Annotated in this window: 112 protein-coding genes and 1 tRNA gene (1 of these 113 running past the window's edge); 75 read left to right on the top strand and 38 right to left on the bottom strand. The window is 47.3% G+C overall.

Annotated elements, in window-relative coordinates; all coding sequences use genetic code 11:
• On the top strand, positions 1-669 hold the 3' portion of the coding sequence (locus BLU97_RS10825) for a DUF2130 domain-containing protein (protein ID WP_074761589.1). The gene continues 1134 nt to the left of window position 1, outside the view; 669 of the gene's 1803 nt are visible here — the last part of the coding sequence; its start codon lies off the left edge, out of view; the stop codon is at positions 667-669.
• Between the two features lie 3 nt (positions 670-672).
• Positions 673-981: a hypothetical protein gene (locus BLU97_RS10820; RefSeq protein ID WP_074761588.1), complete on the top strand. Its 309-nt coding sequence runs from the start codon at positions 673-675 to the stop codon at positions 979-981.
• Positions 982-998: 17 nt separating this feature from the next.
• Here the strand turns inward: BLU97_RS10820 and BLU97_RS10815 are convergent, their stop codons facing one another.
• The 5 genes from BLU97_RS10815 to BLU97_RS10800 all read right to left on the bottom strand — a co-directional run bounded on the left by BLU97_RS10815 (position 999) and on the right by BLU97_RS10800 (position 6015).
• A complete protein-coding gene (locus tag BLU97_RS10815) occupies positions 999-3692 on the bottom strand; it encodes a hypothetical protein (protein ID WP_074761587.1) in 2694 nt (897 codons plus the stop codon).
• A 22-nt stretch (positions 3693-3714) separates the two neighbouring features.
• The gene (locus tag BLU97_RS10810) at positions 3715-4356 is read right to left on the bottom strand and encodes a hypothetical protein (protein WP_074761586.1); all 642 of its coding nucleotides are present in this window, start codon (positions 4354-4356) and stop codon (positions 3715-3717) included.
• A 2-nt stretch (positions 4357-4358) separates the two neighbouring features.
• The gene (locus BLU97_RS15850; protein ID WP_139209008.1) at positions 4359-4538 is read right to left on the bottom strand and encodes a hypothetical protein; all 180 of its coding nucleotides are present in this window, start codon (positions 4536-4538) and stop codon (positions 4359-4361) included.
• Between the two features lie 89 nt (positions 4539-4627).
• Complete coding sequence (locus BLU97_RS10805; RefSeq protein WP_139209007.1) at positions 4628-5368, bottom strand: hypothetical protein; 741 nt, start codon at positions 5366-5368, stop codon at positions 4628-4630.
• A gap of 104 nt (positions 5369-5472) precedes the next feature.
• On the bottom strand, positions 5473-6015 hold the full coding sequence (locus BLU97_RS10800; RefSeq protein ID WP_074761584.1) for a 2'-5' RNA ligase family protein: 543 nt from the start codon (positions 6013-6015) through the stop codon (positions 5473-5475).
• 242 nt (positions 6016-6257) lie between these two features.
• Between BLU97_RS10800 and BLU97_RS10795 the strand changes: the two genes are divergently transcribed.
• The 8 genes from BLU97_RS10795 to BLU97_RS10755 all read left to right on the top strand — a co-directional run bounded on the left by BLU97_RS10795 (position 6258) and on the right by BLU97_RS10755 (position 11912).
• Positions 6258-6593, top strand: coding sequence for a hypothetical protein (locus tag BLU97_RS10795; protein WP_074761583.1), 336 nt, complete (start codon positions 6258-6260; stop codon positions 6591-6593).
• A 20-nt stretch (positions 6594-6613) separates the two neighbouring features.
• Positions 6614-7480 carry an ASCH domain-containing protein gene (locus BLU97_RS10790; protein WP_074761582.1) on the top strand — a complete coding sequence of 289 codons (867 nt, stop codon included), beginning with the start codon at positions 6614-6616 and terminating at the stop codon, positions 7478-7480.
• A 7-nt stretch (positions 7481-7487) separates the two neighbouring features.
• Positions 7488-7856, top strand: a complete 369-nt coding sequence (locus BLU97_RS10785; RefSeq protein ID WP_074761581.1) for a hypothetical protein — start codon at positions 7488-7490, stop codon at positions 7854-7856.
• 461 nt (positions 7857-8317) lie between these two features.
• Positions 8318-8809: a hypothetical protein gene (locus tag BLU97_RS10775; protein WP_074761579.1), complete on the top strand. Its 492-nt coding sequence runs from the start codon at positions 8318-8320 to the stop codon at positions 8807-8809.
• An 8-nt stretch (positions 8810-8817) separates the two neighbouring features.
• Positions 8818-9000, top strand: coding sequence for a hypothetical protein (locus BLU97_RS10770; protein ID WP_139209006.1), 183 nt, complete (start codon positions 8818-8820; stop codon positions 8998-9000).
• 97 nt (positions 9001-9097) lie between these two features.
• Complete coding sequence (locus tag BLU97_RS10765; RefSeq protein WP_074761577.1) at positions 9098-10597, top strand: helix-turn-helix transcriptional regulator; 1500 nt, start codon at positions 9098-9100, stop codon at positions 10595-10597.
• A gap of 171 nt (positions 10598-10768) precedes the next feature.
• The gene (locus tag BLU97_RS10760; RefSeq protein ID WP_074761576.1) at positions 10769-11107 is read left to right on the top strand and encodes a hypothetical protein; all 339 of its coding nucleotides are present in this window, start codon (positions 10769-10771) and stop codon (positions 11105-11107) included.
• Positions 11085-11912, top strand: a complete 828-nt coding sequence (locus BLU97_RS10755; RefSeq protein ID WP_254771710.1) for an ADP-ribosylglycohydrolase family protein — start codon at positions 11085-11087, stop codon at positions 11910-11912. Before BLU97_RS10760 ends, BLU97_RS10755 begins: the two co-directional genes overlap by 23 nt.
• 119 nt (positions 11913-12031) lie before the next feature.
• On the opposite strand, the gene BLU97_RS10750 is transcribed toward BLU97_RS10755, so the two are convergent.
• On the bottom strand, positions 12032-12997 hold the full coding sequence (locus BLU97_RS10750; protein WP_074761575.1) for an IS110 family transposase: 966 nt from the start codon (positions 12995-12997) through the stop codon (positions 12032-12034).
• Between the two features lie 258 nt (positions 12998-13255).
• On the opposite strand from BLU97_RS10750, the gene BLU97_RS10745 reads away from it, so the two are divergent.
• The 6 genes from BLU97_RS10745 to BLU97_RS10720 all read left to right on the top strand — a co-directional run bounded on the left by BLU97_RS10745 (position 13256) and on the right by BLU97_RS10720 (position 17740).
• Positions 13256-13693 carry an NUDIX domain-containing protein gene (locus tag BLU97_RS10745; RefSeq protein ID WP_074761574.1) on the top strand — a complete coding sequence of 146 codons (438 nt, stop codon included), beginning with the start codon at positions 13256-13258 and terminating at the stop codon, positions 13691-13693.
• A gap of 37 nt (positions 13694-13730) precedes the next feature.
• Positions 13731-14243: a hypothetical protein gene (locus BLU97_RS10740; RefSeq protein ID WP_074761573.1), complete on the top strand. Its 513-nt coding sequence runs from the start codon at positions 13731-13733 to the stop codon at positions 14241-14243.
• 11 nt (positions 14244-14254) lie between these two features.
• On the top strand, positions 14255-15136 hold the full coding sequence (locus BLU97_RS10735) for a hypothetical protein (RefSeq protein WP_074761572.1): 882 nt from the start codon (positions 14255-14257) through the stop codon (positions 15134-15136).
• Between the two features lie 35 nt (positions 15137-15171).
• On the top strand, positions 15172-15924 hold the full coding sequence (locus BLU97_RS10730) for a hypothetical protein (RefSeq protein WP_139209005.1): 753 nt from the start codon (positions 15172-15174) through the stop codon (positions 15922-15924).
• A gap of 5 nt (positions 15925-15929) precedes the next feature.
• Entirely contained in the window at positions 15930-16862 is a 933-nt protein-coding gene (locus BLU97_RS10725; RefSeq protein ID WP_139209004.1) for a PGN_0703 family putative restriction endonuclease, read from the top strand.
• Positions 16863-17272: 410 nt separating this feature from the next.
• Positions 17273-17740: a DUF559 domain-containing protein gene (locus tag BLU97_RS10720; protein ID WP_074761569.1), complete on the top strand. Its 468-nt coding sequence runs from the start codon at positions 17273-17275 to the stop codon at positions 17738-17740.
• Between the two features lie 257 nt (positions 17741-17997).
• Here the strand turns inward: BLU97_RS10720 and BLU97_RS10715 are convergent.
• Positions 17998-18071: transfer RNA gene (locus tag BLU97_RS10715), tRNA-His, on the bottom strand.
• Between the two features lie 154 nt (positions 18072-18225).
• Here BLU97_RS10715 and BLU97_RS10710 point away from each other — a divergent pair.
• Together BLU97_RS10710 and BLU97_RS10705 are read left to right on the top strand one after the other, a co-directional pair.
• Positions 18226-19011: a Nif3-like dinuclear metal center hexameric protein gene (locus BLU97_RS10710; RefSeq protein ID WP_074761568.1), complete on the top strand. Its 786-nt coding sequence runs from the start codon at positions 18226-18228 to the stop codon at positions 19009-19011.
• A 16-nt stretch (positions 19012-19027) separates the two neighbouring features.
• On the top strand, positions 19028-19885 hold the full coding sequence (locus tag BLU97_RS10705; protein WP_028907532.1) for a zinc ribbon domain-containing protein: 858 nt from the start codon (positions 19028-19030) through the stop codon (positions 19883-19885).
• A gap of 9 nt (positions 19886-19894) precedes the next feature.
• Here BLU97_RS10705 and BLU97_RS10700 read toward each other — a convergent pair whose 3' ends face one another.
• On the bottom strand, positions 19895-20344 hold the full coding sequence (locus tag BLU97_RS10700; RefSeq protein ID WP_013065492.1) for a type I restriction enzyme HsdR N-terminal domain-containing protein: 450 nt from the start codon (positions 20342-20344) through the stop codon (positions 19895-19897).
• A 48-nt stretch (positions 20345-20392) separates the two neighbouring features.
• Here BLU97_RS10700 and holA point away from each other — a divergent pair, with 48 nt between their 5' ends.
• The 4 genes from holA (at position 20393) to BLU97_RS10680 (ending at position 24409) form a co-directional block, all read left to right on the top strand.
• On the top strand, positions 20393-21421 hold the full coding sequence (holA, locus tag BLU97_RS10695) for a DNA polymerase III subunit delta (protein ID WP_074761567.1): 1029 nt from the start codon (positions 20393-20395) through the stop codon (positions 21419-21421).
• A gap of 775 nt (positions 21422-22196) precedes the next feature.
• Entirely contained in the window at positions 22197-22685 is a 489-nt protein-coding gene (locus BLU97_RS10690) for a helix-turn-helix domain-containing protein (RefSeq protein WP_074761566.1), read from the top strand.
• A gap of 57 nt (positions 22686-22742) precedes the next feature.
• Complete coding sequence (locus BLU97_RS10685; protein WP_074761565.1) at positions 22743-23516, top strand: dihydroorotate dehydrogenase electron transfer subunit; 774 nt, start codon at positions 22743-22745, stop codon at positions 23514-23516.
• Positions 23504-24409 (top strand): dihydroorotate dehydrogenase, encoded by a 906-nt coding sequence (locus BLU97_RS10680; protein WP_074761564.1) that lies wholly within the window; start codon positions 23504-23506, stop codon positions 24407-24409. Before BLU97_RS10685 ends, BLU97_RS10680 begins: the two co-directional genes overlap by 13 nt.
• Positions 24410-24606: 197 nt before the next feature.
• Here the strand turns inward: BLU97_RS10680 and aroC are convergent, their stop codons facing one another.
• Both aroC and BLU97_RS10670 read right to left on the bottom strand, forming a co-directional pair.
• Positions 24607-25698, bottom strand: a complete 1092-nt coding sequence (gene aroC, locus BLU97_RS10675) for a chorismate synthase (RefSeq protein WP_074761563.1) — start codon at positions 25696-25698, stop codon at positions 24607-24609.
• A gap of 26 nt (positions 25699-25724) precedes the next feature.
• Complete coding sequence (locus BLU97_RS10670) at positions 25725-26339, bottom strand: peptidylprolyl isomerase (RefSeq protein ID WP_074761562.1); 615 nt, start codon at positions 26337-26339, stop codon at positions 25725-25727.
• A gap of 283 nt (positions 26340-26622) precedes the next feature.
• On the opposite strand from BLU97_RS10670, the gene BLU97_RS10665 reads away from it, so the two are divergent.
• The 8 genes from BLU97_RS10665 to BLU97_RS10630 all read left to right on the top strand — a co-directional run bounded on the left by BLU97_RS10665 (position 26623) and on the right by BLU97_RS10630 (position 33838).
• Entirely contained in the window at positions 26623-26985 is a 363-nt protein-coding gene (locus BLU97_RS10665) for a hypothetical protein (RefSeq protein ID WP_074761561.1), read from the top strand.
• A 153-nt stretch (positions 26986-27138) separates the two neighbouring features.
• Complete coding sequence (locus tag BLU97_RS10660; protein WP_074761560.1) at positions 27139-28020, top strand: M48 family metallopeptidase; 882 nt, start codon at positions 27139-27141, stop codon at positions 28018-28020.
• Entirely contained in the window at positions 28021-29424 is a 1404-nt protein-coding gene (locus tag BLU97_RS10655; protein WP_074761559.1) for an aminopeptidase C, read from the top strand.
• A complete protein-coding gene (locus BLU97_RS10650; RefSeq protein ID WP_074761558.1) occupies positions 29417-30124 on the top strand; it encodes an SDR family NAD(P)-dependent oxidoreductase in 708 nt (235 codons plus the stop codon). The genes BLU97_RS10655 and BLU97_RS10650 overlap by 8 nt, the downstream gene beginning before the upstream one ends.
• A 26-nt stretch (positions 30125-30150) precedes the next feature.
• Complete coding sequence (locus BLU97_RS10645) at positions 30151-30597, top strand: GAF domain-containing protein (protein ID WP_074761557.1); 447 nt, start codon at positions 30151-30153, stop codon at positions 30595-30597.
• Positions 30598-30812: 215 nt separating this feature from the next.
• The gene (gene ilvC, locus BLU97_RS10640) at positions 30813-31862 is read left to right on the top strand and encodes a ketol-acid reductoisomerase (protein ID WP_033151233.1); all 1050 of its coding nucleotides are present in this window, start codon (positions 30813-30815) and stop codon (positions 31860-31862) included.
• Positions 31863-31916: 54 nt separating this feature from the next.
• Positions 31917-32381, top strand: a complete 465-nt coding sequence (locus BLU97_RS10635) for a MaoC family dehydratase (protein ID WP_013065248.1) — start codon at positions 31917-31919, stop codon at positions 32379-32381.
• Between the two features lie 5 nt (positions 32382-32386).
• Positions 32387-33838, top strand: coding sequence for an amidophosphoribosyltransferase (locus BLU97_RS10630; RefSeq protein WP_074761556.1), 1452 nt, complete (start codon positions 32387-32389; stop codon positions 33836-33838).
• 1 nt (position 33839) lies between these two features.
• Here BLU97_RS10630 and BLU97_RS10625 read toward each other — a convergent pair whose 3' ends face one another.
• The 4 genes from BLU97_RS10625 to BLU97_RS10610 are packed head-to-tail and all read right to left on the bottom strand — an operon-like array spanning position 33840 to position 40108.
• Positions 33840-35747 (bottom strand): ATP-dependent DNA helicase RecQ, encoded by a 1908-nt coding sequence (locus BLU97_RS10625; RefSeq protein ID WP_074761555.1) that lies wholly within the window; start codon positions 35745-35747, stop codon positions 33840-33842.
• A 14-nt stretch (positions 35748-35761) separates the two neighbouring features.
• Positions 35762-37483: a single-stranded-DNA-specific exonuclease RecJ gene (recJ, locus tag BLU97_RS10620; protein ID WP_074761554.1), complete on the bottom strand. Its 1722-nt coding sequence runs from the start codon at positions 37481-37483 to the stop codon at positions 35762-35764.
• A complete protein-coding gene (locus tag BLU97_RS10615; RefSeq protein WP_074761553.1) occupies positions 37483-38688 on the bottom strand; it encodes an aminopeptidase C in 1206 nt (401 codons plus the stop codon). Before BLU97_RS10615 ends, recJ begins: the two co-directional genes overlap by 1 nt.
• Before the next feature lie 19 nt (positions 38689-38707).
• Positions 38708-40108 (bottom strand): aminopeptidase P family protein, encoded by a 1401-nt coding sequence (locus BLU97_RS10610; protein ID WP_074761552.1) that lies wholly within the window; start codon positions 40106-40108, stop codon positions 38708-38710.
• 162 nt (positions 40109-40270) lie between these two features.
• Here BLU97_RS10610 and trpS point away from each other — a divergent pair, with 162 nt between their 5' ends.
• Complete coding sequence (gene trpS / locus BLU97_RS10605; protein ID WP_074761551.1) at positions 40271-41359, top strand: tryptophan--tRNA ligase; 1089 nt, start codon at positions 40271-40273, stop codon at positions 41357-41359.
• 35 nt (positions 41360-41394) lie between these two features.
• Here the strand turns inward: trpS and trmD are convergent, their stop codons facing one another.
• Positions 41395-42075, bottom strand: a complete 681-nt coding sequence (gene trmD, locus BLU97_RS10600) for a tRNA (guanosine(37)-N1)-methyltransferase TrmD (protein WP_074761550.1) — start codon at positions 42073-42075, stop codon at positions 41395-41397.
• Positions 42072-42917: a patatin family protein gene (locus tag BLU97_RS10595; RefSeq protein WP_074761549.1), complete on the bottom strand. Its 846-nt coding sequence runs from the start codon at positions 42915-42917 to the stop codon at positions 42072-42074. Before BLU97_RS10595 ends, trmD begins: the two co-directional genes overlap by 4 nt.
• 113 nt (positions 42918-43030) lie before the next feature.
• Here BLU97_RS10595 and BLU97_RS10590 point away from each other — a divergent pair, with 113 nt between their 5' ends.
• A complete protein-coding gene (locus BLU97_RS10590; protein WP_139209003.1) occupies positions 43031-44029 on the top strand; it encodes a hypothetical protein in 999 nt (332 codons plus the stop codon).
• Here the strand turns inward: BLU97_RS10590 and ligA are convergent.
• Positions 44026-46047, bottom strand: a complete 2022-nt coding sequence (ligA, locus tag BLU97_RS10585; RefSeq protein ID WP_074761547.1) for an NAD-dependent DNA ligase LigA — start codon at positions 46045-46047, stop codon at positions 44026-44028. The genes BLU97_RS10590 and ligA overlap by 4 nt on opposite strands.
• Before the next feature lie 79 nt (positions 46048-46126).
• Between ligA and BLU97_RS10580 the strand changes: the two genes are divergently transcribed.
• Together BLU97_RS10580 and BLU97_RS10575 are read left to right on the top strand one after the other, a co-directional pair.
• Positions 46127-46594, top strand: coding sequence for a hypothetical protein (locus tag BLU97_RS10580; RefSeq protein WP_074761546.1), 468 nt, complete (start codon positions 46127-46129; stop codon positions 46592-46594).
• Positions 46569-47468 (top strand): DMT family transporter, encoded by a 900-nt coding sequence (locus tag BLU97_RS10575; protein ID WP_074761545.1) that lies wholly within the window; start codon positions 46569-46571, stop codon positions 47466-47468. The genes BLU97_RS10580 and BLU97_RS10575 overlap by 26 nt, the downstream gene beginning before the upstream one ends.
• A 253-nt stretch (positions 47469-47721) precedes the next feature.
• Here BLU97_RS10575 and BLU97_RS10570 read toward each other — a convergent pair whose 3' ends face one another.
• The 4 genes from BLU97_RS10570 to amrB all read right to left on the bottom strand — a co-directional run bounded on the left by BLU97_RS10570 (position 47722) and on the right by amrB (position 50786).
• Positions 47722-47931 (bottom strand): helix-turn-helix domain-containing protein, encoded by a 210-nt coding sequence (locus BLU97_RS10570; protein ID WP_013065331.1) that lies wholly within the window; start codon positions 47929-47931, stop codon positions 47722-47724.
• Between the two features lie 4 nt (positions 47932-47935).
• Complete coding sequence (locus BLU97_RS10565; protein ID WP_074761544.1) at positions 47936-48400, bottom strand: DUF2975 domain-containing protein; 465 nt, start codon at positions 48398-48400, stop codon at positions 47936-47938.
• Positions 48401-48525: 125 nt separating this feature from the next.
• Entirely contained in the window at positions 48526-49389 is an 864-nt protein-coding gene (gene amrS / locus BLU97_RS10560) for an AmmeMemoRadiSam system radical SAM enzyme (RefSeq protein WP_074761543.1), read from the bottom strand.
• Positions 49389-50786 (bottom strand): AmmeMemoRadiSam system protein B, encoded by a 1398-nt coding sequence (gene amrB / locus BLU97_RS10555; protein WP_074761542.1) that lies wholly within the window; start codon positions 50784-50786, stop codon positions 49389-49391. Before amrB ends, amrS begins: the two co-directional genes overlap by 1 nt.
• Positions 50787-50892: 106 nt before the next feature.
• On the opposite strand from amrB, the gene BLU97_RS10550 reads away from it, so the two are divergent.
• Positions 50893-51159, top strand: a complete 267-nt coding sequence (locus tag BLU97_RS10550; protein WP_074761541.1) for a hypothetical protein — start codon at positions 50893-50895, stop codon at positions 51157-51159.
• Positions 51160-51298: 139 nt separating this feature from the next.
• On the opposite strand, the gene BLU97_RS10545 is transcribed toward BLU97_RS10550, so the two are convergent.
• Together BLU97_RS10545 and pheS are read right to left on the bottom strand one after the other, a co-directional pair.
• Positions 51299-51877 carry a xanthine phosphoribosyltransferase gene (locus BLU97_RS10545; RefSeq protein WP_074761540.1) on the bottom strand — a complete coding sequence of 193 codons (579 nt, stop codon included), beginning with the start codon at positions 51875-51877 and terminating at the stop codon, positions 51299-51301.
• 47 nt (positions 51878-51924) lie between these two features.
• Entirely contained in the window at positions 51925-52983 is a 1059-nt protein-coding gene (pheS, locus tag BLU97_RS10540) for a phenylalanine--tRNA ligase subunit alpha (protein WP_013064371.1), read from the bottom strand.
• A 133-nt stretch (positions 52984-53116) separates the two neighbouring features.
• Between pheS and BLU97_RS10535 the strand changes: the two genes are divergently transcribed.
• The 3 genes from BLU97_RS10535 to BLU97_RS10525 all read left to right on the top strand — a co-directional run bounded on the left by BLU97_RS10535 (position 53117) and on the right by BLU97_RS10525 (position 55750).
• The gene (locus BLU97_RS10535; RefSeq protein ID WP_254771709.1) at positions 53117-53887 is read left to right on the top strand and encodes a DUF4348 domain-containing protein; all 771 of its coding nucleotides are present in this window, start codon (positions 53117-53119) and stop codon (positions 53885-53887) included.
• Between the two features lie 103 nt (positions 53888-53990).
• On the top strand, positions 53991-54992 hold the full coding sequence (murB, locus tag BLU97_RS10530; RefSeq protein ID WP_074761820.1) for a UDP-N-acetylmuramate dehydrogenase: 1002 nt from the start codon (positions 53991-53993) through the stop codon (positions 54990-54992).
• Positions 54989-55750: an MBL fold metallo-hydrolase gene (locus BLU97_RS10525; RefSeq protein WP_074761539.1), complete on the top strand. Its 762-nt coding sequence runs from the start codon at positions 54989-54991 to the stop codon at positions 55748-55750. Before murB ends, BLU97_RS10525 begins: the two co-directional genes overlap by 4 nt.
• Before the next feature lie 167 nt (positions 55751-55917).
• Here the strand turns inward: BLU97_RS10525 and BLU97_RS10520 are convergent, their stop codons facing one another.
• From BLU97_RS10520 to BLU97_RS10510, 3 genes are read right to left on the bottom strand one after another with little or no spacing between them, the layout of a single operon-like run.
• Positions 55918-56202: a hypothetical protein gene (locus tag BLU97_RS10520; protein ID WP_074761538.1), complete on the bottom strand. Its 285-nt coding sequence runs from the start codon at positions 56200-56202 to the stop codon at positions 55918-55920.
• Between the two features lie 5 nt (positions 56203-56207).
• Positions 56208-56558 carry a phage holin family protein gene (locus BLU97_RS10515; protein ID WP_074761537.1) on the bottom strand — a complete coding sequence of 117 codons (351 nt, stop codon included), beginning with the start codon at positions 56556-56558 and terminating at the stop codon, positions 56208-56210.
• Between the two features lie 3 nt (positions 56559-56561).
• The gene (locus BLU97_RS10510; protein ID WP_028907568.1) at positions 56562-56777 is read right to left on the bottom strand and encodes a YtxH domain-containing protein; all 216 of its coding nucleotides are present in this window, start codon (positions 56775-56777) and stop codon (positions 56562-56564) included.
• Between the two features lie 231 nt (positions 56778-57008).
• On the opposite strand from BLU97_RS10510, the gene BLU97_RS10505 reads away from it, so the two are divergent.
• The 8 genes from BLU97_RS10505 (at position 57009) to rplT (ending at position 63960) form a co-directional block, all read left to right on the top strand.
• Positions 57009-57503, top strand: a complete 495-nt coding sequence (locus tag BLU97_RS10505; RefSeq protein ID WP_074761536.1) for an SPOR domain-containing protein — start codon at positions 57009-57011, stop codon at positions 57501-57503.
• Positions 57504-57512: 9 nt separating this feature from the next.
• Positions 57513-57926 (top strand): Holliday junction resolvase RuvX, encoded by a 414-nt coding sequence (gene ruvX, locus BLU97_RS10500; protein WP_074761535.1) that lies wholly within the window; start codon positions 57513-57515, stop codon positions 57924-57926.
• 30 nt (positions 57927-57956) lie between these two features.
• Positions 57957-58517 (top strand): peptide deformylase, encoded by a 561-nt coding sequence (gene def, locus BLU97_RS10495; RefSeq protein WP_074761534.1) that lies wholly within the window; start codon positions 57957-57959, stop codon positions 58515-58517.
• Position 58518: 1 nt separating this feature from the next.
• A complete protein-coding gene (locus tag BLU97_RS10490; RefSeq protein WP_074761533.1) occupies positions 58519-60468 on the top strand; it encodes a tetratricopeptide repeat protein in 1950 nt (649 codons plus the stop codon).
• An 85-nt stretch (positions 60469-60553) separates the two neighbouring features.
• Positions 60554-62497: a threonine--tRNA ligase gene (gene thrS / locus BLU97_RS10485; RefSeq protein WP_074761819.1), complete on the top strand. Its 1944-nt coding sequence runs from the start codon at positions 60554-60556 to the stop codon at positions 62495-62497.
• Positions 62498-62596: 99 nt separating this feature from the next.
• Positions 62597-63304: a translation initiation factor IF-3 gene (gene infC, locus BLU97_RS10480; protein ID WP_013063391.1), complete on the top strand. Its 708-nt coding sequence runs from the start codon at positions 62597-62599 to the stop codon at positions 63302-63304.
• Positions 63305-63383: 79 nt separating this feature from the next.
• Positions 63384-63581 (top strand): 50S ribosomal protein L35, encoded by a 198-nt coding sequence (gene rpmI, locus BLU97_RS10475; RefSeq protein WP_013064185.1) that lies wholly within the window; start codon positions 63384-63386, stop codon positions 63579-63581.
• 34 nt (positions 63582-63615) lie between these two features.
• On the top strand, positions 63616-63960 hold the full coding sequence (rplT, locus tag BLU97_RS10470; RefSeq protein ID WP_013064385.1) for a 50S ribosomal protein L20: 345 nt from the start codon (positions 63616-63618) through the stop codon (positions 63958-63960).
• Between the two features lie 62 nt (positions 63961-64022).
• On the opposite strand, the gene BLU97_RS10465 is transcribed toward rplT, so the two are convergent.
• The 3 genes from BLU97_RS10465 to BLU97_RS10455 form a co-directional block, all read right to left on the bottom strand.
• Positions 64023-64331 (bottom strand): STAS domain-containing protein, encoded by a 309-nt coding sequence (locus BLU97_RS10465; protein WP_013065147.1) that lies wholly within the window; start codon positions 64329-64331, stop codon positions 64023-64025.
• A gap of 21 nt (positions 64332-64352) precedes the next feature.
• On the bottom strand, positions 64353-66530 hold the full coding sequence (locus BLU97_RS10460; RefSeq protein ID WP_175456366.1) for a SpoIIE family protein phosphatase: 2178 nt from the start codon (positions 66528-66530) through the stop codon (positions 64353-64355).
• A 178-nt stretch (positions 66531-66708) separates the two neighbouring features.
• A complete protein-coding gene (locus BLU97_RS10455) occupies positions 66709-68904 on the bottom strand; it encodes a Tex family protein (protein ID WP_074761531.1) in 2196 nt (731 codons plus the stop codon).
• Positions 68905-68996: 92 nt separating this feature from the next.
• Here BLU97_RS10455 and BLU97_RS10450 point away from each other — a divergent pair, with 92 nt between their 5' ends.
• The 11 genes from BLU97_RS10450 to BLU97_RS10400 all read left to right on the top strand — a co-directional run bounded on the left by BLU97_RS10450 (position 68997) and on the right by BLU97_RS10400 (position 86594).
• Positions 68997-69614 (top strand): LolA-like putative outer membrane lipoprotein chaperone, encoded by a 618-nt coding sequence (locus BLU97_RS10450; protein WP_175456365.1) that lies wholly within the window; start codon positions 68997-68999, stop codon positions 69612-69614.
• Positions 69611-71602 (top strand): ABC-F family ATP-binding cassette domain-containing protein, encoded by a 1992-nt coding sequence (locus BLU97_RS10445; RefSeq protein WP_074761529.1) that lies wholly within the window; start codon positions 69611-69613, stop codon positions 71600-71602. The genes BLU97_RS10450 and BLU97_RS10445 overlap by 4 nt, the downstream gene beginning before the upstream one ends.
• 13 nt (positions 71603-71615) lie before the next feature.
• Positions 71616-73649: a M13 family metallopeptidase gene (locus BLU97_RS10440; RefSeq protein WP_074761528.1), complete on the top strand. Its 2034-nt coding sequence runs from the start codon at positions 71616-71618 to the stop codon at positions 73647-73649.
• Positions 73650-73767: 118 nt separating this feature from the next.
• A complete protein-coding gene (locus BLU97_RS10435) occupies positions 73768-74691 on the top strand; it encodes a zinc ribbon domain-containing protein (RefSeq protein WP_074761527.1) in 924 nt (307 codons plus the stop codon).
• Complete coding sequence (locus tag BLU97_RS10430; RefSeq protein WP_074761526.1) at positions 74691-78122, top strand: serine/threonine protein kinase; 3432 nt, start codon at positions 74691-74693, stop codon at positions 78120-78122. Before BLU97_RS10435 ends, BLU97_RS10430 begins: the two co-directional genes overlap by 1 nt.
• A gap of 6 nt (positions 78123-78128) precedes the next feature.
• Positions 78129-81434, top strand: a complete 3306-nt coding sequence (locus tag BLU97_RS10425) for an AAA family ATPase (RefSeq protein ID WP_081352982.1) — start codon at positions 78129-78131, stop codon at positions 81432-81434.
• A gap of 6 nt (positions 81435-81440) precedes the next feature.
• Complete coding sequence (locus tag BLU97_RS10420; RefSeq protein ID WP_081352981.1) at positions 81441-82190, top strand: FHA domain-containing protein; 750 nt, start codon at positions 81441-81443, stop codon at positions 82188-82190.
• A gap of 15 nt (positions 82191-82205) precedes the next feature.
• Entirely contained in the window at positions 82206-82949 is a 744-nt protein-coding gene (locus BLU97_RS10415; RefSeq protein WP_074761523.1) for a PP2C family protein-serine/threonine phosphatase, read from the top strand.
• A 21-nt stretch (positions 82950-82970) separates the two neighbouring features.
• A complete protein-coding gene (gene metA / locus BLU97_RS10410; RefSeq protein ID WP_074761522.1) occupies positions 82971-83888 on the top strand; it encodes a homoserine O-succinyltransferase in 918 nt (305 codons plus the stop codon).
• A 5-nt stretch (positions 83889-83893) separates the two neighbouring features.
• Positions 83894-85678: a peptidase U32 family protein gene (locus tag BLU97_RS10405; protein WP_074761521.1), complete on the top strand. Its 1785-nt coding sequence runs from the start codon at positions 83894-83896 to the stop codon at positions 85676-85678.
• Positions 85662-86594 (top strand): beta-carotene 15,15'-monooxygenase, encoded by a 933-nt coding sequence (locus BLU97_RS10400; RefSeq protein ID WP_074761520.1) that lies wholly within the window; start codon positions 85662-85664, stop codon positions 86592-86594. The genes BLU97_RS10405 and BLU97_RS10400 overlap by 17 nt, the downstream gene beginning before the upstream one ends.
• Here BLU97_RS10400 and hemW read toward each other — a convergent pair.
• Positions 86591-87703 carry a radical SAM family heme chaperone HemW gene (gene hemW / locus BLU97_RS10395; RefSeq protein WP_074761519.1) on the bottom strand — a complete coding sequence of 371 codons (1113 nt, stop codon included), beginning with the start codon at positions 87701-87703 and terminating at the stop codon, positions 86591-86593. The two genes, BLU97_RS10400 and hemW, sit on opposite strands and share 4 nt — an antisense overlap.
• A gap of 115 nt (positions 87704-87818) precedes the next feature.
• Between hemW and BLU97_RS10390 the strand changes: the two genes are divergently transcribed.
• The 13 genes from BLU97_RS10390 (at position 87819) to BLU97_RS10330 (ending at position 100035) form a co-directional block, all read left to right on the top strand.
• Positions 87819-89978 (top strand): elongation factor G, encoded by a 2160-nt coding sequence (locus BLU97_RS10390; protein ID WP_074761518.1) that lies wholly within the window; start codon positions 87819-87821, stop codon positions 89976-89978.
• Positions 89979-90165: 187 nt separating this feature from the next.
• Positions 90166-91728, top strand: a complete 1563-nt coding sequence (locus BLU97_RS10385) for a sensor histidine kinase (RefSeq protein WP_074761517.1) — start codon at positions 90166-90168, stop codon at positions 91726-91728.
• Positions 91729-91780: 52 nt separating this feature from the next.
• Positions 91781-92485 carry a response regulator transcription factor gene (locus BLU97_RS10380; protein WP_013063842.1) on the top strand — a complete coding sequence of 235 codons (705 nt, stop codon included), beginning with the start codon at positions 91781-91783 and terminating at the stop codon, positions 92483-92485.
• The gene (locus tag BLU97_RS10375) at positions 92478-92681 is read left to right on the top strand and encodes a hypothetical protein (RefSeq protein ID WP_081352980.1); all 204 of its coding nucleotides are present in this window, start codon (positions 92478-92480) and stop codon (positions 92679-92681) included. The genes BLU97_RS10380 and BLU97_RS10375 overlap by 8 nt, the downstream gene beginning before the upstream one ends.
• Before the next feature lie 113 nt (positions 92682-92794).
• Positions 92795-93139: a 30S ribosomal protein S6 gene (gene rpsF, locus BLU97_RS10370; protein WP_013063574.1), complete on the top strand. Its 345-nt coding sequence runs from the start codon at positions 92795-92797 to the stop codon at positions 93137-93139.
• A 3-nt stretch (positions 93140-93142) separates the two neighbouring features.
• Positions 93143-93409 (top strand): 30S ribosomal protein S18, encoded by a 267-nt coding sequence (rpsR, locus tag BLU97_RS10365; protein ID WP_013064765.1) that lies wholly within the window; start codon positions 93143-93145, stop codon positions 93407-93409.
• A 22-nt stretch (positions 93410-93431) separates the two neighbouring features.
• Complete coding sequence (rplI, locus tag BLU97_RS10360) at positions 93432-94022, top strand: 50S ribosomal protein L9 (RefSeq protein ID WP_013064329.1); 591 nt, start codon at positions 93432-93434, stop codon at positions 94020-94022.
• A 177-nt stretch (positions 94023-94199) separates the two neighbouring features.
• Complete coding sequence (locus BLU97_RS10355; protein ID WP_074761817.1) at positions 94200-94868, top strand: helix-turn-helix domain-containing protein; 669 nt, start codon at positions 94200-94202, stop codon at positions 94866-94868.
• A 121-nt stretch (positions 94869-94989) separates the two neighbouring features.
• Positions 94990-95484: an RNA polymerase sigma factor gene (locus BLU97_RS10350; RefSeq protein ID WP_074761516.1), complete on the top strand. Its 495-nt coding sequence runs from the start codon at positions 94990-94992 to the stop codon at positions 95482-95484.
• Positions 95481-96158 (top strand): hypothetical protein, encoded by a 678-nt coding sequence (locus BLU97_RS10345; protein ID WP_074761515.1) that lies wholly within the window; start codon positions 95481-95483, stop codon positions 96156-96158. Before BLU97_RS10350 ends, BLU97_RS10345 begins: the two co-directional genes overlap by 4 nt.
• A complete protein-coding gene (locus BLU97_RS10340; protein ID WP_074761514.1) occupies positions 96148-97116 on the top strand; it encodes a hypothetical protein in 969 nt (322 codons plus the stop codon). Before BLU97_RS10345 ends, BLU97_RS10340 begins: the two co-directional genes overlap by 11 nt.
• Before the next feature lie 123 nt (positions 97117-97239).
• Positions 97240-99486: a TonB-dependent receptor domain-containing protein gene (locus BLU97_RS10335; protein ID WP_175456364.1), complete on the top strand. Its 2247-nt coding sequence runs from the start codon at positions 97240-97242 to the stop codon at positions 99484-99486.
• Positions 99487-99492: 6 nt separating this feature from the next.
• A complete protein-coding gene (locus BLU97_RS10330) occupies positions 99493-100035 on the top strand; it encodes a hypothetical protein (protein WP_139209002.1) in 543 nt (180 codons plus the stop codon).
• 16 nt (positions 100036-100051) lie between these two features.
• Here BLU97_RS10330 and BLU97_RS10325 read toward each other — a convergent pair whose 3' ends face one another.
• From BLU97_RS10325 to BLU97_RS16075, 3 genes are all read right to left on the bottom strand, one after another.
• Positions 100052-100552 (bottom strand): STM3941 family protein, encoded by a 501-nt coding sequence (locus tag BLU97_RS10325; RefSeq protein WP_074761512.1) that lies wholly within the window; start codon positions 100550-100552, stop codon positions 100052-100054.
• Entirely contained in the window at positions 100552-101487 is a 936-nt protein-coding gene (locus BLU97_RS10320) for a TraB/GumN family protein (RefSeq protein WP_074761511.1), read from the bottom strand. Before BLU97_RS10320 ends, BLU97_RS10325 begins: the two co-directional genes overlap by 1 nt.
• Positions 101488-101652: 165 nt before the next feature.
• Positions 101653-101823: a hypothetical protein gene (locus tag BLU97_RS16075; RefSeq protein ID WP_013064048.1), complete on the bottom strand. Its 171-nt coding sequence runs from the start codon at positions 101821-101823 to the stop codon at positions 101653-101655.
• Positions 101824-102091: 268 nt separating this feature from the next.
• Between BLU97_RS16075 and mtaB the strand changes: the two genes are divergently transcribed.
• Together mtaB and BLU97_RS10305 are read left to right on the top strand one after the other, a co-directional pair.
• Positions 102092-103456: a tRNA (N(6)-L-threonylcarbamoyladenosine(37)-C(2))-methylthiotransferase MtaB gene (gene mtaB / locus BLU97_RS10310; protein ID WP_074761509.1), complete on the top strand. Its 1365-nt coding sequence runs from the start codon at positions 102092-102094 to the stop codon at positions 103454-103456.
• A 16-nt stretch (positions 103457-103472) separates the two neighbouring features.
• Positions 103473-104495, top strand: a complete 1023-nt coding sequence (locus tag BLU97_RS10305) for a glycosyltransferase family 2 protein (protein ID WP_074761508.1) — start codon at positions 103473-103475, stop codon at positions 104493-104495.
• Here BLU97_RS10305 and BLU97_RS10300 read toward each other — a convergent pair whose 3' ends face one another.
• On the bottom strand, positions 104496-105737 hold the full coding sequence (locus BLU97_RS10300; RefSeq protein WP_074761507.1) for a DUF4861 domain-containing protein: 1242 nt from the start codon (positions 105735-105737) through the stop codon (positions 104496-104498).
• Between the two features lie 204 nt (positions 105738-105941).
• Between BLU97_RS10300 and BLU97_RS10295 the strand changes: the two genes are divergently transcribed.
• Complete coding sequence (locus tag BLU97_RS10295) at positions 105942-106745, top strand: gliding motility protein GldB (protein ID WP_074761506.1); 804 nt, start codon at positions 105942-105944, stop codon at positions 106743-106745.
• Here the strand turns inward: BLU97_RS10295 and BLU97_RS10290 are convergent.
• The gene (locus BLU97_RS10290) at positions 106718-107659 is read right to left on the bottom strand and encodes a TIGR01212 family radical SAM protein (RefSeq protein WP_074761505.1); all 942 of its coding nucleotides are present in this window, start codon (positions 107657-107659) and stop codon (positions 106718-106720) included. The genes BLU97_RS10295 and BLU97_RS10290 overlap by 28 nt on opposite strands.
• A 66-nt stretch (positions 107660-107725) precedes the next feature.
• Between BLU97_RS10290 and BLU97_RS10285 the strand changes: the two genes are divergently transcribed.
• Positions 107726-109936: a S9 family peptidase gene (locus tag BLU97_RS10285; RefSeq protein ID WP_074761504.1), complete on the top strand. Its 2211-nt coding sequence runs from the start codon at positions 107726-107728 to the stop codon at positions 109934-109936.
• A gap of 43 nt (positions 109937-109979) precedes the next feature.
• Here BLU97_RS10285 and glyA read toward each other — a convergent pair whose 3' ends face one another.
• From glyA to pyrB, 3 genes are read right to left on the bottom strand one after another with little or no spacing between them, the layout of a single operon-like run.
• Positions 109980-111260, bottom strand: a complete 1281-nt coding sequence (gene glyA, locus BLU97_RS10280; protein ID WP_074761503.1) for a serine hydroxymethyltransferase — start codon at positions 111258-111260, stop codon at positions 109980-109982.
• 56 nt (positions 111261-111316) lie between these two features.
• Complete coding sequence (locus tag BLU97_RS10275; protein ID WP_074761502.1) at positions 111317-111763, bottom strand: aspartate carbamoyltransferase regulatory subunit; 447 nt, start codon at positions 111761-111763, stop codon at positions 111317-111319.
• 19 nt (positions 111764-111782) lie between these two features.
• Positions 111783-112730 (bottom strand): aspartate carbamoyltransferase, encoded by a 948-nt coding sequence (pyrB, locus tag BLU97_RS10270; RefSeq protein ID WP_033151276.1) that lies wholly within the window; start codon positions 112728-112730, stop codon positions 111783-111785.
• A 107-nt stretch (positions 112731-112837) separates the two neighbouring features.
• On the opposite strand from pyrB, the gene BLU97_RS10265 reads away from it, so the two are divergent.
• Positions 112838-115162, top strand: coding sequence for a transglycosylase domain-containing protein (locus BLU97_RS10265; protein ID WP_074761501.1), 2325 nt, complete (start codon positions 112838-112840; stop codon positions 115160-115162).
• The last annotated feature ends 181 nt before the right edge of the window (positions 115163-115343 follow it).

Below are 115343 nucleotides of genomic sequence, written 5' to 3'. Positions count from 1 at the left end.
ATTCCCCTCATTACCCTATTAATACAAATGGCGAAAAAGAACGTGGTTTTGCAAAAAGAACTTATACAAGCTAAAAGCTTATCTGTTGACATAACAACATTTGAAAATAAGTTGGATGATTTTAAGAATAAGTTTGGAAGAGATTATCGTTTGGCCAGTGACAAATTCAAAAAAGCCATCGATGCCATAGACAACTCTATTGGAGAGCTACAAAATGTAAAAGCTAACCTCATGTCATCCGAATACCACCTCCGTCTTGCAAATGACAAGGCGGCGGAGCTTACTATACGTAAGCTTACTTATAAGAATCCTACGATGAAAGCCTTATTTGATGAAGCCAGAAAAAATGGCAGCACTATTGAGGAAATTAAAGATGAAGAGCAATTTGACTCAAAAATGATTGATGTGGTTACGGAAACAACCGAAAAAAACAAAGAAGATAATGATGTCGATATAGACAATGCTCATGAGGATGATAATTTTGCATCATCAAATGATAAAGCAATTGTTGGCGACCTTATCATGAGAAAATCTGACAAGAAAATAGGAAGAGTTAAAGAAATAAAAACGACCCCAAATGGTTTAGAAAAACTAATTTTGGAACTTGAGGATGGTACCACTGACTTTGTATACAACAAAACGAAGTTGTATCAAGTATTGATTAGATAAAATATGGAAAAAGCGAAATTTTGGGTTGATTGGCTGCTTGAAGCAGGCGAGGCTAACGTATGTCACAGGTATTGGTTTGAAATAGAACTTGAAGACGAGCTCTATGAGGAACTGTATCATGTGTGGTTTGACAACGGGAGCCGTCTCAATAATTGGAATTCGAAATGGGATGGACATGAAGGACTGTTTGAGAAAATTAATGTTCCAGCCATTAATGCGCTGAATGATCTGGTTAAGAAAAATGAGCCGGATTTTGCTGACCCAATAGATGTGTATTGGGAAATTTCGAAGGAAACTGAAGATGCATTTTAACCAATAGCGCCGAATCATCACGACTGGGCGCTTTCTTGAAATAATATATGCTGTAATTCTAATCGTAATACTTGGCTATTGTATAAACGTAAAGTGCAACATAGTCGGCAATTGTGTTTGCTGTATCGCGCGAACTTAATTCTATAGCATCGCCATGAGCCATCGCCATGAGCCAACTTGTTGCGCATGTGGTACAAGTTGGTTAATATACGATCAAATCCCTTGCTGTTATTGTAGAAAGACAATTTGTGTGCCATATCGAACTCATCGGCCCAATCGTACAAGCCCTTCTTGTGTATCTTCTTATCATATTTACGCAAATACATATCAGCCAACAATGCCTCATAGAAGATTGACAGGTTACGAACATAGTTTTCACGATCAAAAGCATCAGTACCAGCAAACCAATATTCGTACAGATTTTGAGGAAGCACTCTACTAAGATTTTTATTTGAGGATCGCTTTATAAACGCCAAGAATTTATCAACACCTTTATCAATATTATAGCCTTCGCGTCCCATCCATACGTCATAGAAATAAAGCTCAGACTTCAAACTTGTAGATAGTTTACCCCAATCAATTTCTTCACGGTACTGTATGCTGCGACGAGGTTGGGGGTCAACAACTTGCTTCACAACTTCTACATCCTGGCTACTCTGAGAAGCAACAACCTGATAAGTAGGTTCGGCCTTAACATCAGATGCAGTCCAAACAACATACTTATTGCCTTTTTCATTAACCAGTTCTATGTCTATTGGCTGTAGATACTGATTTTCGAGAGCACGTTCTACTGTCCTTCTATTCACATTATCCGTACCAAAAGACTTCTCTGCCAGACTAACAACATCAGTCAAGAGCATTTTACCATCTTGGGCCTTCTTTATTTCGTAAGCGATAAAGGAGCGAATTTGCTTATAGAACGGGTAGTTGCCTCGCCGACCAATAGTCTCAAAATCCGTACTATCGTAACATTTGGGATTTCGTTTCAACGAACTACCATCTATCAGGAAAGGCTGATTGTCCCCACTATACTGTTTTAGATAATTGCTACAACGTTCTCTGATACGATATTCATTTTCAGTGTCCTTTGCTTGCGTTTCTATATAATCTATAACATCGGATAACAAGACAGAATCTTTGCCCTGTAGTAGATTATTTGTCTGATTGAGTACCCAATTGGCAAGGCCTGTATTTGTAGTTTTACGCCATGTATAATCTGAGGAAAAATCGTCAACAAAATCTTTGTGGCAGAAATGCATATTATCCTTGGTGTCTACCTGACAGATTTCTGTTATCTTATTTCTGATAGATTTTGGGATAGTATAGTTCTCGCTGATGAGATACTTCTCTAAATCTGCGTAGTAAAAATGCTTTTTATCTAAGGCGAACTCTTCAATCTTGTTTTTGATTGGCTCCATTGGGGTGCCATAGTACCACATTTGCCCTGTACATGAAACTCCGAATTCAGATAGTCTTGAGTATGTACACGAAGGAATGCGATGATAGTTTTCCTTAAAAATCGCCTCCAGATGTTTTTTATCATATTGGCTGGGAGCGTTTTGATAAAGTAGCCTTGCCACCCTTTTTGTATCATCCAAGAAACTATCCGCAAGCTGTATCATGTCGTTTGGCAGGAGATCAACAATCTCGTCACATGTAAGAATATTATTGATAAAACTAATATCATAAGAAATATTGCTTGAACTTAGTTCTTCCTCAACCATGTCGAATATATCATCTCGCTGAACTGGGATGATTGCATTCTTGTTTAAAGCATTCCAGATACTTTTCCAAACCTCGCTATAGATTCCCTTATTACTGTCAGGAACGAAAAACCTGATACCATCCTTTAATTCTATTATGTCGCATTTAGCGAGACTCAAAAGTTCTGGTTCAACATTACCAGTTACAGATAACACTTTGGTTTCTGACTCAAAAACACAATTCTCTTCAAAATATAAGAATTTATTGATTATCTTCTTGTGTAGGCTAATATTGCCATTTAACTTATTGCCATGCAACATGTTCAAGACAAAAGACCTCTCAATATCTTTGAGATAAAAATCCTTATTACCTAATTTGTTAACAACGTCAGCCCAAGGCAACTTTTCAACGAAATGGCTATAAAGAACTTGAGTTAGTGTATCGTTACCTAACTTTACAGCTTTGCCATCGATTTTTAATTCGATAAGCTCTGCCATAGCCTGCCTGATATTACTATATAGGCTATCATTTTCATTATAATGTGCAGGTAAATAATACTCTTTTTCGATAGCTGCAATACGCTCTAATAATTCGGCACATTGATTTTCGAGAAGATTTTTAAAATACATAAAGTCATCAATAAATCTTTTCTTTGGCCCGGCTGGCTTCTTCCATTGATGAAGATCCCAAAGTGTGTAGATTTTACGATCTGGCATAGTTTCTTTACACACCAGCTTTTTATGGTTATCATCAGTAAAATATGCGAGTTTACTAACCTGTATTTTCTCAAGCAAATCTTTTAATGGCTCTAATGGGGCTTCATTGCTGACTCCCAGCAATTCTGGAGCATCTTGCTTTAACCTATCAATCAATTTTTGATATGGTTTATTAATTTTTTCCATCTGACTGACCTTCTGATACCATTCAGTAACGAGCAAATCGCCATCTGTACGAGAGATCTTTTTTGCCTCGTCGTAGTTTAAATCACGAATTTTTAAATCTGTCATATTACTTTGGATTATGCGTTGTTTAAGGTATAAGTTTATAAAATGCCGAATAGAATTCACTATGATTATTGTGAAGGTCGTCAATCAAAACTTCCTTCCCTTCTTTACACGTAGTATAAATATAGGTGTCGACGATATACTTTGAATTTCTTGTGGTTGTATAACTATCAAACCCTTTAGGGAATGTGCATGCATCGCGATGGTCTGCCTGATGAAGATAATGGCGTATCATATCACGAATGCCATATATACCATCGGCCGGCGTATGCTTAATGCGATGCATATGCTTTTCGATGGCATAATATTCGCCAATATTGAATTTAAACCCTAATGAACTAAGAAGCTTAACTGAGCGAAACCCATGATGACCTTTACCAATATGGTCGTATTTGGGATGATGAGCTTTGCATACATCATGTAACAAAGACACGATACGAATCGAATCTTCTGGTAAACCGCTATTCAGCTGCTCAAACTCCTTATATACTCCTAATGAATGTACTGCCAAGCCACCAACGAACTGGTGATGTGAATGACAACGTGCAGTAAAGTATGTACTCTCCAGTAGGTACTTAATTACATTATCAACACCTGGTCGATTGATTCCCTGCAATAAAGCAAGGATATCCTCTCTCGATTTCTTTACAAGTTCTTCTTGAGTCATTGTTAACGTGTCTTTTCTTTCATATGTCCAAACGCACATTGGCTACACTTGTAACCAGAGCCATAAGTGCCGCTATGACGGCCCAAACATGAGGGACAAATGCGATAACCACAGGTATCGCATACAAACCAGCGCCAGTCCTGGGGATACTGCTGACCGCAACATTGACAAGGAATCCACATAAGCTATTATTTGTTTTAGGATAATAATTACACTGCAAAGATAGGTTTTTCTCCCCAAACCGCCAAGGATTTGAGGAGAAAAACTATTATCAGATGTTGATATTGGTGTTGAAGACGTAGGCGTTGTCGTACTTCTCATTGTCCTCGAACTGGTCTACAGGGACGAATTCGCCAGTATCCTCGACTACGTAGCCAGCTACTCCATCCTTATAGAAGACGGCATCAGTATCAGGCTCACAGTCGACCTTGTCGTACTGAGGGAGAACGAAGCACATGGTGCTGCAATCGAGGGCACCAAACTTACCGTCGGCCTCAAGAAGGATGAAATCGTTCCAAGGCTCATAGAACTTGGAGATGACGTTGGGAATGAACACCTTGCCATCGATGGTGACATAGCCGAACTTGCCCTTGACACCATCCCAACAGCCATGGTAGAGACCAGTATAGGCATCCCAGATGAGAACATCGAAGCGGAAGTCGCAGAGTGTTTCGCCTGTACCGTCTGCTTTGACTACGCCGAACTTGCCGTTCTTCTTGGCTGCCAGGTGTTTGAAGTCGAATACGTGATGGTCGCCCAGGATGGTGAAACCCTCAAACTGGGCAGGTACCAATATTTGGCCTGCAGCATTCTTGACGCCCTTGAGACCTGTGGTGGAATCAGTGAACTCGTAGTTATTCCAATCGTATGACGAGACGAGTTGGTTGATACGATCGATAGTGTCGTCGTAAGCGGCACCACGAAGGTCTGGATTCTTCAGCATTGCAGAGAGGTGGTCGTACTCATTCAACTGATCGACTGTAGGGCGGGGAAGATTCATTTCTTTACTCATACCTTTATTATATTTAAATAATTATTAATTATGATTTCTGGGTGCAAAATTAGTCATTTTAGACGAGAGTTAAGGTTATGATATACCGTATAACATAGCTTGTACTATAATAATTTCCAGGTTTTAATCTTATCGCCCCTAAAGTATCGATGTTCCGCCTCATTGAGAATACATCTGAACATAGGTTGTGCGATTATGTGAATGGCGGATTGTAATTGTTCCAGCGATACCTTGTCTGCTGATACCCTGCCCAAAGTAATATGGGGTCTAAATGGACGTTTGTCGTAGTTCGCATTCAAGCTATCAGCCAGAGTTCTGACATCCTCTGCAAGAGTAAGGATAGGAGAGGGCACCTGAGTCGATGTCAGGTAAATGATATGGCTGGCACCATCACCAGTAGTGAAAGCGTCCAGTTTGTCGATGGTTATAGGCAGAGAGTGGAATACGGACATGCATTGTTCAAATTCTTGGTTAAGTTCCTCTACACAGTTGTCATCGTCGAGAAACAACATGGTCATGTGATAATGAAACATCTGCCATCTTACAGGAATGCCAGCTGCCTTAATCTTTGAGCGCATCTCTTTTGCCCATTCGTTCCAACCCTCTTCTTTTCTAACAGGAATCTTAATCTCTAAAAAGTTTGCCATATACTATTATTTAATGTTTGATGGTGCAAAAGTAGTAATTATTATTGGTAAGGACCCTTATATTATACGTATAACGATTTTTGTTTTGGAAAAATCTAAAAATGTTTTGGGTGTTACTTGTTTTTTCGTATATTTGCATCAAAAATAGTAAAAAACTAATGATATTATTACATAAAGGTGCTTGTGTTCACTTTGACTGAACAGATAGTTGCTATCTTTGCCGAAAATTCTAAATTTAAGTTATGGAAAAGAATGGTATAATTGATTTTGAAAAGGTTTATGGTCTTGAGATTTCAACATCGAAAGGTCAGATATTCTCTCGTAAGCGCATTGAGAACGAAAATGGTGAAGTAACTTTTGAGTTTTCATGCTATCAGGGTATTTTCCATCCTGTTTATGATCTTAGTGGATTGTATTTTATGGTCGGTTACAAAGGGAATATAATAAAGTATGTTCCTGAAGATGATGTGTACGACGACCTGATGAGCAATGATGCAGATGTGCTGAAGAAGGCAATAAACTATGTGTATCAGCACGCAAAGCACGATTTAAACAAAGAAAAGTACGCAGGCAAATAATAACTTAAAACTTTATAATTATGATACACAAAATTCCTTTTGATTACGCTATTTTTTCTGACGACAATTATGTTGACACATTTGTTGTGTATGCAAATTTGTCGGATAAACAGATCAAAGAAAGCAGTAACTTTATTGCCGATGGACACTTCACGGGTGAAATAGAGGACCTACCTGTTAATGTGTTCGAAAAAATTAAAGATGCAATTATGGATGGTGCTTACAAGATGGCACGTAAGATGAAAATTGAAGGAGAGTTATCTGTTCATCCATATCATTTGTCTCCGGAGTTTATTAAGTTACTACCAGAGGAAGTATACAGGAAAATAGATATGGAGTCTATTTTTAAAGAACGTGATGTTTCATCCATTGAAGAGCTAATAGAAAAAGCTGAACCTGAGAAAGTAAAAGAGAAATCAGATGTGCCATTCATGAAGACTCTGGCAATACGTCAACCTTGGGCATCGCTTATCGCATGTGGCGTTAAAGATATTGAATGCAGGGAGTCTATGCCTACAAAATGCCGAAAGATATTCGTTGCTGCCAGCGGCTCAAAAGTTCCGTGGAATGAACTCGATGATATGGTAAAGGACATTCTCACGAGTCTTGAAAAAGCAGGCAAATTACCTTCATATGATAAATTACCACAGAAGTGTATAATAGGATATGTAGACATTGTTAATGTTACATTTGATCCCGTTAAATCTGTATGGGGTAGAGGTCATAATGGCATCAAGTATGTACTTGAAAATGCACATGAACTTGACGAGTATATATATGGTAAGAACAAAGCTACTCCATATTTCTACAATACTGAGGGATATGATGAAAGTAGTTTGCCAGCTGCGCATAAAGTAGATTTGACTGGTATTGACTTGCCTAAATAGCATTTATATGGAAAAGATAAAAATAAAGTTTTCTGCCCAGCACAGTCTCATAGTTTCTGGCAGCGTGGTTGTGGACATGACTTTGGATGAAAAGGGAAAGAACTATAAGGTGAAATGTGAAGACCTTATGGGGAATCAAAAAGAGGTGCGACCTATCCCTAAACGTGTGTTGAAGGCTTTCACGGAGAGTGCTATCAATAAGATCCTGTCAAAGGATGAGATACCTAATGAATCTGGTATGATGGTGCTGGATGGGTACAGTTATGATATAACAATAACCAAAGGTGGTATTAAGAAGGAGTATTATGCGAATGATGTTACCATAGAAACGTATCCTCTCCTGAGATATCTTGCAAGTTGGTGCAGAAGACGATAATTTTTTCATTATGTTCGCTTTGGCTGAACATATAAACGGTACCTTTGCAAAAAATAGGGTTAGACAGGCAGGGCATCGCAATGCCCAATGTAAGGGCGCGAGTCCTGTTTATTTTAAATAGCGGATTGATGGTCGCATCGTTAGCGGGGCTTCCTGTAATGGCAGTATATTGCAAGGTTCAACTCCTTAGCCAATCCGCTTACTCCACAATGGCAATGACAGAGGTCGTGGAGATTATATCAGGACTTCGCATGCCCGTTATTGAGGGAGTGAGTCTTGTTGGAGAAGGATTGCCAGGTAGAGCCACGATGCATGGTAAAGGTGGGCAAGCCGTAAGGCTTTCAGTAGCAGTTCGATTCTGCCGCTTGGTTTCCTTCTTTTCTTTGAAAGGGTTAGACAGGCAGGGCTCGCAATGCCCAATATGAGGGCGCGAGTCCTGTCTATTTTAAATATAGATAATTATGTGGGAAGAAGTTTATTATAAAAGTTTAGACAAGAGTGCTGAAGGTAAGGGCCGTAAGATTCTTCCTTACTCTGTGATATGTAAGGATATGAATGAGCTTGGAGAGTTTATTCAATATCTTGCTGATAAGGGATTTACTTGCGTAGATCGGATTGAAGGACAGAAGGCTCTTCTGGTCAACCTTGAGTTGAAACGCTGGTGCACATTCCCCAAGGCTTGTGCTATGTCGTGCAAGGATGGTCGCAACTATAAAGTAGAGGAATTCAAGAGGCTATACTATAGCGCCAGGGAGTATCCTTATACTACGGAAATCATCGGCCATTATCGAGAAGATTTTTATAATGCGCTGCTTAATATCAAAGAAAAGGGCAAACCGTATCTTACAAAAGAACAAGCTAAGGGAATCGTTGATAGTTATTCTGATGATTCACTTGCATACGACATGCAGTCTCATACTCCGGAAGAATTGGCGGAATTTAACACAATGTAGAAATGAATATGATGACAAAAGATGAATTATACAACGCGTTGGTTGCAGTCACGAATGAGGCGACTGGGGAAAAAGCTTATTCTGAAAAAGATGCAAGGGATATTATTGACAAGATGAGTGTTGATCATATAGAACACATCAGTAATATATATGATAGTCCAGAAGAATGGGCAGAATATGTGTGTATGTAGTTTTAATTTTGAATGTAATTAGAAAAAAAAACATCTGTTCGCTTTAAGTGAACAGATGTTTTGTATCTTTGCACCATAACTAAAAATATTACGCGATATGGCAAATACTAAGGACTATGCAATGCGAGAAATGATTTACGATCAGTGCTTTGGTACTGGGCGTGAATACACCCGCGAACAGCTGATGGCTATCGTAAACAGAAAGCTGGAGGATAGAGGAATGCTGCCTATCCAGTCGAGAACTACCTTTAGCCAGGATATTACCGAGATGAACGCCAAGTTCTTCAAGGTATTTGGTCAGGAGGGTATAGTCTGGGAAGATAGACACAAGAAGCGCTATTACCGCTATCGCGACGGATTCGACTCGATATATAATCGTGAGTTGACTGAGAATGAAATAGAGAAGCTGCAGGAGGTGCGAAGCCTGCTGCAGGGATTCAAAGGCATGTCAGAATTTGGCTGGATCGACCAGATGCTTACTCGTCTTGACCAGAACATCATGAGCAAGCAGAAGGAAATAGCACGATTTGAAGGCGGAACACCATGGGATGCAGAGTTCCTGATGCCACTATTCAAGGCTATACGCAATCGACAGGTGGTTGACGTAGAGTATAGAAAGGACTTTAGAGATGCTGAATCGATAACCTTGCACCCTTATTTTCTGAAGCAGTACTGGCGCCGTTGGTATCTGATGGCCCAACAGGAAGGCAAAGATAGGATAGAAGCTTATCCGCTGATATGTATGAGTGCGGTAAAGGCAAACAACGAGGTGAAATTCAAGCCGACCAAGACATCGTTCAAACAGTATTTCAAGCATCTGGTAGGTGTGACTGTTCCGCCTGAAACTACAGTGGAGCATATCGAGTTGTGGGCAGATATATCACTATATCCTTATCTTTACTCGTATCCCATCAGCGAAACACAAAAGCTTGAGATAGAGGGTGACAGAAATATCAAAGTGACGCTGGATGTGATGGTAAACTACGAACTGATACAGGAACTGATGTTCTATGGCGACCGGCTTGTAGTAAAGTCGCCTGTTTATCTACGCGACCACATGCAGGAGAGATTGGAGTGGTGTAAACAGGCGTACAAAGATGTGGAAGGTGATAGCCTGAATATTGAAAACTTAGAGCCGCAGTTGTTCGCATTCAACTATTTGCATCATGATAGCAACGATTGGAAATGCATAGATTATCGCATCAGCTTGGGAACAATGATTATGACAGATTCCATAGAAGACCTGGGCATAGAGTGGAGTTACATTCGTACTTGTCTGGAGAGAATAGTGAATCATCCCAGGACTGTTATCGAACTGGGCGAAGATGAGGAACCTACTAAGATTGAACTAAAGAAGGTGGGCGATATGATGGATATCACAGTAACACCTAATAGCCAAGTAAGCAAGGATCGCTTGCCTTTTAGCGGGTTTGCACGATGCAAAGATGTGGTACGCGAATTGTACAATGGACTACTTGAGATGGCAAACGCCTATCCTACAGACTATGTAGACGGTTGCCCATTTACCCGCGACGTGGTGCAAAGAGCACTTAAGTCAGAGATTATAGAAAGCTATTTAAAGGAGGTTAGGGTATAGGTTCAAATGAAAAAAGTAGCTAAATAACCCATAAAATTACCCTTTTATGAAAAAAAGGTATTCAATTGGTTTATAATATAATAAAATGCAGTATATTTGCATGCAATATATAGTAAAGGTCTATGGAGGTACATGGTAGTCCTTGCAAAAAGGAGTAATCCGCAATAAACAATGAATAGGGTAAGATATATTGGGGCTATAATATTTCTCATGTTAATATTCATCGCATGTGGAAAGAAGATTCGACAGACTGAGTCTGTTGATAATTATAATTCCCCTGTAGTAGAACAGCCTGACACTGTTGCAATGTCTGCAAATGTTACAAATAATAGCGTGAATGAAGAAAATAACCCATCATCAGTTTTCTCTTCTTCCTCATCTTCTTCGCATTCTCATAAGTCAAACCGTTATGACAATATGCGTGGTTTTGACCCTGCATCTGAGGATGATATGGAAGATAATGGCATGAGCCGCTATATGGAGAATAATGACGAAGAAGGTTGGGATTAAGATAGATATAGGAACAATAAGTATGATAGGAGCAATAATTGGAGATATAGTTGGTAGCCGCTGGGAGTTCAATCCAACAAACGACTACAACTTTGAATGGTTGACTGATAAGAATGGATTTACAGATGACACCATCTGTACGGTGGCTGTGGCCGATGCTCTACTAAAAGGACGCAACTTTGGCGCGAGCATTCACGACTGGTGTAACCGCTATCCACATCCGATGGGGAGCTATGGTGGGCGTTTTGCGCAATGGGTACGTAGTAAGAATCCTCAGCCATATAACTCCTTTGGTAATGGATCGGCCATGAGAGTAAGCCCTGTGGCATATTGGTATGACGAAGAGAATCAAATGTTGCAGGCTGCAGAGGATACGGCAAAGCCCTCGCATAACCACATTGAGGGTATTAAAGGTGCAAAAACAGTGGCACTTGCCATTTATACAGCACTTGAACTCCGTAAAGGTAAAGACAAATTGGGAGAAAATGACATCGACTACATCTTAAGCAGATGTACGGCTCTTTCGGGTTATGATATTGAGATAAACAGAAAAGATGTACAGAACAAGTTTGATGAAACTTGCCAAGGTACGGTTCCTGTTGCACTTTGGATAATAGGCGAAAGTACGTCGTTTGAGGATGCTGTGCGCAAGGCAGTTAGTCTGGGTGCTGATGCAGATACGCTTGGAGCCATTGTCGGCAGTATCGCCGAAGCGATTTGGGGAATACCAGAAGAAATGAAACAGAAGATTCTTACCTATCTTCCTGAAGATATGAACTGTAATAAAGAAAATGAATATAGTTAACGATAATTAGCACTTAGTGCTGATTAGTACCCTCTCATGGGGGCTTCTCGCCCCCACACCCCGCGGTGTTTTCAGGTATTAGATTTTCCAACCTGATACACTTTGGAAAAATGCAGGAGTTACTTTTTTGAAGATATGTAACCATCAACATAGGGTTTCTCCTGAGTGACAACGGCAAAAGCCTGACGGATGAGTTTGTTAGCCACAGCTATGACAGCGACTTTTCCAGGCTTGCCATTAGACCGCAAACGGTCATAACAGGCTCTGCATTCAGTGTTGCATCTCAGAGATGCGAATGCTGCCACATAGAGCTGACTCCTTAAAGAAGAGTCCCCGTTGCGGTTGATGTGACCTTTGAAATTGACTGAAGTACCGGACTGCTGATAAGTCGGCGACAATCCCAAATGACGGGTGAGTTGCTTGGCATTATCAAAGTAAGTGAAGCCGCCAGTGGCCATGATGAGTGCAGCTGCAAGCGTTATACCTATGCCTTTTACAGAGGTGAGTAAATCCATCTGCTTCTTGTATTCAGATTTGGCAAGAGATGTAAGATCTTCTTCTAGGTCTTTGATCTGCTTCTCAAGGAAAGCAATGGTCTTGTCAATAGACTTCTTGCACTTGGCATCAAAGAACGGCAGCACCTCCATGGAGCCTTTGAGGTTCCTTGTGGCAATGAGTTGTTTCTTGAGCTGACGGATGACTGTACGCTTCTGCTTTAAGGTGAGAATGGCATCACTGCGGAGCTTGTATGGCGCAGGTTGCATTTTCTCTCCATAGAGAGCAATCAGACGGGCATCTATCTCATCCGTTTTGACGGTAGATAGCATTGCACGAGCAAAGTTCTTCACTTTGAGCGGATTCTCCAAACTTGTCGTTATACCTGCCTCTGAAAGCAGATAGACAAGCAGAGCACTGTAATTTCCTGTCGCTTCCATGACGCAATGGTGCTCCTCCTTGGAGATAGTCCTGATGAACTCATGAATCCCCTTAGTGGTGTTCTTGAATGTCTTCGTCTTGCTGTTCTTGTCTGGAGAGTAAGCGACGACGAAAGAGTCCTTGCTGACGTCAATACCAATGTAAGTCATAACAATAACATTTTAAATAATATGCAACATCGAAACATCTTGGAGCCATCATTGCAAATGCGGGGTCAATGCCCAGTGAACTGTCCGGATTCGGATGTTAAGGAGTGGGGGCGGAACATATCTTACTGTCTTATGACGAATGAAAGGACGGCCTTATTCCACATCCTTGATGTTGTTAACGAGTGCAAATATAATAATTAATATTGAATATACAATGAAAGAGGTGATAGCTCAATTTTACAAAAAGATCGAAGAATTATGGAATACACGTATAAGTATCCAAGACCAGCAGTAACGGCTGATTGCATCGTTATGACTAAAGAGGCAGCCCCTAAGGTGCTGCTTATTCAAAGAGGTGCAGACCCATTCAAAGGAGCATGGGCATTTCCTGGAGGATTCATGAATATGGATGAAACTACAGAGCAGTGTGCTATCCGTGAGTTGGAGGAAGAAACTGGGCTTAGAGTGTCGGAGGTTCGCCAGATTGGGGCATACTCTAAGGTTGACCGTGACCCAAGAGGAAGAACAATTACAGTGGCTTATTTGGCTGTCATTGATAAGCCTGCAACTGTTATTGGTCAGGATGATGCTGCTAAGGCAGAGTGGTTCCCGCTGTCTGACTTGCCACATCTGGCATTTGACCATTATGACATCATGCAGGATGTCATCCGAAAATATAAAGAGGGTAGGATGTAAAGGCGGGGATTAATCTATAATATAGGAGGAAGTGCTTATGTATGACGATTATGATGACTATGATCCTTATTTGGATGATTTAGATGATCTGGATGCTGACGTGTATAACGATTTCGAATTCGAAGCACAGATGATTGAGGACAGTTATGAAAGTGACTTGTCTGAAGTTGACGAGTATTGGGATAGAGAGAACGAGTACATTATGAATAACGATGTATATACGGACGAAGAGAAACGTATGATTATCGAGCAACATAATAGTATTCGCAACAGCAAAAAGGAAGAAATACAGTCTCAATACGAGTTTGAGAAGGAGGACCTGGAATGGCAAAAGGAACAGGCAGAGTTTGATCGTCAGATGGAAAGGGAAGATAGAGAGTTTGAAAGACTGGAAAGGGAACTCGATAGACAAGAAAGAGCAAACGAATATCTTGAGCAAAGCAGGGCTGCATCATATACACCAAATTATTATAAGCCAGAACGCCCCGGATTCATCAAGCGCACTCTTACTGCTGCAGCCATATATCACTTTTTGAAGAAGCTGTTTTAATTCATTGAGCTATGAAAAAGAAAGATCTGCCCAAAGGCTATAGGCCATCAGTAAAAGATGCTCAGTGGTTTCTTGACTACTGGATGCAATTACCTAATTATTCCAACCAAGAAAATGCTTTGGAAAAACTCTTCCATAAGCTGTGCCCAGAGAATAATACAATAGAAGATGTTTTAATCAAATGTTCGTCATTGAATGACTTTTATAGTACCAACATCTTCGATATACACACTATTGCGCAGCATATATTGTCGTTAAGGATTGATGGACGATTGAGGCAAGGCGATCTTTCATTGGTGGATGATATTTCGCATGTAGAAAAAGGGAATATAGTTCATACCTTCTATTCGTTTGCTACTAAGTATTGTAGCCATCATCAACCTAAAAAGTACGCTATATATGACAGCTATGTCGAAAAGGTCTTGATATCATTGAATAAAAGAGACCACTTCTCTGCTGTCAAAAATGAAGAGCTACGGACTTATAGCGAATTTATGAAAGCTATCGAAGATTTTAGGCAATACTATGGGCTAATGCCGTTTGATATTAAGCAGATTGATCAATACCTGTGGCAATTAGGCAAATGGTACTTTAATCAGTATGGTCTGTCTTACAAATACTATAATCGAGAAGTCGAAAACCCATATCCACCCGATGACATTCGAAACCGTTTTTGGGATGGAGAAATGATGTTCGTTAAAAACATAGTAGCTCGCAATAAGGAAGGAGAGTGGAAACTTAAGGGTAAAGAGATCCTAAAAAACGCAAGCGACCAAACAAAACAGTTTGCCAGCAAGTTTACACCAGAACAGTTTGGTATGATTCTTTATATAAACGAGCTTTATGCAAGGCATATCCCATTTGACGATTTTTCGTGGACAGATAAGTATTAAGTACTATGATAGACGAGTGTAGCGCATACGAGATTGTGATGATAGTTCATGAGCTTCATAAGCGAGGTTATGAGCAATTAAGACTTTTCCCAGGCTTGTCTCCATCAGGAGGCAGCTGGAGGTGGATGGTTTATCCTAAGGTGCTGATAGGCGATAACTTGTATTGTGAACATAATCACGACAGCTTACCCTTCGAATGTCCACATGGTTCTACAGCCGATGATCGTCCAAATCCCAAGAGGCCATTGATTGGCGCCGATGATTTCATAAAGGAGTATGGTAGCTACGTGGCATTGGCTAAAGGTACTGATGCAGAATACGTCAGATGGTTCGAGAATATAGTAAATCATGCCAAAAACTATGATTATCCAATAGCTTTTGCTGAATACTTTAATGCAAAGCAGTGGAAGTTTACTTCGGGCGAGAAGCTATCTTATCCGCCAATCACCCCAATAACTATCGACTCGTTTTCAGACGAGCAGATGATTGCCTACGCAAAATGCACCTTTGACGATTTTTCTGTGGCAGAACTGAATGATGTTTTAACTTTTGAAGGTATCCGTCCCTCAATCCTGCAACTGGCAAACGTGATTCGTCAGGCCATAAGAGAAAAGAAAGGCTTGATTAATCACGTAGAGTGTGGATCAGAGAAACGCCTTGCTTATATTGGCAGGGACATTATAAATGAAGAAAACATAGAGCATGGATTGAGAATTACCTTAAAAACAGGAGAGGTGATTGACTTAATGGATGAAATTGAATTGTTTGCTTGGAGTAATACTAAATGAAGATTATGATGACGATTAGAGAATTCACTCAGAAGTGCAGAGAACAGCAGGGCAAGTATCGCGAACGTATGGGCGAGCCAATGGGAGTTGGGCCACACCTTAAGAATGGTACACCACAAATAAATATGTTGGTTGATGGCGATAAGACTGGCAAGAACTTTGTGAACGAGTTTACTTTTAATTATGCCAAGGGTAGAGTAGAAAAAAAACAACTTCATGAGACGATTGACGAATATCGACTCTTCAATAATATGTTGTCCAGCCAGCCAATGGCATTTAACCTCTTTTGCCCATTCATTCAAATGCTGGAACAGGGTAGGGGCGACATCGTAAGCAATATCTTTCAGAACATATTTCCAGATAAATATATAAGCGAGGTTTCAAAGGTGGGATTGGAGTATCTGGAAACAAAAATTGAAAACTATCTGAACGATAATACAGCCATGGATGCTATCGTGCGCTATAAGGATACAGATGGCAAACCAGCCTTTATCGCTATAGAAACAAAATATACTGATGTGTTAGGCGAAAATACCAGCAGAAAAGGCGACGTTCGATATGATGAATGGATTAAGAGGATAGGTATGTTCAAACCTGAAACTGAAGCAGAACTGCTTAAGAGTGCAGAGGCAGCCAAGGATAAGAATAAGAAGTTAGATGGCATGAAAGTTGTGACGCAAATATATCGCAATTTCCTTCTTGCTGAATGCTATGGTATCAAACAGGGTGCACACAGATGCTATTCCGTTGTGCTCGCCCCCGCACAGCATCCAACTACAGAAAAAGAGGTTGCATCATTACGGAATGAACTTAAACCTGAATTTCAGAATAAGATTTCTGCTATTTCTCTCGAAGATTTTATAACCAAGACTTTAGAGGTATGCCCCGATGAGGATAAGGCCCCATTCGAATATTTTAAAAATAGGTACTTTGAATGAATAGTGCAGTTAAATCGCTGGTTTATCATCTGCCTGTATAAATTGATGCAGAAACTGAAGCTCGAGCTTTGACCAGATGTTTTAAGGCCTATTAAAGTCAGCCATCAAAGATTTTTAATCTTCTTTATTTTGCATGATAATGGAGTTATCATGATTTGACACGGAAGGTCGTACCCGACCCACCGGGTTGTAGTGCGTCTATCAAATTTCTCTGCAAAGTTACGAGTGGCTTGCTTATGTTCAAGGTTATGCCTGCGGTTCATCTCGAAAATCTCCACACCTACGGGTAGTATTTTCGTATGAAACCTTGCACTAAAGCCTGCCCATTCTCGTAAATTAGCCTCGAAATTTAGGTAGACGCCCTTACTTCCCGTTGGTGGGGGGAGGGGTTAATTTAGAGATTATAGCATATGGATAGTATTTATAGAGACTTGGCACCAGATGAGGTTGTGAAAGCAAAGGGACTGGAAAAGACAAGAACCCAGTGCGAGATGGTTGCATATCGATTGCTGCCTAAGAGCATGAAGGAGAAAGTTGAACGGAATTCGGTCGTTGCCTTCAAGAACTGTAACGTTGCATTTTCCCCAGATATGCTTCTTCGCAATGAAAAGATTTGTATAGAGATTGATGGTGGCTATCATATATTACATCAAAGGCGAGATATGTATCGTGATGCAGTATTCAGAGCGAATGGGTATATTGTTATTCGAATTAAGAATCAAGATACGAGTGTTGATGTGGCTTTTTGGCAACAGCTGCTTGCTGGATTAGAGTATGATGGTACCACCAGAGAAAATGTCCGTCCCTTCATCGATGAACTACGTAAACTGATTGATGATGCGATTCGTTCATGGACGAGAATAGATCCTGCAGAATAAAAATGTGGGTTGAAGGTTGAATTGCCCTAATGTTTTTAAACTTGTCAACGTTAGAACTTGACAACACTCCAATTTCTATAATTCTGCAGGATTATAATAAAGTAAATCCTGCAAAGAAATAGACCAAGTAAAATGCTAAATTCAAAGTGTACACCCAACGTACACCCAACGTTGAAATATTTCAAAAATGAGGGTAAAAAAGAAAGCCCCCGTAAGTTGTTTACTTACAGGGACTTACGTGAGTTTTAAACTCTTTGGGTGCCCGGTGGGACTCGAACCCACGACATTCAGAACCACAATCTGACGCTCTAACCAACTGAACTACGGGCACCATTTCTGAATTGCGGGTGCAAAGGTACGGAGATTTTTTTAATCTACCAAACATTTGATGTAGTTTTTTATAAAAATTTAGTTTTTGGTTAAAAATGTATAACAAAGAGAGGCCGCTCGCGCGCGTTTCAATTATTCTTTGTAATTTTGCAGCCGTGAAGATAAAAGAAGTGCTGAGCGCCCTTGAACGTTTCGCGCCTCTGCCCTTGCAGGAAAGTTGGGATAATGCTGGCTTGCAACTGGGACTGACAGAGACGGAGGTTTCAGGGGCATTATTGTGTCTGGACGTGAACGAACGTATCGTTGACGAGGCTATGACGAAGGGTTGCAATCTGATTGTAAGCCACCATCCGTTGTTGTTTCGTGGTTTGAAAACCATCAGCGATCTGACCGACGTTCAGCGCACCGTGATGCATGCTATTAAGCAGGGCATAGCGGTGGTATCGATGCATACCAATATGGATAATGCCCGTGGCGGCGTGAACTTTAAGATAGCCCAGAAGCTGGGTCTGCAGAATGTGGCGTTTTTCGCGCAGAAGCAGGTTGACGGCATTGAGGCTGGCAGTGGGGTAGTGGGCGAGTTGCCCGAAGCTATGGCTGCCGACGACTTTATTATTGGTGTGAAGAATGCCTTTGGTGTGGAGTGTGCGATGTGCAACGAGTTGCTGCGCCGTCCCATTAAGCACGTGGCCATCTGCGGTGGTGCGGGCGATTTCCTGCTCGACGAGGCCATTAAGAATCAGGCCGATGCATTTATTACTGGCGAGATGCACTACCATCAGTACTTTGGCTATGAGCAGCAGATACAGATTTGCGTGATAGGTCACTATCAGAGCGAACAGTACACTGCCGAAATCTTTGAGGAGATTATCCAGAAGGAGTGCCCCGGCGTAAAAACCTGCATAGCCGAAACATGTACGAATCCAATATTGTATATTTAAATAAATTAGTAGAATTATGGCAAAGAAAGATCCATCAGAACTGTCAGTTGAAGAGCGCCTGAAGACGCTGTATCAGTTGCAGACCGCCCTCTCGGCTATCGACGAGAAGCGTATGTTGCGCGGTGAGCTGCCCCTGGAAGTACAAGACCTGGAAGACGAGATTGAGGGTTTGACCACTCGTGTTGAGAAGATTGCAAACGAGATTGCGGACTACCAGAGAGCTATCAGCCAGAAGAAGGGCGAGATTGCCGATGCCGAGGCCAGCGTAGAGCGCTATAAGGCTCAGCTGGATGAGGTTAAGAACAACCGTGAATACGACACACTCTCGAAGGAGATTGAGTTCCAGACACTGGAAATTGAACTGTGTAATAAGAAAATTCGCGAGGCTAATAACAAGATTGCCGACAAGCAGCGTGAGCAGGAAAGCAGCGAGGCTCTGATTGCAGAGCGCCAGAGCGACTTGGAGGTTAAGAAGAACGAGCTTGAGGAGATTATGGAAGAGACTCGCGTAGAGGAGGAGAAGCTGAAGGAGCAGGTTAAGACACTCGAGGCTAAGATCGAGGGCCGTTTGCTTACTTCGTTCAAGCGCATCCGTAGAAACGCTCGCAACGGTCTGGGTATCGTTTATGTACAGCGTGATGCCTGCGGTGGTTGCTTTAACAAGATTCCACCCCAGCGCCAGTTGGATATCAAGATGCACAAGAAGATTATTGTTTGCGAGTACTGCGGACGTATCATGATCGACCCAGAGCTGGCAGGCGTTAAGATCGACAAGGCAACAGGTGCTACCGAGGAGAAGAAGGGTCGTGCAAAGCGCTCTATCCGCAAGACTTCGACCTCGAAGAAGTCGACCGATGCCAACGATATGGAATAATCGGAAATGTTATAAATTCTGATAGTCGGGGATATCCTCTAAAAAGTAATATTTTTGGTTGGCATAATCCATCTTACAGCAAATGTGCTGCATGCCGTTGCTAACTATCAGATAATCTACCTTCAGCAAAAGATTGTAAGCCGATATTTGGTTGAACGTCTTTTGCTGAAGTTTTATTTGTGGGGCTTTGTACTCGATAATCATCTGTGGGGCTGCCACCTTATTATATAATACGGTATCGCAACGCAGACGTTTTTCGCCCACGCTCAGTTCAATCTCGTTGCCCATCAGTCCGGCTGGGTAACCCTTGTGTTCAACCAGATAATGTACAAAATGCTGGCGAACCCACTCCTCGGGTGTCAGCGCTACGTATTTTCGGCGTAAAAAGTCGAAAATTACCTGTTTATTGCCCTGCTGGGCTATTTTTATTTCGTATGTAGGGAGGTTTAATCGAAACATTTTTGTAAATTTGCAGGCAAAATTACAAATAATAAATGAAATAGCAACATGGCTGAGGCAAAAAATGTGAGTTTTGAGAGCATTATGCGCGATTTGGAGGCTGGAAAATTTGCGCCCGTCTATTATCTGATGGGCGACGAATCGTATTATATCGACAAGATTGCCGATTATATAGCCGACCATGCATTACGCCCTGAAGAACGTGATTTTAACCAGACTGTGGTGTTCGGATCGGACGTGAATGCGTCGCAGATTGCCGATCTGGCGCGTCGCTATCCTATGATGGCCGAGCGCCAGGTGGTGATAGTAAAAGAGGCGCAGAATATTAAGAATACGGAGGCGCTTGAGCGCTATTTTGCGCAGCCTATGGCCAGTACGGTTTTGGTGATGTGCCACAAGAACGGCAAGGTTGACGGTAGAAAATCGGGCTACGTGAAGGCGATCAAATCACACGGCATACTGTTTGAGAGTATGAAACTCAAGGATAGAGAACTGCCTGGTTTTATAGAAAACTACCTGAGAACGCGTCGTGTGAAGATTGATGCCAAATCGGTTCAGATGATAGCCGAGAATATTGGCGCCGATTTGAGTCGACTGGTGGGCGAGCTGGATAAAGTGATTATTTCGTTGCCCGAGGAGAATAGGGTAGTGACCCCGCAGGTGGTTGAGGAGCAGATTGGTGTGAGCAAAGAGTTTAATGGATTTGAGCTTCGCGATGCCATTGTGAACCGAAATGTGTTTAAGGCAAATCAGATAATAAAATATTTTGACGAAAATCCAAAGGCTGGTTCCATCTACTCGTTTCTCCCTTTGCTCTTTAATTACTTCCAGAATTTAATGATTGCGTTTTACGCGCCAAATAATAAGAGTCAGGAGGGCGTTGCAGAGTGGCTGGAATTCAAAAATCCATGGCAAGCCAAGGACTATATGACGGGTATGCGAAACTACTCTGGAATGAAGGTGATGCAGATCATTTCGAAAATGCGAGAGATTGACGCCAAAAGTAAGGGTCTGGATAACCCAAATACACCTGCTGGAGAGCTTATGAAAGAACTGATTTTTTACATTTTGCACTAATTTAGGGCAAAATGTTATTCTAGAATTTATAAAAATGGCGCTTTTGATGAGCGCCTTTTTTGTGCCTAAATGTCTGTAAAATAGGGGAGTTACGGCATTTTGTACCCTCTCAAAACTCGCGTATTTCCAGCTTTTCGGCCGATGGTTCAGAATACGCGAGAAATGGCAAAATCGCAATTTTTGGAGCTCGACGAATTCGGTCTTCACATTTATTAGGATTTAATTCCGTTGATTCAAATTCTTAAATCCGAATACTTATTTAGGAAAATATTGGTTTATGGCTGTTGATTTTAAAAATTAAAACTATAAATTAGGTATTTAGATTTGGGTATTAATATCTAAATATTAAGATTCTATTTTGTATATTGATATTTATGCACTCTGATTGTGACATATTTAAGTATCAGAATATCAATTAGTTATGTAGATTAGTTACAAACTTCTTGTAGAAATTAATACCCTATTAAACCAAAAGCTGTAAAATAGGCTTTGAAAGTATAAATATTACGTAACTACCTTATTTATACCCAATTAGTTAGTTTAAAATATTAAAATAAGCCTTTGTACAGATTTATAATCACGAATTTAGGTTTAAAAATATAAAGTCCAATTTTACCCTTAAATATCTTTTGATTTACAAATATAAAACTATAAACTAAAATTATAAAATCTTAAATTGTATCTACATTTGTTGTATATTTCAATTTTTTGTTTTACCTTTGTAAACTGAAAGAAAACAGGGGCTGATAGCCCTATTAAGCACTTAGTTACTGCAATGAAAGATAGAATCAGGCAAATTATGGAGAGCCAGCACATGACTCAGCAGCTCTTCGCCGACTACATCGGTCAGAGTCCAGCTACCCTTAGTAGCATCTTCAACGGTCGTACCCGTCCTACCTTAAACATCGTTGAAGCCATCAAAAAGAAAATTCCTAACATCAATACCGATTGGTTGATGTTTGGCTCTGGTGATATGTATCTGCCCCAAAACACCCCCGATCAGGATCTGTTTTCGGAGGCTGAAGGTACCCCTGGTACCCACCCTATCGAGCAAAATCTGATGTTGAATTTTGAAGATGCACCTGTACAGGCCCCTCAAAATGTGGCTCAGCAGCCCCAAAATTACAATAGTGTACGTAATACACACCCAGAAATCGTTCGTGAGGAGGTAAAATTCGTTGACAAACCGCAGCGTAAGGTTATCGAGATTCGTGTGTTTTACGATGATCAGACCTGGGATACTTTTGTACCTGCGAAGAAATAAAGTTTTGTGGTTTCAAAAAATAATAGTACCTTTGTACCCGAATTAAAAATTTGAAGTATGAAGAAGTATATACTTGACCTCAAGGTGAAGCAGGTAGAGCAGATTCATCAGCGTTATGTGCTTATAAAACTAACTGATGATAAACCTCTGCCCGATATGCTGCCCGGTCAGTTTGTCGAGGTGCGTGTAGATGGTTCAACATCTACCTTTTTACGCCGCCCCATTTCCATTAACTTTGTTGATCGCAACGCCAACGAGCTTTGGCTGTTAGTAGCTACCGTTGGCGACGGAACCCGTACATTAGCTAAACTACAACCTGGCGATACGCTTAACTGTGTGCTGCCATTAGGCAACGGTTTTACACCTGCCAAGACTGGCGAGAAGGTGCTGCTGGTTGGTGGTGGCGTGGGAGTGGCCCCATTGCTGTATATGGGTGCCGAGATGAAGCGGCAGGGCATTGAGCCTACCTTCCTGCTAGGAGCGCGTACGGCCAACGATCTGCTGATGCTGCCTATATTTAATATGTTCGGGCGCGTGTACGTAACAACCGAGGACGGATCGATGGGCGAGAAGGGCTTTGTAACTAATCACTCGCTGCTGAACGAGGAGCGTTTCGATCGTATCAGTACCTGCGGCCCTACGCCGATGATGAAGGCTGTGGCTCGTTATGCCCGTCAGAATAGCATCGACTGTGAGGCCTCGTTAGAGAACCTGATGGCTTGCGGACTGGGTGCTTGTCTGTGCTGCGTAGAGAAGACTACCGAGGGCAATTTGTGTGTTTGTAAGGATGGACCCGTGTTTAATATTAAGAAACTGTTATGGCAAGACTAAATGTAAAGATTGCTGACTTGGAGCTGAAGAACCCTGTGATGACTGCATCGGGTACTTTTGGTTACGGATTGGAGTTTGCCGACCTGATGCCTCTGGATGGTATCGGTGGTATTATTGTGAAGGGAACCACCCTGAATCCACGTGAGGGAAACGACTATCCACGTATGGCCGAAACAGCCAGCGGTATGCTGAACTGTGTAGGACTGCAGAATAAAGGCGTAGATTACTTTTGTGAACACATCTATCCGCAGATTAAGGATATAGATACCAATATGATTGTAAACGTGAGCGGATCGAGTCCTGAGGATTATGCTGAGTGTGCTGCCCGTATCGATGCATTAGAAAAAATCCCTGCCATCGAGCTGAATATCTCGTGTCCTAACGTAAAGGATGGAGGTATGGCCTTTGGTGTTACCTGTGCTGGTGCTGCCAGTGTGGTAAAGGCTGTGCGCCAGCGTTACCGCAAAACGCTGATAGTAAAGCTGAGTCCAAACGTAACTGATATTGCCGAGATTGCGCGTGCTGTAGAGGCCGAGGGTGCTGATAGTGTATCGCTGATTAATACGCTGATGGGTATGGCTATTGATATCGAGAAGCGCAAAACGCTGCTGAGCATCAATACAGGCGGTTTAAGCGGCCCTTGTGTAAAGCCTGTGGCGCTGCGTATGGTGTGGCAGGTGGCTAAGGCCGTGAAGATACCTGTAATAGGTTTAGGAGGCATTAGCTGTGCCAAGGATGCCATTGAGTTCCTGATGGCTGGTGCTACGGCTATCGAGATTGGTACAGCCAACTTCCTGGATCCGGCAGTAAGTATTAAGGTGAGGGACGGCATTAACGAGTGGCTTGATGCACACGGCTGCCAGTCGGTAAACGAAATCATAGGGGTTATTTAACCCCTTTTTTTGTGCCGTATAGATAAAAAATTTGGGGGCTACCAATCGGCAGCCCCCAACCAACACAAAAACTAAACTAGACTTAACTAAAGCAATTCCGGGGTTTTCCCAAATCCCTGATTGCGGTGCAAAGATACGCATAGTTTTTTAAACTACCAAATCTTTTTTGCAATTTTTTGCAATTAGGGTGTTCTTTTCTATAAAATTACCGCATTTCGCAGTAAAATATAGTCTAAAATTGTCATTGCAGCCATCGATTCAACAACAGGTACTGCTCTGGGCAAAACGCACGGATCGTGGCGCCCGTGAGCAGTGAAAGTGGTGGCATTTCCTTCCTTATCTACCGTTTGCTGTTCGGTAAGAATAGTGGCTACTGGTTTAAAGGCCACACGGAAGTAAATGTCCTGCCCGTTGCTGATGCCGCCCTGAATGCCGCCACTGTGATTGGTAGTGGTGGTGATGGGCGATGACTGCTGGTTGTCAGGTGATGGTACGAACACGTCGTTTACCTGACTGCCGCGCATAGTAGCGCTGTCGAAACCATCGCCATACTCAAAGCCTTTAACGGCATTGATGCTGAGCATGGCCTGACCTAACGAGGCGTGCAACTTATCGAACTCAGGCTCGCCTAAGCCTGTGGGACATCCCTTAATCACACAAGTAATGATACCGCCAATGGTGTCGCCCTCGGCCTTTACCTTTGCTATCAGCGCCTCCATTTCGGCCGCTTTCTGCTGGTCGGGGCAACGTACGGCGTTAGTCTCGGTAAGACTAAGGTCGTAGCGGCTGTAATCCTTATCAAGTGTAATATCGCCTACCTGTGAAGTGTAGGCCTGGATACTGATTCCCTTCTGGCGCAATACCAGTTTGGCTAATGCGCCGCCCACGCAACGACTGATGGTGATACGTGCCGACGAGCGGCCGCCACCACGATGATCGCGGATGCCGTACTTCTCGAAATACGTGTAGTCGGCATGCGATGGACGGAAAAGGTTACGCATATTCTCGTAATCGTTGGAGTGCTGATTGGTGTTACGAACGATGAATCCGATGGGACAGCCTGTCGACTTGCCCTCAAACACACCGCTCAGCAGTTCTACACGGTCGGCTTCCTGTCGCGAGGTGGTGATAGCACTCTGACCAGGGCGACGGCGATTCAGTTCGCTCTGAATAAACTCCATGTCGATGTCGATGCCGGCAGGCATGCCATCAATCACGCCGCCAACGGCCTCGCCATGACTTTCGCCGAAGGTAGTGAGTGTGAATATGTGTCCAAATGTGTTGCGCATAGTGGGTAGGGGATTATTATGATGGATTAGTGACAGTGTCCGCAACCGCAACCACAGCCATCGTCGTGGTGGTGATGCTCGTGATCGCAGCCCTCGTGATTGCAGCCCTCGTGGTCGCCACCGCAGCCACCACAACCGCCGCATCCGCCTGTCATATGCTTAATCAGGTGCTGAATCTCCTCGTCGGTAGCCTCGCGGTTCTCAATCACCTTACCCTTGAAGTTCAGGGTCTTGCCAGCCAATGGGTGGTTGGTGTCAACGGTAACACCGTCTTCCTCGATCTTTACCACCTTGGCCATGAACTGATGGTCCTCGTTGTCCATCAGAGTGATAACGGCACCCTCGAAGATGTTATCGTGATCGAAATGACCGTTAACGGTAAATACCTCGCGGCTAACCTTGTGAACACCCTCAGCTACATACTCGCCGAATGCCTGAGCAGGAGCCAGCTCGAAATCAAAGTCGCTGCCCTTCTCAAGACCCTTTACCTTCTCCTCAAAGGCGTCGAGTGCTACGCTGAATCCGGTGATAAACTCAAATGGACGGTCATCGCCAGTCTGCTCCTCAAGCTCACTCTTGCCATCCTTCAGGCTGTACAACTGGTATACAACCGACATGAATCTGTTTTTTGTCTCTTCCATTATACCTATTATATATATTTAGTTTCAGCCTGCAAAGTTACGCATTTTCTGCCAAATACACGAACGTTTAATTGGAAAAAGTAAAAAAATACTTATTTCTGCCTTTCTTTGATATGTATCAATAAAAGGGCTGTGTTCGCACACAATTACGCAAAAATAATTGCGAGTATCAAAAAATCGCCGTACCTTTGCACCGTCAAAAAGACAAAAGGGTAACAAATTAAAGTAAAAAAGTAGGTAGGCTGCAAAAAGCCACCGAGTAAAAAAAAGAAAGGGTAAAAAGATGAAAAAGATGATGATGACATTGGTAGCAATGCTGAGCATGACAACTGCATTTGCTGAGGGTGAGAACACTAACGCTGTAAACAACGTTGAGGCTTACAAGATGGACGTTAACATGGACAAGCTCTCAAAGGTTCTGAACCTGGCTATCGACCAGCGCGAGGCTGTTGAGAACATCCACAATGTATTCAATACTGAGATCTCATATGCAGCTCAGGCTAGCAACAGCGAGCGCGAGGCTATGGTTAAGCACGCTATCGATACCGACGTTAAGCGTATGCGCTACGTACTCAGCGAGGATCAGATGCGTACATACCTGCTGCTGCTGAACACCACTATCAACAACCGTGGTTTGAACAAGTAAATTCGTAGTTTTTTAGTTATTATTGGTCATTCTTTATAGAGGCATTCCTTCGGGAATGTCTCTATTTTTATGCTTAAAATTTGCAAATGTCGATTTTTTTTGCTTATTTTGCACGCTGAAAACGATAATAACTAAATAATTGCATAAAAAGGTATGAAGAAAATTAAGTTTTTACTCATGTCGATGGTTACCGCTCTGTTGGTTAGCTGCGGTACCACAAGTACTGTACCTATCACGGGGCGTAAGCAGAATCTGATGGTTAGCGATGGTGAGATGCTGAGCCTGTCGACCCAGCAGTATCAGGAGTTTATGAAAACAGCCAAGCTGTCTACCGATGCCACCAAAACCGCTATGGTTAAGCGCGTGGGACAGAATCTGGCCAACGCTGTGGTAAGCTATCTGAATGCTAACGGTATGCAGAACGATGTGCAGAACTACAAGTGGCAGTTTAACCTGGTGGCCGATAAGCAGGCCAACGCATGGTGTATGCCTGGCGGACTGATTGTGGTTTACGAGGGACTCCTGCCTATCACTCAGGACGAGGCTTCGCTGGCTATCGTGCTTGGACATGAGATTGCCCACGCTGTGGCACGTCACTCAGCCGAGCAGATGAGCACCCAGATTAAGCAGCAGTATGGTATTCAGGGTGTAGGTGCGCTGGCCAGTGTATTAGGTGTTGGTACCAATACCATTTCTCTGGGTCAGGCTATGGCATCGGCAGGTTTGAATCTGGCTAACCTCAAGTATTCGCGTAACCACGAGAGCGAGGCTGATTACATGGGACTGATTTTTGCTGCGATGGCAGGTTATAATCCTGAGGCTGCTGTTACTTTCTGGCAGCGTATGGCTTCGGCCAGCACCAGCAACACATCTGAGTTCCTGAGCGATCACCCATCAGATGCTACACGTATCAAGAACATTCAGGGTTGGTTGCCCGAGGCTAAGAAGTACTACAAGCCAAAGACCACCACTACGGCCAAGAAGACAACCACCGCAAAAAAGACTACAACTAAAAAAACTACAAAAAAGAAATAAATGAATAGAAGTACAATTACTATCGCGTTTGCTGCCTGCGCAATGATGGCACAGGCGCAGACACAGGGTGGAGGCATTTCTGCCCAGATGTTACAGGAAATCCAGAAGGAGCAGAAACAGTGTGGCAAGGAGCGTGTTATCGCTAATGCCATCTATGGTATGAGCATTGATGCGCTGGCCAAGAACTACAAGGTGGCCGCTCTGCCTATCGACACTCATTTCTCGGTTGAAACCCGTAAGCAGTCGATTACCGACCAGAAATCATCTGGACGTTGCTGGATGTTCAGCGGATTGAACGTGCTGCGTTCAAACTATATGGCTAAGGCCGATTCTGTTAGCATCGAGTTCTCGCAGGCTTATCTCTTCTTCTGGGATCAGCTGGAGAAGTCGAACCTGATGCTTCAGGGCGTGATTGATACCGCCAAGAAGCCTATGGACGATCAGCGTGTGCAGTTCTTCTTCCATTCGCCTATTGGTGATGGTGGTACTTTCTGCGGTGTGGCCGACTTGGCACCCAAATACGGATTGGTTCCCTCGGAGATTATGCCTGAGAGCTTTACCAGTGAGAACACCTCGAAGGCTCGCAGCCTGATTTCGTCGAAGCTGCGTGAGTTCGGACTCCACCTGCGTGATATGGTAGCCAAGAAAAAGAGTGCTGCCGATATCCAGAAGGCAAAGACCGAGATGCTGGGTCAGATTTATCGTATGCTGAAGCTGACACTGGGTGTTCCCGTTGAGAAGTTCACCTACGCTTTCCACGATAAGAACGGTCGCCAGCTGGGCGAGGCCAAGGAGTACACCCCACTGAGTTTTTATCAGGAGGTTGTTGGTGGTGAGCTGAATGGCACCTTCATTATGGTGATGAACGACCCACGCCGCGAGTATTACAAGACCTACGAGGTTGAGTATGATCGCCACACCTACGACGGCAGCAACTGGCGCTATCTGAACCTGCCTATGGAGGAGATTGAGCAGTTGGCTATTGCTTCGCTGAAGGACGGTCGTAAGATGTACAGCTCGTACGATGTAGGCAAGTTGCTGGATCGTAAGCGCGGCTATGCTTCGTTAGATAATTTCGACTACGGATCGGTATTCGGAACTACCTTTAAGATGGATAAGGCTCAGCGTATTTCTACTTTTGACAGTGGTTCTACCCACGCTATGACATTGACTGCTGTCGACCTGGATAACCAGGGTAAGCCCATTAAGTGGAAGGTTGAGAACTCGTGGGGGGCTACTAACGGCCAGCAGGGCTGCCTGATTATGACAGCCGACTGGTTCCGTGAGTATATGTTCCGACTGGTTGTAAATAAAAAGTATGTATCGGAGAAGTTGCTGAAGGCATACAATACCAAGCCGGTTATGGTAATGCCCGAGGACCCATTGTTCTTGCCCGATGAGTAAAGCTATTATTGTAGGCGCCTCATCAGGTATAGGACTCGAAGTGGCCCGTCTATTCATCCAGCGAGGCTGGACGGTAGGCGTGGCCGCTCGTCGTTTAGACCTGTTGCAAACCATTGGTGCTGCCGATGTGGAGCAGATTGATGTGACCAGTGCTGATGCACCCGAAAAGCTGATGCAGCTGGTTGATCGCCTGGGTGGAATGGATTTGTTTTTCTATGCCTCGGGTATAGGAAAGCAGAACCGCGAATTGACACCCGATATCGAGTTGGCTACAGTTGAAACCAACGGCTTGGGATTTACCCGTATGATAGGCTGTGCCTATCGCTTTTTTGCCCAGCAGGGCAGGGGGCATATCGCAGCCATCACCTCTATCGCTGGTACTAAGGGACTTGGTCCGGCACCTGCCTATTCGGCTACCAAAGCCATGCAGAATGTGTATTTGCAGGCCTTAGAGCAGCAGGCCAATGCACGAAAGCTCGACATCAGGTTTACCGATATCCGTCCAGGTTTTGTGGATACGGCCTTGTTGAGTGGCTCATTCCACTATCCCATGATGCTGAAGCCACAGGCTGTTGCACGCGAGATTGTGAGTGCTATCGAACATCATAAGCACATCCGTGTGATTGACTGGAAATATCGCATCCTGACTGCCGTTTGGCGCAGAATACCCAGATGCATCTGGCGTAGAATCAAGTTATAATTCAATTAAAACTAAACTATATAATAATGAATAAGGTAGAGAAATACCAGTTGCTGCAGCAGCAGATTAAGGCGCTGAGCGCTGGTGAGACCGATCAGGTGGCTGTGATGGCTAATGTGGCAGCTGCCATACATTTGGAGATGGGATTCTGGTGGACAGGATTCTATCGTGTACAGAACGATGAGTTGGTACTGGGTCCATTCCAGGGGCCTGTGGCCTGCATGCATATCGGCTATGGCAAGGGTGTGTGTGGAAGCTCGTGGAAACAGGGCGAGACCATCGTGGTGCCCGATGTAGAGCAGTTCCCAGGTCATATCGCTTGCAGCAGCGAGTCGCGTTCGGAAATTGTTGTGCCAGTAAGATCGGCCGAAGGCGAAATTATAGCAGTACTCGACATCGATAGCAAGGATTTAGCAACATTCGATGAGGTTGACAAGCAGTGGCTGGAAGAGATTGTCAAGGTGTTCGAATAAAAAATAAAAAAACGCAGAGAAATTTTTGGCAGTGTGGGCAGAAATGCTTAAATTTGCACCCGATTTAAATAGTTAACGCCCAAGTCGCATCCTCGTGTAGGGTGGGAGCGAACTGACAAGACGACGGCTCTCGGGTAGGGCTGGCACGGAACGCAGGGATTAAGTACAACTCCTTGGCAAGCTTATTGGCGAGCCGAGTAAAAATTTAAAGCTATATGGCACAAATGAATTTCGGTGGCGTAACAGAAACTGTTGTCACCAGCAAAGAGTTCTCACTTGAGAAAGCACGTGAAGTATTGAAAAATGAAACCATTGCTGTAATCGGTTATGGCGTTCAGGGACCAGGTCAGGCCTGCAACCTGCGTGATAACGGATTTAATGTGATTGTGGGTCAGCGCCCTGGCAAGACCTACGACAAGGCTGTGGCCGACGGTTGGGTTCCTGGCGAGACTCTGTTCTCAATCGAGGAAGCCGCTGAGAAGGGTACAATCCTTTGCATGCTGCTCTCTGATGCTGGTCAGATTCAGCAGTGGCCCACCATCAAGCAGTATCTGAAGCCTGGCAAGACTCTTTATTACAGCCACGGTTTCGCCATCAACTGGAGCGATCGTACAGGTGTAGTTCCTCCAAAGGATGTTGACGTAATTATGGTTGCACCTAAGGGTAGTGGTACCAGCCTGCGCACTATGTTCTGCGAGGGTCGTGGTTTGAACTGCTCGTATGCTGTTTACCAGGATGCTACTGGTAAGGCTAAGGAGAAGACTCTGGCCTTTGGTATCGGTATTGGTGCCGGATATATGTTTGAGACCACCTTCGAGCGCGAGGCTACATCAGACTTGACTGGTGAGCGTGGTTCGTTGATGGGTGCCATTCAGGGACTGCTGCTGGCTCAGTACGAGGTACTGCGTGAGCACGGACACTCTCCCTCAGAGGCTTTCAATGAAACAGTAGAGGAATTGACCCAGAGCCTTGGCCCTCTCTTCGGTGCTAAGGGTATGGACTGGATGTATGCTAACTGCTCGACCACCGCACAGCGCGGTGCACTCGACTGGGCTCCACGATTCCACGATGCTATCAAGCCCGTTATGGAGTGGTTGTACTACTCGGTACAGACGGGTAACGAGGCACAGATTACCATCGACGCTAACTCGAAGCCCGACTACCGCGCTGGACTGGAGAAAGAGTTGGAGGCTATGCGTAATCAGGAAATGTGGCGTGCTGGCGAGACCGTACGTAAGCTGCGTCCTGAGAACCAAGACGTATAACACTACAATCACGGGGGTGCACACGCATCCCCGTGATTCATTTTAAAATATGATATGGGAAAATTAGTAATTAATTCGTACGATGAATTCGCAGCCCACTTGGGTGAGGAGCTCGGCGCTTCTGACTGGCTGCAAGTAGACCAAGACCGTATTAATCTTTTTGCCGACGCTACACTGGACCATCAGTGGATTCACGTTGACGTGGAGCGCGCCAAGAAGGAGAGTCAGTATCAGAGCACTATCGCTCATGGCTATCTGACCCTGTCGCTGTTGCCCTATATGTGGGACCAGATTATCGAGGTGAACAATATCAAGATGCTGGTTAACTACGGAATGGACAAGATGCGATTCGGACAGCCAGTTATCACAGGCTCAAAGGTACGTTTGGTAACCAAGTTGCACAACATTCAGAACCTGCGTGGTATCTGTAAGGCAGAGATTGAGTTCAGAATTGAAATCGAGGGACAGCGCAAACCCGCACTCGAGGGTATCGCTTCGTTCCTGTATTATTTTAATTAATAGGTATGGGTGGATTTTTTGGAACCATTTCCACAAAGTGCTGTGTAAACGATCTGTTTTACGGCACCGATTATAATTCGCACCTGGGTACCAAGCGTGCAGGACTGGTAACTTTCGATGAGGAGAAAGGTTTTAGTCGTAAAATCCATAACCTGGAGCGTGATTACTTCCGCTCTAAGTTTGAGGATGAACTCGACTCGTTTTCAGGAAAACAGGGCATCGGCGTTATTAGCGATACCGACCCACAACCCATACTCGTTAACTCGCATTTAGGTCGCTATGCAGTAGTTACCGTAGCAAAGATTAATAACTTGGAGGAGATAGCACAAGAGCTGCTGGATCGCCGCATGCACTTTAGTGAGTACTCGGCCAATACCATCAACCAGACAGAGCTGGTGGCCCTGCTTATCAATATGGGGCGCACATTTGTTGAGGGTATCAACCTGGTGTACAAAAAGATTGAGGGATCGTGCTCGATGCTGATTCTGACCGAGAAGGGTATTATTGCTGCCCGCGACTTCCTGGGCCGCACACCTATCGTGATTGGTCAGAAGGATGGCGCCTATGCCGTAAGTAGCGAGACTACCAGTTTCCCCAATCTCGACTATAAGCGTGTAAGAGACCTTGGTCCTGGTGAGATTGTATATCTTACTGCCGATAAGATCGAGGTTCTGCAGGAGCCTTGGAAACGTGAACAGATCTGTTCGTTCCTCTGGGTTTACTATGGTTTCCCCGCATCAGATTATAATGGTATCAACGTAGAAAATGTACGTGAGACCAATGGTAAGATGATGGGTGAGAAGGATGAGACTGAGGTTGACTGCGTTTGCGGTGTGCCCGATTCGGGTGTTGGTATGGCACTCGGTTATGCCGAGGGTAAGGGTGTACCTTACAAGCGTGCCGTGCTGAAGTACACACCAACCTGGCCCCGTTCGTTTACTCCTGGTAACCAGGAGCGCCGTTCGCTGGTGGCTAAGATGAAACTTATACCTAACCCAGCCTTGCTGAAGGATCAGCGCGTGGTGTTCTGCGACGACTCTATCGTACGTGGTACACAGCTCAAGGATAATGTGAAGACTTTCTTTGAGTATGGCGCTAAAGAGGTGCACTGCCGTATCTCTTGTCCTCCATTGGTTTATGGTTGTCCATTCATCGGCTTTACCTCGTCAAAGAGCGATATGGAGTTGATTACACGCCGTATCATCAAGGACTTTGAGGGCGACGATAAGAAGAACCTGGAGAAGTATGCTACCACCGACTCGCCTGAGTACAAGCGTATGGTAGATGAGATTGCCAAGCGTTTGGGCCTTACCTCGCTGAAGTTTGCTAAGCTCGAGGATTTGGTTAAGAGCATTGGTATGGATAAGTGCCGTGTTTGCACACACTGCTTTGATGGCAGCAGCTACTGCCACGAGCATGATAAGGAAGACGATCGTCAGCTTAAGTTGGATTTCTAATTTAAGACTTCGCGATACAACCATCCTCCAGTCGGATGATATATTCTTCGTCTGTGAGATATTCAATTGCAGCATCGAGTTCGCTTACGGGCAGCTCGATGCTTTTTAATTCGGTAATAAAGTGGGGCTTGCCATCATTTAGCAGCTGCAGGATTTTCTGGGCAGCCGCATTTAGGCGGTCTTCATCCACCATGCCCTCAGCGCGATGAGCCAGACAAACATCGCACTGCTCGCAATTATGATCGTTCTCCTCGCCAAAATAACGTAACAGCTGTCGGCTACGACACACCTTATCGTTGGTAGCGTAGCGGATCATTGCTTTGATGTGGGCCTCGAACTGCACTTTGCGCTCTTCGTACACCTCGGGCATCAGCTGTACAAATTCCTTGTCCTCGCGTCGCTGGGTGTAGCGGATGTAAGGTGTCTTTTTTTGTGGGATAAAGTGCAGGATATGGCGTTGCGACAAGCTCTTGAGTACCAGGTAAACCTGCTGTGGCTTTAAGTTGGTGGCCTGCGCCAGGAAAGCCTCGTCGATAAAATTGTAATCGGTAAACAGGCCGCCGTAGTTGCGCAGCAGGGCCGTGATGATAGCCTCCTCGTTCGGACTGTTGTTTTCCAAACGATACAGGTCGTTACGGCTCACGGTAAACATAACGCGTGCCTTGTTGTCCTGCTCCTCTGTATATTCCAGATAGCCTGCGCGCTGCAGAATCTTGAGGGCCGAATCAACTCGGATAGGGAAGTGGTTGAAGTTGTGGCAGAACTTATCGATATTAAACTCGAACGTATGGTTATAGCCCGAGCCTACACCTATCTGATAATAATAGGCCAGATGCTCATAAACCTGGCGGATGTAATCCTTATCAGGGAAGGTGTCGGAAATGCGCTTTTTCAGCTTGGTTTCGTCGTGGCGGTTATACAGCAGCACGGCATATGCCTTGAAACCATCGCGACCAGCACGACCTGCCTCCTGGAAATAGGCCTCGATACTATCCGGGCAATCCATATGTATCACCACACGCACATCGGGCTTGTCGATACCCATTCCAAAAGCGTTGGTGGCCACCATTACACGATACTTGTTTTCCTGCCATTCGCGCTGTCGCTCATCTTTCGTGCTGGCATCAAGACCTGCATGATAGAATGTGGCTGTGATACCGGCCTCACTGATAATCTGCGCAAACTCCTTAGTGCGCAGGCGACTGCGGGCATACACAATAGCCGAGCCCTTCACGTGTTTCAGAATGTGTATCAGTTGTTCAGTCTTATCCTCAGCATGCCTTACCACATAAGCCAGATTCTTGCGCTCAAAACTCATTTTGAACACAGAGAAGTCGCCTGATAGTTTTGCTTGGATATCGTCAACTACCTGCGGGGTTGCTGTGGCGGTAAGTGCCAATACGGGCACACCTGGCACCAGACTGCGTATCTTAGCTATCTGCAGATAAGAGGGACGGAAATCGTAACCCCATTGCGAGATACAGTGGGCTTCGTCGACCGTAATAAAGCTCACCTTCATGTGGCGGAGCTTGGTTTGGAATAAGTCGGATGAAAGTCGCTCAGGTGAAACGTAGAGCAGCTTGATGGCGCCAAAGATGGCGTTTTCGAGTGTTACAATGATTTCTTCGTGGGTAAGTCCGCTGTAGATAGCGGCAGCTTTGATACCTCTGCGGCGCAGATTCTCAACCTGGTCCTTCATCAGGGCTATCAGAGGGGTAATTACAATGCAAGTGCCCTCGTGTGCCAAAGCTGGAACCTGGAAGGTAATGGATTTACCACCACCTGTAGGCATCAGTCCTAATGTATCGTGGCCACTACCGATAGACTCGATGATTTCGCGCTGAATACCGCGGAAATCATCGTAGCCCCAGTAGCGATGGAGAATCTCCCTATAATTATCAATTGTCAATTCTCAATTATCAATTAATCTTCCGAAGGCTGAATATCTTCGATCTGCAGCTGCACTTCGGTGCGCTTGTAGATATTATCTTCAATCGTGTAGACAATATCAAACGAACGTTTTGATTTAATGTAGCGTGCCGATGCACTCTGTCCGAAGGCAATGCCATTGAGCACGTTGCTCGACTTTGAATCAACTAGCTCGAGTTTGATGTGCTCCTGCTGGCGACCCACAACCTTCGAGGTGCCGTAATCGTATACATTGCGTGTACAGAACAATGGTTTGGGATTATCGGGCCCATGAGGTGCAAACTTCTTCAGGTCGTTGTGCAGACGTTTGGTAACATCCTTAAAGTCGATAACCGCATCGATATCGAGTGTAGCCTCAGTCTGTTCAGGCTGAATGTGCTCCATGACGTATTTCTGGAAGCGGCTGCGGAACTCAGGGATGTTCTCGATCTTGAGCGAAAGACCTACAGCATAGGTATGACCGCCAAAGTTCTCGAGCAAGTCGCGACAACTCTTGATGGCATCATACACATCGTAGCCAGCCACACTGCGGGCCGAACCTGTAGCAATACCGTTGAACTTGGTGAGTACTACCGTGGGGCGGTAGTAAAGTTCGGTGAGTCGCGAAGCCACAATACCGATAACACCCTTTTTCCAGTTCTCGTCGTAAAGCACGATACTGGCGTGGTGCTTCTGACTCTCCAGCTTTTCTACGATCTGGTTGGCCTCTTCGGTCATCTGCTTGTCAACATCCTTACGCTGTTCGTTGTACTCATTGATATGGTTAGCCTCGGCCAGCGCCTTGTTCAGGTCTTTCTCAACCAGCAGGTCGACAGCCTCGGTACCATTCTGCATACGTCCTGATGCATTGATACGTGGTCCAATCTTGAATACGATATCACTCATAGTGATTTCGCGTCCGGTCAAGCCACAGATATCAATAATAGCCTTTAAGCCTACCGACGGGCTCTGGTTCAGTTGCTTCAGTCCGTGGTAGGCCAGAATACGGTTCTCGCCCATGATAGGCACGATATCAGCTGCAATACTTACAGCACAGAAATCGAGCAGAGGTATCAGTCGCGAGAATGGGATGCCATTGTTCTTGGCAAATGCCTGCATAAATTTAAAACCTACACCGCATCCACACAGGTCTTTGAATGGGTAGGTGGAATCTTCGCGCTTGGGGTTGAGTATCGCGACAGCATTGGGCAACTCATCATCGGGCACGTGGTGGTCGCAAATGATGAAATCAATGCCCAGACTCTTGGCATAGGCAATCTCTTCGATGGCCTTGATACCGCAATCCAGTACTATAATGAGCTTGATGCCTTTTTCTGCAGCATAATCAAGTGCTTTCTTACTGATACCATATCCTTCGTCGTAACGGTCGGGGATATAATATTCGATATTTGAATAGAACTGCTGCAGGAATTTGTACACCAAGGCAACCGCCGTACATCCATCGACATCGTAGTCGCCGTAGACCATGATACGCTCTTTGCGCCCCATCGCATCGTTGAGCCTGTCTACCGCCACATCCATGTCGTTCATCAGGAACGGATCTATCAGCTCGTTGAGCATCGGACGGAAGAAGCGCTTGGCAGCGCTCTCCGTTTTGATGCCTCGTTGGATAAGGAGATTGGCGAGTATCGGACTCATGCCGATTTTCTCTCCAAGCTCCTTAGCCGCCGTCTGTTGTTCTGATGTAGGTGGTTGGTAATTCCACTTAAAATGCATTAGATACCTAACTTTTTACGTATGTCGGCAGGAATAGCATTCTTATTAATCAGGAAGTCCATCGTGTTCAGAGCGATGTAATCCTTTGTCATATACCAGATTCCCTTGTAGGCACCAGTCTCACCCCAAGAGTTCTTCACCAGATAATACTCCTTACCATACTGATCCTTGGCAACACCGTAAATCAGCATACCGTGGTCGTCGGTCAGCTCCCAGTTGTCGAAACGCTCCTGGCGCATCTCCTGTGTAGGCTTAACCTCAGGCACCTTGCAACCCAGTGAGTCGATGATGTTACGCTTCTTGTCCTGAGCCAGGTTCAGCCAGCGAGCCATATCGCTACCAGCGAGGCTCTGAGCAGCTTTACCGTCAACTGCATAAGCCAGACCGTTACGTGTGAATCCCTCTTCTGATACGTCGCCGCCCCATGCGATGGTGTAACCGTTCTCAACAGCGTTGTCGATCACGCGCATCATCTCGTCCATAGGCAGGTTGTAGCTCTGTGGGAAACGCCAGTTGTCCTGTACCTCTACAGCGAAAGTAGAGTAGAAGGGGTGGTGAGTATAGCTGGTAATGCTAACATAATCGTCGAGGTTGATGCCTAACGAAGCCATGAAGCTCTTTGGAGTATACTCCTTGCCCTCGAAAGTGAATTTCTCAGGGCACTTACCCAGATAAGCATCCAGGATACCCTGCAATCCAACCTTCCACTGGTTAGAAATCTTGCGAGCGCTGCTCTTTGCAATAGCTGCAACGTATGGCTCAAGCTGGCCAAAGAACTCGTTGAAGTTGTTGAGTGAGTCGCCATAGAGTGAGCCTGGGAAAGGCATGATGCCCTGTGGCACGATACCGTGGGTCTTCAGTGTGTGGAGCACGTCCTCAGCACTTCCACCCTGAGAGAACTGGCAATCGCCATGGAAACGAACCACCTGAATGGCACGATCCATGTAGGTCTTGTTGGCTACGAACGACTCGTCGAGGTCATAGCTCTTACCTGTAGCCTTCAGGATCTCAGCCTCAAAGAAAGAGAGGGTAGAGTAGTCCCAGCACGTACCCGAACGGTTCTGGTCCTTAATGCTTGTGATGGGGTTCTCTTTGATGGTTGTGAACACGGGCTTGTTCGCATCCTTTGCGGGCGCCTTTTTCTTGGCTGCCGAAGCACTCAAGGCCATGATAGCCACGAGTGCGAGTGTTGTCATTTTCTTCATTTTGTTTTTTATTTTTAATTTATTGATTATTCATTGCCATAAACTCCTCAACATCCTTGGGGTGATAAGGAATTCTGTTTTTGCCCAGGAATCGGCAACCATCCTTGGTTATTAGGATGTCGTCCTCAATGCGAATACCGCCAAAGTCCTTGTAGGTTTCGAGCTTGTCGAAGTTAAGGAACTCCTTGCAGTGTCCGCTGGCCTTCCACTCGTCGATGAGCTGTGGAATAAAGTAGATACCAGGCTCGTCGGTAATCACAAAGCCCTCTTCAAGCTTGCGGCCCATACGCAGACAGTTGGTACCAAACTGCTCGAGGTTAGGACGTGTCTCCTCGTCAAAACCTACGTAAATCTGACCCAGTCCTTCCATGTCGTGAACGTCCATACCCATCATGTGTCCCAGTCCGTGAGGCAGGAACATGGCATGGGCGCCGGCACGAACGGCCTCGTCGGTATCACCCTTCATCAACCCGAGCTCCTTCAGACGCTCTGTCATCAGTCGGCATACTGCAAAGTGCACATCCATATATTTTACGCCTGGTTTAGCCACCTCGATAGCATAGTCGTGACAAGCCTCTACAATCGAGTAGATTTCCAACTGGCGCTGACTGAACTTGCCGTTAACAGGCATGGTGCGGGTGTGATCCGAGCAATAGTCGTCGAGTTCGCATCCTGCATCGCAAAGAGCCAGTCGGCCTGCTTCCAGTTTAGCATCCGATGGGTTGCCGTGCATAATCTCGCCATGCTGACTGAAGATAGTTGCAAAGCTGGTACCTTGAGCCAAACTGCGGGCGATACCGTCCACCTGTCCGCCGATATAACGCTCGGTTACACCTGGACGAATCAGCTTCTGGGCTGTGGTATGCATCATATAGCCCACCTCGCAGGCACGCTCAATGGCATCAATCTCCTGTGGCTCCTTGGTGGCGCGCATTTTTACTACAGCCTTAATCAGCTGCAACGAGGCCTGCTCCTTCTGCTGGTTGGGATGAATGCCCAGCAGGTCCATAATCTGTATCTTGGTATCGAAACGGTATGGGGGCAGGAAGTGATATTTAGTGTTGGTTGAGAGGTGATGGATATATGTAGCCAGTTCCTTCATAGGAGCAGTCTTCTTTACACCAACCTCAGCAGCCAGATCGGCTACCGATGGTGTAAAGCCCATCCATACGATATCCTCTACGTCGATATCATCGCCAAAAATCATCTCTTCGTTGTTGTCGATATCAATCACACCTACCAGTCCGTCGCGGTGCTGTCCAAAGTAGTAAAGAAATGAAGAATCCTGTCGCATAGGAGCATAAGCGTTGGCCGGATAATTAACCGGTGCATCGTTGTTTCCAAACAGAATAATAACTCCTTCGCCTACGAGTTTCTTCAGTTCTTCGCGTCTCTTAATATAAGTATCTATGCTAAACATTTGTCGAAAATACGTTTAATTTTATCAATTTGTCGGCAAAGATACACATTATTTATCAAAAAGCCATCCCTTTACCCCTATTTTTTACAATAATTATGCAGATTAGTAGAATTTATTTCGTACCTTTGCACGCAAAAATTGAAAAATAAGACTAAAAGACATATGGGAAAAGTAATTTTGACGGGCGACCGTCCCACTGGTAAACTTCACTTAGGACACTATGTTGGCTCACTTCGCCGACGTGTGCAATTGCAGAATCAGGGCGATTTTGATCGCATGTTTGTGTTTATGGCCGATGTGCAGGCTCTGACTGATAATGCTGATAATCCTGAGAAAATTCGCCAGAATATCATCGAGGTAGCACTCGACTACCTGGCTGCAGGTCTCGATCCTGAGAAGTGTACGCTCTTTATCCAGAGTCAGATTCCTGAGCTGGCCGAGCTTACCACCTATCTGATGAACCTGGTTTCGGTTAGTCGTGTACAGCGCAACCCAACTGTTAAGACCGAGGTAAAAATGCGTGGTTTCGAGGGCGAGAGTATTCCTCTCGGATTCTTCTGCTACCCTGTATCACAGGCTGCCGATATCACTCTGTTCAAGGCTACCACCGTTCCTGCAGGTGAGGACCAGGAGCCTATGCTCGAGGTAACTCGCGAGTTGGTTCGCCGTTTCAATCAAATTTATGCACCTGTATTGGTTGAGCCTAACATCATGCTGCCTGAGAACCTGACTGCACGCCGCTTGCCTGGTACTGATGGTAAGGAGAAGATGTCGAAGTCGCTGGGCAACTGCATCTACCTCTCTGATACAGCTGAGGATGTATGGCAGAAGGTGCGCTCTATGTACACCGACCCTGAGCACGTGAACCTGAACGATCCTGGTCACGTAGAGGGCAACGCTGTGTTTACTTATCTCGACGCTTTTTCTACCGATGAGGATTTTGCCAACTTCCTGCCTGAGTATCAGAATCTCGACGAGCTGAAGGATCACTACCGTCGTGGCGGTCTGGGCGACATGAAGTGCAAGAAGTTCCTGAATCAGGTGCTCAACCAGTTCCTGGAGCCAATGCGCCTGCGTCGTGCAGAGTTTGAGAAGGATATCCCAGAGATTTACAATATTCTGAAGAAAGGTACCGAGCAGGCCCGCGAGGTAGGCGCCCAGACGATGGACGAGGTTCGTAAGGCCATGCGTATCGATTACTTTAACGATGCCGAGCTAATCCGTCAGCAAGCTGAACGTTTCGCAAAATAAAAACAAAAATGGTGCTCAACTCGAGCACCATTTTTTTATTTCTCTTTTAGTAAGTCGGGACGGAGACGGCGTGTACGCTCCATGGCCTGTTCAAACTCCCATTCGCGGATCTTGGCCTCATTGCCGCTCAGCAGTATCTCGGGCACCTTCCAACCTTTGTAGTCGGCTGGGCGTGTGTAGATAGGAGCCGCCAGAATGTCATCCTGGAAACAATCGCTCAGTGCACTCTGTTCGTCACCAATCACGCCTGGCACCACACGCACAATGGCATCGGCAATCATTGCTGCCACCAGTTCGCCCCCCGTCAGCACAAAGTCGCCGATAGAAATCTCTTTGGTTATCAGGTGCTCACGGATACGCTGGTCGATACCCTTATAGTGGCCAGCCAATATAATCAGGTTGCCCTTCATTGAGAGGTCGTTGGCCATGTGCTGGTCGAAACGCTCACCGTCGGGCGATGTATAGATCACTTCATCATAGTCGCGCTCAGCTTTCAGGGCTGTGATACAACGGTCGATAGGCTCGCACTGCATCACCATGCCTGCACTGCCGCCGTATGGGTAATCATCCACGCGGCGCCATTTGTCAAGTGTGTAGTCTCTCAGGTTGTGCAAACGGATTTCTGCCAGTCCCTTCTTCTCTGCTCTTGCCAGAATCGACTCGTGTACAAAGCCTTCCAACATTTCTGGCAGTACGGTTATAATATCTATTCTCATCTATAAAATGCTTTAATTCGTTCTATATATTTTATACCTGTTTGACGGCCAATATCATACACATGCTGCATCTCATCAGGGTTGTGCGAGATATGTCCGATGGGCAGTTTCTCGTCGGGACGTATCACCAATGCTCGTCCCGTTGACTCTGCCTGATACACATACGACAGTTGCTGGTTGTACATCACGTGTCGCTGGTCCATCGCCTCTATCATCTTCGGATATTTTCTGAGGGCTATGCGCATCAGTGGCATCAGCTTGTTGTGCTCCTTCACGTAGCCGTCGGGCTGGGTGAGTATCACCAGATTCTTTTCGTAGCCGATGCTTTCAAAATATTCCAAAGGGATGGAGTCGGCCACACCACCGTCAAGCACCTTCATGCCTTCCAGTTCTACCACCTTCGAAGCCAGTGGCATTGAGGCCGAAGCACGAATCCAGTCGTAAGTAAGCTGGGTAGCTTCGGTTAGCTGCTTATAGACTGGCTTGCCTGTTTCTACGTCTGTGCAGACGGCATAAAACTCCATCGGGTTCTCATTAAAGGCCTTGTTGTCGAAGATATCGTATTGGGTAGGTATTACATGATAGCCAAATTCTGCATTGTACAGGTTGCCCGTTTTCAGCCACGACTGCCAACTGCAGTAGCGACTGTCGCGTGCAAACTGCTTGTTGTAGCGTATGCCTCGACCTGGCTGTCGACTCTTGTAATTACAGCCAAAGGCTGCTCCTGCCGAGACACCAATCAGTCCGTCGGGCTCAATCCTGGCTTCCATCATCACATCGATGATGCCTGCCGTAAACAGCCCGCGCATAGCGCCTCCTTCTAATACCAGTCCCTTTTTCATGGGTGCAAAGATAATTATTTTAATTAAGAATTAAGAAATAAGAATTAAGAAATAACAAAAATTATGTTGATTATTTGGCGATTTCGCTTTTTCTACTTATTTTTGCAGCAGTTATGAATAGGATAGCATTATTGGTTGTATCGTTTATGACGTCGCTGATGGTTTGTGCTCAAGCCATCTATGATCCTAAGTGTATCACCATGATGGATGCACCTTTGGAGGGTACCGATTCGGCGTTTATACCTGCACTTAAAAGCGTGGGATTTGTACCTGTTGAGAACGACGACGAAGAAGAGGGTACCTATCATTTTACGGGCGACTTTTATGGTATTAAGGATGCCCGTCTTGAGGTAACGGTAAACGATAAGACCAAACTGCTCAGTGAGGCTACTGTAACCTGTGGTCCTTATCGCACCCGCGAACTTTACGAGCGCAATCAGAAGTATCTGCTAGGTAAACTGCAGCGCGAATGGGGCAACTTTAAGGCCAAAGGCGATGGTTCGCTCTATATTCTGACTGAATACGGCTATATCCGTCAAAGCGTGACGCTCCACGAGAATGGGGCGCACTCCATCAGCTACTATTATCTGAATATGGCACCTTATTATAAAGATGCGTCGAACATGGGACTGAAGGGCTTTGTGCAGGAGGTCATCACCGAGAATCCTGTGGCGGAGAACCCCATCGAACATTTCGATGAGACGGGTAAGATAGAGTCGGCAGAACTCACTGAACGAAAGTATAATCAGGTGGGCTATCTGATTTCGGCTACCACCACCGAGGGTGGCGAGAAAAAGCTGATTGCCTACGAATATAATGATGAGGGCAATCTGAAGCGTACCATTCAGACCAATACTGTTTCGGGCTTGAAACTGGTTACCGAATATAAGTGGAACGATGATGGCGAGATGGTGCAACAGAGTCAGAAAGCTTTTGATAAGACCAATGAGTGTATTATGAGCGTAACGATGAAATACGACATACAGGAACGCGACGACAACGACAACTGGACTAAAACGAATCTCCACATCACCAACTGGCTAAAAGGACAGCGTGCCCAGACGATGGAAGTCGTCCAGACACGCACTATCAGTTATTGGGATGAGGATTAACCTATCATCTCCAGGAATTCCTCTTCGCTTACAATCTTTATTCCAAGTTTTTCTGCCTTCTGCAGTTTTGAGGGGCCCATATTCTCGCCAGCCAGTATAAACGATGTTTTACTGCTGATGCTACCTACGTTTTTACCACCATTCTGCTCGATGATGATCTTGTACTCATCACGACTGTGATGGGTAAACACACCACTAATCACAATGCTTTGGCCCTCAAGTTTAGTGGATAGTTGAGAGTTCTGCGTTGCCAGTTCCATCTGCAAACCGTAATTTCTGAGGCGTTCGATAATCTTCAGGTTTTCCTCGGTATGGAAGTAGGTGATGATACTCTTGGCCATCACCTCGCCGATACCCTCAATCTCCTGCAACTCCTCAATGCCGGCATTCATCAGCGCATCTATATTCTTAAAATGGCGTGCCAACAGCTTGGCTGATGTTTCACCCACAAAACGGATGCCAAGAGCGAATACCACGCGCTCGAAAGGTACCTCCTTAGAGGCTGCAATGCCGTTCACAATGCGCTGGGCTGACTTGGTTCTGCTACCGTCGCCATTAATCTGCTGTACATCAATATCGTATAGGTCGGCAATGTTATGTATCAATCCGTGACGGTAGTAATCATCCACCGTCTCAGGACCCAGTGAATCGATATTCATGGCCTTGCGGGCAATAAAATGCTCGATACGACCCTTGATTTGTGGCGGACAACCGCTATCATTTGGACAATACCACGCTGCTTCGCCTTCGTAGCGGACCAATGGGGTGCCGCATTCAGGGCAACGCTTAATAAACTCAACGGGCTGGGCGATGATGGGGCGCTGATCGATATCCACACCCACTATCTTTGGGATAATCTCGCCACCTTTCTCTACATATACGTAGTCGCCAATATGCAGGTCGAAACTCTTGATAAAATCCTCGTTGTTCAGCGTGGCGCGCTTTACGGTTGTGCCAGCCAACTGCACTGGGTCCATATTGGCCACAGGGGTGATGGCACCAGTACGGCCCACTTGATAGGTAACCTCGTTCAGTCGGGTGCAAACACGCTCGGCCTTGAACTTATAAGCGATGGCCCAACGTGGACTCTTGGCTGTAAAGCCTAAGGCACGTTGCTGACGGATAGAGTTTACTTTCAGCACAATACCATCTGTTGCTACAGGCAGTTTTTTGCGCTCAGTATCCCAATAGTTGATGAAGTCGTAAATCTGCTGCAGCGTTTTTACCTTCTTCATGCCCTCTGATATCTTGAACCCCCACTGGCGGGCCACTTCCAAATTCTCATAGTGACCTTCGGCAGGCAACTCTTCGCCTAGCAGATAATACAAGTAGGCATCCAGCTGGCGGCTTGCTACCAAGCTCGACTTCTGACTCTTCAATGTGCCGCTTGCTGCGTTTCGTGGGTTGGCGAACAAGGGCTCCTTGGCCTCTTCGCGCTCCTTGTTCAGGCGCTCAAACACGTTCCAGGGCATCAATATCTCGCCGCGAATCTCAAATTCGCGAGGGTAGGCTGGGGCAGCGAACAAGTTGTCTGAGGCTGGTGGTGTCAGCACCAAAGGTATCGAGCGTATCGTTTTTACATTCGCTGTCACATCATCGCCATGCACACCATCGCCGCGTGTCACGGCCTGTGTCAGCTTGCCATCCACGTAGGTAAGTGAAATCGACAGTCCGTCGTATTTCATTTCGCAGCACACCTCAAAATCCTCGCCCGCCAGGCCTTTCTTCACGCTCTCGTACCAGTCGGCCACATCCTGTTCGTTGTAGGTGTTGGCCAGCGATAGCATGGGGTATTTATGCTCCACCTGTCGGAACTCCTCGTTCAGGTCGCTACCCACGCGTTGGGTGGGCGAATTTGGGTCCGCCATCTCAGGGTGCTTAGCCTCCAGGTCCTGCAGTTCGTGCATCATAAAGTCGAACTCCTGGTCACCGATGGTTGGCTGGTTCAGCACGTAGTATTTGTAATTATGCTCGTGCAGCTCTTTGCGGAGCTGTTCAATACGCTTAATTTCGTCCATGATTAAAAATAATTATTGGTTGCAAATTTACTATTTTTTTTTGTACGAACCAAAAAAATAGTGTAATTTTGCAATCGTTATGTGGATGATGTTTCGTGTGGTGCCCATCATGTGGCACGCTGTTCGTCCCAGTAGGGTGGTTGATATGCCTGCTGTGGTAAACTCTTTCTGGATGCGGAAGGGGTTCGAGGGGCTCACGTTCTTTGGGCATATCCTTACCCCGTCGCAAGCTGAGGCCGATCTATTTGGAAATCATCAAGAGATGAAGAACCACGAGATGATTCATCTGCGCCAAGCCCAGTCGTGTGGCGATTCGTGGTGGCGCTTCTACCTATTATATATATGGTACTGGCTCAAGGCCCTGCCTGCCAATCGACAGCTAAAGCATGGCGCTTACCTGGTGAATCCCTTCGAGCTGGAGGCCTATCGCCACATGAACGATCTTACTTATCTGGCCAATGGCAAGGCTACTGAATGGCGCCAATACGCCAAAATGTCAATCAAAGAAAGAATCAAATTGTATGAACAAAAAACTACAAGCGCATAGCGCTATTTTTTTAGCTAACACCATCTTCGGATTAGGTGTTCCTGTAACCAAACTGTTGCTCGATGAGTGGGTTACCCCTATGGGGTATATGGCCTCTCGTTCTTTGGGAGCTTGTATCGTGTTTTGGGCGATTGCGGCTTTTTTGCCTAAGGAGAAAGTCGAACGTAAAGACTTGATAACCATACTGTTTGGCGGTTTGCTTGGATTTGTAGTTTCACAAACCCTTACTGCCTGGTCGCTCGATTATACCAGTCCGGTTTACTTCTCGCTTATAGCCACACTTACACCTGTTGCGGTAATGCTTTGTGCGGCACTCACCATTGGCGAGAAGATTACGCCTATGAAATCGCTTGGCGTGTTGTTGGGTATAGCAGGTGCTGTGTTGATGGTGTTAATGAGTCAGTCGATGGGGTCGGGTAAGAACGATCTTATTGGTATCGTACTTGCCATTCTGAGTGTACTTACCTGGGCCATCTATCTCATTATCACCCGCAATGTGGCCTCCAAGTATTCACCCGTTACCCAGATGAAGTATGTGTTCCTTATTTCAGCCATCGTTACCGTGCCTATCGCTTGGCCAGAACTCTCTGCCAACGCCCTCTATACCCCAGCGTGGGGCTGGGATGGTGTAGCCGAGATGGCCTTTATTGTGATTGGTGCCACAGCCTTAGGTTTCTTCCTCATTCCCTTTGCCATGAAGTATCTGCAGGCCACAACGGTAAGCATCTATACCAACCTGCAACCCGTTATCGCCTCGTTTGTGGCCATCCTTCTGGGACAGGATGTCATAACCTGGGATAAGCCCGTAGCTGGTGCCTTGGTGCTCATTAGTGCCTACATCGTTACCGTTGTTACCGAAAAGAAAAATAGTTGACAATTCCTACTTCGCTTATAAACTCCTTTTGTGCGTTGAATTAATTCAAAAAGGCTATTGAATTAATTCACGAGGGGTTTTGAATTAACTCAGGTGACATACTGTATTCTAAGTTCATGCAAAAACGTTTTTACGTTTTTTACCTTACAGGCATTTGATGATGCTTGTTACTATGCCGATTATTGTGGTAAGGGCTAAATGAATGGCCCAGAGGATAATTGGGTGTAGCATACTGATTAAATTAAAATTGTGATTATTCGTCTCTATATTCAAGGATGTCGCCTGGCTGGCAACCTAACTCGCGGCAGATGGCTTCGAGTGTGCTGAAGCGGATGGCTTTGGCCTTGCCTGTTTTCAGTATCGAGAGGTTGGCAAGGGTCAGACCTACGCGCTCAGCCAGTTCGCTGAGCGACATTTTTCGTTTAGCCATCTCAACGTCTAAGTTTACTACTATTTGTCCCATAGGCTTAAATCGTTAAATCCTGTTCCTCTTTCAATTTCAATCCGATGGCAAAGGCTTCGGCCATAATAAGGATAAAAATACCCTCGGCTGCGATAGTAATACAACTTCCCCAGGTTTCAATCAGATTATCTGTTTCTGGCGTCATCACAGCAGCTAATACAGCAGGCACAATAATGCTGCACCAACCTGCAATACGTAGTAGCGATACATTATCCCATGTAAACACTTCGCCTTGATTCACACAAAGAATAAAACGGATAAAGCAGGAGATGGCGTATAAACCAACCAAAAAGCATATGAGTACTGTAAACATACACAATATGCCATAGCCGCCCATAGGTTCGTGGTTGTTTGCACCTTCCTCCCAGCCTCGGTGGAAATCGTCTGCACCAGCTACACAACTCAATACAAAACTGGCCACCATCAGTACCAGCAACAAAATACAGAAGCAATTCAGTTTCTTTTTCATAACATTTATCGTTTTAATTTGTTTATTTATCGTTTATCGATATGCAAAAGTAGAAATTAAAACAATAACAACCAAATAAAAACGATAAAAACTTATCGAAAAACGATAAATTTAACTTTCTGTAACTAAATATTCCCCAAATACACATGCTTGATGCCCTCTTCTTCGGCTATCTGCTTGGCAGCATATAGTGTTTGACGAGGGGTAGGTGGGGTATCTTGCATCTTATAGCGAGGGAAGAATCGGCTGAAGTGCAATGGTGCTTTGGATAAGCCATTATCTTTCAACCATTTGCACATCTCTTTAATCATCTGCATATCGTCGTTGATGCCTGGAATCACCAGATTGGTTATCTCTAACCAAACGCCAGCATCACGCATAGCCAGAATGGTGTCGAGTACAGGTTGCAGATGGCCGCCACTCACACGCTGGTATATCTCGTCGCTGAACGATTTTAAATCTACGTTGGCGGCATCAAGATAAGGTAGCAGATGGCTCAGTGGTTCCTGGCAAACATTGCCAGCTGAAACCAATATGTTCCAGAGTCCAGCTTCGTGGGCTTTTCGGGCTGTATCAGTGATATATTCTATATAGGTAAGTGGCTCGGTGTAAGTATAGGCGATGCCTGGACTATGGTGCTTTTGGCATAGTGCAACCACTTCGTCAGGTTGAAGTTCATAGTAGTTCACATCTTGTGGTGAAACCTGCGATATCTCGTGATTCTGACAGTTTAAGCAACGGAAGTTACATCCTGTACAAGCTATGGAGAGACATGTAGTGCCTGGATGAAAATGGTAAAGCGGCTTCTTCTCTATCGGATCGATGGCCAGCGAACAAGGCTTGGCATACACCTCGCTCACCAGCGTGCCGCCATGATTCCGTCTACTGCGGCAGATACCCGTTTGGCCATCGCTTATCTTACAGTGATGCGGACATAGTTCGCATTCCACTCGTCCATCCTCCAATCGATGATAATATCTGCACTCCATCAGAAAACTATTGCTTCGTAAACATACAATTCTGCATCGCGCCATCCATCCCAACCTATGCCAGCCTTATCTTGTGCGCAATGCCCTATGAATTCTTCTTTAGTCCAGTTTACCTCATCGGCTACTTGTGGAAGGAAAGTGCCGCTACGATAACCTTTCTTAATATAGATGCCATGACGATGCAATTCAAACTCGTCGAAGCTTTGTATGCGACGCATAGGTGTGAGCACGGAAATCTCGATGTCGATATCAGCAAGTTCGTCGCTGGTTACAGGTAGAAATCGTGGGTCTTCGAATGCTGCTGCCCGAGCCATCTTGGCCACAATCTTATGTAGAGCAAAATCCTCTCCAAAGTGCCCTATACAACCACGCAATCGTCCATGTTTGTGCAGCGATACAAAGGCTCCGCATTTCGAATTGAGAATGGATGAGCGGATTGGTTGCTGTGCGATAGGCTTACCGTCAAGGGTATCTTTAATGCTTTGAAAAGCGATGTCCTTCAGCGCTTTCTTGTCGTCATCAGAAAGAGCGAAACTTGTGTTTTTGCGCAGGATAGCGAACGAATGATAGCCCACCACACGACTAAGATCGCGATTGTCTATATCGCCAGAGTTCTGATACATCAGGTGCTTAATGTCGTATCTACTATCCATCATCAGCATTAACGTAACGATGGCAAATTCGCCGCATGCACTCGTTGCCAGATTGCGTTTGCCGCTATTAGCATTGGCTTCGATGGCGGCAATAAACTCCTCTACATCGCCTGTTTTGATGGCTTTGCCTGTTTTTGCATCCACCTCGCAGGCATCTTGGTACGATGGATAATGCGAAAAATCGCTGCTGATTACAAACAGATTCTCGTCAGTAAAATACGTTTTCAGCACATCGGCCATCCGTTTAAGTTTGTAGTAGTCGTTGGTCGAAATGATGATAGGCACTATTGGTGGTACTTCGCCCAGTCTGCGCTGCAGAAATGGCAGTTGCACCTCCAGACAATGCTCTTGCGTATGAGCCGAACGGTGATAGGCGAAAATGCTATAAGCCTTAGTCAGTTCGATAGCTGTTTCGTGGTCTACTTTTACATTGCCAAGTGGTGTGGCGTAATAGTCGGCCTCTGTGTTTACCGATGCACCATTAAGCCATTCGTGATGGCTGGGACCTAACAAGAAAATGCGTTTGTATTTTTTCTTGGCATCAATCATCATATAGGCCGATGCTGCCACATTTCCAGAGAAATAGTAGCCTGCATGGGGTACAATGAGTGCTGCCAGATTATCGTAAACCTGACTGCTGTTGTGGCGCATCAGCAGACTATCTACTTCATTCTCAAGCGCTTTCGCGTCGCCCGTATAAAAGCGGTTGGCCTGTGTGGCGGGTCTTATTAGTTCTGATTTCATGTCGCAAAGATAGCAATAATCTCCATATCATCCTAATATTTTCGCCATTAAGTTTGGAACTTTCGGCTTTTTATTTACTTTTGCCATCGAATATAGTTGTTGAAGTATGCAGAAGCAAGAATTAAAGCAACATCTGATAAAACGGCTCAAGAAAGAAAATGCCTTTTGGTCGTACGATCAGAAATCCATTAAGGATGTACCTGACGACATCTTGGTGGAGTTAGTAATGTTGCATCTTGATTTGGACGACATTGATAAAATCCATGGCAACCCGCGAGTTAAACAAAAAACATCGTTCAGTCAGTTAAATCCTGTCTATGATATCACTCCCAAGGAAATCGAAGAATACATCAAGGAGAAACTGTTGGGATAATTGCAAAAATATCAATAGGTGATTTACCAACTAATGATTCTGAGTATGTATGAGCATCGGAGATGGCATACTCTTGGCAGTCTCTAGCCATACTGTTCGAGTATGGCTGGAAGCAGGATAGAAGCAGGCTAAAGTATGTCTATTCGCGGAACTTGATGGTTTGGGTTTCGTAGTTCATCTCTTCGATGATGGCGAGGGATTCTAAGTGGTAGCCTTCTTCACGAAGTATGCGACCGCCATTCTGGTTGCCCTTTTCTACGGCGATACCAATGCCTGCAATTGTGGCACCTGCCTGGTGGGCGATGTCGATAAGAGCATGCATGGCTTCGCCTTCGGCTAAGAAGTCGTCGACTATCAGCAGATGGTCAGAAGCAGAGAGATAGGGGGCTGAAACGAACACCATGTTCTGCATCTTATGGGTAAAAGAATAGGCGTGCGACATGTATTTGTCGTCGCTGCTATTGAGTGTCTGGCTCTTTTTTGCAAACACTACGGGCACATTAAGACTGTTGCCAAGCATAGTGGCAATGGCTATGCCGCTGGCTTCGATGGTGAGAATCTTGGTAATCTTGGCGTCTGCAAACCTGCTCTTGAACTCCTGGGCAATAAAGCGCATCACGTCCATCTGAATCTGATGATTGAGAAAACTGTCAATCTTCAGAATATTACCAGGTCTGACCTCACACTCTTGAAGGATTTTCTGTTCTAAATAGTTCATAAAAACACAAAAAGCCCCACCTTAGCGGTGAGGCTTTAATTATTATTTTAGTTTGCTGATTCGAATTCTTCGAGGAAGCGGGTGTCGTTCTCAGAGAACATGCGGAGGTCGGAAACTCGGTATTTGAGGTTGGTGATACGCTCAACACCCATACCGAAGGCGTAACCTGTATATTCCTTAGAATCGATACCGCAGAGCTCGAGCACGTTAGGATCAACCATACCGCAACCCAGAATCTCTACCCAGCCGGTGTGCTTACAGAAGCCGCAGCCCTCGCCACCACAGATAAAGCATGAGATATCCATCTCGGCACTGGGCTCGGTGAATGGGAAGTAAGATGGGCGCAGACGAATCTTGGTGTCGGCACCGAACATCTCCTTAGCGAACGAAAGCAGAACCTGCTTCAGATCGGTAAACGATACGTTCTTGTCGATATACAAACCCTCAACCTGATGGAAGAAGCAGTGTGCACGGGCGGTGATGGCCTCGTTACGATATACGCGACCTGGACAAATTACACGGATAGGAGCGGTAAGCTTGCCGTTCTCGTCGTGCATGTGCTCCATCACACGAGCCTGAACACTTGATGTGTGCGAACGCAACAGGATATTCTTGGTAACATCGTTAGGATGCTGCGATACAAAGAAGGTGTCCTGCATATCGCGTGCGGGGTGATCGGCAGCGAAGTTCATCTTGGTAAAGATGTGGTTATCATCCTCAACCTCAGGACCATCGGCGAGCACAAAGCCCATACGCGAGAAAATATCGATAATCTCGTTGGTTACGATGGTGAGCGGATGGCGTGTACCAAGCTCAATGGGGTAGGGTGTACGGGTAAGGTCGAGAGCCTCTTCGCCTCCCTCCTGGGTCTCGCACTCCTCGCGCAACTGGTTGATGCGCTCGGTGGCCAGTGTCTTCAGTTCGTTAATCTTCATGCCGACAGTTTTTTTCTGATCGGCAGCAACCTCGCGGAAGTCGTTCATCAGGGCTGTAATCTCACCCTTCTTGCTCAGATATTTCAGTCGGAGCTGCTCAACTTCCTCTGCGTTTTTGGCGCTTAAATTCTGTACTTCTTTCAGAAGTTCGTCTATCTTATCAAGTATCATAAACTATAAAAATTGCAATTTTGCGTGCAAAGGTACAAAAAAAATGAGAAAAAGGATTAAGAATTGAGAATATTTTGTACCTTTGCCGAAATTTTGAGAGAAATTAGAAAGATTAGGGTACTACATTAAGTAGATGAAAAGGTTTTTTATCGCGATTTTCGCAACGGTACTGATGATGTTCTCATGCACAGGGAACAAAGCCAATCAGACAGAAGAAGTGCCAGCCGATAGTGTGGCTGACTCTACTGACACCACGGATGTTGACTCGATGGAGATGCTGATTACAGAAACTCCAATGCCAAGAGCTGCTGATGCCATGTTCGACGATTTCTTGTTTAACTTCCTGGCTAACAAGAAACTGCAGAAGGAACGCATTGTTTTCCCACTCAGAGTGACCGAAAACGGAAAGACGACCACAGTTGAAAAGGACAAATGGAAGATGGAACACCTGTTTATGCGTCAGGGGTACTATACCTTATTATTTAACGACGACAAGCAGATGCAGCTGATGAAGGATACGGCCGTGAGCGAGGCTGTAGTAGAAAAAATCCTGCTTTCGAAGAATCAGGTAAAGAACTACGTGTTCCAGCGTATCAAAGGTGCATGGCTATTGCTCGAAATCAGAGTAACACCACTGCAGGCAGATGCAAACTCATCGTTCCTGAGTTTCTATCGCCGATTTGTAACAGATAGCGTTTTCCAGGTTAATAGCTTGAGCGAAACGGTGGATTTTGTAGGACCAGATCCCGACGACGACTTTAACATGATGGAAGGTGTGATTACACCTGATACATGGGAGGCCTTTGCGCCAACCCTGCCACATAAAACCCTGTACAACATTATTTATGGTAAGCCACAGCCAGAGGGTAAACAGAAGATTTATCTGCTGCGGGGGGGTAGCTAACGGACTCGAAATGGAGTTGCGCTTTAGAAAAGAAGGCGGCAAATGGCTGCTGAAGAAAATGATGACGTAAGTTTAGTTGAGAGTTGAAAGTTGATAGTTGAAAGTGAGAATAGAGAAGGATTATAGTCTGAAACAACATAACACATTTGGTATTGAGGCCAAGTGTGCGCAGTTTGTGGAGTATAGCACTGAGGCCGAAGCCAAAGAGGTGGCTGAGTTGCTTCGCACCACGCGCGTACCTTATATTATAATAGGTGGTGGCAGTAATCTGCTGCTTACTCGCGATTATGAGGGAATTGTGGTTCACTCGGCCTGTAAGGGTATAGAGCGCAACGGCAACCGTTTGGTGTGTGGTAGCGGCGAGGTGTTCGACGATGTGGTGGCCCAGAGCATTGAAATGGGACTTTATGGGGCCGAGAACCTGTCGTTGATTCCTGGCGATGTGGGTGCGAGCGCTGTTCAGAACATCGGTGCTTATGGTGCTGAGGCTAAGGACTTGATTCGTAGCATTCGTGCTGTTGAGATTGCCACAGGAAATGTGTGCGTGATAGAGAATGCTGAGTGCGAATATGGTTATCGTCAGAGCAAGTTTAAGCACGATTGGAAAAATCAGTACCTGATACTAAGCGTAGAGTACGAATTTGCAGCTACGTTCGAGCCCCGATTAGACTATGGTAATATACGCGCTGAGCTGGAGAAGGAGGGCATCAGTCAGCCTACAGCCCAGCAGTTACGTGATACGATTATCCGCATACGCGAGGCCAAATTGCCAGATCCAAAGGTGCTGGGCAATGCAGGCAGCTTTTTTATGAACCCCATTGTGGATCGCCAGAAATACGAGGCGTTAGCTGCTCAGTACGAAGGTATGCCGCACTACGATATCGATGCCGAACACGTAAAAATACCCGCAGGTTGGATGATCGACCAGTGTGGATGGAAAGGCAAATCGATGGGTAGGGCAGGTGTACACGATAAGCAGGCTTTGGTACTGGTAAATCGTGGTGGCGCAACAGGTCAGGAGGTGGTGGCACTTTGCCAGCAGATTCAGGCCGACGTGAAGCAGAAATTTGGTATCGATATCTATCCGGAGGTGAACGTGATATGAAACTAACGTTTTTAGGCACAGGAACCTCGTGTGGTGTACCCGTTATCGGGTGCCAGTGTAAGGTATGTAAAAGTACCGACCCGAAGGATAAGCGTACACGCTGTTCGGCATTGGTTGAAACAGAGAATACGCGTATATTGATAGATTGTGGACCAGATTTTCGTGCGCAGATATTGCCACAGCCATTCCGCAAGATTGATGGCATCCTGATAACCCACTCGCATTACGACCATATGGGTGGTATGGACGATATCCGTCCGTATTGTCAGTTTGGTGCTATCAATGTGTATGCCGATAAGTTGGCTAAGCGGTCGATGCTGGAGATGCTGCCTTATTGTTTTGCAGAGAACCGCTATCCGGGTGTGCCTGCCATCGGACTGCATGAAATCGAACCTCATGTGCCTTTGCAGATTGGCGATCTGGAAGTATTGCCTATACAGGTGATGCATGGTAAATTGCCTATCCTTGGATATAAGATTGGTAAGCTGACGTATATCACGGATATGAAAACCATTGATGAGGGCGAGCTGACTTATCTGGAAGGTACAGAGTTGCTGGTTGTTAATGCCTTGCGTTTCGACAAGCCGCACCACTCTCACCAACTGATGGACGATGCCATTGCTTTTGCCCGTAAGGTGGGTGCCAAGCAAACGCTAATCATCCACGTATGTCACGATGTGGGGCTGCACGAAGAGGTGAATAAACTGCTGCCGGAGGGGATTGATCTGGCTTACGATGGACAAGAAATATATCTATAATTATGTAAAATAAGTTGCTAATTTCTTTAAAATTAGTTAATTATTGACGATATTTTAGGGGAATTTTTTGCAGGTGACGAAAATAGTCGTATCTTTGCACCGTGTGTTTTTCATAGTATTAGATTTAAGGTTAACAAAAGGTTAGGGTCACAGCGGTGACCCTTTTTTTATATCGATCTTCTGCGTTTGCCCTTATCTTTGCCAAACAGCGAACTGTAGCCTTTCATGAGTTTACGTACCAGCAGAATAGCATCTACTGCCATAAAACCATTGCTTATCAGGCTGGCAATATAGTCGCCCTTCGATACTTCGTCGCGCTTCAGGAATGTCTGGTTCCAAAGCGATGAAACCTTGTCCTTATCTTTCTGGATCTCGTCAAGCAAAGCATCCTTGCGCTCGCGAATCTCTTCGAGCGTGCAGAAATCGTTGGTTGTTTTCTTATTGTACGGCATAGTGCTTATTTACTGAGTAGCAAACCTGCCAAGAACCTAACCAGAGGTTTCTCGATCCAAGGTTTGCGGAAGATGATAAATAGAATAAACAGCAGCAGATAGAGTAGCGATATGATGAGGAAGGCCAGAGCCGTACCAATATACGTTGCCAACCAGAAGGCTAAGGCAAACGATAGGTAGGTAAGGCAAGCTGCTATCACCAATATGAACACGATAGCCAAGGCGGCAGCCGTAACCAGGCGCACCACCTTGTCTATCATATCGAGCTTAACGTACTCCGTTTGTAGCCCGAGATAGTGTTTCAGCACCTCTATCAGCTGTGCTATATTCTCAACATTCTTATCGCTCGACAGCATGGGTTACTCCTCCTCGGTTGCTGCGTCCTGAATGTCGTCAACGAGATCAACTACCTCTTTACGGCTCAGTTTGATGTTGTGCTTCTTCAGGAAGTCCTCTACTGCATCAGTGATACGAACGCGAGTGTCCTGTCCCTTTTCGGGGGCTACCAGAATACCAAGAGCTGCGCCAGCAATAGCACCGCCAAGAAATGCGCTAATGTAACCTAAACTTTTCATAATCTTACTGCTTTTAAAATTAATACTTAATACTTAGACTATTTGTCTGCAAATATACGAAAGTTTTCGGTTGTTATGCAAAAAACAGCCAATTTTTTAATAAAAAAGTTGTGTTTTGCCCGATTTAACAAACTTTATGTGGTGTTTTGGCTCGCTTTTGCACAATAATTAGTAATTTCGCACACAAAATATAGAATCAAATAAGTAATTAAAAAATAAAAATTAGGAAAAATGAAGAAGTACACTGTATTATGCGCAGGTTTGTGCATCGCATTGGCAATGACAAGTTGTAAGACTAACGAGAGTGCCTATAAGAAGGCTTACGAGAAGGCTAAGCAGTACGATACAGCTCAGCAGCAGGCTGCCCCTGTTGTTGAAACAGCTCCCGTTGTAGCTCCTGTAGAGGCTAAGCCAGCTACTGAGACCCAGGTGGTTGATAATCTCGACAACGTATCAGTACGCCAGGAGAGTGTATCGCTGATTAGTGGTAGCGGTTTGAAGGCATTCAGCGTAGTTGTTGGCTCGTTTGGTGTTCGCGCCAATGCCGAGGGCTTGATGCAGCGCTTGAAGAATGCTGGTTACGATGCCCAGATTGTTAAGAACGACGATAAGAATATGTATCGTGTCATCGCCTCTACCTTCTCTGACAAGGCTGCAGCAGCTGCAAGCCGCGATCAGATTCGTGCGTCATATCCCGATGCTTGGTTGCTGTATAACGCTCGTTAATTAGCAACATTGGCTCGTATTTTATCAATAGATTACGGTAAGAAACGTACCGGACTGGCAGTCACCGATCCTCTACAGATTATAGCTGGAGGATTGGCGACTGTTGCTACGTCAGAACTCTTCGACTACCTGAAGGCTTATATTGTCCGCGAGCAGGTAGAGATGATTGTGATTGGCGAACCACGTCAGCCTAATGGTGAACCCAGCGAGAATCTGGCACGTGTGCAGCAGTTTGTGAACCGCTGGCGCAAGGCTGTGCCCGAAGTTCCTATCCAGTATTACGACGAGCGTTTTACATCGGTACTGGCCCATCAGGCCATGCTGGATGGCGGACTTAAGAAAAAGGCTCGTCAGAATAAGGGATTGGTAGATGAGATCTCGGCTACCATCATTCTCGAAGATTTTATGCGTTCTAAGAAATAAATAGTATAATTGTAAATTATAAAATAGTAAATGATTCTGCCTATTTATATATTTGGTCAGCCTGTGCTTCGTAAGGTGGCCGAAGATATTACACCCGATTATCCTCAGTTGAAGGATTTGATTGGTGATATGTGGGAGACACTTGCTGAGTCGGAAGGTATCGGACTGGCTGCTCCTCAGATTGGTAAGCCCATCCGTCTGGTTGTGATCGACCTGGATGTGCTATCGGATGATCTGCCTGAGTATAAAGGCTTTAAGCAGGTGTTTATCAATGCTCATATCGTAGAGTACGATGAGAGTAATACCGATGTATCGGAAGAGGGGTGCTTGTCAATCCCCGCTATCCACGAGAAGGTTACTCGTCCTACCCGTATCCATGTAGAGTGGGATGATGAGAACTTTGAGCATCACGACGAGTGGATTGAGGGTTATCTGGCTCGTGTTATGCAGCATGAGTTCGACCACCTCGACGGTAAGATGTTTGTCGACCGTATCTCGCCACTTCGCAAGCAGCTCATCAAAAGTAAGTTGCGCGCCTTGACACAGGGGCGTTTCCGTTGTGGTTACAAGACCAAAGTGGCCAGAAAATAAAATGCGTCGCATTTTCCTGTTTCTGGCATTCCTGCCGTTATTGGTCCAAGCTCAGTTTAATACTGATCGCTTGGTGATGATAGGGCGCTCGGCACTCTATTACGAAGATTATGTGCTGTCGATCCAGTATTTTAATCAGGCCATCAGCATGAAACCTTGGCTCTATGAGCCTTGGTTTTTTCGTGGGGTGGCCAAATTTTATTTGGACGACTACCGTGGAGCCGAGAGTGACTGTACCGAGGCAATCGAGCGCAACCCTTATGTGGTGAGCGCTTACGAATTGCGCGGTTTGTGTCGCATTAACCAGAAGAAATATAGCGCAGCGGTGAGCGATTACGATCGTGCCCTGCGTTACGATCCTGACAATCAGGGACTTTGGCATAATCGTGTGCTCTGTTTGATTCAGGATAAGAAATACGATTTAGCTTTGGCGCAGATTGATACGATTTCGGCCCGCTGGTCGAAATATGCGCGTGCTTACTCGATGCAGGCCGAGATTTATCTGCTGCAGCAGGATACTGCCAAAGCTGTGAAATCGCTTGATAAGAGTTTGGAACTCGATCCTTACGATGGTGGCATCTGGGCCGAGAGAGCCGTGATTAGTCTGGCTCGCCAGAAGTGGAAGGAGGGCGAGGAATTCCTAACCAAGAGTATCCACCTGTTGCCCAAACACTCGGGTAACTATATTAACCGAGCATTGGCCCGATTTAATCAGAATAACCTGCGTGGCGCAATGGCCGATTACGATACAGCGCTCGATTTAGATCCAAACAATTTCTTAGGTCACTATAACCGCGGACTGTTGCGTGCTCAGGTGGGCGACGACAACCGTGGTATTGAGGACTTTGACTTTGTGCTTAAGTTGGAACCCGACAACCTGATGGCTCTGTTTAATCGTGCCTTGTTGTTAGAGCAGACGGGAAACCTGCGTGCGGCCATCCGCGACTATTCGAAGGTAATTGAGGAGTATCCTAACTTCTGGTTCGGATTGCAGCATCGCGCCTCGTGTTATCGCCGATTGGGTAATACCAAACAGGCCGAGCTTGATGAGTTCCGTATTCTGAAAGCCCAGATGGACAAGCGATATGGCAAGCAGCCACGACTCTCGAAAAAGCAGATGCGTAAGCGTAGCGATATCGATCCGGATAAGTATAACCAGCTGGTTGTGGCCGATGAGCAGGAGGTGGAGCACGAATACAAGAGCGACTATCGTGGACGTGTGCAGAACCGTAAGACTGCTGTGAGCTTGCAGCCCATGTACGGACTTACCTTTGTGCAGCCACAGAACGATGTGAAGGTTGAGAATCCATACGAAAACAGTGTGGATGCCTTTAACCAGGCTTCGGGTTCGCATACTGTTTATCTCTCGTGTGAGCAGCGTAACCTGAGTGAGGACCATATGAAGCGTACCTTTGCGTTTATCGACTCGTTAAGCAATGTCATCGATCAGACGAAAGTAACGTCGAAAGTGGCACCGTTGCTGTTGCTGCGTGCCATCGCATACGCTACCATCCAGAACTTTGATAATGCAATCGACGACCTGAGTATCTGTTTGCAGATCGACTCAACCTCGTCGCTGGCCTATTGGCAGCGCGCCGTTTGTCAGGCTAAGATTAATGAGTTTAATGCTTCTGAGGGTACCAATGTCGACCTTAAGTCGGCTAATGTGCTTGGCGATTTGTCGGATGCCATAATGTTGGCACCACATAACGCGTACCTATATTATAATAGGGGTAACCTTTACGCTATGCGTCGCGACTATCAGCGTGCTATCGCCGATTACTCGCAGGCACTTAAGCTGAATCAGGATCTGGCCGAGGCTTGGTTCAATCGTGGACTGGCCAAAATCTACGCAAAACACGTGGATGAAGGTATCGAGGACCTTTCGAAAGCTGGCGAATTAGGACTCTATCAGGCATATAGTGTCATCAAAAAGTATCGTGAAAAGTAAATTTTTCGATTAATTTGCATTAATTTGGAATAAAAGCACTATCTTTGCACGCAATTTCAAAATTCAAACATATATTGTAGATATGATGATTAACATTACATTCCCAGACGGATCTGTTCGCTCGTATGAGCAGGGCGTAACTGGTTTCCAGATTGCAGAGAGCATCTCTCCGGCTCTCGCACGCAGCGTTGTAAGCTGTGGAGTAAACGGTGAGACAGTAGAGCTGAACCGCCCTATCAATGAGGACGCTACCATCGAGCTCTACAAGTTCGACGATGAGCAGGGTAAGCATACCTTCTGGCACACATCGGCCCACTTGCTGGCCGAGGCATTGCAGGAGTTGTATCCTGGCATACAGTTCGGTTTCGGACCTGCTGTCGAGAATGGTTTCTTCTATGATGTACTGCTGAAGGACGGCGAGAGCATCAAGGAGAGCGATTTCCCAAAGATTGAGGCTAAGATGAAGGAACTGGCTGGTAAGAAAGAGCCAGTAGTTCGTCGTGAGGTACCTAAGGCCGAGGCCCTGAAGCAGTTTGCTGAGTGGGGACAGACCTATAAGTGCGAGCACATCGAGCAGGATCTTGAAGACGGTTCAATCACTACCTATACCCAGGGTAATTTCACCGATCTGTGCCGTGGTCCACACCTCGTGGATACAGGTGAGATCAAGGCCGTTAAGCTCACCTCAGTAGCAGGTGCTTTCTGGCGCGGCGATGCTAACCGCGAGCAGATGCAGCGCTTGTATGGTATCTCATTCCCAAAGAAGAAGATGCTCGACGAGTATCTTGAGATGCTGGAGGAGGCTAAGAAGCGCGACCACCGTAAGATTGGTAAGGAGATGGAACTCTTTATGTTCTCAGAGAAGGTAGGTAAGGGTCTGCCTATCTGGTTGCCAAAGGGTACCGAGCTCCGTCTGCGTCTGCAGGATCACCTGCGTAAGGTGCAGAAGCGTTTCGGCTATCAGGAGGTTATCACTCCACATATTGGTTCTAAGAACCTCTACGTTACTTCTGGTCACTATGCACACTACGGCAAGGATTCGTTCCAGCCTATCCATACCCCTGAGGAGGATGAGGAGTACATGCTGAAGCCCATGAACTGTCCTCACCACTGCGAAATCTTCGCGTGGAAGCCCCGTTCATACCGCGATCTGCCTCTGCGTATCGCTGAGTTCGGTACTGTATACCGTTATGAGCAGAGTGGTGAGCTGCACGGATTGACTCGTGTACGTTCGTTCACACAGGACGATGCCCACCTGTTCTGTCGTCCTGATCAGGTTAAGCAGGAGTTCCTGAACGTTATGGATATTATCGGTATCGTGCTTACAGCCTTCGGATTCAACTTTGAGGCTCAGATTTCTCTGCGTGATCCTAACGATCACGAGAAGTATGTAGGTACTGACGAGGACTGGGCACTGGCTGAGAAGGCTATTGTTGAGGCTTGTCAGGAGAAGGGCCTGCCCGCTAAGGTTGAATACGGCGAGGCTGCTTTCTATGGTCCTAAGCTCGACTTCATGATTAAGGACGCTATCGGTCGTCGTTGGCAGCTTGGTACTATTCAGGTTGACTACAACCTGCCTAAGCGTTTCAACCTTGAGTATACTGATGAGGACAATCAGAAGAAGACACCTGTCATGATTCACCGTGCACCATTCGGATCAATGGAGCGTTTCTGCGCTGTGCTGATCGAGCACACCAGCGGTCACTTCCCCTTGTGGTTGACACCTGATCAGGTAGCTATCCTGCCTCTGTCGGAGAAGTACAACGACTATGCTCAGGAGGTTGCCAAGAAGTTTGATATGGGTGGTGTTCGTGCTACCGTTGATATGCGTAACGAGAAACTGGGTCGTAAGATTCGCGACAACGAGTTGAAGCGTATTCCTTACATGGTTATCGTAGGTGAGAAGGAAGCTGCTGAGGGTACTGTAGCTGTACGCCCACAGGGTGGTGGCGAGCAGAGCGTTAAGACCATTCAGGAGTTCATCGACGAGGTAAATGCTCGTGTTGCTGAGATGACAAAAGACTTCTAAAGTTAAATATTTATAAATTTATTCAGATAATTAATAGTTCAGAGCTCAAAGTTCAAAGAAAATTAGTAATTTTGCAGCCGATTTCTTAAAAAGTAGTTAATGAAGAATGACAAATTGAAGAATCAGTACCGTATCAACGAACAGATCCGAGTACGTGAAGTCCGCATCGTAGGCGACGAGGGATCGTCGGTTATGTCTACGCGTGATGCACTCAACCAGGCCCGTGACATGGGAGTAGACCTCGTGGAGATTTCTCCTAATGCCAACCCGCCAGTGTGTCGTCTCATCGACTACTCCAAGTTCCTCTACCAGCAGAAGAAGCGCCAGAAGGAAATGAAGGCCAAGCAGGTAAAGGTTGAGGTGAAGGAAATTCGATTCGGACCTCAGACTGATGAGCACGACTATCAGTTCAAACTGAAGCATGCTCGTGAGTTCCTCGAAGAGGGCAACAAGGTACGTGCATACGTATTCTTCCGTGGCCGCTCTATCCTGTTCAAAGAGCAGGGCGAGGTGTTGCTGCTCCGTTTTGCTAACGACCTTGAAGAGGTTGGAAAGGTTGAGGGCATGCCATCACTCGAAGGCAAGAAGATGTTCCTCTATCTGGCTCCAAAGAAGGCTGGTTCGGCCAAGAAGAGTCAGCAGGCTCGCGACCGTGAGGCTGCTCAGCTCGAAGCTAAAGAGGCAGCAAAGCAGCAGAAAGAGGCTCAAACTGAAGAAACAGCTGAGATTCCAGCAAACGGTGGACTTCTGGGTAATGCCAAGATTAGTGCCGATGCGCTGAAGAAGCTGACTGAGAGCGAGGATTAATTAGAGATGAAAAAGAAGGTGGCGCGCCCGGTATATGCGTGGCCGCTGGATATTAATAACAATTTAAATTTTTAAAACAATGCCAAAAGTAAAGACAAACTCTGGTGCAAAGAAGAGATTCTCTTTCACTGGAACAGGTAAGGTAAAGAGACGTCATGCCTTCCACAGTCACATTCTGACAAAGAAGACCAAGAAGCAGAAGCGCAACTTGGTAGGTACAACTATCGTTGATCCTAGCAACATGAAGCAGGTTCGTGATCTGTTGTGTCTCCGTTAAACCTATTGTCTAACATTTAAAAGAAGTAAGAATTATGCCAAGATCAGTAAATCACGTTGCATCAAGAGCAAAGCGTAAGAGAATTTTGAAGCTTACCCGCGGTTACTTCGGTGCCCGCAAGAATGTTTGGACAGTAGCAAAGAACACATGGGAGAAGGGTTTGACCTACGCCTATCGTGATCGTCGCAACAAGAAGCGCAATTTCCGCAGCCTGTGGATCCAGCGTATCAACGCTGCCGCTCGCCAGGAGGGTATGAGCTACTCAGTTCTGATGGGTAACCTCGCTAAGGCAGGTATCGAGATTAACCGTAAGGTTCTCGCTGACCTCGCTATGAACAATCCCGAGGCTTTCAAGGCCATCGTAGAGAAGGTAAAGTAAATTAAACGACTTACCAAGTCTTAAAATAAAACCCCTGCCAATCGGCGGGGGTTTTACTTTTGTTAATCCTTAAACTTAAACAGATGTACAAAGCCTGTGGTTTTGAACACGTCGTACACATTAGGTTGTAGGCCATGGATGAATATTTCGCAGTGGTTGATCCAGCCCTGCTGTGCGATGTGCATCAGTATTCGCAGACCGCTCGACGATATGTATTCGAGCTGGGTGCAGTCAATTACTATTTCTTGCTCAAAGTAATCGTACAGCGGCCTAACTTCTCTTTCGGCGGCAGTTGATACCGATGTGTCCAAGCGTCCTATCAGTATCAGTGTTACCTGGCGCTCGCCTGTTTTCTCGATTTTAATTTCCATCTTTATCTCTTCTCTTTATTTTTATTTCTCGATTATTTTCTGCATGGTGAGTATGTTCTCATCATTCTTGCGTTCGTAGCTGATGTGGTCCATATAATGGCGCATCAGGTGGATACCCAATCCGCCCTCAATGCGTTGCTCAGCCTGCTGTTCAACATCCACTTCGGCTGCCTTGGTGGCATCAAAGGGCATACCTTTGTCGTGGAGTATAAATGTCAGCATCAAGTCGTTAGCTTCGGCCTCCAGTATGATATGACTTGGTTCGCGGTCGGGATAGGCGTATTTCATCACGTTCACCACAGCCTCTTCAACAGCCAGGGTAGTGTAGGTTGTTGCCGTCTCGTTCATCTCAAGGTCTTGGCAGATGCTATTCACGAATGCCGTTAGTTCAACTACTTCTTCTACATCGTTGCCTAATGTGAGGCAGCGGTGATAAAGACTGCCGTAGGCAGGTTGGGGGAGGTATCTGATAGCCATCAGCGAGATGTCGTCGTTTTGTGGCGTGTCGCCTACAAAGCTCTGAGCTGTTTCAAAGTGCTGATGTGCATATTGACGCGCATCCAAATGCAGATCGGCCAGTCGGTTGGCTCTGTTGCTGATACGATCGCGACCAAACTGCTCGTGGTTGGCTGTCTCGGCCTCGGTATAACCGTCGGTATACAAGAACAGTATCTCGTTGCGATCCATAAGTATGGTCTGATTGGTATACTCCCATTCAGGACGCAAACCCAATGGGATGTTATTATCTACATATATAAAGCGTGCCAGAGTGCCTACCAGCATAGGGGGCTCATGACCTGCATTGCTGTAGTTCAGTTGGCCTGTCTTTAAGTCGAGTACACCTAAGAAGAGGGTTACGAACATGTATGAGTCGTTGGTGTCGCATAAAGTCTTGTTCATGCGACTGATAATGTTACTGGGATCTGTATCCAGCATGGCCTCGCAACGGAACAGTGATATGGTTTCGGCCATCATCAATGCTGCTGGTACGCCCTTGCCGCTCACGTCGCCAATGCAGAAGAAAAGCTTGTCGTCGTGCATCAGGTAGTCGTATAGGTCGCCGCCAACCTCCTTAGCCGTTACTATCTCGCCGTAGATGTCAACATCGGGACGTTCGGGGTAGGGAGGGTATTTTTTGGGTAGCATCGACTGCTGAATGTGGCTGGCAATCTTCAGTTCTTGTTCTATACCTGCTTTTTGAGCAGTGGTTTTTCTTAGCTGGTCGATGTTGCGTATCAGGGCGCGACTCAGGAAGAAAATAACTATCAGGCCAAAGAACATAACAGCCAGAATGATGGCGCCAAGCACATTTCCCTGATGATTAATGATGGCCTCGGGTACTACAATCACCACTGTCCACTCGGCATATTTTACAAACGAGTAGAACAATACTGAACTCACACCATCTTTGGTAATCTTGCAACTACCGCTCTCATGGTTTCTCATGCGGTTGCCCACTTCGTCATCTGCGGTGTCGGCTGTTTGAGATGCAACCTCCTGGAAAGTAGTTTTCAGAATAAGATCCTCGTTGGGATGAATGAGATAGGTGCCATCGTTATCGAGTACAAAACTATACGACTTTTCCTTAAATCCTTTTTCAAAACGCTCGTGGTTTTGGGCATCTACGCGTTTGTGGCGCAGTCGGAGCCACTCCAGCGATACATCGGCCCCCAGCATGGCCACCTTATTACCATTCTTATCGTGAATGTGCGTCATATAAGTGGTGGTAAGCTGTTGTGATGCTGCCTGATCGAAATAAGGCGGTGTCCAATCGCCTTCCTCGCGTTCATAAGCCGTTTGGTACCAGGGGTGAGTCAGGAAATCGGGATGGTCCTCGTTCATCTGCTTACCCTTGATAACGCCATCTGAATCGCGCCAGGCGTATATCTCGAAGTAGTGTCCACGCTGTGGATAAAAGTCGGGCTCGAATATCAGACGGCAGCTCGACATGTAGTTGTTTAGCTTTACCATTTGTTCCAAATGTGCCTGCAACTTGTCGGGGTTGTCGAGGTCGTTCTCAATTACACTGGTGTTATTGATGGCTGCCACATACACATCGGACAGCACACCACGAATTTTCTCGTTGGCGTGCAGCATAATACCCTCGTAACGCGATTCAACCTCGCGTGCGGTAGAGTTGCGTGTAATGACAAACACAAAGCTCATAATGGTGGCCCACATGATAAGAAGTACCGCCATAATGATTAAGCTTAGTTTGTATGCTGATGCTTTATTCATTATTATTGCTCTTCCTCTTTTAGTCCAAATTTTGTTTTAGGATCAATGTTGGCAACAAAGGTACTGTTTTTCGGCAATATAACCAAACTTTTTTTGTTTTTTTTCTTGATTATACTGCCGAAAACATGTATTTTTGTTATTATAGATTCTTCATAGATAGCGAGATGCGCTGACGGCGATGGTCAACCTCGGTTACTTGTACCTGTACGTGTTGGTGAAGCTTGACCACGTCGAGTGGGTGAGCAATACGGCGATTGGCCATTTGTGAGATGTGTACCAAACCATCATGATGCACACCAATATCCACAAAGGCTCCAAAGTTGGTGATGTTGGTAACGATGCCGGGTAGCACCATGCCCTCAACCAAATCGTCGATGGTACTTACGTTCTTATCAAATTCGAAGGCTTCCAATTGTTGACGTGGGTCTCGACCAGGCTTTTCTAGTTCGGCCATAATATCAGTAAGGGTAGGCATACCCACGTCGGCAGTTACATAGCGGGGCAACTCCAGGGCTTCACGCTTTTCTTTGTTATGAATAAGGTCGGTTACGGTGCAGCCCTGATCTTTGGCCATCTGCTGTACAATAGGATAACTCTCAGGGTGTACAGCAGTGCCATCAAGCGGGTTCTTAGCATTGTGAATGCGTAGGAATCCTGCACATTGCTGATATGCCGATGGGCCCAATCGAGGGACCTTAAGAAGTTGGGCGCGCGAGGTAAAGGCGCCATGTTCGCGGCGGTAGTCTATGATGTTTTTGGCCAGTGTGGCACCCAGGCCGCTTACGTACATCAGCAGGTGTTGCGAGGCGGTGTTCAAATCTACACCTACCAGGTTTACACAACTTTCCACGATTTGGTCGAGTGAATGCTTCAGTTTGGTTTGGTCTACATCGTGCTGATACTGGCCCACACCAATGCTTTTGGGGTCGATTTTTACCAGTTCGGCCAAAGGATCCATCAGGCGTCGACCAATTGAAACGGCACCACGTACGGTTACATCCTCATCGGGGAATTCGTCACGAGCCACTTTCGAGGCAGAATAAACAGAGGCACCAGCTTCGGAAACAACAAAGACCTGTGGGGTGGGAGTTTTTAAGTTTTCAGATTTTGCTGTGGCGGATTTTGAATCTGCTACAACATTGTATTTGCCAGCGAGAACATCTTTTACAAAACTATCTGTTTCGCGACTAGCGGTACCATTACCGATAGAGATGGCCTCTATTTGAAATTTCTGAATCAGGCGCTGTAGGGTGATGGCGGCCTCAGTTCGCTTGTTTACAGGTGGGTGGGGCATTATTACATCGTGGTGCAGCAGGTTGCCTTGGGCATCTAGGCATACTACCTTACAACCAGTACGAAAACCAGGGTCGATACCCAATACGCGTTTCTGCCCCAATGGAGCACCTAACAGTAATTGACGTAGGTTTTCGGCAAATACGCGGATGGCTTCTTCGTCGGCCTTATCCTTGCTTTGTGCGGCAAATTCAGTCTCGATGGCAGGTTTGAGCAGTCGTTTGTAACCATCATCGATAGCCTCGGCTACCAAGCGGCCACATGGGGTGTTGCCATACACGTAATGGTACTTCAGTCGCTCCAGGGCTTCATCATCGTTGGGTGAAATGCTGATACGTAAGATTCCCTCTGATTCGCCTCGGCGCATGGCGAGCAGACGGTGGGACGAACAACGTTTTAGTGGTTCGCTCCAGTCAAAATAGTCGCTATATTTGGCTGCTTCGTCAGTATCGGCCTTGGCTTTTACTACTTTTGAGGTGATAACAGCCTGTCGGCTAAAGGCGTTACGCAGCTGTTGGCGTGATTTCTCGTTTTCGCTTACAATTTCGGCAATGATGTCCTGAGCCCCTTTGATGGCACTTTCTACACTATCCACATCGCCTTTTGCAAACTTAGCGGCAGCTGCTTCTGGATCGCGCTCGCGTTGCTTCATCAGCAGCAGAGCCAGAGGTTCCAGTCCTTGTTCGCGGGCAACTTGTGCGCGGGTGCGACGTTTTGGTTTGTAGGGTAGGTAGATGTCCTCGAGTTCGGTAGCGTCCCAGCATTGGTTAATGCGTTCTTGGAGTTCGGGTGTCATCTTATCAAGGTCGCTGATGGTTTTGATAACCGTTTCCTTGCGTTTTTGTATATCAAGCAATTTTTCGTAGCGGTCGTTGATAGCGGCTATCTGTACCTCGTCCAATCCGCCTGTACGCTCCTTGCGGTATCGGGCAATAAAGGGTATGGTGCAACCCTCGTCGAGCAAAGCTAACGTGGCTTCAACGAACTTCTGACTGATGCCTAATTGTGTGGCAATTTGACAGGAAAAAACGTTCTTTTGCATAAATATAAGTAGTAATTACGTTAATTTGTGTGCAAATATAGTGATAAATCGTGAGAAATGTGTATTTTTGCAGTTCGAAAATGAAAAGATTAATGAGAAAAGGGATAATTTTAGCGGTAATCATGCTGATTGGTACCGTTTGCAGCGTGCAAGCACAAGATAACGCCAACAGCCGACAGGCACGCCGCATTTTTAACAATGCCTACCAGCAGGTGTTTGGCGAACAGGGTGCTACGTTACACTACGACGTGAACATTACTGGCATATATAAGACGCGAGGTACCATTTGGTACAAAGGCAAGAAGAGTAAGTTCGATGAAGCGAGGATGACCTCGTGGAATGATGGCAAGTACGTGTACACCTTTAAGAAAAAGAAACGCGAGGTGGAGCTACACACAGCCAAGAACAACAAGAGTGATAAGTACTCGCAGAAGTTTAAGTTTGAGCCCGAAAACTATAACTACAGTATAGCTGAGGCCGACAATGGACTGCTGGTTACACTAAAGCTCATAAAGGGACGTAAAGGTATGAAGGAGATACACGCCTTGCTGGAGCGTAAAACCTATCACCCGATAAGCGTACGCATTAAAATCGCTTTTATATGGACTACCATTAAGATTAGCGACTTTCAGAGTGGAGGCATTACCGACGAGATGCTACGTTTCCCCAAAGAGCAGTTTATGGATTGTAAATTTGTTGACAAGCGATGATATCAGTAGAAGGACTGAAAGTTGAATTTGGCATAAAACCCTTGTTTGATGGCGCTAGTTTCGTTATTAACGACAAGGATCGCATAGCCCTTGTGGGCAAGAATGGAGCTGGTAAATCTACCATGCTCAAGATATTGTGTGGACAGCAGAAACCTACCGCGGGCACTGTTAGTGTACCTAACGATACAAAGGTGGGCTACTTGCCACAGGTTATGATTCTGCAGGACGATACCACAGTTCGTGAAGAAGCGCAGAAAGCTTTTGCCGATAACACGCGTATGAAGGAGCGCCTGGATAAGATGAATCAGGAGCTTGCCGAACGTACCGATTACGAGAGCGAGAGCTACATGCAGCTGATTGAAAAATATACTACCGAGCATGAGCGCTATATGATGATGGGTGCCGAGAACTATGAAGCCGAGATTGAGCGTACACTTACTGGTCTGGGCTTTGAGCGTAGTGATTTTGAACGCCCCACATCAGAGTTCTCGGGTGGTTGGCGTATGCGTATTGAGTTGGCTAAGATCCTCTTGCAGAAACCCGATGTGTTGCTCCTCGACGAGCCTACCAACCATCTGGATATTGAATCAATCCAGTGGCTGGAGCAGTTCTTGGCGCAGAGTTCAAGTGCTGTTGTGCTAGTAAGTCACGACCGCGCCTTTATTAATAATGTGTCGACCCGTACACTCGAGATATCGTGTGGTAAGGTAATTGATTATAAGGTGAAGTATGATGAGTACGTGGTGTTGCGCAAGGAACGTCGCGAACAGCAGTTAAGGGCTTACGAGAATCAGCAGAAGGAAGTGGCTGAGATGAAGGCGTTTATAGAACGTTTTCGTTATCAGGCAACTAAGGCTGTGCAGGTGCAGCAGAAGGTGAAACAACTGGAGAAGATTGTGCCCATCGAGATTGATGAGGTTGATAATTCGGCCATGCACTTGAAGTTTCCTCCCTGTTTGCGCAGTGGCGATTATCCCGTGATTTGCGACGAGGTTCGCAAGGATTATGGTGCTCATACAGTGTTCGATCATGTGTCGCTTACAATCAAGCGCGGTGAGAAAGTAGCCTTTGTGGGTAAGAATGGTGAGGGTAAATCAACACTTGTGAAATGTATTATGGGTGAAATCCCTTATACGGGTAATCTGAAGGTAGGTCATAATATCCAAATAGGATATTTTGCCCAGAATCAGGCGCAATTGCTTGACGAGAACCTGACCGTGTTCCAGACCATTGACTATGTGGCCAAGGGTGAGGTGCGTTTGAAGATTAACGATATCTTAGGTGCCTTTATGTTTGGCGGCGAGGAGAGTGATAAGAAAGTGAAGGTGCTGAGTGGTGGTGAGCGTAGCCGACTGGCAATGATCCGCTTGCTGCTGGAGCCTGTAAACTTGCTGATTCTCGATGAGCCTACCAACCACTTGGATATGCCCTCGAAGGATGTGCTGAAAGAGGCTATCAAGGCCTTCGACGGTACTGCTATCATTGTGAGTCATGACCGTGAGTTCCTGGATGGACTGGTAACCAAGGTGTATGAGTTCGGGGGTGGTAAAGTACGCGAACATTTGGGTGGTATCTATGATTTCTTGAGAGCAAAAAAAATAAACGACCTGAATCAGTTGGGGGCGCAGCCGCAGATGATGCCAGCTCCTAAAACTGCAGCCAAAGCCGCCTCTGTAACTACAACATCGAGTGCATCACCATCGGCCACACCTGAGGGTGAAGCTGTACTTCAGAAAGCCCTGAGCTATGCTGAGCATAAGGAACTTCAGAAACGTAAGAACCGTTTGGAAAAGGCTGTTAAGCAGCATGAAGCCAAGATTGAGCAGCTGGAGCAGCGTCTGAAGGAATTGGATGAGTTGTTGATGCAGCCTGAAAACGCTTCGGACATGACGATGGTAACCGAGTACACCGACATTAAGCGTGACTTGGATGAAGAGGTGGAGCGCTGGGAGAAAGCAAGCGAAGAATTAGAATCATTAACACAATAAACTCTAAAAAACAATGAAAAGATTTTTGACAATGATGACAATGGCATCTGTTTCAATGATGATGATGGCTCAAACAGAGCTGGGATCAGGCTTGAACGAGGCCGACTTTAACAAGAATGTGCGTCCGGGTGACGACTTCTATGAGTATGCCTGTGGTGGTTGGATGAAGAACAACCCACTGCCAGCAGCTTATTCACGCTATGGTAGTTTCGACCGTTTGCAGGAAGATAACGACAAGCGCATTAACGGTATCCTGAAGGAGTTGCAGAGTAACACTTATGCTAAGGGTACTATCGAGCAGAAACTGAGCGATCTTTATAAGTTGGCTATGGACTCTACACGTCGTAATAAGGAAGGTGTAGCTCCCGTTATGCCACTTATTAAGAAACTTGAGGCTGCTAAAACCATTAAGCAGTTGCTGGCTATCCAGCTTGAGCAGGCTCCTTACGGCGAGCAGGAGTTCTTCTATGCAGGCTTCGGTGCCGACGAGAAGAACGCCACGCAGAACATTCTGAGTATTTATCAGAGTGGCCTGACACTCGGTCAGAAGGAGTACTACCTGGATAACGATAAGGCTACAGCCGGTATTCGCGAGGCATTCAAGAAGCACGTTGTAAAAATGTTCCAGCTGTTTGGCTTCAGCAAGAGCGCTGCTACCAAGAAAATGCAGAATATCATGAAGGTTGAGACTGCACTTGCTAAGGTTAGTAAGAGTCGTACAGAGCTGCGTGATCCTGAGGCTAACTACAACAAGATGACTCTGAAGGAGTTCGAGGCTAAGTATCCTAACCTGCCTCTGGTTAAGGTGATGAACGCCATGGGTATTGACACTAAGTATCTGCAGGAGATGGTTGTTGGTCAGCCCGACTTCCTGGAAGGTGCTAACAAGGTTGTAGGCGCTCTGAAGCCTGCTGAGTATCGTGACGTGCTGGAGTGGAGTCTTGTTGAGGGCTCGGCTAACTATCTGAACGATGCTGCCGCTGCTGAGAGCTTCGATTTTTATGGTAAGATTAAGGCTGGTCGAAAGGAGAATCATCCTCTGTGGAAGCGTAGTACTGGTCAGGTAGAGCGTGTGATGGGTGAGGCTCTTGGTAAGATTTATGCCGAGAAGTATTTTCCCGAGGCTGCTAAGCAGCGCATGCTTACCCTGATTAAGAACCTGCAGATTGCTCTTGGCGAGCGTATCGCAGCCCAGGATTGGATGGACGACAGCACTAAGGTTAATGCTCTGCTGAAGTTGAATACTTTCTATGTAAAGGTGGGTTATCCTGATAAGTGGACCGACATCTCTAAGTTGGAGATTGATCCTGCTAAATCTTTTTACGATAATATGCAGGCTTGTGCTAAGTTCTGGAACGCTCATAACATCGAGCATACAGTAGGTAAGCCCGTGGATCGCGACGATTGGCATATGACACCACAGACAGTGAACGCTTACTATAATCCAACTACCAATGAGATCTGTTTCCCCGCAGGTATCCTGCAGTATCCATTCTTTGATATGACTGCCGACGACGCCTTTAACTATGGTGCTATCGGTGTGGTTATCGGTCATGAGATGACCCACGGATTTGATGATCAGGGACGTCAGTTTGATAAGGATGGAAATATGCATGATTGGTGGAAAGAAGCTGATGGAAAGAACTTTACAGAGCGTACTGACAAGTATGCCGATTTCTTCAGTGCAATCAAGGTTCTTCCAGACCTGAATGGTAACGGTCGTCTGACACTGGGTGAGAACCTGGCCGACCACGGTGGTCTGCAGGTAGCATGGGCTGCTTATAAGAACGCTACCAAGCGCAATCCTCTTGGCGAGAAGAACGGTCTGACAGCCGATCAGCGTTTCTTCCACGCTTATGCAGGTGTATGGGCTGGTAACATTACTGAGGCCGAAATCCGCAACCGTACCAAGAGCGATCCTCACTCATTGGGCCGTTGGCGTGTAAATGGTGCTCTGCCTCACATCGACGCCTGGTACGAGGCCTTTGGTGTGAAAGAGGGCGATAAGATGTTTATTCCTAAGCAGGAACGCCTCGAATTGTGGTAAAATACATCAAAAAAAATAGATTTTTGCCGTCGTAAATGTAAATTTACGGCGGTTTTTTTTGTTTGATTCATTTTTTTATTTAACTTTGCACCTAACTTAAGTTAAAATTCCAACAACGATGAACGATATTACACAAAACCCAGATCGAATAAGTCGAGGTGCCGAACCGCTTTATCGTGAGCACTCTGAACAGCAACCTCAGTATCAGCAAGCCATGCAGGCCAATACGGCTAATGGTATCCAATGTCCTCATTGTGGCGCACTCAACGAAGCCGAAGCACTTTTCTGTGCCTCGTGTGGCGAGCCTATCGGTATGGCCACCTGTCCCTATTGTGGGGCAGCTGTCGATGCCGACGCCGACTTCTGCGAGAGTTGTCGTCACTATATCCGTAAGGATGTGTGCTCATTCTGTGGCGCCTATCTGCATGGTGCCGAGGCCTACTGCCCTGAGTGTGGTAATCCGGTGGGTGGTATCGATTGTCCTGTTTGTGGAACCCATAATGATTTCTCGTTCTGCAAACAGTGTGGTACAGCTCTTACCGAAGAGGCCCGTCTAATGAAGGAGAAGGTGTTGGAGATGCCTGAGTACCAGCAGATGCAGAAACTGGCCGAAGAGTTGCAGAAGTTGGATTTGGAGATGCCTTATGTCACAGAACAGGATAAGGAGCGCGACCGTAAGAGTCAGGAGCTGCGCCAGCGCGTACTCATGCTGTTGGCTCAGGATCGTGGTTTGGATCGTGTAGATGCCAACCTGGCCGACCATAAGGTGATGAGTAAAGACGAATACGACAAGAAGAAGCAGGAACGTATGGATATGCTGTCGCGACTGTTAGACCAGATGGCGCAGTTGCCCCAGGAAAAGCCTGCTCAGGTGCGTAACTATGCTATGGCCTGCAAGCCTCAGGGGGTACGTCTGGCTTGGCAGTGCAACTTTAAGCACGCCCTCCACTCAAGTCCATGCGGATGTGCCAAGCCGCAGATGGGCGGAAAATGGATTATACTTGGTAAGGGAACAAGAAAAGAAATTAAAGACGATATCTAATGAGTACGGATCGAACTCCACAGAATAAAGTTAACGGAAACGAAGAGGTGAACGTCGATAAGACCGTACGTGCAACCAACTTTGATTTCCCACAGAATACTCCTTCAAAGGGTGAGGAGCCCGACAAACCGCTTGATGGCACCATCCGCATCGATATGCCAAAGATGGAGGCCCCCAAACCTGCAGCTCCCAAGCCACTTGATGGTACTGTACGTGCACCTGGTCTCAATCAGCCAATTGCACCCCGACCTGCAGCTCCACGTCCCACTGCCCCTAAAGCATTGGACGGCACCGTGCGTGCACCCGGCCTTAATCAGCCGATTACACCACAATCAGCTGCTCCACGTCCAGCTGCTCCTAAGGCATTGGATGGAACCGTACGTGCCCCTGGTATTAACCAGCCCATTGCGCCACAGCCCGTTACCCCACAGCCTGCTGCACCTAAACCTGCAGCACCATCAATGGGTAGTACCGTTCGTGGTGCCCAGCCCCAGCCTCAAGCACAGGCTCAGGTTCGTCCCAACGTCAACATCTCGATTATCTCATCGGCTGGAAATACCGACCGAGCTAAGAAACAGCGCTTGCAGCGTAACCTGATTGATGAGAATATCTACACGCTGAAAGGACAGGAGTACCGTCGTGTATCGGTACTGAGCGAGAATACAGGTGAGGCCGAGGTTTTCCTGGTTGAGAAAGACAACAAGGAATATGTACTGAAAGTATACTATCCCAACTTCGATGTGAACCGTAAGATATTGCAGACGGTACTGAACTTCGACTTTGAGATGGTTGTAAAGGTATACGACTTTGGTAAGACCTATGTGGAAGGTAAGCACCGTTACTATGAGTTGATGGAGTACCTGCAGGGTGGCTCGATGGCCGAGTACAATCTGGGGGGCGATATGACCAAGTTCCGTCGTATAGCTCTGCAGAGTGCCGCTGCCTTGGCTTACTGTCATCAGCTCAGAATTCTGCATAAGGATATCAAACCTGGCAACTTCTTCTTCCGTGATAAGGACCATAACGAATTGGTTCTGGGCGACTTTGGTATTTCGAGTATGCTGGAGGAAGATGGAAAGTCGCATAAAACCACGCAGGCTCGTACACCTATCTATGCGGCACCTGAAATGTATGCCGACGTAATTGATGGTGTGGTAGAGATTTCGCCTAAGGCCGACTACTACTCTTTGGGTATCAGTTTGATGACGCTTTGGTTAGGCGAGAGTCCGATGAGTACCAACGAGCGTGTGATGATGCGCCAGAAGAATGAGGGCCGCATACCACGCATGAACGAGTTGCCAGAGCGTATCAAGTTACTGGTAATGGGTCTTACGGTGGTTAACCCCATCAACCGTTGGGGGTATGAGCAGGTTGAGCAATGGTTCTTAGGCGAGAGTCCGAAGGTCGACCTGTCATCACCATTCCTGAAGTATCAGAGTTTCGTTGTCGATCCAGAGCGTAACCTGGTGGCCGAGAACGTACAGGAACTGGTGCCTATGCTGCTGGCCAACGAGCGATTGGCTATCGGCTATCTGTATAACGGACGTATCACCCAGTGGTTGGATGCTTGTGGAAACAACAAGCTGAGCACCATTGTAAAAGATATCATTTCCAAGAAATATCCTATCGATCAGCGTGCCGGTCTGATGGCGTCGTTGTACGCTATGGACCCAGCCTATCCTTATAAGGATGTGCGTGGTACTAACTGTGAGGATATCCATGCGGTATGTATCTCGCTGCTGAGTAATCAGGACGAGTATGCCATATCGTTGGCTGCACCGAACGATAACTTCTACCTTTATGTTGAAACCCACACGGGTTGCGATATCGACCGTTTGCGTTCATACTTTAAGGATGTAGACCATAACAACAAGGAGCAGGTTCGTGTGGCTATCATGAAGATTGTGCTTGAGGTGGATCCTGAGATACCATTTATGGTAAAGCATCCATCGGCTGGCATTAATGATATTGTGAGTGCCTTTGGTCATGATGATATTACCGAAGACGAGTGGCATAGTCTGACCGACGGACGACTGCTGGCCTGGATGTATAGTCATGAGGACCAGATGGCGTGCGAGAGTCTGCGCATTATGACGCTGGATCAGTCGTACTCACGAAACCTGGCTTATAAGGTTCTTTATAATCTGAATCGCGAATCGGCTTACGATTTGGCCGGGGCCTTTACTCCTATGCAGGTGGGCGAACTGCTCAACGAGCGTTTGCATAAGGCACAGAACCTGTCCGAAAAGGAGTTTGATGAGGAGATGAAGGACTTCACAGAGCTTGACGGACGTTTTGCTTACTATGCCCAGCTGCACGGCTGGACCGAGATGTACAACGAGCATAAGCGCTGCTTTGACTTTAAGAGCGATGAGAATACAGAACGTATGGGTGCTTACGATGTGAAGACGGCCGTTTACCGTTTCTGTCGTATCTTGGGCGTTACACCAACCTATATGATGGGCGACGGTATTGAATATGCCGACGGTCGTAACCTGCAGGCAAAGAAGATGCAGGCGTTCCGCAACGAAATCCGTAACGGCTCGATGGGGCAGTGGATGTCTGTTTTCTATCACGAAGATCCCAATGCCGACTTTACGGTAGAGTACTCGTATGAGCACGCTGTAGAGGACTGGCTGATGGCGATGGGTAAAATCGATCCATCGCAGCGTTATTATAAGCGCTTTATCGATGCCCGCGACGAAACCCAGCGCCGTGTAGCCTTTGTAAAGGACAGTTGGAAGCGCGCCAAGACCAAGGAGAAGATCTGGCGCACAGCCTTCTATACCCTGAGCGGTATCTGGTTGATATTTGTACTGATATTCGGTGTTACCAATCCTGAGTATATCCTGACGCATACCTTTATCAGTATCGGTCTGCCTCTTGGCGGTATGACAGGTGTGATTGTGGCCACCCGCTCATTCTTCAAGGGCTACGACTTTATGTTCTCGTTCCTGTGGGGACTGGTGGGCGCGTTTACGTGTTTTATACCTATTATTATATTAAAGTATATTGGCGCATCTCACCCCATGCTGTTTAATATCGCCATTATTGTTATCACGCTTATCTACATGCTGGTTTGTCACCTCACAGATTTCCGTGGTAATGAGAAGGCCGACAGCCGACTGATATCCGAGGTGCTCGAAAACGATATGAAATCGAACTTGATAGAGCCGTTGTACTACACCTTCAAGGCCCGTTCGTATAAGTTTAAAGGCTCTAAGTTCGGTTTGCTCAACGATGTAACCGATCAGGTTCGTTCTATCACCGGCGAGAGTGTGCTGCACTATGTGCTGTGGAGCTTGCTGATGCTGGTATTCGTGGTATCGTTTGTGGTATTCAGCCCATCGATGCTGAACATTGCCAATCCTAACAGTCACATGAAGGAGGCCCCTAAAAGTATTATTAAGAAAATAGATAGAGACGCATAATATAAAATGGTTTGTCAGAATTGTCATAAAGAAAACAGAAGCAAAGCAAAGTTCTGCAAGTGGTGCGGACAGCAGCTTGTTACTACTGACTTGCTTGATAAGCTGGTTGGCCTCGACGAGGTGAAAAACCAGCTCAAGACCATCGTCGATACCTATACGTTTCTGCGCTCTCGCAAGGATATCTCTAAAGCCCGTATCTCGCTCAATGCCATTGTGATTGGTGATACTGGTACGGGTAAGACTGCACTAGCTGAGATCCTGCGCGATTATTTCTATCAGCATAAAATTATCGAGAAACCACAGCTGATGATGGTAGATGCCGTAGATTACCAGCGATTCGTCGACAAATGGGATGAAAATATCAAGAAAGCAAAGAATGGTATATTGTTCTTCGACAATGTGCAGAAGTTGTTGCCCGATAAGTACTCTAACCAGGTGAACCCGCTCGACAAACTGTTTGTTGAGATGGACAAATGGGAGGATAACCCCATTGTGATTATATCCGGACTCTCAAAGGGTTTGGAGGACTTCCTGGAGAGCAACCCAGCCGTAGCCAACCGTTTCAAGTATACCTTCCGTATGACCACACCAAACTTTCAGGAACTTACAGAGATATGTAAGCTGAACCTGCAGCTCAAGTATGGCATACAGGAGTTCTCGCCCGAAGCTGATAAACAGTTGTTGCGTTTCTTTAAATATCAGGTGAAGATTAAGGACGAGACCTTTGGTAACGGACACTTGGCCAATAAAACTGCCGAGAATATCTTTACCCAATACATCAGTCGTGGCGCCAATGCTACAAAGGTAGAGTTGAGCGACATAACGGGATATGTACCCGAGGAGCGATCGATGGAGGATATCCTGCGCGATCTGGACAGCTACATCGGTATGGACGAGGTAAAGGCTGCTGTAAAAGAGATGGCCTACTCGGTACAGAATGCCATGCAGCGTGCCGAGCGTGGACTTGGCGAGCAGGAGAAAATGTCGATGCACATTATTCTTACTGGTAACCCAGGTACGGGTAAAACCACTATTGCCCGTAAGTTGGGCGAAATCCTGGCTGCCATCGGCTATCTGGATAGCGGACATGTAGTAGAGGTGGATCGTGCCAAGATGGTAAGTCAGTATCAGGGCGAAACCCCCAAGGTGGTTGATGCCCTTTGCGATAAGGCCAAGGGCGGTATCCTGTTTGTGGATGAGGCCTATACCTTGGCGCCTGTGAGTGCGTCGGGCGATCGTGATGCTCAGGGCGCTCAGGCTTTGGAGAAACTGATGAAACGTATGGAGGACGATCGCGGACAGTTTATCGTGATTGCCGCTGGTTATCGCACGGAGATGGAGAACCTGTTCCGTGTGAACCCAGGTTTCCGCAGCCGTTTCAATTACTTCCTCGATATCAAGGACTACTCGCCAGCCGAGCTGTTCGAGATTATGCAGGTATTTGCCAAGCAGAAGAAGTATATCTTCTCGCCGGACGCACAGGCACTTACTCAGAAGATGATCAAGGAGATGTACGACTCGCGCGACAAGGACTTTGCCAATGGTCGTACCATGCGTACGCTCTTCGACCAGATTTGCAAGAAGCAGGCGCAGCGCCTGCAGGGTGCAAATATTTCTGCGATGAGCAACGAGGAGCTCATGACCATCGTACGCGACGATATCCCATACGATGCACCACAGACCGTAAGCGTCGACGACTGTCTGAAGAAACTCGACGGTCTGGTTGGTCTCTCGGGTGTGAAGAAGGAGATTGCCAACCTGGCAGCCTTCCTGAATCTGCAGATTGCACGTGGCGAAACCAACACCTTCCAGGGCAAGCACTATGTGTTTACCGGTAACCCTGGTACGGGTAAAACCACAGTAGCCCGTATCATGGCCGATATCTTTAAGACGTTGGGTGTTGTGGCTCGCGGACAATTGGTTGAGGCCGACCGCTCTAAACTGGTGGCAGGCTTCTCGGGTCAGACAGCCATCAAGACCAACCAACTGGTTGATCAAGCCATGGGCGGTGTACTGTTTATCGACGAGGCTTATACACTGAAGTCGAACGATGGCGACAGCTTTGGTGCTGAGGCTATCGACACGCTGCTGAAACGCTTGGAGGATGATCGTGGCAAGTTTATCTGTATCGTGGCTGGTTATACCGACCAGATGCACGACTTTATCGATACCAACCCTGGCTTGAAGAGTCGCTTTACACAAACTATTCACTTCGACGACTATACGCCCGACGAGCTTACGGAGATCTTCCTGCATCTCGCATCTGGCAAGAACTTCACCGTCGACGAGGAGACCAAGGCGGCTATCCACCGTATGTTCGAGCAGCTCTATCTGCGTCGCGACAAGAACTTTGGTAATGCCCGTGAGGCACGTCGCATCTTCAACGAGGCTGTTGAGCGACAGAGTCAGCGTCTGGTAAAGCAGATGACCAGTCCCGACTTCAAGGAGAGCGACATGTTTGCGCTCACCACCGCAGATCTTCCTCTGTCGCAGGGCGAGACCGCACGTCCGCTCGACGTGGTGCTCAACGAGCTCGAGGAGTTCATTGGTATGCGCTCAGTCAAGGATTCTATCCGTCGCTTGGCCGTACAGAGCATGTTCATGAAGCAGCGTGCTGCTATGGGTGCTGGTAGTGTTCAGCAGATGTCGATGAACTTTGTGCTTACGGGTAATCCGGGTACAGGTAAAACATCTATTGCCCGCAAGATGGGTGAGATACTTCAGGCCATGGACATCCTGCCCACATCGCGTGTCATCGAGGCCAGTCGTGCTACGTTGGTTGGTAAGTACATGGGCGAAACACCAAAGATTGTAAACAGCATGTGCGATAAGGCCATGGGTGGTATCCTGTTCATCGACGAGGCTTACACCCTGAGCGATGGCGGCGATATGTACGGCAAGGAGGCTATCGACACGCTGATGAAACGTATGGAGGACGATCGCGGTAAGTTCGTGGTTATCGCTGCAGGCTATAAGGATAAGATGGAGGAGTTCATGATGATGAACGCCGGACTGGCCAGCCGATTCACCCACAAGTTGCACATCGACGACTACGATCCTGATGAGCTGCTGGCTATTTACAAGCACATGGCCCAGAAGGAGCAGTATCAGTTTACGCCTGAGGCTGAGCTTAAGGCACTCGACAAGATCTATAAGATGGTTCTTACCAAGACCGAGTCGTGGGGTAATGCCCGTGAGATGCGCAACCTGCTCGATTCTACCATCCAGCACTTGTCGGAGCGTGTATCAGCGTTGCCGGCCGATCAGGTTACAAAGGAAACATATCAGATTATACTACCAGAAGATATTTAACGAAATATGATTATTTGTCCAGCTTGTAAAGAAGAAATAGAAGACGATTCACATTACTGCGACCAATGTGGACAGCAGTTGCTGTTCTGTAAGCAGTGCGGTCATGTGGGGCTTGGACGTCGTTGCACACGTTGCGGCGGCATGATGGCTTTGCCTGCAGGTAGCATGGCAGCAGCCAATGCCGGAGCAAATCCCATGGCTACTCCCATGGGCAACCCGATGGCTAATCCGATGGGTAGACCTACCGCTAATCCTGGGGTAGGGGCAGCTGTGCGCCCTGGTGTTAACATCAGCGTTACACCAAGTGCCTCAGTATCTCGCGCCGCAAATGTACCACCAGCACAACAACAGCAGCAGCCTGTATCACCACGCACATCCAATGCGCAGAACATTGCTGCCAGCATATCGGTAGGTCCTGCTATCTCTATAGCTCAGGCAGGTGCTGGGCGTTCAAGCATGCCGATGATGACGTTGGTTAACGAAAGTCTCAATATACGTATCACAGCTATGAACGGTGCCATTATCGGTCGCCGTAAGGGTCCGTACATTCAGTTCTTCGAGCAGAATTCGTACGTATCGGGTATTCATGCCCAGCTCAAGTACAAATCAGGCGCAGGTTGGTTTGTTATCGATATGAACTCGTCAAACGGTACCAGGATTAATCAGAATCCTATTCAGCCTGAGACTGAGAACCCGTTGAAGAATGGCGACGTGCTGTCGATTGCCAACGTCAACCTTCAAGTAGTAATAAGATAGTAATATTTAAAAACAATGATAACAATACACATGACAGCAGCCAGTAAAGTAGGCTGCGTGCGTAGTCAGAACGAAGACATGGTGCTGCTTGGCAGTCATTTCGTGAGGAATGATGCTTTTAGCACACGCGTAGACCTGACCAATAGTGACCGTTATATCATGGCTGTGGCCGATGGTATGGGGGGGCATAATCGTGGCGATGTGGCCAGTAGCGATGCACTGCATAACCTGGAGTTCTATTTTCACGATCTGCCCACAGGTCTTAGCCCCGAATCCCTCAAGGATAAGTTTGAGGATTGGTTAGACTCCATCAACAACATCATTGATTCAAAGGGTCGCTCCGACGAGCAGTATAAAGGTATGGGTACCACATTGGTGGGCTTGGCTTTCTACGAGGGCAAGTTCTATACACTGAACTGTGGCGACAGTCGCTTGTATCGTTTCCGCGATGGCGACCTTACCCAGCTTACATCCGATCACTCGCTCAGTAACATGCTCGGCTCTTCGCAGCATTCTAACGTTATCACTAACTGTATCGGTGGCGGTGCTACAAGCTCGTTTATCGATATCGTGAACATAACCGACGATATCAAGGAGGGCGATGTTTACATGCTGTGCAGCGACGGCCTGACCGATATGTTGCCCGATTCTATTATCTACACACTTCTTGCCGAAGGTTCTGACGCCAATAACCTCTGCGATGCCGCTGTGGCTGCTGGAGGCTTGGACAACGTGTCGTGCTGTGTGTTGCAATTCTAAAAAAGAGAGGAAAAATAAGAAATGCCACTAAGATTACCAGACAGACTGCCCGCTATTGATATTCTGAAGAACGAGAATATCTTTGTGATGGATAACTCGCGGGCAACAACACAGGATATCCGTCCGCTGAAGATTGTGATTCTGAACCTGATGCCTCTGAAGATAACCACAGAGACCGATCTGGTTAGATTGCTTTCAAACACACCATTGCAGATGGAGATTAACTTTATGAAGTTAAAGAGTCATACCCCTAAGAACACGCCGATTGAGCACATGATGATGTTCTATCGCGACTTTGAGTCGATGCGCAACGAGAAGTTTGATGGTATGATTATTACAGGTGCGCCTGTAGAGACGATGGACTTTGAAGATGTAACCTACTGGGACGAGATTACCGATATCTTTGCATGGGCCAAAACCCACGTCACCAGTACCTTATATATATGTTGGGCTGCTCAGGCCGGTCTTTATTACCATTATGGTGTGCCCAAATACCCCTTGGAAAAGAAGATGTTCGGCATCTTCCCTCAGATACCTGTAGATACCAAACTGCCCATCTTCCGTGGGTTCGACGATGTGTTTATGATGCCTCACAGTCGTCATACCGAGATACATCGCGAGGATATTTTGGCCAACCCTGAGCTTACGCTGCTGGCCGAATCGCCCGAGAGTGGTGTCAGCATGGTGATGGCTCGCGGTGGTCGTGAGTTCTTCATTACCGGTCACTTGGAGTATGCGCCAAACACACTCGACAATGAGTATAAGCGTGATCGTGGTATCCGCGACGATGTGGATATGCCAAAGAATTACTATCGCAATGATAATCCTGATAACGCCCCAGTAGTAACCTGGCGTGCACATGCCAACCTGCTGTACAACAACTGGATAAACTATTACGTTTATCAGGAAACACCGTATAATATCGACGAAATTAAGTAAGCTTAGTGACTGCATTAGAACTTTTAGCTCCAGCCAAGAATTTGGCATGCGGCATAGCAGCCATCGATCATGGTGCCGATGCCGTTTATATCGGTGCGCCCAAGTTTGGCGCCCGTGCAGCCGTAGGCAACAGTATCGACGATATTCGTCAACTTTGTGATTATGCCCATCAGTTTGGCGCCAGAATCTATGTTACGCTCAACACTATTGTGTATGATCATGAGCTCGACGAGGCGCAGAAACTGATTAACCAGCTGGCCGGGATTGGTGTTGATGCCATCCTGGTGCAGGATATGGGCTTGCTGCAGTTTATGCAGGATAAGCCTTTCGAGATTCACGCTTCTACGCAGACCGATAACCGCACTGCCGACAAGGTACGTTGGCTCAAGCAGGTAGGTTTTTCGCGTGCCGTTCTGGCGCGTGAGCTCTCGGCCGAAGAGATTGCCGAGATTCATCGCGAGGTGCCTGATATCGAACTCGAGGTGTTTGTGCACGGTGCTTTGTGCGTCAGCTATTCGGGCATCTGCTATGCATCACAGCACTGTTTCCAGCGTAGCGCCAACCGTGGTGAGTGTGCCCAGTTCTGTCGCATGCGTTTCTCGTTGGTCGATGCTGATGGGGTAGAGATTGAACACGAGCGTTACCTGCTCTCGCTCAAGGATATGAACCAGAGCGATAATCTGGATAAACTCATTGAGGCGGGTGCCGTATCGTTTAAGATCGAGGGGCGCCTGAAGGATGTTACTTACGTTAAGAACGTTACCGCTGCCTATAGCGAGCGCCTTAACGCCTTTATCCGTAAGCATGCCGATCAGTATTGTCGTGCGTCGAAGGGCCGTTGCGAATATACGTTTACGCCCAATCTCAATCGTACGTTTAACCGCGGCTACACCACTTACTTTATGAACGGTCGTCAGCCCAATATCGCCTCGTTCGATACACCAAAGGCTGTGGGCGAGTTTGTGGGTAAGGTTAAGGAGATTCGTCACGATAGCTTTAATGTGGCCGGTACCGCCAGCTTTGCTAATGGCGACGGCTTGTGCTTCCTGAATCAGGACCGCCAGTTCGAAGGTTTTCGTGCTAACCGTGTGGTGGGTAACCGCATCTATCCTTTTAAGATGCCTGCCGGTTTGCGCCCGGGCATGTCGCTCTATCGTAACAACGATCAAGAGTTCGAGCGTATTCTCTCTAAGCCCAGCGCTACGCGTAAGATTCCTGTAAGCATAGCCTTGCGTGCTGTGGCTGATGGTTTTGAGTTAAGTGCCGATGGTGTAACGGTACATTTTGCGGCCGAGCACCAGATAGCCCAGAAGTCGCCTCGCGAGAATCTGGTTCGTCAGCTCTCAAAGCTGGGCGATACCATCTATGAGTGTCAGGAGGTGAACGTACCCGATGATTTTAATTATTTCATCCCCAACAGTCAGCTCACCGATATGCGCCGCCAGTTGGCCGAGGCCCTTGTGCAGCCCCAGCGCCAGGTAAAGCAGGCCAAGGTGGGTGCTAATCCAGGTGTAGACAAGCTGAGTTATCAGAATAACATCTCCAACCGTCAGTCGGCAGCCTTCTATGGTACCGATGAGCTTTCGGCCTATGAGCTGAAAGGTGGCAACGGACCTATCATGCAGTGCCGTCATTGCATCCGTTATTCGTTGGGCTACTGTGTAAAGCGTGGCGGCAAGCGCCCCACATGGCACGAACCGCTTTCTCTCGTATTAGGCGATGGACGCCGTTTCCGTCTTGAGTTTGATTGTCAACATTGTCAGATGAACGTCTATGCGTCGACTCGTTAGTCTCCTGTTCGTCTCCATCCTGTTATGTGGCTGCTATAACCGTGGCCCCATCACACCCGATGCCTGGGATCTGACCGAGCAGCAGCTCGACTCAATCTCGTTCTACACCACCCATCATTACACCCAGAACTACAATTTTGTGGTAACGGGCGATTCGCTGGTGGTGGTTGAGCAGCAGCCCGAGGATATGTCGGTGCCCGATGTGGTAACGTTCGAGCTCGAGTCGATGGGCGAGGAGATGAAGAAGGATTCTATTACTCTGCGCCGCAACGAACATGTGGTGGTGGCCGATATCAAGACGGTACCCACCGATACCATCGATTCCATTTGGGTAAAGGTGGCACGCGATCAGCTTACCTTTGGATGGGTACACGAAAACGAACTTCTCTCAAAGGTGTCGCCTGATGATCCTATCAGTCAGTTTATCGATTACTTCTCTGATAAGCACCTGTTGGTGTTTATGGCCTTCTGCGTACTCACGGGTGCCGCTTATGGTTTGCGCCGCCTGATGCGTAAGGGTTGTAAGATTGTGCATTTTAATGATATCGCCTCGTTCTATCCCACAGCGCTCTGTCTGCTCATAGCCTCGTCGGCAGTGCTGTATAGTAGCATCCAGCTGTTTGCCCCCGAAACCTGGCGACATTTCTATTATCATCCCTCGCTCAATCCGTTTGCGTTGCCGTTCTGGCTGGGCGTATTCATTTCGTCGGTATGGGCGCTCATTATCTGGTCGTTAGCAACCATCGATGATGTGTACCACCGTTTGCCCCTGGGTGAGGCCATCATGTATCTGGTAGGTTTGGCAGCTGTTTGTGCTGTTATCTACGTGGTGTTCAGCATCACTACCTTGTATTATGTGGGCTATCCGTTGCTGATAGCTTACTTCTACTTCGCCATCAAACGCCTGAAGCTTTAAACCAGCATTAGGTCGCTCATAATCATATCGCTTACAAAGAGTCCTTCTTTTGTGAGCGATATTTTTTGGTCGGTTAGTTTCAGCAATCCCGCCTCCAGATGGCGCTGGGCGTTTTTCAGACAGTAGGTGCGCTGTTGGTCGGTCAGCGTGCTCAGGTCCAAGCCTTCGCAAGTGCGCAGGGCCACGGTCACGGCATCGTTATAGCGTGTGTCCTCGTCTAGCGTCTCTGCCTCAAAACATCGCTCGCCTTGTTCCATAGCGGTGATGTACTGCTGGATATCGGCCACGTTCCAGCTGCGTGTTTGGATGTCGAACGAGTGGGCGGCGGCACCGATACCGATATACGGTATGCCTTTCCAGTAGCTGCTGTTATGGCGCGAACGATAGCCCGGATGGGCAAAGTTTGATATCTCGTAATGCTCATAACCTGCTGATTCCAAGCTGTTTATTAATGTAAAGTACATCTTTCGCTCTAACTCCTCGTCAATCTCGGCCACCTTGCCTTGCTCTAATAACCGGTAGAGTGGGGTGCCCTCTTCGTACATCAGACAGTAGGTAGAGATATGCTCCACGTTCAGCTGCAGCGCCTCGTCGATATCCGCCTGCCATTCTTCAAGTGTCTGGTTGGGAAAGCCGTACATCAGGTCGATGCTGATATTCTGGAATCCCGCCTGGCGCAAGGTTTCCACAGCCTGATGTACCTGGGTTGATGAGTGACGGCGACGCAGAAAATGCAGCCGTTCATCGTTAAATGTCTGTGCGCCCATGCTCACGCGGTTGATGGGCATTTGCTGCAGGGCGGCAGCCAATTCGGGTGTCACGTCATCCGGATTCACCTCGATGGTCACTTCGGCATCGTCGGCTACCGTATACACCTTATATATATATAGGAAGATTTTCTGCAGTTGCGCGATCGACAGTTGACTGGGTGTGCCGCCGCCAAGATAGATGGTACCGATACGTTCGCCCTCGGTCTGTGGGCGGGTGCTCATCTCCTGGCAAATGGCATCAACATACCGTTCGCGAAGCGCCAGCCCCGTGGTAGAATAGAAGCCGCAGTACACACATCGGCTGCTACAAAACGGAATATGTACGTATAAACCTGCCATTTTGGGCGCAAAATTACTAATTTAGTTTAATATTTAAAAGAATCTTTTGGTGTTTTCTCAAAAAATCAGTAATTTAGTGCCCGATAAATTAGTATTCACCTAAAACTGAAACGATATGAAAGTATATCAAACTAACGAAATCAAAAACATTGCACTCATTGGCAGTGCGGGTAGCGGCAAGACAACTCTTGCCGAAAGTATGGTCTACGAAGCAGGCATCATCAAGCGCCGCGGTTCTGTAGAGAGTAAGAACACCATGAGCGACTACTTCCCTGTTGAGCAGGAATATGGCTACTCGGTGTTCTCAACTGTTTTTCATGTAGAATGGAACAACAAGAAGCTTAACATCATCGACTGCCCAGGTTCTGATGACTTCGTAGGTGGTTCTATTACTGCTATGAACGTAACCGATCAGGCTGTTATTCTTATCAACGGTCAGTATGGCCCCGAGGTAGGGACGATGAATGCCTTCCGCAATACCGAGAAACTCAAGAAACCCGTTATCTTCCTGGTTAACCAGCTGGATCGCGAGAACTGCGACTTCGATCAGATTCTCAATCAGCTCAAGGAGATCTACGGTCCTAACTGTGTTCCCGTTCAGTATCCTATCGCCACAGGTCCTGGCTTCAATGCTGTTATCGATGTGCTCCTGATGAAGAAGTACTCTTGGAAACCCGAGGGTGGTGCTCCTATCATCGAGGATATCCCAGCAGATCAGCTGGAGAAGGCTAAGGAGATGAAGACAAAGCTGGTTGAGGCTGCTGCCGCTGGCGACGATACACTGATGGAGAAGTTCTTTGAGAGCGAGGACCTGAGCGAGGACGAGATGCGTGAGGGTATCCGTAAGGGTATGGTAACACGCAGTATATTCCCTGTATTCTGCGTTTGTGCAGGTAAGGACATGGGTGTTCGCCGCTTGATGGAGTTCTTGGGTAACGTGGTTCCTTTTGTAAGCGATATGCCTGTTATCCAGAATGCTGCAGGTCAGGATGTTCCTGCCGACGCTAGCGCACCAACATCACTCTATTTCTTCAAGACAGGTGTTGAGCCCCATATTGGCGAGGTATCTTACTTCAAGGTAATGAGCGGTACCGTTAAGAGCGGCGACGACTTTACCAATGCCGATCGTGGTTCAAAGGAGCGCATGGGTACTATCTACGCTTGTGCCGGTGCCAACCGTATTCAGGTTGATCAGCTGGTAGCTGGCGATATCGGTTGTACCGTTAAGCTCAAGGATGTAAAGACTGGTAACACCTTGAATGGTAAGGATGTCGAGAATAAGTTCAACTTCATTAAGTATCCTAACTCTAAGTTCTCTCGTGCCATCAAGGCTGTTAACGAGAGCGAGACCGAGAAGATGATGACCGCTCTGCAGAAGATGCGTCAGGAGGATCCTACATGGGTTGTTGAGCAGTCGAAGGAGTTGCGCCAGATTATTGTTCATGGTCAGGGTGAGTTCCACCTGCGTACCTTGAAGTGGCGTATGGAGAACAACGAGAAGATCCAGATCGAGTATATCGAGCCAAAGATTCCTTATCGTGAGACTATCACTAAGATGGCTCGTGCCGACTATCGTCATAAGAAACAGTCGGGTGGTGCCGGTCAGTTCGGTGAGGTTCACCTGATTGTAGAACCTTACACCGAGGGCATGCCCGATCCTACATCGTTCAAGATCAACGGTCAGGAGTTCAAGATGAACATCAAGGGTAAGGAAGAGATTACCCTCGACTGGGGTGGCAAGCTGGTATTCATCAACTCGGTTGTAGGTGGTGCTATCGATATGCGTTTCATGCCTGCTATCCTTAAGGGTATCATGGAGCGCATGGAGCAGGGCCCACTCACCGGTTCTTATGCTCGCGACGTTCGCGTGATTGTTTACGATGGTAAGATGCACCCGGTTGATTCTAACGAGCTTTCGTTTATGCTTGCTGCCCGTAACGCCTTCTCGGCTGCCTTTAAGGAGGCCGGTCCAAAGGTGCTCGAGCCTATCTACGATCTCGAGGTGCTTGTTCCTGGCGACTACATGGGTGATGTGATGAGCGACCTGCAGGGCCGTCGTGCCATCATCATGGGTATGGATTCTGAGGCAGGCTATCAGAAGCTGAGTGCTAAGATTCCTCTCAAGGAACTCTCAAGCTACTCTATCGCCCTCAGTTCTATCACCGGTGGTCGTGCATCGTTCACCACCAGCTTCTCAAGCTACGAGCTTGTGCCAAACGATATCCAGCAGGCACTGATCAAGCAGCATGAGGAAGAGATGAAGGACGAGGATTAATATTTTTGCTTCATATTTGCGCACACTAATGTGTATAGAATCCCTGCTATTTGGTTAGCGGGGATTCTTTTTTAATTGCATATTTGCAACTAAAATGTCATAATCTTGTTAAATATGCGAAATTGGTCCGAAATAATTAACAAATTCGGTACATCGTTTTAAGAAATAGCTTATCTTTGCAACCGATATGAAGAAAAGTACGATTTGGATCATAGCAATAGTCATGGGCCTCTCATTTGTAGGGCTTCTGTACCTTCAGATCTCGTACATCGAGGAGATGGCGAAGATGAAGAAGGAACAGCTCGACGAGTCGGTTAAGCGTAGCCTCTATCAGGCATCGCGTAACCTGGAGATGAACGAGACCCTGCGTTATCTCGAGAAGGATGTGAAAGAAACCGAGCGCAAGGCCTATAAGCAGGACTCTGTGATGGTGGATGGTCTCGACGGCACCATTAAGCACTCGCATCAGTTTGCTGTAGCTGCCGAAGATGGTACCGTTTACTCAAGCTTCGAGCTCAAAACGTTTGCCATCCGTCCCGCCAACGTGCCCAAGGCCATGATTCTGCGTACCGATAAGAATAGCATCTCCGAGGCCTCTAAGTCGCTGCAGGAGATTGTGCGCAACCGTTATGTATATCAGAAGGCGCTGCTCGACGAGGTAGTTTACAATATCCTCTATACCGCCAGCGATAAGCCTCTGAAGGAGCGCATCAACTTTAAGCTGCTCGATCAGGATATCCGTACCGAACTGCTCAACAACGGTATTAACATCCCATACCACTTCCGCGTGGAGACCGCCGATGGTCGCGAGGTGTACCGTTGTCCCGAATATTCATCCGAGGGCGAGGAGGGCGTTTACTCACAAACGCTGTTCAGTCACGATCCCTCATCAAAGATGGGTGTGGTAAAAATCCACTTCCCCGACATGAGCTCGTACATATTCTCAAGTGTGCGTTTCATGATCCCGGCTGTTATCTTTACCTTCGTGCTGCTGCTCACGTTCCTATTCACCATCGTGGTCATCTTCCGTCAGAAGCGACTCACCGAGATTAAGAACGACTTCATCAACAACATGACCCACGAGCTCAAGACGCCTATCGCCTCTATCTCGCTGGCCGCCCAGATGATGAACGACCCCAGCGTTGTTAAGTCGGAGCAGATGGCCAAGCACCTGGGAGGTGTGATTTCCGACGAGTCGAAACGCTTGCGCTTCCTGGTTGAGAAGGTACTCCAGATGTCGATGTTCGATAAGAAGAGCATTGTATTCAAGAAGAAGGAACTCGACCTGAACGAGATGGTTGAGAATATCGCCCAGTCGTTCTCGCTCCGTGTAGAGCACACCGGTGGTAAGATCTATACCGATATCGAGGCTGTGGATTCAGCTATCTTTGTGGACGAGGTTCACTTCCAGAACGCTATCACCAACCTGATGGACAACGCTGTGAAGTACCGCAAGCCCGATGAGCCTATCGATATCTATATCAAGACCTGGAACGAGAAGGATCGTCTGTGCTTCTCTATCCGCGATACCGGTCTGGGCATTAAGAAGGAGAATGTGAAGAAGATTTTCGAGAAGTTCTACCGCGTTCATACAGGAAACGTGCACGATGTGAAAGGCTTCGGTCTTGGCTTGGCCTACGTGAAGAAGATTATCAACCTGCACGAGGGCGAGATCAAGTGTGAGAGCGAGCTGGGCAAGGGTACCACCTTTAGCATTTCGCTGCCCATCCTGAAAGAGGATGAACAATAAACGTGATAATACAAATAAAATTTATTCAATAACACTTTAAAATTTAACGATGATGGACGACAAAATTAAGATTTTGCTTTGCGAGGACGATGAGAACCTCGGAATGCTGCTCCGTGAGTATTTGCAGGCCAAAGGCTTTGTTGCAGAACTCTGTGCTGATGGTGAGGCAGGCTTCAAGGCTTTCCTCAAGACAAAATTCGACATCTGTGTGCTCGATGTGATGATGCCAAAGAAGGACGGCTTCACACTCGCTCAGGAGATTCGTTCTGCCAACACAGACGTGCCCATTATCTTCCTCACAGCTAAGACCCTGAAGGAGGATATCCTCGAAGGTTTCAAGCTGGGTGCCGACGATTACATCACCAAGCCTTTCTCAATGGAGGAGCTCGTGTTCCGTATTGAGGCTATTCTGCGCCGCACAAAGGGTAAGAAGAGCCGCGAGTCTACAGTTTACCGCCTGGGGCAGTTCACTTTCGATACCCAGAAGCAGTTGCTGCAGATTGGCGAGAAGCAGACCAAGCTTACCACCAAGGAGAACGAGCTGCTGGCTCTGCTCTGCAGTCACTCAAACGAGATCCTGCAGCGCGACTTCGCTCTGAAAACTATCTGGATTGATGATAACTACTTCAATGCCCGCTCTATGGATGTTTACATCACTAAGCTGCGCAAGCACTTGAAGGACGATCCACAGATCGAGATTATCAATATTCATGGTAAGGGCTACAAGCTCATTACTCCTGAGGTAGACGATGAGTAAACCGGGCATGGTGAAAAGAGGAATCATAAAAGCATATTTGGGAGTAGCACTGGTTTTGGCCGGTGCTCTCCTTTTATTGGTTAGTTATTTTACCGGTCTCACCCGTTATAACCTGGTGTTGCTTACCGGTCTGATTTTCATTGTTTTAGGCGCTGTTTTGCACGTTCGGCAACAGAAACAAGGTGAAAAGTATTAAATATTCTTAAATCATAGGAATGTTCAATGGTCAATGGTCAATGTTCAATAAAAATTTTGTACCTTTGCACCCGCTTTAAGCAATAACATTATTAATTTATTTTATTAAGTAGTATGAATCAATACGAAACCGTTTTCATTTTAACTCCCGTTTTGTCTGATGAACAGATGAAGGAAACGGCCGCAAAATTCAAGAAGGTTCTCACCGATAAGGGTGCAGAGATCATCAACGAAGAGGCCTGGGGATTGAAGAAGATGGCTTATGCTATTCAGAAGAAGTCTACAGGTTTCTACTGCCTGGTAGAGTTCAAGGCTGAGCCAGAAGTGATTAAGACATTGGAGACAGCTTTCCGTCGTGACGAGAAGGTAATTCGTTTCCAGACTGTTAAACTTGACAAGTATGCAGTTGAGTACGCCGAGAAGCGTCGTGCAAAGCTTGGTAAAAAAGAGGAGGCTTAAACTATGGCAGAACAGAGTGAAATCCGTTATTTGACAGCTCCTTCTATCGATACAAAGAAGAAGAAGTATTGCCGTTTCAAGAAGAGCGGTATCAAGTACATCGACTACAAGGATCCCGAGTTCCTGAAGAAGTTCCTCAACGAGCAGGGTAAGATTCTTCCCCGCCGCATCACTGGAACATCTCTGAAGTATCAGCGTCGTGTGGCTCAGGCCGTTAAGCGTGCCCGCCAGATCGCACTGCTGCCTTACGTAACCGATTTGATGAAATAATTAAAGAGGAGGACGCAAGATTATGGAAATTATACTGAAAGAAGATATTATCGGTCTGGGATTCAAGAACGATATCGTGAATGTAAAGTCTGGCTATGGCCGTAACTACCTCATCCCTCAGGGTAAGGGTGTTATTGCTAGCCCTTCAGCTAAGAAGATTCTCGCAGAGAACCTGAAGCAGCAGGCTCACAAGCTGGCTGCCCTCAAGGCTGCTGCCGAGGAGAAGGCTGCTCAGCTCAATGGTGTAGTTGTAGAGGTTGCCGCTAAGGTAAGCGTAACTGGCCAGCTCTATGGTTCAGTTGGTGCTGCTCAGGTTGCCGACGAGCTCGCTAAGCTGGGTAAGGAGGTTGATCGCAAGATCATCACCATGAAGGATGCCAAGAAGGTTGGCGACTATGTAGCTCTGGTGCACTTCCACAAGGAGGTTATCGTTGAGCTCCCTGTAAAGGTAGTTGCTGAGAATGCTGCTGAGCTGCAGGCTGCTGCTGATGCTGAGGCTGCCATCAAGGCTGCTGCTGATGCAAAGAAGGCTGCTGCTAACGAGGCAGAGGCTGCTGAGGCTGCCGACGAGGCTGAGGCTCTCGAGGCAATCGATGCTCCCGCTGAGGCATAACTCAAAAAGATTAAATCATAACAATTAATAACATGCTGTAAGGCATCATTATTTATTATGACACAGCGTCCCGAGGGTTTCCCCTCGGGATTTTTTTTGTGCCAAATAATGTAAAAGCCTTGCTTAACTGCCCGAAAGTGCTTATCTTTGCAACCAGAATAATAAACCTTGATGAAGATGAAACAGAAATACGCCGTATTAGTGTTCCTCATGCTGATTGCCGCATCGGCAGTTACAAGTTTCAGCAGTTATCGCGCTACCGAGTGTTTGGTTCAGAAGGATATGAGTCAGGCTTTGGCTTTTGCCCTCGACGAGCAGCAGAGCGATGTGATTACTGCCGACACCATTAAAGTGTTTAACCGCCATCTGCAGTTAGATGCCTTGCGTGGTCAGGCCCTGCTGGCTGTCGATACCCGTCAGCATTCGTTCCGTTGCGAGGCTCAATGTTCAGCTGCTACCATTTTCTCGATGTCGGAGCAGCGCCCGGCTTTGGCTTTGTGCACCTTGGCCATGCTGTGGGGTATGTTCTGTTTGTATCAGCACCGCCGGCAGATGATCGAGGGACTTTATGGCGGGTTGGCTTTGCTGGATGGTAACATTGTTGATGCCAAAGGCAGCGTGGTAAAACTCACGCCCATGCAGCTACAGCTGATGGAGATGTTTTTCCGTTCACCCAATCACAGCCTGACGAAAACCGAAATCTGCGACACGTTATGGCCTAAAAAGGATGATGCCAGTGAAACGCTTTACACCCTTATCCGTCGCCTGAAGCCCATCATCGAGGCCCATTCAGATTTAAAGATTGAGGCCGACCGCGGAAAAGCTTACGAATTGAAAATCAAATAGTTATCACATATAAACCTTATCTCTTCATACCATGTATGGGGAGATTTTTTTTGTTAAATACAGTTAATGCTTGTTTGGTTTCGGACCGTTTATGTGTCTGATTAGTGTAAGGCAAAAGTAAATGGAAAAAAGTGCATTCGAACAGATAGCCCGCACGTGGCGCGAAAAAGCCATCAGCGTAAGTCTCCACTATGGTGCGGGTAAGGAAGAGGCCGAGGACATCGCACAGGATGTGATGCTTCGTCTGTGGCAGATGCACCATGAACTGGAGCAATACCAATCGGTAGAGGCCATCGTGTCGCTGATGTCGAAACATCTGCTGCGAAACCACCAAAGGCGAAAACCTACCGAGATGCTCAACGAGGCCACCGTGGTGGGGCTCACAACCAGTCCGCACGAAGAGCTGGAGAGCAAGGAGAACGAGCAATGGCTGCAATCCCGACTGGCCCAGCTGCCCACCACACAGCGCACCTTATTATATATGCGACAAGTAGAGCGGCGCAGTCACGAGGAGATAGCCCAACTGTTAGGCATCGAGCCCACATCGGTAAGTACCCTGCTGGCCAGAGCCCGACGAACATTATTACAAGAAATCAAACAGCGAAACGAGTTATGATACAGTACACCAAGGAATACATTCAGGAGTTGCTTACCAGATATATGGACGGCACTTCTACGCTCGACGATGAAGATATCCTGAGCAGCTACTTCAAGGGCGACAACATCCCCGAGGAGTGGACCTGCTACCAGCAGCTGTTCCAGGAGATCGAGGCCATGCAGCCCACCGATGAGCAGCCTGTTATCGAGCAGCCCGCCGCAGATCAGCCCGCTGCAGAGCAGAAGTCCGAAAACCGTCGCCGTTGGATGGTTTGGAGCCTGGCAGCTGCAGCCGTTGTAGCCGGTGTGGTGTATCTGGCCATACCCGCTCATCAGTCCGAGTTGATGCCCGCAGCATCGCTCACCGCTCAGGCCGATACCACAACGGTACAGTCGGAAACCGAGATGGTGCAGCCCCGAAACGAGACGGTTCATGCCGATACGCTGTTGGCACCCAAAGCGGCTGTCCAGCCTGCCCCCGCCAAGAAGCGCAGTAAGCGCAAGATAGTACCCACTATCCATGATATTGATAAGGCCTACGCTCTGATGGCACAAGTTGAAGCCCAGGCACAGGCTGAAGACGAGATGATAGAGGCGAAGATGGCCGCTTACGGCTACATTCCCGTGATGCAAGAAGATGGTACCATAGTATATATTAACGAACAAACAAATTTTATTGCATATGAAGAGTAAAAACTTAATTCTGTCGGCCATGCTGATAGCGCTGCCCTCAACTTTGATGGCGCAGCAGAACATTCAGAAGGCATTTGATGCCCTGCTGAAGGATAAGATTGTAGAAACCAAGACGCAGCACACCTTGGAGCGCGACCCCGAAACGGAACGAAAAACAGCCCAGGCCGATGTGTACGACTTTACCTTAGCTTCGGCTCAGGCACGTAAGCACATCAAGAATATCCAGGAGGCTTTCGAGAAGGATAAGGATGCTGCTTACACCTATCGTACCGGTACGCAGAACAATAACGAAGACGTCCTGATGTACGGCGGCAACAAGAAAATGAAAGAATCTTTCCGTACGGTTCTCAACTATAGTCGCGTAGAGATTGCTGTAGGCGATGGCAAGCAGTCGGTAGCTATAGGCGGCAAGGATGGCGCTAATTACGTGTATGCCTGCTTCACCGATAAGGATGATGCTACCAAGAAATATCGTTATTGCTATGCGATGGACTGGGTTGAGAAAGACAGCAAAACCATCATGCGCCTGGCCATCACCTACGCCCTGAAGCCCGAAGCAAGCCATTCCAATGGTAAGCGTCGCATAAAAAGCATTACTATAAATGGGGAACCGCTGAAGATCGACGAGATTATGGAGTCAGTAGGCGACCAGCTCGAGAATATCAAAGGTTTTAACAATCGCTTAGAGTTCAATCTCGATTCTATCGATGTTCCCAAGTCGTCGTATATCTGGCTCAGCGAGTTCAACACCTACAAGAAGTTCTTCCTGAAGAATCCCGATGGCAATACCGCTACCCATCACGCCACCTCGATTTATAATCTCTGCAAGAACGCAGATGGACTTGAGGCCGACGAAAAGAAGTTGGTTATCAGCGAGATCAAGAAGCTGAAAGAGGTCACCGGCGACGATTTTATCCAGAATCTGTTCGATATGTGCATCGAACGACTAAAAAAATAAACGACTGAAATTCAGATAGTTCGCTCGTTGTCAGCGAATTGTCAGACAAATGTCAGCCAAATAATTCTCTCTCTTTATATACTCTTCATACCTTTGCACCAACATTACAAAATGCGTGCAAGTATGAAGAGATTTTTAAAGACCAAATTTTATAGAACCAAAATGAAGAATGTAAACTTACTGATTACATTCCTGTTGTTGGTGTGCCCTTTGGCAACGATGGCCCAGCAGGTCCCCGACACCACAGCAGTGAATAACAACGATTCCATTACCTGGAATAAAGAGTTGGATGGCGTAGTAGTAAAAGCCCAGCGCCAATTGATTAAACAGGATATCGACCGCGTGGCCTACGATGTGCAGCACGATGAAGAAGCCAAAACACAAACAGTGATGGACATGCTACGAAAGGTACCTATGGTAAGTGTTGATGGACAGGATAATATTCAGGTAAAGGGTAATAGCAATTTCAAGGTTTATAAAAACGGGCACTTGGATCCCAGTCTTACCAAGAATGCCAAAGAGGTTTTTAAGTCGATGCCCGCTTCTGTGGTAAAGCGTATCGAGGTGATTACCGACCCGGGTGCCCGCGAAGATGCAGAGGGTGTAGAAGCGGTGCTGAATATAGTAACGCTTACAAATACTAAAATGCAGGGTGTCACAGGCGTTGTATCAAGTTCGCTTAACACACTAGGTCATCCCAACTTCTATTCATCGCTTACCAGTCAACTGGGTAAACTGATGCTCTCTGTTGACTATGGCTATAACGGCATGACTAAGCGTGACAGCTATAATCGTGTAGAGAATTCTCGCACCTATCTCGATACTGGCAATACTACTCTTTCTGGTTCTGAGGGTTCTAATCCAGGCAATATCCATTTTGCAGATATCGATGCCAGTTACGATATAGATTCGCTTAATCTGATCTCGGCGTCATTTGGTGGTTACTTCTATACGCTCAATGTTCAGGGTGATGGCTACAACCAACTGCTCAATTCCGCTGGTAAGCAGCTTTATAGCTATAATAACAGCTATTGGATGCCTGGTTACAACCACCATTCATGGAATGGACGATTCGACTATCAGCACAAGACCCACCTTGATGGCGAGCGACTAACGATGTCGTATATGCTTGCCCTTACCCGCCAGCATACCGATCAAGAGAGTACCTACACCGAGTTAAACGATGTTTCTTTCCCATATACAGGAAGTTTGATGCGTGAGCGCGAGCGCTTTACTGAACACACCTTTCAGGTAGATTGGTTGCGGCCGTTGGGACGCGGGCATCAGCTTGAGGTTGGCGCCAAGTATATCGACCGCAACAACAGCAGTCGTAGTGTACAAACCTTCTATGATATCGATACCAATACCTCTGATGAATTCCAGCATACCACGCGTGTAATTGCGGGCTATGCCGACTATATTTTCCGTGCCGCTAAGTTCTCAGCCCGAGCAGGTTTGCGCTATGAGTATAGTTACATGCGTGGCAGCTATCCTGATGGCAAAGGTACTGCGTTCGATAAGCATCTTGGCGACTGGGTTCCTCAGGCCACGCTGAAGTATCAGCTCACCGATGCGCAGTCGTTGAAACTCAACTACACTACCAGTATCAATCGCCCAGGTATCTCTTACCTCAATCCTGCAGTAAACGTGTCGCCAACATCTGTCAGTCAAGGTAATCCTCAGCTCTCTAGCTCGCACACACAGCGAATCAGTCTGGTTTATAGCTATATAATGCCTAAGCTTACATTGCAACTGGCTCCTGGTTATAACGCCTACAGCAGTGGCATAAGTTCGATAGTTACAGCTAAGGATGATATTCGTTATTCTACATACGATAACATTCTGCGCTATCGCCGTATCTCAGTAGAGCAGTATGTGCAGTGGAAACCCTTCGATACCACAACGCTTGTGCTCAACAATAACTTACGCTACGAACATTACGAAAATCCTAATCTAGGATATCGCAATCATGGTTGGAGCGATAACTACAGTCTTAGTCTTCAGCAGCGTCTGCCCCTCAAACTGCGCCTCAGTGTAAGCGCCTATGGCAAGTTAGGGCATAGTCCGTCCAGTGTCTATTATGTGCAGCATAGCTATTTAAACTATTACGCCTCGCTGCAGCGCTCATTTCTTAAGGGTGACCGCCTTACCGTTCGCTTCACTGCTAATGCACCATTCAATAAGTATTGGTATATGGAGGCCGAGACCGTTAATGGCGACTTCACAGGCATCGAACGCTCGTGGAATCGTAATCGCTCGTTCTCTATCTCAGCCTCTTGGCGATTTGGCTCGCTCAAATCAAGTGTTAAGAAGACCGAGTACTCCATCGAAAACAGCGATGTAGTAGGCGGTATCAGCAAAAGTAACTAACTGATTATGAAGAAGTTCTTATTCTTGGCGTTTGGGGCATTTGTAGTCTTGATGGTTTATATGTCGAACTGTGCAGGCTGCGTTGACCGTCCGTTGGCCGAGAAGTTGGAGCGGGCGATACTGCAGACGCGGCTGCTGACTTATCACGATGATGATTACGATTATACCATTAAATACCCGATGTTTTTTGAACCTTCCGACGATTCGCTGATGGAGAAAGGCTGCTGCAGATTCAGTTTCTGGCAGGACAACATCGAGATTGTGCAGTCGGCTTTCGTTCTGTCTAATACCGATTCGCTCAGCGTTGATCAGGCTGCCATCAAATACGCAGCCGAGCTCCACGCCGCACACCAGCGCAAGGGTAAGAACTTCTTTATTCTTTCAGGCTCGCTGCATAGTGACACGGGGCTGATTACCGGGCGCCGCTTTTATGCCAAGTTTGTACGCCACCGTAAACTCTGGTTTGTTCAAAACCTGACGTATCCCGAGGATTGTGAGCGCTCTCTAGGCCGACTGTTTAAAGAGATTGATGCCTGGCAGGTTTGGTAAGCAAAAAATAGCCGCACTATTCTGTGCGGCTTGTTATTTTCTGTAGATGTAATCTCTCGTTTAGTTGCTTCAGTAGCTCTTGGGGCTTGATGTCCAAGTAGCGCGTGGGGATTTCGTAGGGAGCGCCGGGACTGAGTTTATAGGCCATGCGTGTTGCGCGGGTTTCGTCCAGATACTCGTCCGTACGATAATTCTCGTGTTCCTGCTTGTAGTGTATGCCTATCAGGTACTGACCTTTATAGGTTACGGGATAGAAATCCTCTACGTCGCGGAAGCAGACCGTCCACTTATACCTGCTTTTCACCTCTACGCACTCGTCGTTGACAACGATGCGACGCCAACCTCTGATCAGTTCGATTGCTAAATTAACGAACATGGCAGCAGCGAATGCACAAACGAACCTGAAGGCGTCTTCGTTGCGCATAGAAAAATATGCCACAACGCCAACCAATGGAACAAGAATCAGCAGTCCTATTGCGGGCAGCTTTTTCGAGTAGTTAACTGTAAGTACTTTCATTATTTTCTCTTTATTTGTTCTACTTTATAACCCTCTTTGCGCAGCAGCTGAATAACGCCCGACTGACCAATCAGATGTCCTGCGCCGAATACAAACAAAGTGGGTGTTTCGGTAATGGCGGTTTTTATTTTGGGCAACCATCGCTCGTTGCGGGCCTTAAACAGTTCGGGCTGCTTGTTAATCTGCGAAAGCCAGTAGTCCGAATGGGCAAAACTGTCGTAATCGCCCTCTTTCCAATAGGTTCCGGTCTTGGCTACCGTGTTCAGCTCGTCGGCTATCATCTGTCTGCGATGCTCCATGTCGCTCAGGAAGGCTACCAGCGAGTCAACCTGTACGTCGATCTTGGCATTCAGCGAGTCGCGCATCTTTTTCAGCTTATCCTCGGGCTGAACCTCGTCGAGCTGTCCGAAACTTAATCCGCGCTCCTTGGCACGATTGATGCAGAACATGTCTATCGGCGTGCCGGTCATGCCTAACTCGGGATGTTTCTGCATCTCCTGACTTGTAAACACCAAGCTGAATGTAGCCATCAGCACATTGGGCTGATAGTTCCATACGGTTTTCATCACCGAGTCGGTAAAGTTCACTTGGAAAGTCTCTTTAAAGCGCTTGTTCAACAGGTCTATCTGGTCTTGATTCAGTACGTCGAAGATGTTTTTTCCTTCGGGCAGACTGATAGCCTGCTGTCCTGCAGCCTGTGCCTGGGCCATGGATTGCTGACTGCTGATATCGTACTCGGCATAAAGCTGACGGCATTTCGATTCGGCCTCGACAAATTCGGGGATACTGTCGAGCAGAGAGCCGGGCAATGTATGTACTGATCCGAGGATATAAGATGGCTCTTTGATTTTCTTGCCGCTGATGCGGAACAGGAACTGAGCGTTGGCACTAACAGCTGTAAAGGCTATGGCCAGGGTTAGGACGATTTTCTTCATAACTTTATGGTTTATAAGTTTCACGTTGCAAATATAAGCAACAAATCTTGATTGCGCAAGAAAAACGCGCGCCTTAACCTAATAATAACATAGGGTAGGGCTGGCACAAAAATAAAGCCCGCAGAACTGAGTTCTACGGGCTCTTTCTCTCAATCGTTCGTTCAATTACTGAGCAACTGAATCAGCAGCAACTGTGTCAACAGCGAGGCTGTCAGCTACAGTGTCAACTACCTCGGCGATAGAGTCAGTGTCCTGTACAGGAGCCTGAGCCTTGTTACCACATGATGCGAATGAGATAGCAGCAACTGCTACGAACATGAATACCAATTTCTTCATTTTTTCTAAGCTTTTTAAAATCTGTAAAACAATCATTTGTTTATTAAAACGATGCAAAGGTAAGCATTATTTTAATACAACGTATCATTTTTTTCGATTTTTTTTTAGGGGTTTTTGTAACTTTTTTGCAAAACGCTGTAAATCAATCACTTATGAAATGTTAAATTTGGTGTATTTTTCGCACATAACTTAAAAATGGCTCAAAATGCGTGTTTTTTGCAAAAAATGTCGTACCTTTGTGCCCGCAAACAATACACCTATTTTATATATGATAGATACCTCAGCATTTCAAGGCAAAAAGGCTGCCTATTTTACACTCGGATGTAAGTTGAACTTCTCTGAAACATCTACTTTTGGTAAGATGCTTCAGGACCTGGGCGTACGTACTGCCCAGAAAGGCGAGCAGGCCGACATCTGTTTGATCAACACCTGTTCGGTAACCGAGGTGGCTGATAAGAAATGTCGTCAGGCCATTCACCGCTTGGTGCGCGAGAATCCCGGTGCCTTTGTGGTGGTGACAGGATGCTATGCCCAGCTCGAGGCCGACGAGGTGGCAAAGATCGAGGGTGTAAGTCTGGTGTTAGGCTCTAACGAGAAGGCCAACCTGGTTCAGTTCCTCTCAGAGGCCTGGGGCGAAATCGCCCCAGAAACTAGTGAATCTAGAGAGGCTAGCCCTACTAGATCTGCTAGATTCTTTAGAGAGAAAACCAAGGATATCAAATCCTTTGCGCCCAGCTGCTCAAAGGGTAACCGCACGCGCTATTTCCTGAAGGTGCAGGATGGCTGCGATTATTTCTGCACCTACTGTACCATTCCCTACGCTCGTGGTTTTTCGCGCAACCCAACGATAGCCTCGCTGGTAGCGCAGGCCCAGGAGGCCGCTGCCGAGGGTGGTAAGGAGATTGTGCTCACCGGTGTGAACATCGGCGACTTTGGTAAGACCACCGGCGAGAAGTTTATCGACCTGGTTAAGGCGCTCGATGGGGTAGAGGGCATTCAGCGTTACCGCATCAGCTCGCTTGAGCCCGATCTGATTTCGGATGAGCTCATCGAGTACTGCGCCAAGAGCCGTGCCTTCATGCCGCACTTCCATATCCCCCTGCAGAGTGGTAGCAACACGGTGCTCAAGCTCATGCATCGTCATTATGATCGCGAGCTGTTTGCTGAGAAGATCCACCGTATCAAGGAGTTGATGCCCGATGCCTTTATCGGCGTGGATGTGATGGTGGGCTGCCGTGGCGAAACACCCGAGTGCTTCGAGGAGACCTACACGTTCCTGGATAGCCTGGATGTTACCCAGCTGCACGTGTTCCCATACTCCGAGCGTCCTGGAACATCGGCCCTCAGCATCCCCTACGTGGTTCCCGAGAAGGAGAAGAAGCAGCGTGTAAAGCGCCTGCTGGAACTCTCTGATCAGAAAACCCATGCTTTCTACGAGCGTTATATCGGCCAGCAGGCCGAGGTGCTGTTCGAGAAGGCTACCCGCGGTCGCGCCATGCACGGCTTTACCAAGAACTATATCCGTGTAGAGCTGCCCGCCAAGGATGCTAACCCCGATTTCGACAATCAGCTCATCAGCGTGAAGCTGGGCGAGATGACCCGCGATAAGGAGTCGTTAATGTGTATTATATAATGTACGCGCGCGTAAGATGGATAAAGTAGCAATAGTCATACTCAACTGGAACGGTCGCCAGATGCTCGAGCAGTATCTGCCCTCTGTGCTTAATTACTCAAAGGACGAGGCCACGGTGTATGTAGCCGATAACGCATCAACCGACGATTCGTTGGCGTTCCTGCGGCAGCATTACCCTGAGGTAAAGCTGGTTGTGCTGGATAAGAACTGGGGCTTTGCCGAGGGTTACAACCGGGCTTTGGCACAGATCCAGGCCGAGTACTACCTGCTGCTCAACTCTGATATCGAGGTTACCCACCATTGGCTCACCCCGATGATCGAGTATCTGGATGCCCACGCCGATGTGGCTGCCTGTCAGCCCAAGCTGCTCTCCATCTTCGATAAGGATCGCTTTGAGTATGCCGGTGCCAGCGGTGGCTATCTCGACCGCTTTGGCTATCCTTTCTGTCGCGGTCGTATCTTCGATACCGTCGAGGCCGATAACGGACAGTACGACGATGTGGCCGATATCCTGTGGGCCACAGGCGCCGCGCTCCTCATCCGCAGCACCGATTACTGGGCTGTAAACGGACTCGATGCCCGATTCTTTGCTCATAACGAAGAGATTGATATGTGCTGGCGACTGCGCATCCGTGGTCGCCGTATCGTCTGCATTCCAGATAGTTACGTGTATCACGTAGGTGGCGGCACGCTGCATAAGGGTAACCCGATGAAGACCTTCCTGAACTTCCGCAACAACCTGACGATGCTGTATAAATGCCTGCCCGATGGCGAGCTGCAGCACGTGATGCGCTGGCGCTGGTTCCTGGATTATCTGGCTGCCTGGGAAACGCTTATTCTGGGGCGTAACTGGGGCGACTTCAAGGCCATCTACCGTGCCCGTCGCGCTTTTAAGCGCTGGAAGAAGGATTTTGCTGCCGACCGTGAGGCTATTCAGGCTTCGCGCCAGACCAAAATAATACCAGAGCAAAAATCGTTCTCTTTGCTCTGGCAGTATTACGCTAAAGGTCGCAAGCTGTTCAGCGCTTTGCCCCTTTAGTTATGGCTTGGTAATCACCACCTTCACGGGCTGTTCCACCTCCTTGCGCCACAACTTCAGGAAGTTGAACCAATCCTTGGCAGTATGATAGCCAAATGTCTCGTTATCAGAGGTATACGCTATCTTGTACTTCAGCATGTTCTGGTTGGCTTTTACCACAAAAGCATAGTTATCTTTGTTGGCTGGCTCCTCGCTGGCCATGTACTGCTGGGGTATCAATATACCCAGGCCCACCGTTTCGCGCTTAAAGTTGATGGTGTCGCCGGTGGGGAAGTCGCTGCCCCAACAGCCACGCAAACCCTTATGGTCGGAAAACTCCTCCGACCCCTTCACGTTAATCACACCGGTCGAGAATCGGTAGCTGCTCACGTCGGTATGCTTCTTGGTGAAATACACCTCCACATCGGTATCGCGATGTCCGGCATACTGGATATAGCGGATGGTCATGTTGATGGCGGGGCGGTTAGCCTCGGCCTGCCAGCCTTTGTCCACTAACTCTACGATGGTGCGCAGCGGACCGTACGAGATGATGCGCTGCGTGCGCGAGGCCACGGGGTCGATCATCGTAGGCTGCTTGCCGTCCCAACCGCGGAAAGCGCCCAGTCCAAAGGTGTTGCCTACCCACAGCACATCGTCGCCGTAACCCTGGGCCTTCTGCTCGGGCTGGGTGTAGAACTGGGTGGCCTCCAGTTCCAGGCGCTTCTGGAACTTACCGTACAGATCCAGCGTCTGGCGCTTGTCGAAGTAGATGCGGATACCATTCAGCTCGCTCTCAAAATCCACACCGTGATGGTGCTGTAGATTATACGAGTTAGCGCAGTCGCCTCGCGCCGTGATGGCCTCGATAAAGTTGTTGTGCTTGTTTTTCTCCTTCACCTTGTCGTTGCGAATCAGCATTTCAGCAAACACGCGGGCAGGGTATTTGGCGGGCTCGTCGCACAGGTCGTCAAACAGCTGTACCTCGTACTTCAACTGCTGTTTGCCCTTCAGGTCGGCCAAAAAGCAGAGTTCGTCGAACACCTCGTCCTGGTCCAGATCGTCCAGCTGACAGGGTATCTCCTTGCCCTCGCAGGTAACCAGCGCGCGGCGCACTTCTCCGTAGCTGTTAAGGGGGATTATCACCGCCTGATCGGTGCGTGCGGCAGCCGATGGGTTAGTAACGCTCACGGTCAGCTGCTGCTGAGCCTGAGCGGTCATCACACTGATGGCAGCAAGTGCCAACGTTATCATTTTCTTTTTCATCTTTTTTATTTGTCTTAGCAGAGAGCAAAAGTACACAAAAACCATCAAACAGCCCCCGATTTTTACACAAATAAACAAAAATGTGCAGGATTTTATACTTTTATTTAAATATTTTAGGTTAAAATTTGGTTTTTAAAATACTTTTTAGTATATTTGCAACGATTTTTTTAACATAAGTATATCATTACCCCACAAAAATAGCCCGTGCGCAAGGTATATTATTTTCTATTGATAGTGCTCTTTGGATGCATTAGCTGTGAATGGCAATTTACAGCGGGCGACGACCGTATTGTAAAGGTTGATCGCTACGACCGTATCCAGAGTCTGTACCTTACCACCGGCGATTTTTCGGCTTTGCAGCAGATGAACACCGTTTATCCCATGCAAACCCGCACACTCATCGAGGATGTGCTGCGTATTGGTAAGGTGGATGATCAGCAGATCAACACCAAGTTCCTGCGTTTCTATCAGGATTCCACCTTGCAGGCGCTCATTTCCGAGGCCGAGCAGCAGTACGCCAACATGGATGATATCAATGCCGATTTTACCAAGGTGTTCAAGTACCTGCGCGAGCATATCCCTGGCATTGAGGTACCCGAGGTGTATGCCCAGATTGGTTCGCTCGATCAGAGTGTGATTGTGGGCAACGGCTCTATCGGTATCTGCTTGGATAAGTACCTGGGCAGCGATTATCCCCTTTACAAGAATCCGCTCTACGGCTATTCCAAGAGTCAGCTGGCCACGATGACCCGCAGCTACATTGTGCCCGATTGCGTCGGGTTCTACCTGCTCAGTCTGTACCCCATGCCGCAGGACCGCGCCCTCAGTCAGCAGGAGCGCGACATGCATATCGGCAAAATCCAATGGGTCATCAATCAGGCTTACGGCAAGCACGTGTTCAACACCGTTTATACCCGTATGGTTGACCGTTACATGAAAAGCCACAACCTTACCATCGACCAGATGCTGCGAAACAACAACTATTCTGAGTTCCGCAAAGCCAACTGACCTTGATGTAAATCCTTCTCCTTCAGGTAGTTTACCAGTTTGTTGGTAAACTCGTAGTTCTTTAGTCCCCAATGCGGCGCTATCAGCAGTTCCTTAGGCGATTGCGACACAAACCGCTCCAGCACCATATCCGGTCGCAGGTGCTGTATGTATTGGGCAATCAGCTCGATGTACTCGTCCACGCTGTAGATGTGGAACGGCTCGCGCTCATACATCTCGGCCAACTTGGTGCCGCGGATAATCTGCATCTGATGAATCTTCAGGATGTCGATGGGCAGCTGCGATAGGATAGGGGCCTGGCGCAGACTCTCGGCGGCATCCTCGCCCGGCAGTCCCAGGATGATGTGCGCGCCGGTGAGCAATCCGCGCTCGTGGGTGCGCTCCAAGGCCGATACCGACTGCTCAAAGGTGTGTCCGCGATTGATATGTTGCAGCGTTGCGGCGTTGCAGCTCTCCAGACCGTACTCCACCAGCACAAACGTACGCTCGTTCAGTTCGGCCAGGTAGTCCAGCAGCTCATCCGATACGCAATCCGGGCGTGTGCCAATCACAATGCCCACGATATCCTCTACCGCCAGCGCCTCCTCGTACAGTGCTTTCAGCTGCGCGATAGGAGCGTAGGTATTCGTAAACGCCTGGAAATAGGCCAGGTATTTCATGTCGGGATACTTATGCGCAAAAAACTGCTTGCCCTCGGCCAACTGTGCGCTCACACTCAGGCGTCGCTGACAGTACGAGGGGTTAAACGTGCGGTTGTCGCAGTAGATACAGCCGCCCGTAGATATCCGTCCGTCGCGGTTCGGACAGGTAAAACCGGCATCTATCGAAATCTTCTGCACACGGTACGGAAACTGGCGCCGTATCCACGTGCCGTAGTCGTTATAATAGGGCGTATTCACTTTATTTAAATCCATCAGTGTGCAAAGTTAACGAAAAAAACGCTATCTTTGCAGTCTGAAACAGTAAAAACTTGGAAAAATATGAAGAAATTAAGATTATTCTCGCTTGGCGTGTCGCTGGCGCTGGCTGTGAGTGCTTCGGCTGGCAAGCAGATTACGCTCACCGACATTACCAAGGGCGAGTTCCGCAGTAAGTCCATCAGCGCCGTTTACCCCTTGGCCGATGGCGAGACTTACGCGCAGATTAGCAGCGATGGTAAGCAGATTGTTACTTACTCGTTTAAAACCGGCAAACAGGTAGGCGTGCTGTTCGATGCAGCCACCGCCCGTGGCGCTAAGCTCGACGGTATTGATGGTTACATCATGAGTCCCGATGGCACCCGATTGCTCATTCAGACCAATACCAAGGCCATCTATCGTCGCTCGTTCACCGCCACCTATTATATTTATAGCATCCGCAACAACAAGTTGGAGCCCCTGTCGGATGGCGGTCCTCAGCAAACGCCCGTGTTCTCGCCCGATGGCAACCAGATTGCCTTCGTTCGCGAAAACAATATCTTCCTGGTAAAGCTGCTCTACGATAATGCCGAGAGTCAGGTAACCAAGGACGGCAAGCGCAACGAGGTGATCAACGGTATCCCCGACTGGGTTTACGAGGAGGAGTTCTCTACCAACTCGTCGATGGTGTTCACCGCCGACTCTAAGCAGATTCTGTGGATCCGTTACGACGAGAGCGCCGTTAAGCAGTACTCTATGCAGCTGTTCAAGGGCCTGAAGCCCACCCGCACCGAGTTTGCCGAGTACCCAGGCGATTACACCTATAAGTACCCCGTGCCCGGACAGGACAACTCGAAGGTCAGTGTGTGGAGCTACGATATCAAGAGTCATCAGACCCGCAAGATCAATCTGCCCCTGGGTGCCGAGGATTATATCCCCCGCATCAAGGCTACCAGCGATCCTACCAAGGTGGCCATCATGACCATGAACCGCCACCAGGACGTGCTGCGCATCTATATGGCCAACCCGCTCTCAACCGTTTGCAAACTGGCCATCGAGGATAAGGTAGATAAGTACATTAAGGAAGAGGTGCTCGACGATATCCAGCTTACCGATCAGCACATCCTGCTGCCCAGCGAGCGCGATGGCTACAACCATCTGTACCTCTATAACCTGAACGGACAGCTGCTGCGCCAGATTATCCACGAGAAGTTTGTGGTAAAGGCCGTTTACGGTTACGACGAGAAGACCGGTGACACCTATTTTGCCGCTAACCCCACCGGCGCTACCGAGCAGCAGGTGATGGTGGCTCACCAGAATGGTAAGGTAGAGGCGCTCACCCCCAAATCGGGTGTCAGCAACGCTATCTTCAGCAAGAACTTCAAGTACTTTATCAATATCTGGAGCGACATGAACACCCCCGCCCAGTACACCATCTGCCAGAACAACGGCAAAATGCTCACCACACTTATCGACAACCACGAGCTCAAGACTAAGTTGGCCGATTACGAGCTGGGCCAGAAGCAGATGTTTACCTTTACCACCAGCGAGGGCGTGCAGCTGAACGGTTATATGGTTAAGCCCGCCAACTTCGATGCCAACAAGCAGTATCCCGTCATCATGTATCAGTACGGCGGTCCTGGCTCGCAGCAGGTGCTCAACCAGTGGGGCCTAGGCATGGCCGGCAACGGTGCCATTCTTGAGCAGTATCTGTGCCAGCAGGGTTATATCTGCGTGTGCGTTGATAACCGTGGTACCGGCGGTCGTGGTGCCGAATTCGAGAAGTGCACCTACCTGCGCCTGGGCGAACTCGAGGCTCGCGACCAGGTAGAGACAGCCCTTTGGCTGGGTAATCAGAGTTATGTGGATAAGGAGCGTATCGGCATCTGGGGCTGGAGCTATGGTGGCTGGAACACCCTCATGTCGATGTCGGAGGGTCGCCCCGTGTTCCGTGCCGGTGTGGCCATCGCGCCTCCTACCTGCTGGCGCTATTACGACTCTATCTATACCGAGCGTTACATGCGCACCCCCAAGGAGAATGCCAGCGGCTACGACGAGGTTAACCCCATCGCCCGTGCCAACAACCTGCATGGTGCGCTGCTCATCTGCCATGGTTTGGCCGACGACAACGTTCACTATCAGAACACCGCCGAATACGTAGAGGCATTGGTACAGGCCGATAAGGATTTCCGTCAGTTAGTATATACCAACCGCAATCACGGCATCTCGGGTGGTAACACCAGGAACCACCTGTACCGCCAGGCCATCAATCATTTTAATGATAATTTGAAATAAAACAAATAAAAAACCCCAGCCAATCGGCTGGGGCTTTTATTTATTAGTAAGCAAACAAAGGATAATCCTTCATCTTCTCGTTAACGCGGGCGCGAACGCTGGCGATAACCTCTGGGTTCTCAGGATCGTTCAATACTTCCTCAATCCAGGCGGCAATCTGTACCATCAGGTCCTCCTTAGCACCACGTGTGGTGATGGCAGGTGTACCCAGACGGATACCAGAAGTCTGGAAAGCAGAGCGACTGTCGAATGGAACCATGTTCTTATTAACGGTAATGTCGGCAGCAACCAGTGCGTTCTCGGCTACCTTACCGGTCAGCTCAGGATACTTAGAGCGCAGGTCAACCAGCATTGAGTGGTTGTCGGTACCACCACTTACGATGCCGAATCCACGCTTAACCAGCTCGTCGGCCAGTACCTTAGCGTTCTTCTGAACCTGCTTAGCCCACTCCTTGAACTCAGGCTGCAGAGCCTCGCCGAAAGCCACAGCCTTGGCAGCGATCACGTGCTCCAGAGGACCACCCTGCTGTCCGGGGAATACGGCTGAGTTCAGCAACTGACTCATCATCTTGGTTACACCCTTTGGTGTCTTCAGACCCCAAGGATTCTCAAAGTCCTTACCCATCAGGATGATACCACCACGAGGACCACGCAGCGTCTTGTGGGTTGTTGATGTTACGATGTGAGCGTACTTAACAGGGTTGTCCAGCAGTCCGGCAGCAATCAATCCTGCAGGGTGAGCCATGTCGATCATCAGCAGTGCGCCAACCTTGTCGGCAATCTCACGCATGCGCTTGTAGTCCCACTCGCGGCTGTAGGCGCTACCACCACCGATAATCAGTTTTGGCTTGTGCTCCAGTGCCAGCTGCTCCATCTCGTCGTAATCTACGCGACCGGTCTCCTTGTTCAGGTTGTAACCGATGGGGTTGTAGATCAAACCAGATGTGTTCACGTGCGAACCGTGCGACAGGTGACCACCGTGATCCAGGTTCAATCCCATGAATGTGTCGCCTGGCTTCAGTACGGCCAGCAGTACGGCAGCGTTAGCCTGTGCACCTGAGTGAGGCTGTACGTTAGCGTACTCAGCACCGAAAAGCTTGCAAACGCGGTCGATAGCCAACTGCTCAACCTCGTCAACTACCTGGCAACCACCATAGTAACGGTGTCCAGGATAACCCTCGGCGTACTTGTTAGTCAGGTAAGATCCCATGGCTTCCATCACCTGGTCGCTTACGAAGTTTTCACTTGCAATCAGCTCAATGCCTTTCAGCTGGCGCTGATGCTCTTTCTCAATCAACTCGAAGATTGTGTTGTCTCTGTTCATTGTTTTGTTTATTGGGGAAAATAAAATGTTCAATGTTCAATGTTCAATGCTCAATGTTAGCACAGTTCCACTTTGTTGATATCCTGCTCCTTCTCGCAGTAGTGACAGGTCAGCACACCATTCTCAACGTGGAAGTGGGTCTTCATCGGCTCATTGTTGGTAATACACTTGGGGTTATTACACTTCACAATGCCCTTGATTTCCGATGGTGTTACCACGCTACGCTTCTCAACCACCTCGTAGTCGCGGATGATGCTCAGTATCACGTTAGGGGCAACTACCGAGAGGCGCGACACCTCGTCGTCGGTAAAGAACTTATCGCTCACCTTGATGATGCCTTTCGAGCCCACCTTCTTTGAGGGGTAGTTAAAACCGATGGTCACAGGTGTTTTCAGTGTAAACAGTCCCAGCAAGCTGGCCACCTGATATGTCTTGTCGGTTGGAATATGATCAATCACAGTGCCGTTCTCAATGGCGGCAACCAATCGCTCCTTCTTATTCATAATGTTCAATGTTCAATGTTCAATGAATAATAGTTTTATCGTTTTTAACTTCGTCGAGTGTAATACCCAGCACATCGCAGAAGATGGCCTCGCGTGCAAACAGTCCGTTACCGGCCTGTTGAATGTAGTAAGCATGTGGGTTGTCGTCAACTTCGTAAGCAATCTCGTTTACGCGTGGCAGCGGGTGTAATATCTTCATGTTGGGTTTGGCGTTTTTCAGCAGGTCGTTGTTCAGCACATATACGTTCTTAACGCGTTCGTATTCCATCAGGTCGCTGAATCTTTCTTTTTGCACGCGCGTCATATATAATATGTCGGCATCGGCAATCACCTTCTCGTTAAACGCCGTGTGCTCCTGATACTTAATGCCGTGCTCGTCGCAGTAAATCTTGTATTCCTTCGGCATGGCCAGCTCCTTCGGCGCCACAAAGTGGAAGGTGGGGTTGAAGTGCCTCATGGCCATAATCAGCGAGTGTACCGTTCGTCCGTATTTCAGGTCGCCCACCAGATAGATGTTCAGATTCTCCAGCGTGCCCTGAGTCTTGTAGATCGAGTAGAGGTCGAGCATACACTGCGAGGGGTGCTGATGTGCGCCGTCGCCAGCATTCACGATGGGCACTGGGGCTACCTCCGACGCATACTGAGCGGCGCCTTCGATATAATGACGCATCACAATCACATCGGCGTAGTTCGATACCATCAGGATGGTGTCCTTCAGTGTCTCGCCCTTGGTGCCGCTGGTAATCTTCGGATCGGCAAATCCGATAACACGGGCACCCAGACGGTTAGCTGCTGTTTCAAAACTAAGTCGGGTTCGGGTTGAGGGTTCGAAGAAAAGGGTTGCCACAACTTTGCCCTTCAGCAACTCACGATTGGGGTGCTTCTCGAACTCTTGCGCCATCTCAATCATGTAGAGGATCTTCTCTCGAGTGAGATCGGCAATTGTTACAAAATTATGCTTTTTCATCAATAATTTAATTTTCTCGGCGCAAAATTACACAATATTTCTGATTTCCGTGCCGTATTTTGAAAGAAAATAGTAATTTTGCACCAAAAAGTAACTAAAAAGAGGATATGAGAAAGCTATTTGTCTATTTTCTATGGACATTATTGACATTAACCATCCTAGGCACGGCCAGTGCTTTTTATGCCATCGATAAGGGTTGGATTGGTTATATGCCACCTATCGAAGACCTTCAGAACCCCATTAGCCGATTCGCCACCCAGATTTATTCTGCCGATGGCCAGCTGTTGGGTACCTGGAATTATAATCGTGAAAATCGTGTGATGGTAGATTACAACAAAATCGCACCATCGCTCATTCAGGCATTGGTGGCTACCGAGGATGTGCGCTTCTACGATCATTCGGGCGTCGACTTCATCGCCCTCGCGCGCGCGATAGTAAAAAGAGGTATCTTGGGTCAGAAGAGTGCCGGTGGTGGTTCAACCATCACGCAGCAGCTGGCCAAGCAGTTGTATTCCGAGCAGGCTCACTCCACTGTTGAGCGCCTGCTGCAGAAACCCATCGAGTGGGTGATAGCCGTCAAGCTGGAGCGTACCTACACCAAGGACGAGATTATCACCATGTATCTGAATTATTTTGACTTTTTGCACAATGCGGTGGGCATCAAGACAGCTGCCAATACCTACTTCAGCAAGGAGCCGAAGGATTTGAGCGTTACCGAGTCGGCCACGCTCGTGGGTCTGTGTAAGAACCCTTCTTACTTCAACCCCGTGCGCAATCCCGAGCGCAGTCGCGACCGTCGTAATGTGGTGCTGGGTCAGATGGTGAAAGCCGGCTACCTTACCGAGGCAGCCTACGATACACTCAGCGCTCAGCCGCTCACCTTGAAGTTCCATGTGGCCGACCATAAGGAAGGTCTGGCCCAGTACTTCCGCGAGTATCTGCGCCAGTACATGACTGCCAAAAAGCCCATCCGTTCCAACTATCCCTCGTGGAATATGGCTAAGTTCGTAACCGACTCAATTAACTGGGAGACAGACCCTTTGTTCGGTTGGTGTAACAAGAACAAGAAGCGCGATGGCGAGAATTATAACATCTATACCGATGGTTTGAAGATTTATACCACCATCGATTCGCGCATGCAGGAGTATGCCGAGAAGGCTGCCTACCAGCACGTGGTGAAGTTCCTGCAGCCCGCCTTCGATAAGGAGATGCAGTCAAAGAAGAATGCCCCTTATTCGGCCAACCTCACCCCTGCCCAGGTAGAGCAGATCCTGAACCGTTCTATCCGTCAGTGCGAGCGCTATCGTGTGCTCAAGGAGAGTGGGGCAACCGACGACGAGATCTATCGTTCGTTCCGCACCAAGACCAAGATGTCGGTCTTCACCTACCACGGCGAGGTGGATACCATCATGACACCTCTCGACTCGATAAAATATTACAAATCGTTCCTGCGAACCGGCTTTGTCAGCATGTGTCCTCAGAACGGTTATGTAAAAGCCTACGTGGGCGGTCTTAACTACGAGCACTTCTCTTATGATATGGTGATGGAAGGTCGCCGCCAGGTAGGTTCTACCATCAAGCCCTATCTGTACTCGCTCGCCATGGAGAATGGTTTCACCCCTTGCGACGAGGCACCTAACGTACAGCAGACCTACGTTGTGGCCGGACAGTCGTGGACACCGCGCAACGGTAGTAAGGCCCGCTACGGCGAGATGGTAACCCTGAAGTGGGGCTTGCAGCAGTCGAACAACTGGATTTCGGCCTACCTCATGAGCAAGCTCAATCCCCGTGCCTTTGTCGATCTGCTCCACGAGTACGGCATCCGCAATCCAGATATCCATCCATCGATGGCCCTCTGTCTGGGTCCTTGCGACATCAGTGTAGGCGAGATGGCCAGTGCTTATACCGCATTTGTTAATCATGGTATCCGCGCTGCGTGCATGTTCGTAACCAAGATCGAGGATAGCGAGGGAAATGTGATTGCCCAGTTCCAGCCCCGCCTGAACGAGGTGATTAGCGAGGAGAGTGCACATAAGATGATATATATGCTGCGCAATGTAGTTGATGGCGGTACCGCCAGTCGTCTGCGCTTCAAGTATAACCTCACTGGTCAGCTGGCAGGTAAAACAGGTACCACCAATAATAACAGCGATGCCTGGTTTGTGGGTCTTACCCCCACATTGGTTAACGCCTGCTGGGTAGGTGGCGACGATCGCGACATCCACTTCAACTCTATGGCCATGGGTCAGGGAGCCTCGGGTGCGCTGCCCATTTTCGCACTCTACATGCAACAGGTTTATAAAAATGCCCGCTTGGGATATCATCAGGACGAAGTGTTTGATGTGCCCGCCGGCTTCGATCCCTGTCCATCGGGTGGAGGCGAGACCGACGATTTGGGTGGCGAAAACGACATTGAGGAGATTTTTGAATAGAAACCTCAAAAATATAGATTTTCGTATTTGCCTATATATTATATATAAGGTGTAATATAGAGATTGTAAACATTCCCGAAAACTTTCACGTTTTTGGGAATTTTTTTTGGAAAATGTTTGGTTGGTATTGAAATTTGTTGTACCTTTGCACCCGCAAATCAGGAAAACCACCTGACAAGCA

The sequence above is a fragment of the Xylanibacter ruminicola genome, assembly GCF_900107775.1.
Taxonomy (GTDB): domain Bacteria; phylum Bacteroidota; class Bacteroidia; order Bacteroidales; family Bacteroidaceae; genus Prevotella; species Prevotella ruminicola_C.
This window is presented reverse-complemented; position numbering and strand designations above follow the sequence as displayed.

What these genes read in the sequence shown, in the direction of transcription:
- BLU97_RS10820 (WP_074761588.1), top strand. Translation starts at nt 673, where the DNA reads ATGGAAAAAGCGAAATTTTGGGTTGATTGGCTGCTTGAAGCAGGCGAG.
- BLU97_RS10815 (WP_074761587.1), bottom strand. Translation starts at nt 3,692, where the DNA reads ATGACAGATTTAAAAATTCGTGATTTAAACTACGACGAGGCAAAAAAG.
- BLU97_RS10810 (WP_074761586.1), bottom strand. Translation starts at nt 4,356, where the DNA reads ATGACTCAAGAAGAACTTGTAAAGAAATCGAGAGAGGATATCCTTGCT.
- BLU97_RS15850 (WP_139209008.1), bottom strand. Translation starts at nt 4,538, where the DNA reads ATGTGGATTCCTTGTCAATGTTGCGGTCAGCAGTATCCCCAGGACTGG.
- BLU97_RS10805 (WP_139209007.1), bottom strand. Translation starts at nt 5,368, where the DNA reads ATGAGTAAAGAAATGAATCTTCCCCGCCCTACAGTCGATCAGTTGAAT.
- BLU97_RS10800 (WP_074761584.1), bottom strand. Translation starts at nt 6,015, where the DNA reads ATGGCAAACTTTTTAGAGATTAAGATTCCTGTTAGAAAAGAAGAGGGT.
- BLU97_RS10795 (WP_074761583.1), top strand. Translation starts at nt 6,258, where the DNA reads ATGGAAAAGAATGGTATAATTGATTTTGAAAAGGTTTATGGTCTTGAG.
- BLU97_RS10790 (WP_074761582.1), top strand. Translation starts at nt 6,614, where the DNA reads ATGATACACAAAATTCCTTTTGATTACGCTATTTTTTCTGACGACAAT.
- BLU97_RS10785 (WP_074761581.1), top strand. Translation starts at nt 7,488, where the DNA reads ATGGAAAAGATAAAAATAAAGTTTTCTGCCCAGCACAGTCTCATAGTT.
- BLU97_RS10775 (WP_074761579.1), top strand. Translation starts at nt 8,318, where the DNA reads ATGTGGGAAGAAGTTTATTATAAAAGTTTAGACAAGAGTGCTGAAGGT.
- BLU97_RS10770 (WP_139209006.1), top strand. Translation starts at nt 8,818, where the DNA reads ATGATGACAAAAGATGAATTATACAACGCGTTGGTTGCAGTCACGAAT.
- BLU97_RS10765 (WP_074761577.1), top strand. Translation starts at nt 9,098, where the DNA reads ATGGCAAATACTAAGGACTATGCAATGCGAGAAATGATTTACGATCAG.
- BLU97_RS10760 (WP_074761576.1), top strand. Translation starts at nt 10,769, where the DNA reads ATGAATAGGGTAAGATATATTGGGGCTATAATATTTCTCATGTTAATA.
- BLU97_RS10755 (WP_254771710.1), top strand. Translation starts at nt 11,085, where the DNA reads ATGACGAAGAAGGTTGGGATTAAGATAGATATAGGAACAATAAGTATG.
- BLU97_RS10750 (WP_074761575.1), bottom strand. Translation starts at nt 12,997, where the DNA reads ATGACTTACATTGGTATTGACGTCAGCAAGGACTCTTTCGTCGTCGCT.
- BLU97_RS10745 (WP_074761574.1), top strand. Translation starts at nt 13,256, where the DNA reads ATGGAATACACGTATAAGTATCCAAGACCAGCAGTAACGGCTGATTGC.
- BLU97_RS10740 (WP_074761573.1), top strand. Translation starts at nt 13,731, where the DNA reads ATGTATGACGATTATGATGACTATGATCCTTATTTGGATGATTTAGAT.
- BLU97_RS10735 (WP_074761572.1), top strand. Translation starts at nt 14,255, where the DNA reads ATGAAAAAGAAAGATCTGCCCAAAGGCTATAGGCCATCAGTAAAAGAT.
- BLU97_RS10725 (WP_139209004.1), top strand. Translation starts at nt 15,930, where the DNA reads ATGATGACGATTAGAGAATTCACTCAGAAGTGCAGAGAACAGCAGGGC.
- BLU97_RS10720 (WP_074761569.1), top strand. Translation starts at nt 17,273, where the DNA reads ATGGATAGTATTTATAGAGACTTGGCACCAGATGAGGTTGTGAAAGCA.
- BLU97_RS10705 (WP_028907532.1), top strand. Translation starts at nt 19,028, where the DNA reads ATGGCAAAGAAAGATCCATCAGAACTGTCAGTTGAAGAGCGCCTGAAG.
- BLU97_RS10700 (WP_013065492.1), bottom strand. Translation starts at nt 20,344, where the DNA reads ATGTTTCGATTAAACCTCCCTACATACGAAATAAAAATAGCCCAGCAG.
- holA (WP_074761567.1), top strand. Translation starts at nt 20,393, where the DNA reads ATGGCTGAGGCAAAAAATGTGAGTTTTGAGAGCATTATGCGCGATTTG.
- BLU97_RS10690 (WP_074761566.1), top strand. Translation starts at nt 22,197, where the DNA reads ATGAAAGATAGAATCAGGCAAATTATGGAGAGCCAGCACATGACTCAG.
- BLU97_RS10685 (WP_074761565.1), top strand. Translation starts at nt 22,743, where the DNA reads ATGAAGAAGTATATACTTGACCTCAAGGTGAAGCAGGTAGAGCAGATT.
- BLU97_RS10680 (WP_074761564.1), top strand. Translation starts at nt 23,504, where the DNA reads ATGGCAAGACTAAATGTAAAGATTGCTGACTTGGAGCTGAAGAACCCT.
- aroC (WP_074761563.1), bottom strand. Translation starts at nt 25,698, where the DNA reads ATGCGCAACACATTTGGACACATATTCACACTCACTACCTTCGGCGAA.
- BLU97_RS10670 (WP_074761562.1), bottom strand. Translation starts at nt 26,339, where the DNA reads ATGGAAGAGACAAAAAACAGATTCATGTCGGTTGTATACCAGTTGTAC.
- BLU97_RS10665 (WP_074761561.1), top strand. Translation starts at nt 26,623, where the DNA reads ATGAAAAAGATGATGATGACATTGGTAGCAATGCTGAGCATGACAACT.
- BLU97_RS10660 (WP_074761560.1), top strand. Translation starts at nt 27,139, where the DNA reads ATGAAGAAAATTAAGTTTTTACTCATGTCGATGGTTACCGCTCTGTTG.
- BLU97_RS10655 (WP_074761559.1), top strand. Translation starts at nt 28,021, where the DNA reads ATGAATAGAAGTACAATTACTATCGCGTTTGCTGCCTGCGCAATGATG.
- BLU97_RS10650 (WP_074761558.1), top strand. Translation starts at nt 29,417, where the DNA reads ATGAGTAAAGCTATTATTGTAGGCGCCTCATCAGGTATAGGACTCGAA.
- BLU97_RS10645 (WP_074761557.1), top strand. Translation starts at nt 30,151, where the DNA reads ATGAATAAGGTAGAGAAATACCAGTTGCTGCAGCAGCAGATTAAGGCG.
- ilvC (WP_033151233.1), top strand. Translation starts at nt 30,813, where the DNA reads ATGGCACAAATGAATTTCGGTGGCGTAACAGAAACTGTTGTCACCAGC.
- BLU97_RS10635 (WP_013065248.1), top strand. Translation starts at nt 31,917, where the DNA reads ATGGGAAAATTAGTAATTAATTCGTACGATGAATTCGCAGCCCACTTG.
- BLU97_RS10630 (WP_074761556.1), top strand. Translation starts at nt 32,387, where the DNA reads ATGGGTGGATTTTTTGGAACCATTTCCACAAAGTGCTGTGTAAACGAT.
- recJ (WP_074761554.1), bottom strand. Translation starts at nt 37,483, where the DNA reads ATGCATTTTAAGTGGAATTACCAACCACCTACATCAGAACAACAGACG.
- BLU97_RS10615 (WP_074761553.1), bottom strand. Translation starts at nt 38,688, where the DNA reads ATGAAGAAAATGACAACACTCGCACTCGTGGCTATCATGGCCTTGAGT.
- BLU97_RS10610 (WP_074761552.1), bottom strand. Translation starts at nt 40,108, where the DNA reads ATGTTTAGCATAGATACTTATATTAAGAGACGCGAAGAACTGAAGAAA.
- trpS (WP_074761551.1), top strand. Translation starts at nt 40,271, where the DNA reads ATGGGAAAAGTAATTTTGACGGGCGACCGTCCCACTGGTAAACTTCAC.
- trmD (WP_074761550.1), bottom strand. Translation starts at nt 42,075, where the DNA reads ATGAGAATAGATATTATAACCGTACTGCCAGAAATGTTGGAAGGCTTT.
- BLU97_RS10595 (WP_074761549.1), bottom strand. Translation starts at nt 42,917, where the DNA reads ATGAAAAAGGGACTGGTATTAGAAGGAGGCGCTATGCGCGGGCTGTTT.
- BLU97_RS10590 (WP_139209003.1), top strand. Translation starts at nt 43,031, where the DNA reads ATGAATAGGATAGCATTATTGGTTGTATCGTTTATGACGTCGCTGATG.
- ligA (WP_074761547.1), bottom strand. Translation starts at nt 46,047, where the DNA reads ATGGACGAAATTAAGCGTATTGAACAGCTCCGCAAAGAGCTGCACGAG.
- BLU97_RS10580 (WP_074761546.1), top strand. Translation starts at nt 46,127, where the DNA reads ATGTGGATGATGTTTCGTGTGGTGCCCATCATGTGGCACGCTGTTCGT.
- BLU97_RS10575 (WP_074761545.1), top strand. Translation starts at nt 46,569, where the DNA reads ATGAACAAAAAACTACAAGCGCATAGCGCTATTTTTTTAGCTAACACC.
- BLU97_RS10570 (WP_013065331.1), bottom strand. Translation starts at nt 47,931, where the DNA reads ATGGGACAAATAGTAGTAAACTTAGACGTTGAGATGGCTAAACGAAAA.
- BLU97_RS10565 (WP_074761544.1), bottom strand. Translation starts at nt 48,400, where the DNA reads ATGAAAAAGAAACTGAATTGCTTCTGTATTTTGTTGCTGGTACTGATG.
- amrS (WP_074761543.1), bottom strand. Translation starts at nt 49,389, where the DNA reads ATGGAGTGCAGATATTATCATCGATTGGAGGATGGACGAGTGGAATGC.
- amrB (WP_074761542.1), bottom strand. Translation starts at nt 50,786, where the DNA reads ATGAAATCAGAACTAATAAGACCCGCCACACAGGCCAACCGCTTTTAT.
- BLU97_RS10550 (WP_074761541.1), top strand. Translation starts at nt 50,893, where the DNA reads ATGCAGAAGCAAGAATTAAAGCAACATCTGATAAAACGGCTCAAGAAA.
- BLU97_RS10545 (WP_074761540.1), bottom strand. Translation starts at nt 51,877, where the DNA reads ATGAACTATTTAGAACAGAAAATCCTTCAAGAGTGTGAGGTCAGACCT.
- pheS (WP_013064371.1), bottom strand. Translation starts at nt 52,983, where the DNA reads ATGATACTTGATAAGATAGACGAACTTCTGAAAGAAGTACAGAATTTA.
- BLU97_RS10535 (WP_254771709.1), top strand. Translation starts at nt 53,117, where the DNA reads ATGAAAAGGTTTTTTATCGCGATTTTCGCAACGGTACTGATGATGTTC.
- BLU97_RS10525 (WP_074761539.1), top strand. Translation starts at nt 54,989, where the DNA reads ATGAAACTAACGTTTTTAGGCACAGGAACCTCGTGTGGTGTACCCGTT.
- BLU97_RS10520 (WP_074761538.1), bottom strand. Translation starts at nt 56,202, where the DNA reads ATGCCGTACAATAAGAAAACAACCAACGATTTCTGCACGCTCGAAGAG.
- BLU97_RS10515 (WP_074761537.1), bottom strand. Translation starts at nt 56,558, where the DNA reads ATGCTGTCGAGCGATAAGAATGTTGAGAATATAGCACAGCTGATAGAG.
- BLU97_RS10510 (WP_028907568.1), bottom strand. Translation starts at nt 56,777, where the DNA reads ATGAAAAGTTTAGGTTACATTAGCGCATTTCTTGGCGGTGCTATTGCT.
- BLU97_RS10505 (WP_074761536.1), top strand. Translation starts at nt 57,009, where the DNA reads ATGAAGAAGTACACTGTATTATGCGCAGGTTTGTGCATCGCATTGGCA.
- def (WP_074761534.1), top strand. Translation starts at nt 57,957, where the DNA reads ATGATTCTGCCTATTTATATATTTGGTCAGCCTGTGCTTCGTAAGGTG.
- BLU97_RS10490 (WP_074761533.1), top strand. Translation starts at nt 58,519, where the DNA reads ATGCGTCGCATTTTCCTGTTTCTGGCATTCCTGCCGTTATTGGTCCAA.
- thrS (WP_074761819.1), top strand. Translation starts at nt 60,554, where the DNA reads ATGATTAACATTACATTCCCAGACGGATCTGTTCGCTCGTATGAGCAG.
- infC (WP_013063391.1), top strand. Translation starts at nt 62,597, where the DNA reads ATGAAGAATGACAAATTGAAGAATCAGTACCGTATCAACGAACAGATC.
- rpmI (WP_013064185.1), top strand. Translation starts at nt 63,384, where the DNA reads ATGCCAAAAGTAAAGACAAACTCTGGTGCAAAGAAGAGATTCTCTTTC.
- rplT (WP_013064385.1), top strand. Translation starts at nt 63,616, where the DNA reads ATGCCAAGATCAGTAAATCACGTTGCATCAAGAGCAAAGCGTAAGAGA.
- BLU97_RS10465 (WP_013065147.1), bottom strand. Translation starts at nt 64,331, where the DNA reads ATGGAAATTAAAATCGAGAAAACAGGCGAGCGCCAGGTAACACTGATA.
- BLU97_RS10460 (WP_175456366.1), bottom strand. Translation starts at nt 66,530, where the DNA reads ATGGCGGTACTTCTTATCATGTGGGCCACCATTATGAGCTTTGTGTTT.
- BLU97_RS10455 (WP_074761531.1), bottom strand. Translation starts at nt 68,904, where the DNA reads ATGCAAAAGAACGTTTTTTCCTGTCAAATTGCCACACAATTAGGCATC.
- BLU97_RS10450 (WP_175456365.1), top strand. Translation starts at nt 68,997, where the DNA reads ATGAGAAAAGGGATAATTTTAGCGGTAATCATGCTGATTGGTACCGTT.
- BLU97_RS10445 (WP_074761529.1), top strand. Translation starts at nt 69,611, where the DNA reads ATGATATCAGTAGAAGGACTGAAAGTTGAATTTGGCATAAAACCCTTG.
- BLU97_RS10440 (WP_074761528.1), top strand. Translation starts at nt 71,616, where the DNA reads ATGAAAAGATTTTTGACAATGATGACAATGGCATCTGTTTCAATGATG.
- BLU97_RS10435 (WP_074761527.1), top strand. Translation starts at nt 73,768, where the DNA reads ATGAACGATATTACACAAAACCCAGATCGAATAAGTCGAGGTGCCGAA.
- BLU97_RS10430 (WP_074761526.1), top strand. Translation starts at nt 74,691, where the DNA reads ATGAGTACGGATCGAACTCCACAGAATAAAGTTAACGGAAACGAAGAG.
- BLU97_RS10425 (WP_081352982.1), top strand. Translation starts at nt 78,129, where the DNA reads ATGGTTTGTCAGAATTGTCATAAAGAAAACAGAAGCAAAGCAAAGTTC.
- BLU97_RS10420 (WP_081352981.1), top strand. Translation starts at nt 81,441, where the DNA reads ATGATTATTTGTCCAGCTTGTAAAGAAGAAATAGAAGACGATTCACAT.
- BLU97_RS10415 (WP_074761523.1), top strand. Translation starts at nt 82,206, where the DNA reads ATGATAACAATACACATGACAGCAGCCAGTAAAGTAGGCTGCGTGCGT.
- metA (WP_074761522.1), top strand. Translation starts at nt 82,971, where the DNA reads ATGCCACTAAGATTACCAGACAGACTGCCCGCTATTGATATTCTGAAG.
- BLU97_RS10400 (WP_074761520.1), top strand. Translation starts at nt 85,662, where the DNA reads ATGCGTCGACTCGTTAGTCTCCTGTTCGTCTCCATCCTGTTATGTGGC.
- hemW (WP_074761519.1), bottom strand. Translation starts at nt 87,703, where the DNA reads ATGGCAGGTTTATACGTACATATTCCGTTTTGTAGCAGCCGATGTGTG.
- BLU97_RS10390 (WP_074761518.1), top strand. Translation starts at nt 87,819, where the DNA reads ATGAAAGTATATCAAACTAACGAAATCAAAAACATTGCACTCATTGGC.
- BLU97_RS10385 (WP_074761517.1), top strand. Translation starts at nt 90,166, where the DNA reads ATGAAGAAAAGTACGATTTGGATCATAGCAATAGTCATGGGCCTCTCA.
- BLU97_RS10380 (WP_013063842.1), top strand. Translation starts at nt 91,781, where the DNA reads ATGGACGACAAAATTAAGATTTTGCTTTGCGAGGACGATGAGAACCTC.
- BLU97_RS10375 (WP_081352980.1), top strand. Translation starts at nt 92,478, where the DNA reads ATGAGTAAACCGGGCATGGTGAAAAGAGGAATCATAAAAGCATATTTG.
- rpsF (WP_013063574.1), top strand. Translation starts at nt 92,795, where the DNA reads ATGAATCAATACGAAACCGTTTTCATTTTAACTCCCGTTTTGTCTGAT.
- rpsR (WP_013064765.1), top strand. Translation starts at nt 93,143, where the DNA reads ATGGCAGAACAGAGTGAAATCCGTTATTTGACAGCTCCTTCTATCGAT.
- rplI (WP_013064329.1), top strand. Translation starts at nt 93,432, where the DNA reads ATGGAAATTATACTGAAAGAAGATATTATCGGTCTGGGATTCAAGAAC.
- BLU97_RS10355 (WP_074761817.1), top strand. Translation starts at nt 94,200, where the DNA reads ATGAAACAGAAATACGCCGTATTAGTGTTCCTCATGCTGATTGCCGCA.
- BLU97_RS10350 (WP_074761516.1), top strand. Translation starts at nt 94,990, where the DNA reads ATGGAAAAAAGTGCATTCGAACAGATAGCCCGCACGTGGCGCGAAAAA.
- BLU97_RS10345 (WP_074761515.1), top strand. Translation starts at nt 95,481, where the DNA reads ATGATACAGTACACCAAGGAATACATTCAGGAGTTGCTTACCAGATAT.
- BLU97_RS10340 (WP_074761514.1), top strand. Translation starts at nt 96,148, where the DNA reads ATGAAGAGTAAAAACTTAATTCTGTCGGCCATGCTGATAGCGCTGCCC.
- BLU97_RS10335 (WP_175456364.1), top strand. Translation starts at nt 97,240, where the DNA reads ATGAAGAGATTTTTAAAGACCAAATTTTATAGAACCAAAATGAAGAAT.
- BLU97_RS10330 (WP_139209002.1), top strand. Translation starts at nt 99,493, where the DNA reads ATGAAGAAGTTCTTATTCTTGGCGTTTGGGGCATTTGTAGTCTTGATG.
- BLU97_RS10325 (WP_074761512.1), bottom strand. Translation starts at nt 100,552, where the DNA reads ATGAAAGTACTTACAGTTAACTACTCGAAAAAGCTGCCCGCAATAGGA.
- BLU97_RS10320 (WP_074761511.1), bottom strand. Translation starts at nt 101,487, where the DNA reads ATGAAGAAAATCGTCCTAACCCTGGCCATAGCCTTTACAGCTGTTAGT.
- BLU97_RS16075 (WP_013064048.1), bottom strand. Translation starts at nt 101,823, where the DNA reads ATGAAGAAATTGGTATTCATGTTCGTAGCAGTTGCTGCTATCTCATTC.
- mtaB (WP_074761509.1), top strand. Translation starts at nt 102,092, where the DNA reads ATGATAGATACCTCAGCATTTCAAGGCAAAAAGGCTGCCTATTTTACA.
- BLU97_RS10305 (WP_074761508.1), top strand. Translation starts at nt 103,473, where the DNA reads ATGGATAAAGTAGCAATAGTCATACTCAACTGGAACGGTCGCCAGATG.
- BLU97_RS10300 (WP_074761507.1), bottom strand. Translation starts at nt 105,737, where the DNA reads ATGAAAAAGAAAATGATAACGTTGGCACTTGCTGCCATCAGTGTGATG.
- BLU97_RS10290 (WP_074761505.1), bottom strand. Translation starts at nt 107,659, where the DNA reads ATGGATTTAAATAAAGTGAATACGCCCTATTATAACGACTACGGCACG.
- BLU97_RS10285 (WP_074761504.1), top strand. Translation starts at nt 107,726, where the DNA reads ATGAAGAAATTAAGATTATTCTCGCTTGGCGTGTCGCTGGCGCTGGCT.
- glyA (WP_074761503.1), bottom strand. Translation starts at nt 111,260, where the DNA reads ATGAACAGAGACAACACAATCTTCGAGTTGATTGAGAAAGAGCATCAG.
- BLU97_RS10275 (WP_074761502.1), bottom strand. Translation starts at nt 111,763, where the DNA reads ATGAATAAGAAGGAGCGATTGGTTGCCGCCATTGAGAACGGCACTGTG.
- pyrB (WP_033151276.1), bottom strand. Translation starts at nt 112,730, where the DNA reads ATGAAAAAGCATAATTTTGTAACAATTGCCGATCTCACTCGAGAGAAG.
- BLU97_RS10265 (WP_074761501.1), top strand. Translation starts at nt 112,838, where the DNA reads ATGAGAAAGCTATTTGTCTATTTTCTATGGACATTATTGACATTAACC.